At 63.0% G+C, this 102,943-nt stretch carries 87 protein-coding genes, 1 pseudogene and 1 riboswitch (1 of these 89 running past the window's edge); of the genes and pseudogenes, 58 read left to right on the top strand and 30 right to left on the bottom strand.

Going from position 1 to position 102,943, the window contains the following annotated elements; all coding sequences use genetic code 11:
* Positions 1-178 precede the first annotated feature (178 nt).
* Together ACREP4_RS12290 and ACREP4_RS12285 are read right to left on the bottom strand one after the other, a co-directional pair.
* Positions 179-970, bottom strand: coding sequence for a siderophore-interacting protein (locus ACREP4_RS12290; RefSeq protein WP_431596463.1), 792 nt, complete (start codon positions 968-970; stop codon positions 179-181).
* A gap of 89 nt (positions 971-1,059) precedes the next feature.
* A complete protein-coding gene (locus ACREP4_RS12285) occupies positions 1,060-1,554 on the bottom strand; it encodes a PadR family transcriptional regulator (RefSeq protein ID WP_431596462.1) in 495 nt (164 codons plus the stop codon).
* A 396-nt stretch (positions 1,555-1,950) separates the two neighbouring features.
* On the opposite strand from ACREP4_RS12285, the gene aceE reads away from it, so the two are divergent.
* Positions 1,951-4,638, top strand: a complete 2,688-nt coding sequence (aceE, locus tag ACREP4_RS12280; RefSeq protein ID WP_431596461.1) for a pyruvate dehydrogenase (acetyl-transferring), homodimeric type — start codon at positions 1,951-1,953, stop codon at positions 4,636-4,638.
* A gap of 65 nt (positions 4,639-4,703) precedes the next feature.
* Here the strand turns inward: aceE and ACREP4_RS12275 are convergent, their stop codons facing one another.
* The 9 genes from ACREP4_RS12275 to ACREP4_RS12235 all read right to left on the bottom strand — a co-directional run bounded on the left by ACREP4_RS12275 (position 4,704) and on the right by ACREP4_RS12235 (position 16,273).
* The gene (locus tag ACREP4_RS12275; RefSeq protein WP_431596460.1) at positions 4,704-5,432 is read right to left on the bottom strand and encodes a DUF6339 family protein; all 729 of its coding nucleotides are present in this window, start codon (positions 5,430-5,432) and stop codon (positions 4,704-4,706) included.
* Positions 5,429-6,259, bottom strand: coding sequence for a hypothetical protein (locus tag ACREP4_RS12270; protein WP_431596459.1), 831 nt, complete (start codon positions 6,257-6,259; stop codon positions 5,429-5,431). Before ACREP4_RS12270 ends, ACREP4_RS12275 begins: the two co-directional genes overlap by 4 nt.
* Complete coding sequence (locus ACREP4_RS12265) at positions 6,249-8,135, bottom strand: hypothetical protein (RefSeq protein ID WP_431596458.1); 1,887 nt, start codon at positions 8,133-8,135, stop codon at positions 6,249-6,251. The genes ACREP4_RS12270 and ACREP4_RS12265 overlap by 11 nt, the downstream gene beginning before the upstream one ends.
* 207 nt (positions 8,136-8,342) lie before the next feature.
* Complete coding sequence (locus ACREP4_RS12260) at positions 8,343-9,677, bottom strand: type II restriction endonuclease (protein WP_431596457.1); 1,335 nt, start codon at positions 9,675-9,677, stop codon at positions 8,343-8,345.
* Between the two features lie 135 nt (positions 9,678-9,812).
* Complete coding sequence (locus ACREP4_RS12255; RefSeq protein WP_431596456.1) at positions 9,813-10,235, bottom strand: very short patch repair endonuclease; 423 nt, start codon at positions 10,233-10,235, stop codon at positions 9,813-9,815.
* Positions 10,236-10,237: 2 nt separating this feature from the next.
* The gene (gene dcm / locus ACREP4_RS12250; protein ID WP_431596455.1) at positions 10,238-11,488 is read right to left on the bottom strand and encodes a DNA (cytosine-5-)-methyltransferase; all 1,251 of its coding nucleotides are present in this window, start codon (positions 11,486-11,488) and stop codon (positions 10,238-10,240) included.
* Positions 11,489-12,169: 681 nt separating this feature from the next.
* Positions 12,170-12,760: a nicotinamide riboside transporter PnuC gene (gene pnuC, locus ACREP4_RS12245; RefSeq protein ID WP_431596454.1), complete on the bottom strand. Its 591-nt coding sequence runs from the start codon at positions 12,758-12,760 to the stop codon at positions 12,170-12,172.
* Complete coding sequence (locus tag ACREP4_RS12240) at positions 12,757-14,928, bottom strand: TonB-dependent siderophore receptor (RefSeq protein ID WP_431596453.1); 2,172 nt, start codon at positions 14,926-14,928, stop codon at positions 12,757-12,759. Before ACREP4_RS12240 ends, pnuC begins: the two co-directional genes overlap by 4 nt.
* Before the next feature lie 70 nt (positions 14,929-14,998).
* A riboswitch (TPP riboswitch) is annotated at positions 14,999-15,094 on the bottom strand.
* 42 nt (positions 15,095-15,136) lie between these two features.
* Positions 15,137-16,273 carry a phosphotransferase enzyme family protein gene (locus ACREP4_RS12235; RefSeq protein WP_431596452.1) on the bottom strand — a complete coding sequence of 379 codons (1,137 nt, stop codon included), beginning with the start codon at positions 16,271-16,273 and terminating at the stop codon, positions 15,137-15,139.
* A gap of 132 nt (positions 16,274-16,405) precedes the next feature.
* On the opposite strand from ACREP4_RS12235, the gene ACREP4_RS12230 reads away from it, so the two are divergent.
* The 5 genes and pseudogenes from ACREP4_RS12230 to ACREP4_RS12210 all read left to right on the top strand — a co-directional run.
* Positions 16,406-17,437 carry a hypothetical protein gene (locus ACREP4_RS12230; protein ID WP_431596451.1) on the top strand — a complete coding sequence of 344 codons (1,032 nt, stop codon included), beginning with the start codon at positions 16,406-16,408 and terminating at the stop codon, positions 17,435-17,437.
* 50 nt (positions 17,438-17,487) lie between these two features.
* On the top strand, positions 17,488-18,582 hold the full coding sequence (locus tag ACREP4_RS12225) for a DNA glycosylase AlkZ-like family protein (protein WP_431596450.1): 1,095 nt from the start codon (positions 17,488-17,490) through the stop codon (positions 18,580-18,582).
* A 389-nt stretch (positions 18,583-18,971) separates the two neighbouring features.
* Positions 18,972-20,933, top strand: coding sequence for a hypothetical protein (locus ACREP4_RS12220; protein WP_431596449.1), 1,962 nt, complete (start codon positions 18,972-18,974; stop codon positions 20,931-20,933).
* Between the two features lie 62 nt (positions 20,934-20,995).
* A complete protein-coding gene (locus ACREP4_RS12215) occupies positions 20,996-21,385 on the top strand; it encodes a hypothetical protein (protein ID WP_431596448.1) in 390 nt (129 codons plus the stop codon).
* A 27-nt stretch (positions 21,386-21,412) separates the two neighbouring features.
* Positions 21,413-21,559, top strand: a pseudogene (locus ACREP4_RS12210) (YncE family protein); the annotation flags it as partial.
* 122 nt (positions 21,560-21,681) lie between these two features.
* On the opposite strand, the gene ACREP4_RS12205 reads toward ACREP4_RS12210, so the two are convergent.
* Positions 21,682-22,122 carry a helix-turn-helix domain-containing protein gene (locus ACREP4_RS12205; RefSeq protein WP_431596447.1) on the bottom strand — a complete coding sequence of 147 codons (441 nt, stop codon included), beginning with the start codon at positions 22,120-22,122 and terminating at the stop codon, positions 21,682-21,684.
* A 90-nt stretch (positions 22,123-22,212) separates the two neighbouring features.
* Between ACREP4_RS12205 and ACREP4_RS12200 the strand changes: the two genes are divergently transcribed.
* Both ACREP4_RS12200 and ACREP4_RS12195 read left to right on the top strand, forming a co-directional pair.
* Positions 22,213-22,674 carry a DUF2938 domain-containing protein gene (locus ACREP4_RS12200; RefSeq protein WP_431596446.1) on the top strand — a complete coding sequence of 154 codons (462 nt, stop codon included), beginning with the start codon at positions 22,213-22,215 and terminating at the stop codon, positions 22,672-22,674.
* Between the two features lie 137 nt (positions 22,675-22,811).
* On the top strand, positions 22,812-22,997 hold the full coding sequence (locus tag ACREP4_RS12195) for a hypothetical protein (protein ID WP_431596445.1): 186 nt from the start codon (positions 22,812-22,814) through the stop codon (positions 22,995-22,997).
* Between the two features lie 142 nt (positions 22,998-23,139).
* On the opposite strand, the gene ACREP4_RS12190 is transcribed toward ACREP4_RS12195, so the two are convergent.
* The 3 genes from ACREP4_RS12190 to ACREP4_RS12180 form a co-directional block, all read right to left on the bottom strand.
* A complete protein-coding gene (locus ACREP4_RS12190; protein ID WP_431596444.1) occupies positions 23,140-23,361 on the bottom strand; it encodes a hypothetical protein in 222 nt (73 codons plus the stop codon).
* Positions 23,362-23,444: 83 nt separating this feature from the next.
* Complete coding sequence (locus tag ACREP4_RS12185) at positions 23,445-23,819, bottom strand: BON domain-containing protein (protein ID WP_431596443.1); 375 nt, start codon at positions 23,817-23,819, stop codon at positions 23,445-23,447.
* A 386-nt stretch (positions 23,820-24,205) separates the two neighbouring features.
* Positions 24,206-24,520: a hypothetical protein gene (locus tag ACREP4_RS12180; RefSeq protein ID WP_431596442.1), complete on the bottom strand. Its 315-nt coding sequence runs from the start codon at positions 24,518-24,520 to the stop codon at positions 24,206-24,208.
* 141 nt (positions 24,521-24,661) lie between these two features.
* Between ACREP4_RS12180 and ACREP4_RS12175 the strand changes: the two genes are divergently transcribed.
* From ACREP4_RS12175 to hemC, 7 genes are all read left to right on the top strand, one after another.
* Positions 24,662-24,991: a hypothetical protein gene (locus ACREP4_RS12175; RefSeq protein ID WP_431596441.1), complete on the top strand. Its 330-nt coding sequence runs from the start codon at positions 24,662-24,664 to the stop codon at positions 24,989-24,991.
* Positions 24,992-25,061: 70 nt separating this feature from the next.
* Positions 25,062-25,991 (top strand): CorA family divalent cation transporter, encoded by a 930-nt coding sequence (locus tag ACREP4_RS12170; protein ID WP_431596440.1) that lies wholly within the window; start codon positions 25,062-25,064, stop codon positions 25,989-25,991.
* Positions 25,992-26,119: 128 nt separating this feature from the next.
* Entirely contained in the window at positions 26,120-26,428 is a 309-nt protein-coding gene (locus tag ACREP4_RS12165) for a DUF3817 domain-containing protein (RefSeq protein ID WP_431596479.1), read from the top strand.
* Positions 26,429-26,978: 550 nt separating this feature from the next.
* A complete protein-coding gene (gene mdoH / locus ACREP4_RS12160) occupies positions 26,979-28,916 on the top strand; it encodes a glucans biosynthesis glucosyltransferase MdoH (RefSeq protein WP_431596439.1) in 1,938 nt (645 codons plus the stop codon).
* A gap of 209 nt (positions 28,917-29,125) precedes the next feature.
* Positions 29,126-29,788 carry an alpha/beta hydrolase gene (locus ACREP4_RS12155; RefSeq protein WP_431596438.1) on the top strand — a complete coding sequence of 221 codons (663 nt, stop codon included), beginning with the start codon at positions 29,126-29,128 and terminating at the stop codon, positions 29,786-29,788.
* A gap of 69 nt (positions 29,789-29,857) precedes the next feature.
* On the top strand, positions 29,858-30,628 hold the full coding sequence (locus tag ACREP4_RS12150) for a LytR/AlgR family response regulator transcription factor (protein WP_431596437.1): 771 nt from the start codon (positions 29,858-29,860) through the stop codon (positions 30,626-30,628).
* 31 nt (positions 30,629-30,659) lie between these two features.
* Positions 30,660-31,577 carry a hydroxymethylbilane synthase gene (hemC, locus tag ACREP4_RS12145; RefSeq protein WP_431596436.1) on the top strand — a complete coding sequence of 306 codons (918 nt, stop codon included), beginning with the start codon at positions 30,660-30,662 and terminating at the stop codon, positions 31,575-31,577.
* Between the two features lie 191 nt (positions 31,578-31,768).
* Here the strand turns inward: hemC and ACREP4_RS12140 are convergent, their stop codons facing one another.
* Positions 31,769-32,548 carry a DUF481 domain-containing protein gene (locus ACREP4_RS12140; RefSeq protein WP_431596435.1) on the bottom strand — a complete coding sequence of 260 codons (780 nt, stop codon included), beginning with the start codon at positions 32,546-32,548 and terminating at the stop codon, positions 31,769-31,771.
* 164 nt (positions 32,549-32,712) lie between these two features.
* On the opposite strand from ACREP4_RS12140, the gene ACREP4_RS12135 reads away from it, so the two are divergent.
* Positions 32,713-33,678, top strand: a complete 966-nt coding sequence (locus ACREP4_RS12135) for a helix-turn-helix transcriptional regulator (RefSeq protein ID WP_431596434.1) — start codon at positions 32,713-32,715, stop codon at positions 33,676-33,678.
* Between the two features lie 69 nt (positions 33,679-33,747).
* Here the strand turns inward: ACREP4_RS12135 and ACREP4_RS12130 are convergent, their stop codons facing one another.
* Positions 33,748-34,347, bottom strand: coding sequence for a lipocalin family protein (locus ACREP4_RS12130; RefSeq protein ID WP_431596433.1), 600 nt, complete (start codon positions 34,345-34,347; stop codon positions 33,748-33,750).
* 138 nt (positions 34,348-34,485) lie between these two features.
* On the opposite strand from ACREP4_RS12130, the gene ACREP4_RS12125 reads away from it, so the two are divergent.
* Both ACREP4_RS12125 and ACREP4_RS12120 read left to right on the top strand, forming a co-directional pair.
* Positions 34,486-34,803 (top strand): hypothetical protein, encoded by a 318-nt coding sequence (locus ACREP4_RS12125; protein WP_431596432.1) that lies wholly within the window; start codon positions 34,486-34,488, stop codon positions 34,801-34,803.
* Between the two features lie 68 nt (positions 34,804-34,871).
* Positions 34,872-36,971, top strand: coding sequence for a prolyl oligopeptidase family serine peptidase (locus tag ACREP4_RS12120; protein WP_431596431.1), 2,100 nt, complete (start codon positions 34,872-34,874; stop codon positions 36,969-36,971).
* A gap of 367 nt (positions 36,972-37,338) precedes the next feature.
* On the opposite strand, the gene ACREP4_RS12115 is transcribed toward ACREP4_RS12120, so the two are convergent.
* On the bottom strand, positions 37,339-38,535 hold the full coding sequence (locus ACREP4_RS12115; RefSeq protein ID WP_431596430.1) for a pyridoxal phosphate-dependent aminotransferase: 1,197 nt from the start codon (positions 38,533-38,535) through the stop codon (positions 37,339-37,341).
* Positions 38,536-38,693: 158 nt separating this feature from the next.
* On the opposite strand from ACREP4_RS12115, the gene ACREP4_RS12110 reads away from it, so the two are divergent.
* The 9 genes from ACREP4_RS12110 to hslU all read left to right on the top strand — a co-directional run bounded on the left by ACREP4_RS12110 (position 38,694) and on the right by hslU (position 46,547).
* Complete coding sequence (locus ACREP4_RS12110; protein ID WP_431596429.1) at positions 38,694-40,802, top strand: S9 family peptidase; 2,109 nt, start codon at positions 38,694-38,696, stop codon at positions 40,800-40,802.
* 15 nt (positions 40,803-40,817) lie between these two features.
* Positions 40,818-41,225, top strand: coding sequence for a YbaN family protein (locus ACREP4_RS12105; protein WP_431596428.1), 408 nt, complete (start codon positions 40,818-40,820; stop codon positions 41,223-41,225).
* 50 nt (positions 41,226-41,275) lie between these two features.
* On the top strand, positions 41,276-41,512 hold the full coding sequence (gene lptM / locus ACREP4_RS12100) for an LPS translocon maturation chaperone LptM (protein WP_431596427.1): 237 nt from the start codon (positions 41,276-41,278) through the stop codon (positions 41,510-41,512).
* 82 nt (positions 41,513-41,594) lie between these two features.
* On the top strand, positions 41,595-42,407 hold the full coding sequence (gene dapF / locus ACREP4_RS12095; protein ID WP_431596478.1) for a diaminopimelate epimerase: 813 nt from the start codon (positions 41,595-41,597) through the stop codon (positions 42,405-42,407).
* The gene (locus ACREP4_RS12090) at positions 42,404-43,081 is read left to right on the top strand and encodes a DUF484 family protein (protein WP_431596426.1); all 678 of its coding nucleotides are present in this window, start codon (positions 42,404-42,406) and stop codon (positions 43,079-43,081) included. Before dapF ends, ACREP4_RS12090 begins: the two co-directional genes overlap by 4 nt.
* A 15-nt stretch (positions 43,082-43,096) precedes the next feature.
* On the top strand, positions 43,097-43,975 hold the full coding sequence (gene xerC / locus ACREP4_RS12085) for a tyrosine recombinase XerC (protein WP_431596425.1): 879 nt from the start codon (positions 43,097-43,099) through the stop codon (positions 43,973-43,975).
* A gap of 145 nt (positions 43,976-44,120) precedes the next feature.
* The gene (locus ACREP4_RS12080) at positions 44,121-44,327 is read left to right on the top strand and encodes a DUF3079 domain-containing protein (RefSeq protein WP_431596424.1); all 207 of its coding nucleotides are present in this window, start codon (positions 44,121-44,123) and stop codon (positions 44,325-44,327) included.
* A gap of 151 nt (positions 44,328-44,478) precedes the next feature.
* Entirely contained in the window at positions 44,479-45,030 is a 552-nt protein-coding gene (gene hslV / locus ACREP4_RS12075; protein WP_431596423.1) for an ATP-dependent protease subunit HslV, read from the top strand.
* 143 nt (positions 45,031-45,173) lie between these two features.
* Positions 45,174-46,547 carry an ATP-dependent protease ATPase subunit HslU gene (gene hslU, locus ACREP4_RS12070; protein WP_431596422.1) on the top strand — a complete coding sequence of 458 codons (1,374 nt, stop codon included), beginning with the start codon at positions 45,174-45,176 and terminating at the stop codon, positions 46,545-46,547.
* A 181-nt stretch (positions 46,548-46,728) separates the two neighbouring features.
* Here hslU and ACREP4_RS12065 read toward each other — a convergent pair whose 3' ends face one another.
* The gene (locus tag ACREP4_RS12065; protein ID WP_431596421.1) at positions 46,729-47,406 is read right to left on the bottom strand and encodes a TetR family transcriptional regulator; all 678 of its coding nucleotides are present in this window, start codon (positions 47,404-47,406) and stop codon (positions 46,729-46,731) included.
* A 219-nt stretch (positions 47,407-47,625) separates the two neighbouring features.
* Here ACREP4_RS12065 and ACREP4_RS12060 point away from each other — a divergent pair, with 219 nt between their 5' ends.
* The 3 genes from ACREP4_RS12060 (at position 47,626) to ACREP4_RS12050 (ending at position 52,409) form a co-directional block, all read left to right on the top strand.
* Positions 47,626-48,813 (top strand): efflux RND transporter periplasmic adaptor subunit, encoded by a 1,188-nt coding sequence (locus ACREP4_RS12060; protein WP_431596420.1) that lies wholly within the window; start codon positions 47,626-47,628, stop codon positions 48,811-48,813.
* Between the two features lie 12 nt (positions 48,814-48,825).
* Positions 48,826-51,969: a multidrug efflux RND transporter permease subunit SmeE gene (gene smeE, locus ACREP4_RS12055; RefSeq protein ID WP_431596419.1), complete on the top strand. Its 3,144-nt coding sequence runs from the start codon at positions 48,826-48,828 to the stop codon at positions 51,967-51,969.
* Between the two features lie 209 nt (positions 51,970-52,178).
* A complete protein-coding gene (locus tag ACREP4_RS12050; protein ID WP_431596418.1) occupies positions 52,179-52,409 on the top strand; it encodes a hypothetical protein in 231 nt (76 codons plus the stop codon).
* A 154-nt stretch (positions 52,410-52,563) separates the two neighbouring features.
* On the opposite strand, the gene ACREP4_RS12045 is transcribed toward ACREP4_RS12050, so the two are convergent.
* Complete coding sequence (locus tag ACREP4_RS12045; protein WP_431596417.1) at positions 52,564-53,016, bottom strand: nucleoside deaminase; 453 nt, start codon at positions 53,014-53,016, stop codon at positions 52,564-52,566.
* A gap of 102 nt (positions 53,017-53,118) precedes the next feature.
* Here ACREP4_RS12045 and ubiE point away from each other — a divergent pair, with 102 nt between their 5' ends.
* The 4 genes from ubiE (at position 53,119) to ACREP4_RS12025 (ending at position 57,733) form a co-directional block, all read left to right on the top strand.
* Complete coding sequence (gene ubiE, locus ACREP4_RS12040; protein ID WP_431596416.1) at positions 53,119-53,883, top strand: bifunctional demethylmenaquinone methyltransferase/2-methoxy-6-polyprenyl-1,4-benzoquinol methylase UbiE; 765 nt, start codon at positions 53,119-53,121, stop codon at positions 53,881-53,883.
* Positions 53,884-54,165: 282 nt separating this feature from the next.
* The gene (locus ACREP4_RS12035; RefSeq protein WP_431596415.1) at positions 54,166-56,118 is read left to right on the top strand and encodes a M1 family metallopeptidase; all 1,953 of its coding nucleotides are present in this window, start codon (positions 54,166-54,168) and stop codon (positions 56,116-56,118) included.
* Positions 56,119-56,354: 236 nt separating this feature from the next.
* A complete protein-coding gene (locus ACREP4_RS12030; protein ID WP_431596414.1) occupies positions 56,355-57,089 on the top strand; it encodes a hypothetical protein in 735 nt (244 codons plus the stop codon).
* Between the two features lie 35 nt (positions 57,090-57,124).
* Positions 57,125-57,733, top strand: a complete 609-nt coding sequence (locus ACREP4_RS12025) for an HAD family hydrolase (protein ID WP_431596477.1) — start codon at positions 57,125-57,127, stop codon at positions 57,731-57,733.
* Positions 57,734-57,832: 99 nt separating this feature from the next.
* Here ACREP4_RS12025 and ACREP4_RS12020 read toward each other — a convergent pair whose 3' ends face one another.
* Positions 57,833-58,765 (bottom strand): carbohydrate kinase family protein, encoded by a 933-nt coding sequence (locus ACREP4_RS12020; RefSeq protein WP_431596413.1) that lies wholly within the window; start codon positions 58,763-58,765, stop codon positions 57,833-57,835.
* 275 nt (positions 58,766-59,040) lie between these two features.
* On the opposite strand from ACREP4_RS12020, the gene ACREP4_RS12015 reads away from it, so the two are divergent.
* The 8 genes from ACREP4_RS12015 (at position 59,041) to ACREP4_RS11980 (ending at position 69,256) form a co-directional block, all read left to right on the top strand.
* Positions 59,041-60,087, top strand: coding sequence for a rod shape-determining protein (locus ACREP4_RS12015; protein ID WP_353099466.1), 1,047 nt, complete (start codon positions 59,041-59,043; stop codon positions 60,085-60,087).
* A 276-nt stretch (positions 60,088-60,363) separates the two neighbouring features.
* A complete protein-coding gene (gene mreC / locus ACREP4_RS12010; RefSeq protein WP_431596412.1) occupies positions 60,364-61,479 on the top strand; it encodes a rod shape-determining protein MreC in 1,116 nt (371 codons plus the stop codon).
* Positions 61,476-61,961, top strand: coding sequence for a rod shape-determining protein MreD (gene mreD / locus ACREP4_RS12005; RefSeq protein ID WP_431596411.1), 486 nt, complete (start codon positions 61,476-61,478; stop codon positions 61,959-61,961). The genes mreC and mreD overlap by 4 nt, the downstream gene beginning before the upstream one ends.
* A 2-nt stretch (positions 61,962-61,963) precedes the next feature.
* Positions 61,964-64,060, top strand: a complete 2,097-nt coding sequence (mrdA, locus tag ACREP4_RS12000; protein ID WP_431596476.1) for a penicillin-binding protein 2 — start codon at positions 61,964-61,966, stop codon at positions 64,058-64,060.
* Entirely contained in the window at positions 64,057-65,163 is a 1,107-nt protein-coding gene (gene rodA / locus ACREP4_RS11995; RefSeq protein WP_431596410.1) for a rod shape-determining protein RodA, read from the top strand. Before mrdA ends, rodA begins: the two co-directional genes overlap by 4 nt.
* Before the next feature lie 450 nt (positions 65,164-65,613).
* On the top strand, positions 65,614-66,750 hold the full coding sequence (gene mltB, locus ACREP4_RS11990) for a lytic murein transglycosylase B (RefSeq protein WP_431596409.1): 1,137 nt from the start codon (positions 65,614-65,616) through the stop codon (positions 66,748-66,750).
* Entirely contained in the window at positions 66,747-67,952 is a 1,206-nt protein-coding gene (locus ACREP4_RS11985; protein WP_431596408.1) for a septal ring lytic transglycosylase RlpA family protein, read from the top strand. The genes mltB and ACREP4_RS11985 overlap by 4 nt, the downstream gene beginning before the upstream one ends.
* A gap of 92 nt (positions 67,953-68,044) precedes the next feature.
* Entirely contained in the window at positions 68,045-69,256 is a 1,212-nt protein-coding gene (locus ACREP4_RS11980) for a D-alanyl-D-alanine carboxypeptidase family protein (protein ID WP_431596407.1), read from the top strand.
* Between the two features lie 332 nt (positions 69,257-69,588).
* On the opposite strand, the gene ACREP4_RS11975 is transcribed toward ACREP4_RS11980, so the two are convergent.
* Both ACREP4_RS11975 and ACREP4_RS11970 read right to left on the bottom strand, forming a co-directional pair.
* Positions 69,589-69,822, bottom strand: a complete 234-nt coding sequence (locus tag ACREP4_RS11975; RefSeq protein ID WP_431596406.1) for a hypothetical protein — start codon at positions 69,820-69,822, stop codon at positions 69,589-69,591.
* Positions 69,791-70,846 carry a lipid A deacylase LpxR family protein gene (locus tag ACREP4_RS11970; RefSeq protein ID WP_431596405.1) on the bottom strand — a complete coding sequence of 352 codons (1,056 nt, stop codon included), beginning with the start codon at positions 70,844-70,846 and terminating at the stop codon, positions 69,791-69,793. Before ACREP4_RS11970 ends, ACREP4_RS11975 begins: the two co-directional genes overlap by 32 nt.
* A 419-nt stretch (positions 70,847-71,265) precedes the next feature.
* Between ACREP4_RS11970 and ACREP4_RS11965 the strand changes: the two genes are divergently transcribed.
* The 12 genes from ACREP4_RS11965 (at position 71,266) to folK (ending at position 84,318) form a co-directional block, all read left to right on the top strand.
* A complete protein-coding gene (locus tag ACREP4_RS11965; RefSeq protein WP_431596404.1) occupies positions 71,266-72,243 on the top strand; it encodes a CsgG/HfaB family protein in 978 nt (325 codons plus the stop codon).
* A gap of 240 nt (positions 72,244-72,483) precedes the next feature.
* Positions 72,484-72,762 (top strand): DUF493 family protein, encoded by a 279-nt coding sequence (locus ACREP4_RS11960; protein WP_431596403.1) that lies wholly within the window; start codon positions 72,484-72,486, stop codon positions 72,760-72,762.
* Positions 72,750-73,454, top strand: a complete 705-nt coding sequence (lipB, locus tag ACREP4_RS11955) for a lipoyl(octanoyl) transferase LipB (protein ID WP_431596402.1) — start codon at positions 72,750-72,752, stop codon at positions 73,452-73,454. Before ACREP4_RS11960 ends, lipB begins: the two co-directional genes overlap by 13 nt.
* A gap of 16 nt (positions 73,455-73,470) precedes the next feature.
* On the top strand, positions 73,471-74,481 hold the full coding sequence (lipA, locus tag ACREP4_RS11950; RefSeq protein ID WP_431596401.1) for a lipoyl synthase: 1,011 nt from the start codon (positions 73,471-73,473) through the stop codon (positions 74,479-74,481).
* Positions 74,482-74,688: 207 nt separating this feature from the next.
* Positions 74,689-76,863: a carboxy terminal-processing peptidase gene (locus ACREP4_RS11945; protein ID WP_431596400.1), complete on the top strand. Its 2,175-nt coding sequence runs from the start codon at positions 74,689-74,691 to the stop codon at positions 76,861-76,863.
* 111 nt (positions 76,864-76,974) lie between these two features.
* The gene (locus tag ACREP4_RS11940) at positions 76,975-77,529 is read left to right on the top strand and encodes a DUF2242 domain-containing protein (protein WP_431596399.1); all 555 of its coding nucleotides are present in this window, start codon (positions 76,975-76,977) and stop codon (positions 77,527-77,529) included.
* Positions 77,526-78,818, top strand: coding sequence for a hypothetical protein (locus ACREP4_RS11935; protein ID WP_431596398.1), 1,293 nt, complete (start codon positions 77,526-77,528; stop codon positions 78,816-78,818). The genes ACREP4_RS11940 and ACREP4_RS11935 overlap by 4 nt, the downstream gene beginning before the upstream one ends.
* On the top strand, positions 78,803-79,720 hold the full coding sequence (gnd, locus tag ACREP4_RS11930; RefSeq protein WP_431596397.1) for a phosphogluconate dehydrogenase (NAD(+)-dependent, decarboxylating): 918 nt from the start codon (positions 78,803-78,805) through the stop codon (positions 79,718-79,720). The genes ACREP4_RS11935 and gnd overlap by 16 nt, the downstream gene beginning before the upstream one ends.
* A gap of 193 nt (positions 79,721-79,913) precedes the next feature.
* On the top strand, positions 79,914-81,731 hold the full coding sequence (locus tag ACREP4_RS11925; RefSeq protein ID WP_431596396.1) for a sensor histidine kinase: 1,818 nt from the start codon (positions 79,914-79,916) through the stop codon (positions 81,729-81,731).
* Entirely contained in the window at positions 81,728-82,168 is a 441-nt protein-coding gene (locus ACREP4_RS11920) for a response regulator (RefSeq protein ID WP_431596395.1), read from the top strand. Before ACREP4_RS11925 ends, ACREP4_RS11920 begins: the two co-directional genes overlap by 4 nt.
* Before the next feature lie 6 nt (positions 82,169-82,174).
* Complete coding sequence (locus tag ACREP4_RS11915) at positions 82,175-83,701, top strand: response regulator (RefSeq protein WP_431596394.1); 1,527 nt, start codon at positions 82,175-82,177, stop codon at positions 83,699-83,701.
* A gap of 122 nt (positions 83,702-83,823) precedes the next feature.
* Positions 83,824-84,318, top strand: coding sequence for a 2-amino-4-hydroxy-6-hydroxymethyldihydropteridine diphosphokinase (gene folK / locus ACREP4_RS11910; RefSeq protein WP_431596393.1), 495 nt, complete (start codon positions 83,824-83,826; stop codon positions 84,316-84,318).
* A gap of 133 nt (positions 84,319-84,451) precedes the next feature.
* On the opposite strand, the gene ACREP4_RS11905 is transcribed toward folK, so the two are convergent.
* Positions 84,452-85,189: a pteridine reductase gene (locus ACREP4_RS11905; RefSeq protein ID WP_431596392.1), complete on the bottom strand. Its 738-nt coding sequence runs from the start codon at positions 85,187-85,189 to the stop codon at positions 84,452-84,454.
* A 54-nt stretch (positions 85,190-85,243) separates the two neighbouring features.
* Here ACREP4_RS11905 and ACREP4_RS11900 point away from each other — a divergent pair, with 54 nt between their 5' ends.
* On the top strand, positions 85,244-86,428 hold the full coding sequence (locus tag ACREP4_RS11900; RefSeq protein ID WP_431596391.1) for a class I SAM-dependent methyltransferase: 1,185 nt from the start codon (positions 85,244-85,246) through the stop codon (positions 86,426-86,428).
* Positions 86,416-86,802: a VanZ family protein gene (locus ACREP4_RS11895; protein WP_431596475.1), complete on the top strand. Its 387-nt coding sequence runs from the start codon at positions 86,416-86,418 to the stop codon at positions 86,800-86,802. Before ACREP4_RS11900 ends, ACREP4_RS11895 begins: the two co-directional genes overlap by 13 nt.
* Before the next feature lie 152 nt (positions 86,803-86,954).
* Here ACREP4_RS11895 and ACREP4_RS11890 read toward each other — a convergent pair whose 3' ends face one another.
* The 6 genes from ACREP4_RS11890 to glk all read right to left on the bottom strand — a co-directional run bounded on the left by ACREP4_RS11890 (position 86,955) and on the right by glk (position 100,174).
* Positions 86,955-89,291: a beta-N-acetylhexosaminidase gene (locus ACREP4_RS11890; protein WP_431596390.1), complete on the bottom strand. Its 2,337-nt coding sequence runs from the start codon at positions 89,289-89,291 to the stop codon at positions 86,955-86,957.
* A 111-nt stretch (positions 89,292-89,402) separates the two neighbouring features.
* The gene (locus ACREP4_RS11885) at positions 89,403-92,144 is read right to left on the bottom strand and encodes a TonB-dependent receptor (protein WP_431596389.1); all 2,742 of its coding nucleotides are present in this window, start codon (positions 92,142-92,144) and stop codon (positions 89,403-89,405) included.
* Positions 92,145-92,203: 59 nt separating this feature from the next.
* Positions 92,204-93,304, bottom strand: coding sequence for a glucokinase family protein (locus ACREP4_RS11880; protein ID WP_431596388.1), 1,101 nt, complete (start codon positions 93,302-93,304; stop codon positions 92,204-92,206).
* A gap of 542 nt (positions 93,305-93,846) precedes the next feature.
* Positions 93,847-96,153 carry a beta-N-acetylhexosaminidase gene (locus ACREP4_RS11875; protein ID WP_431596387.1) on the bottom strand — a complete coding sequence of 769 codons (2,307 nt, stop codon included), beginning with the start codon at positions 96,151-96,153 and terminating at the stop codon, positions 93,847-93,849.
* Positions 96,154-96,363: 210 nt separating this feature from the next.
* Positions 96,364-99,063 carry a TonB-dependent receptor gene (locus ACREP4_RS11870; RefSeq protein WP_431596386.1) on the bottom strand — a complete coding sequence of 900 codons (2,700 nt, stop codon included), beginning with the start codon at positions 99,061-99,063 and terminating at the stop codon, positions 96,364-96,366.
* Between the two features lie 76 nt (positions 99,064-99,139).
* Positions 99,140-100,174: a glucokinase gene (glk, locus tag ACREP4_RS11865; RefSeq protein WP_431596385.1), complete on the bottom strand. Its 1,035-nt coding sequence runs from the start codon at positions 100,172-100,174 to the stop codon at positions 99,140-99,142.
* Between the two features lie 370 nt (positions 100,175-100,544).
* Between glk and ACREP4_RS11860 the strand changes: the two genes are divergently transcribed.
* Together ACREP4_RS11860 and ACREP4_RS11855 are read left to right on the top strand one after the other, a co-directional pair.
* On the top strand, positions 100,545-101,834 hold the full coding sequence (locus ACREP4_RS11860; RefSeq protein WP_431596384.1) for a sugar MFS transporter: 1,290 nt from the start codon (positions 100,545-100,547) through the stop codon (positions 101,832-101,834).
* A 43-nt stretch (positions 101,835-101,877) separates the two neighbouring features.
* A protein-coding gene (locus ACREP4_RS11855; protein WP_431596383.1) for a LacI family DNA-binding transcriptional regulator crosses the window boundary here: on the top strand, positions 101,878-102,943 show its 5' portion. The gene runs 11 nt beyond the window's last position; the window shows 1,066 of its 1,077 coding nt (coding positions 1-1,066); it begins with the start codon at positions 101,878-101,880; the stop codon falls past the right edge of the window.

Raw genomic sequence — 102,943 nt, 5'->3', positions numbered from 1 at the left:
CGCCGGGATGCAGCTTCCAATAGCCGTGGCGCGGACTCCTAGCGCTTGAAGCCCCTCTCCCACCGGGAGAGGGGTTGGGGAGAGGGTCGGGCGTGATACTTGCAATCAATCATGCAAGCGCTTCGCCTGCACCCTCATCCGCGCTTCGGACACCTTCTCCCAAGGAAAGAAGGGAGCCTCACTCCATCTCGTCCGGATGCGCCTTCCAATAACCGGTCGAACGGATCCATTCCTTCGGCACCTGCAGGTGGCCTTCGATGAACTTGCGCATCATCCGTGCGCGGCGTGATTCGGTGGCAATCCAGTAATGCGTATCGCCATCGGGCTGCTCGAAGTCCACCAGCGCATCTTCCAGCAAGGTGCTGCTGGCGGCATCGAAACCATTGCGCTCGAACCAGGACACCGTTACCTGTGCCGCGCTGTCCAGTGGTTGGCGGTCGCCTTCTTCGGGGATCTCGATGAACACTTCGGCCATCGCGCTTTCCGGCAGCTCGGCCAAACGGCGTGCGATCGCCGGCAGCGCGGTTTCATCGCCAATCAGCACATAGGTGTCGAAATCATCGGCCACCACATGCGAGCCGCGCGGTCCGGCCACCACCAGTTCATCGCCGACGTCCGCATTGGCCGCCCAGGTCGTTGCCGGGCCATCGCCGTGCAGCACGAAATCCAGCACCAGCGTGTTGGCAGCGGCGTCGTAGTGGCGCGGGGTGTAATCGCGGGCCGGCGAGGGCGGCTGGCCTTCCGGATAACGCGGGCCTTGTTCGGTCAGCTCCGGCAACACGAAGGTGCCTTCGCTATTCGGGAAAAACAGCTTGACGTGGTCGTCCGGCGAGCGGCTGTCGAAGCCTTCCAGCGCGTCGCCGCCCACCACGATGCGCTGCATGTTCGGGGTCAGGCGCTCGCTGTGCAGCACCTGCAACTGACGGAAGCGGGGCGTCAGGCGGATCAATTGGGTTTCGTGCAGTGACATGGGGCAGTACCTGTGTGGTCAAAGACGGCGTGGGCCGGGGTGACCTGGCTGGATCGCTCTGGCGGGGTCGTGGGGATCAAGATGGGGATTCATTCCTGCGGAACGTGCTGCACCAGCGCGGTGGCTTGTTCCAGCAGCGTAGTGATGCGCTCGATGTCGGCGTTCTGCCAACGGCCTTGGCGGGCGATCACCGAATGGGTGAAGTCATGCATCGCTTCGCGCAGCGCGGGCGGCATGTTGGCGCGGGTGATCACGCGCGCGCTGTGACGGGCGCGCAACAGCGCGTCCTCCACCTCGCTGGCGCGCTGCTTCAACTGCGCCTGGCCCAAGCTGGTGATGTGGTAACGCTTGCGGCCGCCGTCTTCCTCGGCGCGCACCCAGCGCTGGTTCTCGAAATCAGCCAGCAGCGGATACACCGAGCCGGCGCTGGGCGTGTACACACGCACGAACATTTCGCTGATCTGCTGGATCAGCTCATAGCCGTGGTGCGGCCCTTGGCCGATCCGCGACAGCAGCAACAGCCGCAGGTCGCCGCGGCCCAGCGGGCGGGGAGAGGTGCGACGGCGGGGTTCGGTAGCGGTCATGGTGGCGATTTCGATATATCGAATTGACGAAAACGATATATCGAAAACTCGACGACAGCAATCGCCGCACGCCACTGACCAGCAAACAGAGCGTTCTGCCAGCCGTCTGCGGCCTGTTGCCTGATGAATGTTGCGCTGCAACATGACTCCACTGTCACCGCCTTGACCCGGGCCGCTGGCAGCTTCAGTGCCTGTATCAAGCAACAAGCGCGATGCGGCGCTGTCCCAGCGTGTCCGATCACCCGCCGCCGGGCTGTCGTCAGCTGTCTTGCGGACACTGGCTTTTGGACAGCCATACGCATCCGTAGCCAGCTTGGCAAGGGGCCGGGTGCGCTACACTTTGCAGCTCAAAATAACGAACAAGCGCGCGCGTGCGCGCAGTAACTGGGAGCTCTGATGAACTGGTTGAACGAGATGCTTAACAACGACACGAACCCCCTGGAAACCCAGGAGTGGATCGAGTCGTTGAAGGCCGTTATCGATGTCGAGGGCCCCGAGCGCGCGCATCAGTTGTTGGAAGGCATGGTTGAACTGACCCGTCGTTCGGGCGCGTTCCTGCCGTTCTCTCCCACCACCGAATACGTCAACACCATCGAGCCGCAGCTCGAGGCCAAGAGCCCGGGCAACGCTGAGCTGGAGTGGCGCATCCGCTCCATCATCCGCTGGAACGCGATGGCCACCGTGGTGCGCGCCAACCGCAAGCCGGGCGACCTGGGTGGCCACATTGCCTCCTTCGCCTCGGGCGCAACGCTGTATGACGTGGGCTTCAACCACTTCTGGCGCGCGCCGAGCGACAACCATCCGGGCGATCTGCTCTTCATCCAGGGCCACAGCGCCCCGGGTATCTATGCGCGTTCCTTCCTGGAAGGCCGCATCGACGAGCAGCAGCTGGACAAGTTCCGCATGGAAGTGGATGGCGGCGGTCTGTCGTCGTACCCGCATCCGTGGCTGATGCCCGATTACTGGCAGACCCCGACCGTGTCGATGGGCCTGGGCCCGCTGGCCGCCATCTACCAGGCGCAGTTCCTGAAGTACCTGGAGCACCGTGGCCTGATCGAGAAGTCCGACCGCAAGGTGTGGTGCTTCATCGGCGACGGTGAATCCGACGAGCCGGAAACCCTCGGCGCGATTGCCCTGGCCGGCCGCGAAGGCCTGGACAACCTGATCTTCGTGGTCAACTGCAACCTGCAGCGCCTCGACGGCCCGGTGCGTGGCAACGGCAAGATCATCCAGGAACTGGAAGGCGTGTTCCGTGGCGGCGGCTGGAATGTCATCAAGCTGCTGTGGGGCGGTTACTGGGATGCCCTGCTGGCCAAGGACACCAACGGCGTCCTGAAGAAGCTGATGATGGAAACCGTCGACGGCGAATACCAGAACTGCAAGGCCTTCGGCGGCGCGTATACGCGCGAGCATTTCTTCGGCAAGTACCCGGAAACCGCCGCCATGGTCGCCGGCCTGTCCGACGACGACATCTGGCGCTTGAACCGTGGTGGTCACGATCCGCACAAGGTGTACGCCGCCTATCACCAGGCCGTGAACACCAAGGGCATGCCGACCGTGATCCTGGCCAAGACGGTCAAGGGTTACGGCATGGGCAGCGCCGGTGAGTCGCTCAACCCGACCCACCAGACCAAGAAGCTGGACGACGAATCGGTCAAGCATTTCCGCGACCGTTTCAACATTCCGGTGACCGACGAGCAGCTCAAGGACGGCCAGGTGCCGTTCTACCACCCGGGCCCGGATTCGCCGGAAGTGAAGTACCTGCAGGAGCGTCGCGCCGCGCTGGGCGGCTACCTGCCGCAGCGTCGCCAGAAGGCCGACAAGTCCTTCATCGCACCGAAGCTGGAAACCTACGAGCGCCTGCTCAAGGAATCGGGCGAGCGCACGTACTCCACCACCATGGCCTTCGTGCAGACGCTGAACATCAGCCTGCGTGACAAGGAACTGGGCCCGCGCCTGGTGCCGATCGTCGCTGACGAAGCGCGCACCTTCGGCATGGAAGGCCTGTTCCGCCAGATCGGCATCTACGCGCCGTACGGCCAGAAGTACAAGCCGGTCGATGCCGACCAGCTCATGTACTACCGCGAAGACCAGAGCGGCCAGGTGCTGCAGCAGGGCATCAGCGAGCCAGGTGCGATTGCATCGTGGATGGCCGCCGGCACCAGCTACTCGGTCAGCAACGTGCCGATGCTGCCGTTCTACATCTACTACTCGATGTTCGGCTTCCAGCGCGTGGGCGACCTTGCCTGGCAGGCGGCGGACATGCGTACCCGTGGCTTCCTGCTCGGCGGCACCGCCGGCCGCACCACGCTCAACGGCGAAGGCCTGCAGCACGAAGACGGCTTCAGCCACATCGTTGCTGGCGGCATCCCGAACGTGCGCAGCTACGACCCGACCTTCGGTTACGAAGTGACGGTGATCCTCCAGCACGGCACCAAGGCCATGATGGAAGACCAGATCGACGAGTACTACTACATCACCCTGATGAACGAAAACTACGCTCATCCGGCCATGCCGGCGGGCGCAGCGGAAAGCATCATCAAGGGCATGTACCTGCTCACCGACGCCGGCAAGCCGAAGAAGGGCGAACTGCGCGTGCAGCTGATGGGCAGCGGCACCATCCTGCGCGAGGCCATTGCAGCGGCCGAACTGCTGAACAAGGATTTCGGCGTCACCGCCGACATCTGGAGCTGCCCGAGCTTCAACGAACTGCGTCGCGATGGTTTCGATGCCGAGCGCTGGAACCGCCTGCACCCGGAAGCCGAACAGCGCAAGCCGTACGTCACCCAGTTGCTGGAAGGCCAGCAGGGCCCGGTCATCGCCGCCACGGATTACGTGCGTGCCTATGCCGACCAGGTGCGTGCATTCGTACCGGCGACGTACTCCGTGCTCGGCACCGATGGCTTCGGCCGCTCGGATACGCGTGCGAACCTGCGTCGCTTCTTCGAGGTTGACCGTTATTACATCGCGCATGCGGCAATTGCTGCGCTGGCGAAGGACGGGAAGATGACGGCGAAGGATGTTGCCCGGGCGATCAAGCAGTATGGGATTGATCCGGAGAAGGCTAATCCTGTTGGGGTTTGATCCTATTCTCGGTTGCGCAAAAGAGGCGGCCAACTGGCCGCCTCTTTTACTATCTGTCTACTTAGTTAACGTTCAGCTCGGTCGAGGCATCGAGCCATGAATTGGTCAACCTGATCTTCGTCCCATACTTCAAAGACAGTGCCAGCCCCAGATAGATTAACTATCTTCATGAATCGGCCGAATAGCTTTCCTTCGGCGAGTCTGTCTTCCTTTTCTAGGAGTCGGATAATCCCTCTTCCAAGTGTTGGGCGGGATCCAATACCGGAACGCTCAATAAGGGCTTGCCTGATGTCTGCCAGCGCAAGTATCTTTTTAAGGGCTCGCGCAGGGTTATCCGGCATGATTTGCTCGGCGATGTGATAATTCCACCAGAGGCGTGAGATGGAATGATCGTCGCGGCAGCCTGCAAGGGTTGGAGCGAAGAAGTGTTTTGAGGCTTCTTTTATGAGCGTTTCGTCATCCTTGTCAGTATGAAGCCAGCGCTTTCTGGAGTATTTCAAACACTCAATGTGGCTAAGTCGGATCCATATGCGATTCTCCCTTGCAAGGGTGGGAGTCAAAGCCTTCAGAGCATGTCCGACCAAGATGGAGTTCTGAATCTCGCTATTAGGTCCCCCCTCGGGCTTAAGCTCTTCTAGTCCCTTTAATTCGGCGTCAAAAGACAGAGGTATGCGCCAATCACCGGCAGCTTCCAAGTCAAGAAAATCGCCATCTCTATAGCGACAAAGGTTTTGGGTGATGTTGTTCTTCAAATCATCCGCAACTTGCTGGCCGACATAAAGAAGTTTGCTCATGTAGACACCTTCTCGAAAATTCTTTTCAGCGAACCGAGGGGGGAGTCGAGAAGTTTCTGGCTCGCATCGACAATGTCATCGTGCCTTAAATCGATGCCTTCAGCGCCGCAACGGGCAGTCATGACGCTGTGCCAACGCTTGTCAGTATGTGCATCGTCCTCGCGCATTGCATCAAGAACCGCCATGACTGCAGGAAGAAATAATGCCGAAAGAAGTGTTTCTTTCATTTCTTGTTCGCGCAGAAGGCTCAAAAACGAATGCAGTTTTGGAGCGACTAGGATGTCTATGGATTCGCTCTCTAGGTCGACTTTGAAAACACCCTCGGGTACGTCTTCATGCAGTTTGAGATGGAAAATCGATTCCAACGGTGCAAGTTTATCTAGGCCGGCCTCAAATCTCAGCTCATCGGTGAGTGCAAGTAGGTCGCCCGAATGTACGACTCTTGCTTGTCGTGGAAATTCTGAATCAATCCATTTTGAATTCAAAGGCGAGTCGTTCTTTGAAGCGACCACGGTACCTCTGATGTAAATTGGACCCCGCACAATTCCGCCCGATAGATCTATATGTACATTGCCGAGCGCACAGGGCTGAAATCTGTCCAGATACGTGTCCAGACAAGTTATCATCAGGCCAGAAAGCGCATGCCCAGATTCGAGAAGTTCTTGGATTGACTGGTCGTCAAGCATCATGCTGCCTTCCAGTACTGCGTGGCCTGATTCTGGATCTTCTTGCATTTCCAGATTTATCTGGAAAACTTTGCTTCCGTAATCGCCTGTGTCTTGGCACAGAATTGGGTGTGGGAAACTTGTGGAAGATTTAATTCGCATTCTCATCCTCCTTGACCGCGGCTAAAGTAATGCCTATCGGCCCGAGATATGGGGTGTCGAATTGGACCTCAAGATTTATTCGTTGGCCTTGCGTCACTTTTATCACAGGGCGCTTCGAGCAAAGGTTGCCGTTGAGAGAGCGGATCGCAAGATTTTCATCGCTAGAAACCCCAATTGCAGAGATCTCCAAGGCAACCGTCGCCGTTGCTTCCGGAGTAAACGCAATATTTCGTCTGGTATCTTCCTCCGATAGTGAGTTGCGGAGCCCGACATAAGAAATGCTCTTTCCGCCGCGCCCACCAACTGCCCCTCGTCCCGATCCCAGCCGTCCGCCAGAAGTCTTTCCACCGCTCGTTTTGGACTTCTTTATTCCCCCAGACGATCCGGATTCGCCATGGTCTCCGGTTCCAACCAAGGGTTTCGTGGGGTGCGAGACTGCAGTGATCTTCGGTCGCTCCGGATCATCGTTCTTATTAGTGGGATCCGCTATGGAATTTCCGGAATTCGGCCTAGAGAAAAATCGATTCATCTCGTCCAACAGGATGTCTGCGTCCGCGGGCTTGGTAGTTGCAGCTCGTATTGTGCTCCTAATCCAAGATCCGACTTTCTTCATAGCTGTCTTAAGCTTCTCGCGCAGCACCGGATCGTCGAGGCGTTCAGCCGATATCTCATCATGCTTGGGGTTCTCCATGTCCCGCATGAGGACGCTCGTATCTCTATCATTTGGTTCCAAGATGGCAACAAAGTCCCTGGACATGGGGAAGCGAGCCATTGGATGATTAAAGTGATGGAGATTGTCGGCAATGTACATTCCGTTGCGCAGAATGCCGACCCGTCGAGGAAGACCTTCTTTCTGGAGCGTTGTTAGCCGAAAAGTACCGAGGTTGTGGAAAGACTCGAGCACTATTTCTGAATCAGGTGATCTCAGAGCTGCAAGCATCGCCGCACTAAAATTAAGATTTTCCGTTGTGCCCGTGCTCTCAGCGGCATCAATGACCTCTTGCCGAGCAAAGAGGTCTTCGATTGTGCCTGCATCAATCTCGATTGCTTCTTTCTCAGACCAATAGACTGTGAATCGAATGGATTTACTGTTAATGGCAGAGAAAAAATTTCGGATTAGTGATTCGACTATCAACCAATGCCAGTTCTTCTCATCTGCGAAGCCGACGCTGGCAACCGTTGTACCTGTTTCAGTTCGGCGAAGCCACTGCGGGAGAATGGTTGCGTCCTCGATCGGCATGTAATCATTTTTCCCCCAGTATCCGGTCGAGCGAACGGGACTATCCTTATGCTCGTGAGAAACAAGAATGCTCTTGCCTTGAGCTAAGTGCGTAGGTCTGCTTTCTTCAGTGTAGATGGTTGAGTAGAACACGGTGCGAAGGCGCGATATAGCAAATGCGGCATTCTTTCCAATGCCAAACGAGCCGCTTGCGTCCGCATCTGGTTTTTGGCTTACTCCAGAAGACTTGACCAGTGCGTGAAATGCTTTGCCTTTGACTGGAGGGCCGACCAAGCCGGTTGTTCCGTAGTCTTCGACGGACAAGACAGGAATTTTTGGTTTACTAGCGACTTCTATAGCTCGCTGAAAGAACTCCCTTTCCTTCTTCTGGTCCTTCCACTGACTCAGGCAGGTACTGAGCGTATCTTTTAGCTCTGGCAGGCCCGGAATTTCCGACGCGGGGACCGATAGGAGTCTAAAAATGAGATGTACGGGCTTAGAGGACCCATCCGGCAAACGCGCCGCTGCATCTAGGCTGTTCTGAGAACACTCGCGTGCGATACCTGGATAAGGCGATCCCTTAAACGTTTCTATTCCTGCGTGGCTAAGACCTTCGTCTTCTCTGCCTGGATTGGGCAAAAATTTCCACTTCTCCATGCGTTCCCCCTTCTCGAAATTTTTTCAATTAGAACAGTCGCAGCGGCGAATCTCAAACAGAGATATCTTGTTAGATAGTGAGAGTGATGAGGTAATACCCTCGAATTAGCTGACCTAAGGAATGGGATTTTCTTGTAATCTTGTCGCCTGCACGTAAACGTATTCCAGGCATTCTTAGACGTCACTGGGCAAGTAACGGTAGGATCGTCATTTCTCCAATGATAGAAGAAGTGACGGACGCCTCTCCTTTACCTCGGAATCAAAGAATTGACGGAATGTGATGACGTTCTCATAGCCGTCATAGGCAGATTCCTTTGCCTTCTTGAGGGACTCAGGTACGACAAGTGCAATCGAATTTCGCCCCATCTCGTCGATGGCCTCTCCAGAGACACGGTCGTCGACCGTTGCGAGAAAAATCTGTCCAAACGATTTTTCCAAGGCAAGTTGCTTCCAGCGTTCGCGGAGCGTGGTTTTCAGTGAGACGATGACTGTTTCAGTTTTTGAGTTGAGTGTTGCAACGCTGGGAAGTACGAAGTCGGGTCGCCGGCCACCCAGAATAGCCTGTGCCTCATGGCGGATCCGTCCGTCCTTGAACAGCCGTTCCACGTGGTACTCGAACGAGAGTCCCGCCCTGCTTTTTCGAGTCTGGGCGGCACTTAGAAAGATAGAGTCCAGTTCTGGGAAGCCCCGGACCAGATTACTCAAGGGATCACTGCCACCATGAAGCAGAATGCGAGCGACTTGGGCGGCTCGGAAACGGATTTCGGCTCGTTTGAAAATCGCATACTCGATATCACGGCTGATGCGCATGACCGCATCGCCAGGTCGCTTGATGTCGAATGGATTCAACTCATCGGAAGTGTTCTCATCAAGCCATACGGCTTGTGCTTGCGTTGCCAGCGTACGCGGTGAGGGGATCGCTTGCCTCTTTATATAGGTTTCCAGAGAACCATCTCTAATTGCTTGTGCCAGCTCATCAACAAGCTGATCTGCAAAGGGATCTCGAGCATCCACCATCGAAGGGTCGAAGAGATCAAAATGGAAGTCAGCATCTAGATTAAAATATGTTTCAATTATCGAGGCTTCTTCAGATTCGGAGTCGATGACAATGAACCAATGACTTGCACCCGAAAGTGGCTGTTTTAGCTTTCCAACGAGAAGCAGCGATGCAGGCGATAATTTCTGGAAGTGTTCCTTCGGCACTCCTGTGTGTTGCCACTCGTACCTAGGCTTTGCCTTGTCCTTGTTCTCAGGGTTGCGTAAGGAAAAATATTTGATTGTAGAAATCTTTATCTCGCTGGAAGCTGGCCAGAAAGTAGAATATTCAACGTCGTAGATGTGAGGCTTTTCGGGATTCGAATTCTTCAGTGCAGGGAAGAAATTCGATTCCGCGATGAGTCGTGGAATAAGGAAGCCATTTTGGTGGCCATTCTTTGCGCTATCTGCCCAACCGCAGTCATTGCGCGAAAGCTTCTTTATGAAAATTTGTTCGCTGCGCTTTAGCCAAGTTGAAATTTCGTTCCATTCGAGATGCATTTCCATGGCGATATTTCCGGTCCTTTGAAGATTTCGTTGGTACGAGTTCGTTGTAGGTAGTGGGCATGCGGGGGGCCCGATTGACGGGAGCGGGGCATGCTTTGTGGTGCTGATCATGCGAGGAGGCAGGGTTTAGATAATTCAGGTTTTGATGCTCACGGCGAGTGCATCGAAGAAGTAATTCTGCTCACGTTGGTGTGTGTCGCGAAGGGAACACTCCCATGTCTCGATGACTTTCCAGCCCATGATCTGCAGCTCAGCTTTCACCCGTGCATCGCGAGCTCGGTTACTCAGAATCTTCGCCTGCCAGAACTCCGGTCTTGTCTTGGGCAAACGGTACAACGGGCAATCGTGACCATGCCAGAAGCATCCATGGACAAAGACGACGGTCCGGTATTTCGGCAGCACGATATCCGGTCGCCCAGGCAATCCAGCTCCGCCCAAGCGGTAGCGGAATCCCCTCGCATGGAGGCCCTTGCGTACAAGGACCTCCAGTTTGGTGTTCGAGCCACGGATCCGCGACATCTGTGCGGATCGTTGCGCCGGGGTAAGACTGTCAACCAAGTTCAGGCCTTGGCCTTCTTCTTCGCCGGCTTTGCCGGCTCGGAAGCAGACGCCTGCAGGAGGTGGGGAACCATGATCCGCGCAACCTCGCTGATCACCGGAACCACCACCGAATTGCCGAACTGCTTGTAAGCACGGGTATCGGACACTGGGATGCGGAAGTTGTCATCGAAGCCCATGAGACGCGCGCATTCACGCGGCGTCAGGCGGCGGGGATTCTTCTTCGATCCCTGCGAGATCAAGATTTCCGAGCCGTCCTTGTAGTAACGGGCAGACAGCGTGCGGCAGGTGGTTTCGCGGGTCACCAGACCGAAGCCGAAGCCGTTGCCCTTGTCTCTGTGCTTCGCCGCATAGTTCTGCAGGTATTCCCAGAGTTTGTCAGACAGCGTGTACTTCTCCAGGATCTTGCCCTTGGGGCCACTGACGTAAGGGGCGTCGGCGGGCTCAGAGCCGTCCTCGCGGTGCATCACCGAGCCCATCTTGGGAGCGATGCCATAGTCCGGAAGTTCAAGATCCTCCCATGTGAACGCTACCTTCTCGCGGAACCCGACGATGATGATGCGCTCGCGGTGCTGCGGGCCGAAGTGCTTGCCGTTGATCACTTTGTGATGCACGTGATAACCAAGCTCGTTCTGCAACACATCGATGATGGTGGAGAACGTGCGGCCCTTGTCGTGGCTCATCAGGTTCTTGACGTTCTCCAGCAGGAACGCGCGCGGTTTCTTCTCGGCAATGATGCGGGCGACGTCGAAGAAGAGCGTTCCTTGGGTCTTGTCTGAAAACCCGTGGGGGCGCCCCAGTGCGTTTTTCTTCGAAACACCCGCAATGGAGAACGGCTGGCAGGGGAATCCTGCGAGCAGCACGTCGTGGTCCGGAACGTCGCTTTCGTGGACTTTCGTGATGTCGGAGGCGAACACATGGCCCTCTCCATCATGGAAATTTGCTCGATAGGTCTTTACCGCGTAAGGGTCCCACTCGCTGGTGAACACGCAACGGCCGCCCTGCTTATCGAAAGCCGTACGGATGCCGCCGATGCCGGCGAACAGGTCGATGAAGCGGAACTTCCCTTCGCCTGCTGGCGGCTCGCCGAAAGGCAGGAGGCGCTGACGGATTGCTTCGGCGACATAGGGTTTGGGTTCGGTTTCGCGGGTCTGCCAGCGACGCACAGTCTTCGGATCGACTCCCAGTGCCTGGGCGACCTCCTTCGGGCTGAAGCGTTGGAGGGAAAGGTCGATCAATTGGTACGTATTCATGAAATCTCCGGGAACAACGGGGACAGTATGTCCAATTTCTTCCCGTGGGAAAAGAAATAAATCAGATGAACTCTTCGAGGTCTGTAAGGCTTCGTGGTCAGGGCGTTTGAGGGCCCGACTTTGGGCGTGGTTTGTCGCAGATCCTGCGACCGACCAGCGGCCTGTTCTGCCTTCTGACGAATTGAGAAGTGCACTGCAGCGCTGATGATGGATGGCTAGTTTCAGATCGTCGGCTATGCCCACACGTGCTCGCTTGCGACCATTCTTTCGCTGCTGGTCGTCTGGCAGGTTCTGGGTCGCCCGTGGGAAGCCCTCCAAGCATGGCCGCACGTGCAACTACTCAACCGCTGCGGCGTGATGGAGGCGCTGGGATGCCGGCTTCCAACGCGCCGATGTGAGGGCGCGTTTGCTGCTGATCGATGTCGATCATTTCAAGCGGATCCAATGACAACTGTGGTCACCAACAGGGTGATGACGCGCCGTGTGGTGTTCTCGGGTCATGGGTGAGCGATGGTATTGGCGGACGGCCAATCCGGCGAGTGGCCGACCGTAGGCAGATGTGGAAGCTGCGCTTTTCAGAGGCGTGATCACATCGCGCCTGGGGTTGCGTGAAGCCTTGTCAGTCACGATGCCGCTGTATGGAGACCGACAAGACCCACACGAAAGTCGATTTCGGTGAAATCAGGTAGCTGGCGAAACTCGACTCTGACCCCGGTTTTCTTCCTTCTTCCACGCGCGCAGGCCCATCGCTGCCAGCCCCAGGAAGACGACGTACAACCATGCCGTTGCGTGCAGCGACTTCACCGCGTACATGCCCACATACACCACATCGACCGCGATCCACAGCCACCATGCGGCGGTGTGGCGTCGGGCCTGCCACCACTGTGCGACCAGGCTGAGTGCAGCGAGCATGGCGTCCAGCCAAGGCAGGGCGGCGTTGGTCCAGCTGTGCATGGCAGCGCCGAGGGCGATGCCGAAGGCGATGCCGATGCCCAGATCACGCGTCCATTGGTGGGCGGGCAAGGGCGTGATGATGATGCGGCCTTCGGCCTGCGACTGCTTGCGCCAGTTGAGCCAGCCATAGAGCAGAAACGCAGCGAAGGCGCATTGCAGCAGCGTGTCCGAATACAGCCGGGCTTCGGCGAACACCAGCGCGTACAGGCCGACCGAGATCAACCCGACCGGCCACGCCAGCATCCGTCGCTGCGCCATCAGCCAGACGCCGAGGGCGCTGGCGATAACGGCCGACCATTCCAGAAGTGCCGGGTTCATAGCGCGACGGTAACCGACAGGCGCGCCTGACGCGGTGCGCCGGGGAACAGGTAGTAATCACCGGAGCTGCTGCCGGTGTCGCGCCAGTAGAAGCGGTTGAACACGTTGTCCACCGACAGGTTCCAGTTCACCGCGTGCTCGCGCACTTGGTGCTGGAAGCGCACGCCGGCATCCACAACGCTATAGCCCGGTGCGCGCACGCGGCCGTCGGCGGTGGCGACGTTCGATGATGCATAGCGCCAGCCGCCAGTGATGCCCAGGCCTTGTACGAACGGCAGCTGGTAGTCGGCGTGCAGCGTGGCGCGCGTGGTCGGCACGTTGATCAGCGGGTGGCCTTCATAGGCCGGCGTGCCGGTGTTGCGTGCACGCGCGCGCAGGGTGCTGGCGCTGGCGGTCACCTTCAGGTGCTCGGTGACGCGGCCTTGTGCGCTCAGTTCCAGGCCGATGTGATTCTGCTGACCTTGCTGCACGAACGTGTAGCCGTAGTCGCTGTTGTCGGGCTTGGCGTACTGGAACGGTTGGTTGATGCGGAACAGCGCCGCGCTCAGCGTCAGTGCGTCCGACGGCGTGTACTTGCTGCCCACTTCAAGCTGGCGCGAACGTACCGCCGGCAGGAACGTGCCTTCGTTGGTGGTCCAGAACGGCGCTTCCTGGCCGAGTGAAATGCCCTGCGCGTAGCTGGCGTAGAGATTGATTTCGTCGGTCGCGCTCCAGATCAACGCCGTCTGCGGCAGGAAGCGCGACAGCCGGCTTGCGCGTTCGGGATTGCCGCGCTTATCGAAGGCGCGTTCGTCCAGACGGACGAAGCGGCCACCGGCCAGCCACTGCCAATCATCAGCGAAGCGGATGCGGTCGAGCACGAACACCGACTTCTGCGCGCTGTCCAAACGGCGCACCGACGGGCCCGGCTGCAGCGGCGACGGCACGAACTGCGGCACTTCCTTGTCGTGGATATTGGCGGTGCCGACGTACTCGTTGACGTTGCGGCGCTTGTCCACAGTGCGATCGAAATAGTCCGCGCCAATCGTCAGTTGGTGCTCGACGCTGCCGGTGTTGAAACGGCCGCGCAGTTCGGCGCGCAGTTGCTGATTGCGGCGCGTATCGTCCGGGCTGCGGTAATCGTAGATGTCGTAATCGCCGTTGGGCGCGAAATAATTGCCCGGCACGCTGCCATCGGCGCATTCGGCGGCGTAATAGCAGCCATAGGCGAAGGCGACGTTGTCGTCGATGACCGAGCGGCTGTAGCTGCCCGACACGCGCGATTGCCACGCGCTGTTGAAATCGTAGGTGTGCAGTGCGCTGATGTTGGTGCTGTCGATACCGACCGGCTGCTGCCAGGCTTGATAGCCGAGCATGTGCTTGCGATCCACGTTGCGCGGCAGCGCGGTGGCGCCCAGCAGCTGATAACCCGATGCCGAGCGCTGCGCGCTGGTCTGGTAGTTGGCGTCCACTTCCAGCTTGCCGCGCTCGCCGATCAACCAATCGGTGGCCAGCGAATAGAAATTGCGGCGGCCATCGGCGTGGTCGATATACGAGCCACTGTCATCCCACGCAGCGTTGAAGCGCACACCGATGCGCGGCGTGATCCAGTGGCCGACATCCACGGCCGCATAGCGCGTGCCTTCCGAATCGGTGGCGAAGCTGACGCTGCGCACTTCCGCCGGGCGCTTGCCCACGTAATTGATGATGCCGCCCGGGGCAATCACGCCGGCGGCCAAGCCGGCTTCACCCTTGAGGATTTCAACCTGCTGCACGTTCTCCAGCGCAAGGCGCTGCTCGCCGGCGATGGTCAAACCGTTGAAGCGGTAACCGGTGGCGGTATCCAGTGCGAAACCGCGAATCGCGATGTTCTGGTAATAGCCTTCCGGCGCGTAGCTGTCGCCCAGCGACGCATCGTTGCGGGCAAGCTCGGACAGCGTGCGGACGTGGCGGCTGTCGAGCAGCGTGCGGTCGAGCACGGTGATTGAAGCGGGTGTGTTTTTCCAATCGCCGGCACCGAAGCTGTTGGATTGCGTGTCCTTGGCGCCGGGCTGTTTGGCCTGCACGCGCACGGCGGCCAGCTCGGTGGTGGAGCGTTCCGGGGCTTCGGCTTCAAGGGTGCTGGCGTGCAGCGGCAGCGCCGCGCTCAGCGCAGCAGTCAACAGCGAAATTCGGTAGCAGCGGTTCATTCGGTTCGTCATCAGCCGGAGGGGGAGACGAAGCGAAGGCGCGCACGCAAAACCGCCCATGAAGGCGGTGTGCCTGCTGCTCAAAGCTCCCTACGCCGGTGCTAACCGGGTCAGGTTCCAAGGGACTCTCTCAGCCTGCAACAACCAGGCACCCCCGCTTCAGGGCCGCATTGGATCACAAACGGTACGGATTTGCTCGCGTTCGTGTTCAGGCAGCCGCGTGCAGGGCCGCGAGCAGCGTTTGCCCGTCGGCGGTGCGGAACCAGTGCGCGTGGCCGAGCAGGAACGTGTGATACGCCACGTCAGCATCGGCAGTCGAGCCGGTGGCACCCTGAAAATATTCGACTTCGGACAAGGCAAAGTCGACGTGTACCACCGGCAACAGGTCTGCCAGCAGATGCACCTGCGCAGCAGACAATGGCCGCACCTGGCGGTAGCCCTCGAGCAGTGCGAGCGCGGTATCCACATGCACCGCCTGCGGCCCACGCTCCAATTCCAGCCACGCTACTGCGTTGCGTTCGATGGCGGTGGCGAGATCGAACAGCGCACTGGTCGGCGAGGCGAGGCCGAAGTCGAGCACGCTTGCGACGACCATCGCATCGCCCTCACGACGCCAGAGCAGGTTGGAAACATGCCAATCGTTGTGCGCCCACAGTCGTGGCTCGGCCTGCAGTCGTTCGGCCAAACCTGCGTGCAACGGCAGTACGTCCTGTTGGAAATCGTGCTGCCAGGATTTGTGCGACAGATACGCAGCCAGCGCCGGGCGCTCGGTGAAGTCGCGTTCCAACATCGCAATGGGATCGGTAGTGCGAATCAAATCATCACGCGTCACCAGCACCTGCGTGCTGCGTTGAGGCGCGACGTAGCTTGCAGAGGCCAGATGCAGCGTGGCGAGCATCCGGCCAGCTTCCCGCGCCTGATCCTGCTCGGTCAGCGGCGTCCATGACGGCGCATCGCGGTACACGTCCTCGCCATCGGCCACCGCATGCAGCTCGTAGGTCCAACCCTCGTGTTCGACAACGGTTGCGCCCTCGCGATCCTGCAGCACACGAACCACCGGCACACCCGCTTCTGCAAGGTGCGCGATGAAGCGATGCTCTTCGGCCAAACTCGCAGCGTTCCGAACACTGTGGTGATGACGCTTGATGAAGACCTTGCCATTCGTCCCCTCGACGATGGCCGCCGCCGACATCGGACGCGGGCTGTGCCAGAGCGCAGCGCTGGCGCCTTCAAGCGCGCTGAAGTGCTCACGCAGCCAAGCGATCTCGCGCTCGTTGATGGGAGGCCAATCGGCAGGCACCTCATCGTTGTTGAGGCCTTGGACGCGGTGAGGGGAGGTGGTCATGGGACATGCGGTAGGTGAAATGGTGCGGGCGACAGGGTAACGCGTCGGCGGGGCAAGGAAAGTGGCTGTGGTGTGAAGCCTCGCCCAGCTGAGGTATGGGGCTGCTGACGCAACTTTTCCCGCGCTTCGCCGATGCAGTTTGCTGCGATACGCTACCGTGCACGGCTTTTCAGCGATCCTCTTCTCGAAATGGAGTTCGAAATCATGTATTCCCCCCTCCTATTGCTGGCCTTGGTCGGCATCGCCGGCATCAACGTCTCGGCCGCGCAAGATCCAACGCCCCAGCCAACGGCGGCGCCTGCTGCTGTCGAGCGTCCCGCACGCATCCGTCTGTTGGGGCAGAACGGCATTGGCCTGACGATGTATACCAACTCGCCTTGCGAGGATGAGTACGAGGAGGAGATCGAGGGCTCCGGTGCGCTGTCGCTCAGCTTCAAGGCGCTGGTCGGCAAGCGCCGGGCGAATGAATCGATTGGCATTGCGGAGACCGAGACCACCCGCACCATGGAAGATCGCAACCAGCTGATGGCCAATCCGTACTACACCGAGTTCCCGCTGGTGCCGGGGCAGCCGGTTGCGCTGCAGGCGCAGATCGCCGCGGGCGCGGGCTTGAGCTGCGGGCGTGGGCGCGGCGTGCACGGCATGTTTGTGCCCGAGCCCGGCGTGGACTACGAAGGCGAGATGGTCCGTGATTTCAAGATGATGGTGTGCGGCATTTCCGTCCGCCGTGTCTCGTCTGACGGCAGCCTGGCGCCGGTTCAGATCGAAGCATGGCCGAGGAAGTGCACAGCCAAAGCCCGCGAAACAACACCGATGATGGTGATGCTGTTCGATTCGGATCGGATGCAGTACCGGCTAGCGGAAAGCGGTGCTGGCATCGATGAGCTCGACAACGACGAAGATGGCGTGGAGGACTTCGAGGAAATGATGGCCGAAGCGCCACTGGAGGACGGCGCGGCGCTGTGCATTGTAGGCGACGACGCCTTGGACAGTAGCGAGTTGGGCAGGAAATTGCCGGCATTGCTGGAAGCGCGCGGTATCAAGGATCGAGCGCTGCGTTTCAGCAGCAAGGCGCTGGAGGTCGAGTGGGGACTGACTGAACAGCATCCATTGAACTTCGCGTTGGCCGAGTACTACTGCCGCTCGGCTGCTGGGATCCGTTGAGCGAGTGAAAGGGCGCGGGCGGTCTGCGCGGATTGGTGCATCATTCGTCCATGCCAATCACCCTCGACCACCTGCGCCGCTACGCGGTCACCCGCTCGCTGTTCAAGCCGACCACGTTGATGCGGGCGATTGGCAAGCTGGGCTTTGTGCAGGCTGATCCCATTCGCGCGCCGGCGCGGGCGCAGGATTTGACCTTGCGTCATCGTGTTGTCGACTACCGCGCCGGTGAATTGGAGCAGCGTTACCCGCGTTTGGCGTTGGAGGAGGACTTCTTCGTCAACTACGGCTTTCTGCCGCGTGCACACCATGCGTTGATGCATCCGCGTGAGGCGCGCGTGGTGTGGCCGCCGGCACGTTGGAAGCAGGCGCATGCGGTGCGGGAATTCATCGCCGAGCGCGGTGCGGTGCATCCGCGCGACGTGGACGCGCACTTCGCGCATGGCAAAACCACGAACTGGTTTGGTGGCTCGTCCAACGCCAGCACGCAGTTGCTCGATGGCATGCACTACCGGGGCATGCTGCGGGTGGCGCGCCGCGACGGTGGAACGCGCGTTTACGCCGTGCGCGATGGTGACACAACGGTGATTGATGAAGCCGATGCGCACGAACGGCTGGATGCGCTGCTCGATATCGTGATTCGCAAGTACGCCCCATTGCCGGCGGCGAGTCTCGGTCAGTTGTTGGGCTATCTGCGTAGTGGCGTTCCACAATGGAGCGGACTGCGCGCGGCGGCACTCAAGCGCGCACGCGAGCGCTTGGGCACCGCGCGGATTGAAGGCGTGGATTGGTATTGGCCTGCCGATGAAAATCCACGCGCGGCACGCTGGCAGCCCGATGATGCGGTTCGGCTGCTGACGCCGTTTGACCCGGTGGTGTGGGACCGGCGCCGTTTTGAATTGTTCTGGGGTTGGGCGTATCGCTTTGAGGCGTACACGCCAGCGCCGAAACGCAAACTCGGCTACTACGCATTGCCGCTGTTGTGGCATGACCGGGTGATCGGCTGGGCCAACCTCAGTGTTGTTGGTGGCGAACTGCACTCACAGTTCGGCTATGTGGAAGGCAACGCGCCACGCGATGCGGCGTTCCGTAAAGCGAGCGCCGCTGAGCTTGAGCGGATGCGTATTTTCCTTGGGTTGGCGGAGTGAACTAGTCCCGTGCGAGATCAGCGAGCCATAGCGTCAGCGTGAGTTGATTTGTGGTTCGACGGCATCTTGTCGGTTGGCCTCTGCCAGCAGCAGTTTGTAGGCCAGCGTCGGCAATGTCGCTGGCGCAGTGACGAGGGGAGCCGGTGAGGAAGGTGCGTCCATGCAGATCCAAGTGCGGAATGTGCCTGCAAGATGCATGAATGGTCGGGGCGCGTCGAGTCCGGTGCCCCGTCGCTCTTACGCTCGGGGCGCTGGCAGGTCGGGCGGATCAGGGGACGATCAAGGCTGGATCGCTGCCTCGCGGGAACCGGCGCCCGGGCAAGCGGAAGCCGTATTAAGATCGCGACGCTGGCGACATCGGGCCAGGGGATGTCCAAACGGGGAACGACATGGAACGTGTCTCAAAGGGTTTGGCGGTACTGTTGGTTGCGATGGGTTTGAGCGGGTGCGGCAATATCGGAAAGTCCAACGAGGAACGAATTTCCGATGCCATGCCACCCGGTAGTGCGGTGCTGGCAAGCAAGCAGAAACTCGATGCGGAAATGCAGGCCTTGGGAAGCGATGGCAGCGATCTGCAGCGGGCGTACAAGGCGAAACTGGATGCGCGTGCCGTCGAATGTGCAGGGGGCTATTCCGCTTCCTTGTTTGCGAGCGCGGCGTCGGTGCGCGATGCCTTGACCGATAAGGCGTGCTTCGCGCGCAGTGACGACGCACTTCGTGAGTGGCTGGGCATGCGGCGGATTGGGCTATTGCTGGCAGCGCCAGCGTTGCGGCCGATTCCTGCCACGCCTCCCGAAATGATCGTGGCGACCGATCCCATCCAGGGCGCGCTGTTCGCAAGCCGCGCCGGGGTAGCGTTGTTGCAGGTGAGGGGAAAGCGACAGCTGATTGATATCGGCAACGGCGTGGTGCTGCATGAAACGACCGATCCGCAGGGAGGCAATGCATCGCTCTCTTCCAACGGGAGGTTGCTGGCAGCGGCAGACGCTGAAGGAGACACGCAGATTCTTGACGCGCCGTCGGGCGACATACTGGCCAGCTTCAAGGGACGGCCTGCGCAGTTCTATTGGCTGGACGACGTCGGCGCCCTCTTCGTTGAAGAGGTGACGAGCGAGTCGGGTAAGCGTCGCGCGCCGGTGTTCCTTGATTTCAGTACCGGTGAGCGGCAGTTGATCCCGGTGGAGGGCAGAGAGCTGCGCGATGTGTTGCGTGTTGCCGGCGCGCCGCACCGCTATGTGCTGCTTTCGCGGCAGCGGATCACCGAGATCGAATTGAACCAGGACGCAGGTGCGTGGAAGGTTCGTCTTGTGTCCGAACAGTCGCTGGACGCCGGTGGCTATCGACCGGGGAGTGTGGTGGCGGTGGATGGCAGCTACGCGGTCATGCTGGGCAGCGATGCCCGCCAGCTGCTGATCGCATCGCGTCAGTTACGCACGCTCCCGCTGCAGCCGTTGACGGTGCACACCGCAATGGTGATGCCGGACCCGGATCTGCTGCTGCTCAGCCTGAGCTTGCCGGGCACCTATTCCACCGGAAATTACGTCTACTCACTCGGAAAAGGCACGCTCGCACGGGTTGAGCAAAGCGGCTTGCTCTCCCGCCGTTTCGTGTTCATTCCATCGTTGCAACGCAACGGCATCATTGATGGCGTCAAGATCACTGTGCCGGGTGAGATTCCCACGCAGCCGCCGATGGATGTCACCGCGGTGGTGCAGCAGTTGCAGGAGGAGGAGACAATCAGGAGCGCGGAGCGTGCCCGGCAACAGGGGCAGATGCAGGAGGAGCTCAGCCGGCTGCGGGCGACGTCGGAGCAGGAGCGTAGAGACGTGGATGCGGCAATCGCCGAGCTCGAACTGCGCGCATTGCTGGCCAAGCAGGGGCAGTCGCAGCAGGCGAGGCAGCGCCTTGTTGCAGCGGCGCCGCCGCCTTCAGTCAGCGGCCGGCTGGCCGATCTGGCGCGCACCGCAATGATCGAAGCAATCGGTGTGTATGAGGCAGGCAATGCAGTGCAGGTTGCGGGTACGCAGGGCCGCACGGGATCGGTGCAGGTGAGCGTGCGGCGCGGCAGCAAGCCCATTGTCCTGGTGCTGAGCGCGTATGAGCCGGTGAACTGGATGCTCACGGTTGAGCCGGGTGCGAATCTGGCGGCGGTGCTGGTCGGTGGCTATCACCAGGGGCAGGTGTTCGGCGCGGGCAGAGCGCCAGTGCGTCAGCTAGGGCGTACGTACGCCTACAAGCGGGGCGGGTCGGAATACTCCGCCTTGAACACCGAAGTACAGCGCATGACCGGCAAGCCGATTGACGCCTTCCAGGGGCGATACGATGGCGGCACTTTCGTAACGGGGATGTAGACCATGATTCCGAATGCACCACCGCTTGCGGGTGCCGACGTTCGTTGTTTGCCGAGAATGAAATGAAGCAAGCACAACCTGCCACCCGCAGCGGCGCGCTGCATATGGGCGTCGCCTTCGTCGCAATGGGGGGCTGGGCGACGTTCGCCAACCGTGCGCATCCGATGCCGGATCCGCTGATTGCCGGCGTGGTGCAGGGCACGTTGTCGGCGCTGATCACATTGTTTCTCAAGCGGATGATCGAGACGTTGTCTGCACGGCTGCCGGGGAGCGCCGGGTGGTGGTTGCCACCGTTGGTCGCGGTGGTGTCGTCGTTGACCTTGTTGACCGGCATTCACTGGTTGGCCGGCACGCCGGAGATCGTGCGCACGATTGTGGTGCCGCTGTCGGTCACGGCGATCTATGCGACGGCTTACACCATCGCTTTGCGGCAGGGGAAAGCGGCTCGGTGAGCAAGCGGAAACTCGACTCTGACCCCGGTTTTTAAACTGGCTTACAGCCCATCGCAGCATACGGTGTTCGTCGCCTCGTCCGGTGGCTTCGGTGATGACGCCGGCCCTGCGCAGGTGCTGCGCCTTGATCCCACCACACTCGCCGTGCAGGCGCGCATTCCGCTGGAGCGCAAGGGCTGAGGTGGTCACCGTGGGCACCGACAGCGTCAAGGTGGAGCAGCGCTTCAAGGTCAGTGCCGAGCAGCCGATGAACGTTGTGGCCTGATCGGCTGCATGGGGTTGGGGGGCAATGGTTGCTACCTCGGCCGTTTTTTTTGGGCCGGCGCCAAGGTGCGCGTTTGATCGTGCCGGCGCAGCGCGGCGTTCATCAGGCGCTGGAAGGTGGGGCATTGCAGATGGTCGGCCTGCGTGCAGCGGGCGGCATGGCGCAGGCCGTCACGCAGTGCCTGCAGGCGAAGAATCTGCTGGTCCAGATCGCCGGCCTTGCGCAGCAACTGCGGGCGATCCACCGCGAAATTGCCTTTGGCATCGAACATGCGGGCAATCTCCTCCAGCGAAAAACCAGCAGCGCGGCCGAGTGCGATCAGCGCCAGCCGTTGCATCACCGCTGCCTCGTAGACGCGGCGCAGGCCGTTACGTCCGATGGGACGGATAAGCCCACGCTCCTCGTAATACCGCAAGGTTGACGCTGGCAGACCGGATTGGCGGCTGACCTGGCCGATATCGAGCTCGGACACGCTTGACCTCAAGTTGGCTTGAACTAGCAGACTGGATGAAAACAGGAATCCAGCGAGGTTGAAAGCGCCGTGACGACATTTGAGTGGGTGATGCGAATCGTTGCAATCGGCGTGTTGGCCACGGGGGTGATGGACATCTGGAGCGTGCTGCAGCGGCGCGCGGGTCTGCCGACGCTGGACTATGCACTGGTCGGCCGTTGGCTTGCGCATATGCCGCAGCAGCGCTGGCGGCATTCACCCATCCAGCGCAGCGCGGTGATGCCGCATGAGCGATTGCTGGGCTGGGCGGCGCACTACGCGCTTGGAATTTTCTTTGCGATGTCGTTCTTGGCATTGGTTGGTGACGGTTGGTTGCAGCATCCCAGCGTCGGGCCGCCGTTGGTATTTGGAATCGCCACCGTCGTCGTGCCGTGGTGCGTGATTCAACCGGCCTTTGGCGCCGGCATCGCGGCTTCGCGCACGCCAACGCCGTGGCGCGCACGCGCGCAGAGCGTGGTGACGCACGCGGTGTTCGGGCTTGGCTTGTTCATCGGCGCATGGCTGATGGCGTAGGTGCTGCGCAGGGTGAGTGCTTCGCGACTGCGTGGTTAGCTTTGTTGGGGGGGCATGCACATCGGGCCACGCGGCGCTAACGGGTGTTGCGCGCAGGCTGGCGGTGCGGCGAACACGCCGTGAACTGGAGGCGGCAGATGGGCAGCAAACAGCATCCAAACCCGCATCAGAAGATGGACCAGAATCGACCGGGTCGTCCGGGTGTGGATGATGCGCAGAAGGCAAATCCTTCGCGCCAGGCATCGCGCACCGAGCCCAGTCATCAGAAGGATATGCAGGATGGAAAGTCGGGGCAGAAGGACCGGATGCACCCCAAGCATTAGCTGGCTTGTCTTGTAAGCAAGGCCCCGGGATGGGGCCTTGCTGTGCCGAAATGTCGCCATGGTGAATGCGAGCAGATGGTGCTGGCGTTGCGATTGGATCGGCGAACGGTGTGCTGCTTCCAACGCCGCCGTAGTGTTGAAGCTAGTCCGACACGATCAGTGACCAGACGCCGAACCGCTCCCGGAACTGATAGCGGTAGCCGCTCTTGTCGGTTTGATCGGCGAGATTGCCGTCGTCGTCCATCATCCTGCGTGGTGCGTCATCCGCGCGGGCTTGCTCCAGGCCAAACGCCTGCGCATCGACCGGCGTGACGGCGATGGTTTCACGGCCGGGACCTTCGAGAAAAAAATGCAGTGTGTCCATGTATATCCGCCTGTTGATTGGCTGGGTATGCATGCCCCTGGCGACGCCGTGCGTGCCAGGGGCATGGGGAAAGACAGCAGGGATCAATGGCCGTTGGCACCAGGGCCAACGGTGATGCCCGAGCTGTCCACACGGGCCACGCCTTCAATCTTGCGTGCCACGGCAACTGCCCGGTCAGCTTCGACCTGCGTGCGTACATGGCCACTCAGCGATACCACGCCATTGACAGTCTCGACCTTCAACTCCATGCCGGGCACATCTTTGGTGGCAAGCAGGTCGGCTTTCACCTTGGTGGTGATCCAGGTATCGCTGCCGGGTTGCTCGGAATGCGTGGTTGCTGATTTTTCGTAGCCGCTTTCCTGTGCCGGCGAATGGGCAGTGCTGGCAAGCGCGACAGGCGCACAAGCCGGCAACAGCGCAGCAGCGAAAAGCAGATTACGAACGTATAGGTGCTTCATGGTTGGTTCTCCATCTGTTGATGGGGCGAGTTCACTTCAACGAACTCATCCTCACCCTAAGAGGCCAAGTGTTAACGCAGCGCGCCCGTGGTGTTAGCCAACGGAACAAAGCCCCGGTTAAGTTCAAAAACACAACATGAAGCGACGTGCTGAATGCACAGTTCGCAGCCAATACGCATGGAATCAAGGGGTTTTCGACGTGTACTTACGTCGCAGCGGCTACGGTTGGTATGCGTTCATAAGCGGAGAGTCGTGATGACACGCGTGCATACACCGACAAGCAGAAACGACAGGCCGACTGTGTTCCAGCCCTCTGGGTATCGAACACCGCGACTGAACACCCGGCAGCCGGCATTGCACCGGCTGCCAGACGAGGAACGAAGGGCTTAGGCCTCTTCTTCTTCCTCTTCTTCTTCGTATTCTTCTTCCTCGCCCTCTTCGTCGTCCTCGCCTTCTTCCTCTTCGTCCTCGTCCTCGTCTTCGCCTTCAAACGCTTCCAGCGTTTCAACGCGGACGAAGTTGGGCAGGGTGTCGGCGAGGCTGATCAGCTTGCCGTCGGCGAGCATCGGACGCACCGCGCGCTTGCCGGCTTCTTCCACGACCGCAAAGCACACCAGGGTCTGCGCGCTTTCTTCACCGTGCTCTTCGAATACTGCAACCCAGCCGTCGGCGGGGATGATCTGAATGATGTTGTCTTGCATGGCTGGACTATTGGCGGAAGGAGCGCAGAGCTTGCGTGAAGCCGGTGGCGCTGTGCAAGCCTCATCACGGGGGATTGAAGAGCGTCGGGCATGGCTGTCGCCAATGGCGTGTGATGCCGGTCAAAGCGGGAGTGCCGGGCCATGACCGAAGCCCCGTTGCGAACGCCGGATGGCCGCTACCTGATCGTGCGCGGCCGGCTTTGGCGCAGCAGCAACCCAAATCTACCCGAGTCGCTGCGGCTGGGATTTGTAGCGGAGTTGATGGCCGCACGCAGGGAAGTCGGAGCGGCGCGTCGGGCAGAGGATCGCGAGCGTCTTGCCCGGGCCGGCGCTGCAGTGGATGCCGCCAAGCGCGCGCTTGGCGAGCGCGGCCCGGTCTGGTGGGACGACGGCGCACCGGATTTCAATCGCCACCTGGTCAAGAACACGCCTTATGCCGCGTGGTATGCCGCGCGGTTCGGCAGCGAATAGGCCACTGGCTTTACGCCACACGCGGATGCAGGGAGGATGCGTGCAGCGCTGTTGATGAAGGTACGTCCCAATGCTGCATTGCCGACCCATTATCGAAGCAGGATCCGGCGGGCGGTCCGCCTTGTGGGTGGACCTGTGCCAACCCACGCCGGAGGAGCTGGCGCAGGCTTCGCAGCAGGTGGGGTTCGCGATCCCCGACCGGGCCGGCATCAGTGAGATCGAGTTCAGCAGCCGGGTGCGCATGGAAGGCGAGGCCTTGGTGCTGAACCTGCCGCGCTTCCAATACGAAACCGCGCAATTGGTGGCGCCACTGGGGTTTGTGGTCGCGCCCAACGCCTTGGTGGTGCAGCGCGAGCATCCGGTGGATGCGTTCGCCACGCTGGAAAGCGATCTGGGCAAGCATCCCTGCGTTGGTCCGGCGGACCTTTTCCTGCGCATGATCGAGCGCATCGTTGATTACCTGGCCGACCTGCTGGAAACGCTGGAAAGCAGCATGAGTGAATTCTCCCGGCAGGCCTTCAACAAACCCAAGGGCCGCCGCGCGCCACGCCGGCTGGAACGCATGCTGCACGAAGTGGGCGTGATGGGCCGGCATATCGGCGCGCTGCACAACACCGTGCACGGCTTGTCGCGGATGTTGAACTACCTGGACGAATCCGCGCCGGAGTGGTTCGGCACCGATGCGCACAAGCGGATCAAACTGGTGCTCAAGGACATCACCTCGTTGAGTGAGTTCGAGCAGCAACTGGGAGACCGCAACGAATTCCTGCTCGACAGCGTGCTGGGCCTGATCAACATGGACCAGAACGAAGTGATGAAGGTGATGGCGGTGGCCTCGGTGGTCGGCATCCCGCCGACGGTGCTGGTCGGCATCTGGGGCATGAACTTCGCTGCGATGCCGGAGCTGCATTGGCACTTCGGGTATGGAATCGCGCTGACGGTGATCGTGCTGAGCATCGTGGTGCCGCTGGTGTGGTTCAAGCGGCGCGGATGGTTGTGAGTTGGGCATGGGCGCTCCGGCGCCGGCGGTTGCCTTCTCGCCGCAAACCCCATCCCCACGCGCTTACAGCCTTCGCCTAGAATCCCCGATCCCTTGAACCCACCGGAGCCGCAATGCCTGCCAAACCCATGTCCCCCACCGGGAAGTTGTTCGCCGCTGCCGCACTGATTGAAGGCGTGACCTGGGCCGGGCTGTTGATTGGCATGTTGCTCAAGCGTGGGTTGGAGATCACCGATCTGGGCGTGCGCATCTTCGGGCCGCTGCACGGCATGGCGTTCCTGTTCTACGTGGTGGTGTGCCTGTACGCGTGGATCAAGCTGCGCTGGCCGTTGTGGGCCATGCTGGTTGCGCTGGTCGCCGCGGTGCCGCCGCTGGTGACGGTGCCGCTGGAAGTGTGGTTCCGCCGTATCGGCCTGCTGTCTGATCGCACGCCCTGAGTCGCTGGATCGCACCGTCACACACCACCGATGCCGCGCCGGACAAGCGCGGCATCGCGGTTCTTTCCGATGAAACCACCATTCCACTACGCAATGTGGGATATGCGGTTTAGCCAGCGTTGTGCATGGTGTGCCGTCGTTTGAATGCCCCACGCAGCAGCATGTGCCGCAAAAATGCCGCGTTGAAGTGGGGCGCGGCCCGCTGATATTGCGTTGAAGCGGTCGGCCGGGAAATGCAAGCCCCGCTGGCGGTGGGCCTTGCCCATTGTGGATAATCTGCCCGCTCGCGGCGGCCGCTTGGTCGGGGCGGGACACCCACGGAGTGGGTGGCGCGGTTGAGGGGGCTCCCGCGGTGCCTGGCGTACGGCACATCACCCAGCGGGTATCAGCGCATTTGCCGCACGTTTAAGTTTGATCTTCTAGTTTTCCCGCACGTCACGTTCTCCCTTCAAGGAATTCCGGTGCAACACGCAAGCAGTGAATGGCACGGTGCAACGCGCCTTTCCGCACAAGGCAATGGTCTGTCGGTGGTGCAACACCGGAGTGATCGATGAGCGGCTCCACAATTACGTCCGCCCCGAGCCACGCGCCTGTCGCGATGGGCCTGGATGCGGGCATGGCCGTGCTGCCCGCCGAGCATCCGCTGGAGATGCCCGAGCAGTCGCTGCGTGAAGGCAAGCTCAACGTAAGCCGACAAGAAACCGCGCCGCCCAACATTGGCCTGCGCCGGCTTTACGTGTTCGGCACCACCGCGGTGATGACCGCCGCTGCTACGGCGATGATGGCGCGCGTGCTGGCCAATGGCGGCATCAACGTGCTCGAAGGCTGCCTGCTGGTGCTGTTCGTCGCATTGTTCGCCTGGATTGCGCTGTCGTTCGTCGGCAGCCTGGCCGGTTTGCAGGCGCTGCTGCGCGGCCGCCGCAAGCTGGGTATCTATCCGGATACGCCGCTGCCGGTGCTGGAAACGCGCACCGCGCTGTTGATGCCCACCTACAACGAAGACCCGCGCCGGATGATGGCCGGCTTGCAGGCCATCTACGAATCGGTCGCGGCCACCGGCCAGCTGGATCGCTTCGATTTCTTCGTACTCAGCGACACCACCCGCGACGATATCGGTCGTGCCGAGGAGCAGGTATTCCTGCGTCTGGTCGAAGAAACCGGCGGCGCCGAGCGGCTGTTCTACCGTCGCCGCGCCAGCAACGTCGGTCGCAAGGCCGGCAACATCGCCGATTGGGTGCGTCGCTTTGGTGGCGCGTACCCGCAGATGCTGATTCTGGACGCCGACAGCCTGATGACCGGCGACGTGATCGTGCGCCTGACCTCGGCGATGGAAAAACACCCGAGCGTCGGCCTGATCCAGTCGCTGCCGGCCGTGGTCAACGGTCGCACCGCGTTTGCCCGCATGCAGCAGTTCGGCGGTCGCGTGTATGGGCCGGTGATGGCCTACGGTGTTGCGTGGTGGCACGGTGCCGAGAGCAATTACTGGGGCCACAACGCGGTGATCCGCACCCATGCGTTTGCCGAGCAGGCCGGCTTGCCGGAACTGCCGGGCCGCAAGCCGTTTGGCGGTCACGTGCTGAGCCATGACTTTGTCGAAGCGGCGTTGATGCGCCGTGGCGGCTGGGCAGCGCACATGGTGCCGTATCTGCAGGGCAGCTATGAAGAAGGCCCGCCGACGCTGACCGACATGCTCATCCGCGACCGCCGTTGGTGCCAGGGCAACCTGCAGCATTCCAAAGTGGTGGCGACGCCGGGCCTGCATTGGATCAGCCGCGTGCACATGATGATCGGCATCGGTCACTACTTCACCGCGCCGATGTGGGCGATGTTGATGCTGATCGGCATCGCCATTCCGCTGATCCACGGCGGCATCGATCTGGTCGAAGAACTGCACCTGAAAATGTCGCCCGCGCATTACTGGCGCGGCCTTGATCAGCAGGGTGTGGTCTGGGTATTCGCCGTGACCATGGCGGTGCTGCTGGCCCCCAAGGTGATGGGTTACGTGGCCATGCTCACTGCACGCAGCGAGCGCATCGGCTGTGGCGGCGCATTGCGCGCACTGGTGTCGGTGCTGCTGGAAACCGTATTGGCCGCGCTGATGGCGCCGGTGGTGATGTACGTGCAGTCGCGCGGTGTGTCTGAAGTGCTGGCCGGCAAGGATTCGGGCTGGGATGCACAGCAGCGCGACGATGGCAGCGTGCCGCTGGGTGCATTGCTGCGCAGCTACGGTGGCTTGAGTGTGTTCGGCCTGGTGATGGGCGCGATGGCCTACGCCGTCTCGCCGCCGCTGGCTGCGTGGATGGCACCGGTGGTGATCGGCATGGCACTGGCCGTGCCGGTGGTGGCGTGGACCTCGTCGCGTCGCGCCGGTGACTGGCTGCGCCGCCATCAGTTGCTGGCAATCCCGGAAGAAAGCCACCCGCCGCGTGTGCTGGTACGCGCTGCCGAGCTGCGCGCCGCCGCAATGCGTGAGCCGCCGCAGGACTGATCTCCGATAGGAGCGGCTTCAGCCGCGAAGCCAAAGAACCCGGATGTCGCAACGCATCCGGGTTCTTCGCAACAAGGTTCCGCAATTGCCCATATCGCGTTGATGCAGCGGTCGTCGTCGGCCTCGCGGCTGAAGCCGCTCCTACCGTGTTTTTCCCGTTCTTCGCTTCCCACCGTCATAATCCCCGCCTGTCTTCGGGAGTGATTGAAATGCTGGAAACGGTGGAACAGGAAACCGGCGCGTCGCCGCAGTGGTCGATCATCTGGCTGCATGGGCTTGGTGCCGACGGCCATGATTTCGCGCCCATCGTGCCGGAACTGGTGCGCCCGCACTGGCCTGCGATTCGTTTCGTGTTTCCGCATGCGCCCAAGCGCCCGGTGAGCATCAACAACGGCATGCCGATGCGTGCGTGGTACGACATCGTCAGCATGGATTTCCGTAGCCGCGCGGATGCCACCGGCGTTGCCGAATCGGTCGCGCAGGTGGAAGCGCTGATTGCACGCGAGCAGGAGCGCGGCATTCCGTTGAACCGCATCGTGCTGATCGGTTTCTCGCAGGGCGGCGCCATCACCTTGGCCACCGGCCTCCAGCGTCGCGAAAAACTGGCCGGGCTGGTCGCCCTGTCCACCTATCTGCCTGAAGTCGACGCCGCCGCCGCACAGCTGGTGGACGGCGCCAACACCCAGCCGGTGTTCATGGCCCACGGCACGGGCGACCCGGTGATCCCGGTACAGGTCGCCGAACACAGCCTGCAGGTGCTCAAGCAACTGGGCTTTGGCGTGGAATGGCACCGCTACCCGATGGCGCACCAGGTCTGCGGTGAAGAAATCCACGCGCTGGGCGACTGGCTCCAGGCCCGGTTCGAGGCGTGAAGGCCGGGGTGTGAGGGACTGCGCAATTTCGCAACCGCCCCACGCAGGCTTCGCACCGGTGCGGCTACCATGGCCGCACCAACACTGCGTGACGGGGAGGACCGCGTGAAGGTAGTCATTGCCGACGACGAGCCTTTGGCACGCGAGCGCCTGCGTTCCCTGCTGGCCGAGCATGCCGACATCACCGTGGTCGCCGAGGCGGCCAATGGCAGCGATGCGCTGCACGCCTGCGCGCAGAGCCAGCCAGATCTGGTGCTGCTGGACATCGCCATGCCCGGCGTCGACGGGTTGGAAGTAGCCCGCCACCTGGCCCACTTCGAGCCCCGTCCGGCGGTGGTGTTCTGCACCGCATACGACGCCCACGCGTTGTCCGCGTTTGAAGCGGCAGCGGTGGATTACCTGATGAAACCGATCCGCGCCGAACGTCTGGCAGCGGCATTGGCGCGCGCGCGCACCGTCATCGCCGGGCGCGCCACCGCTGCCGCACCGGCTACGCCAGCGACGCAAGCGCGTCGGGTGCTGTGCGCACGCCTGCGCGGCAGCCTGCGGTTGGTGCCGGTGGAAGACATCGTCTATCTGCAGGCCGAGGAAAAATATGTGGTGGTCCACCACAAGCGCGGCCAGGATCTGATCGAAGAATCGCTGCGTTCGTTGGAAGACGAGTTTGGCGAGCGTTTCATCCGCATCCACCGCAACTGCCTGGTCGCCCGCGACCAGCTGCAGGAAGTGCGGCGCACGCCAGCCGGGCAGGTGCAAGCGGTGCTGCGCGACATGCCAGTTCTGCTGGAAGTCAGCCGCCGCTGCGTCGCCAACCTGAAGACCGAACTGATCCGGCTGTGACCGCCGCGCCGGCAACGGCGATAATGCGCGCATGACCATCCTGCGTATCGCTACCCGAAAGAGCCCGCTTGCCTTGTGGCAGAGCGAACACGTCGCTGACCGCCTGCGTCAGGCCCATCCCGGGCTGACTGTGGAGCTGGTGCCGATGAGCACGCGCGGCGACGAAATACTGGACCGCTCGCTGGCCGCCATCGGCGGCAAGGGCTTGTTCCTGAAGGAACTGGAGCTGGCGATGATGCGCGGCGAAGCCGATTGCGCGGTGCATTCGCTCAAGGACGTGCCGATGGAGCTGGAGGCGCCGTTCGCGCTGCCGGCCATTCTGGCCCGTGCCGATTCCGCCGATGCCTTTGTGTCCAACCATTACGCCTCGCTCGACGCCTTGCCGCAGGGCGCAGTGGTCGGCACGTCCTCGCTGCGCCGGCAGGCGCAACTGCGCGCCCTGCGCCCGGATATTCAGTCCCGCGACCTGCGCGGCAACGTCAACACGCGCCTGGCCAAGCTCGACGCCGGTGATTACGACGCCATCATCCTGGCCTGCGCCGGGTTGGAGCGGCTGGAACTGGGCGCGCGCATCCGCGACCGTCTGCGTGCGCCGCACTGGCTGCCGGCACCGGCACAGGCGGCCGTCGCCATCGAATGCCGTCAGGACGATGCGAACGTGATCGCGCTGGTGTCTGCCTTGGACGACGCGCCCACCCGCACCTGCGTTGAAGCCGAGCGGGCAATGAACCGCGCGCTGGACGGCAGCTGCCACGTACCGGTGGCGGGCTTGGCGCAATGGCAGGGCCAGGACTTGTGGTTGCAGGGTTTGGTTGGCGGCGTGGCCGATGGCCGCATCGTGCGCGCTGAAGCGCACGGCCCGGCGACTGACCCGGAAGCATTGGGTCGCAACGTTGCCCGGCAACTGCTGGATGCCGGCGCTGGTGAGTTGCTGGGCAATCCAGTCTGAAACGTAGTGGCGTAGTGCCAAGCCATGCTCGGCAGAAGCGTTCCCGATAACCCGTCAGCAGCGCATGGCTTCGCTCTATTCGCGACAAAGGTCGCTGGGGTTTTTCCCGCCTACGCAATGAAAAGGGGAATGGCCCGCGCCGCAGCACACCGCCATTCCCCGTTCCCGAACCCCAATTCCCCGCTTCTAACTCACTTGAAACTGTAAACCACGTTCATCGTGGTCAGGGTGTCGGTCTTGCGCTTGTCTTCGGCCACGTCGCTGTTGTGGCGGGCCTGCCAGCCGGCCTTCAGGGCGAAGTGCTGGTTCATGCTCACCGACACGCCAAAATCGTTCTGCGCGAAGGTGTTGTACGAGCCGGATTCGACCAGCAGGCTGTTGACCAGCTCGGTGTTCTCGGTGATCGCAAACTTCAGGTCGAACAAGCCACGGCCGATCAGGCCGGTGCGGTCTTCGTCGGTGTCGGCGTTGTGAGAACGGCGCACACCGGGGCCGATCTGGGTGTCCAGGATCAGCCGCTCGCCGTCGATCAGGCGCGTGCCGTAACCCAGACCGAAGCTGCTCTGGCGGTCGTAGGTGGCGAAATCATCGCGTTCGTGACGCACCGTGGCGGTCAGCTGGCGGTGCTCGCCCAACTGCAATGCGCTGCCGGCACCGGCGGTATAGCGGTTGGCGGTGGTCTGGCGGGTGCGGTTGGTGGTGCCGTCGTCGTTGGTCTGGGTGTACTGGGCGCTGGAGCGCAGGCCGAACAGATCCATGCTGTGCACCCAATCGTCGTCGGTGTAGCGCAGCTTGAGGCGGCCGTTGAAGCTTTCGGTGGTGCTGTTGCCGTGCGCGGAGGCAAAACCAAGCTCGCCGCCACTGCCGCTCCAGGGCGAAGTCATGGCAGCCAGGTCGGAGGCATCGTCTGCCCAGGCGGCCATCGGGGCGCACAACAGCAGCGGCAGGAACAGCGAAACACGCAGTGACATCAGTCAATCTCCGGAAGCGAAACGGGGTAAGAAAGCGTTTTCATGATACCGGAAGGCTTGCGGTGGCTTGATTCAGGGGGCGCTGTGGCTTCAGACAACGTTTGGCAGCCGGGCCTGTTGCCGGCCCGCAGCATTGCGGCCCGGAGTCGGACATAATCGGCCCCATGGATCGTTACGAACGCATAAACGCGCTGCATCGCCTGCTTAAATCCGCCCGTTATCCGGTGACGGTGGCTCGCCTGCAGGAAGAACTGGGATGTTCCCGGGCAACGGTCTACCGCGACCTGGCCTTTCTGCGCGATGCGCTGATGGCGCCGGTGGAAGGCGATGGCGAGGCCGGTTTCCGCTATCTGAGTGGCGAAAGCGACCGTTTCGAGCTGCCGGGGCTGTGGCTGAGTTCGGAAGAACTGCACGCCCTGCTGGCGTCCCAGCACCTGCTGGCACGAACCGGTGGCGGGGTGCTGTCCTCGGTGCTCGCGCCGTTGCAGCAACGCATTGAAAGCCTGCTGGCCGCCCAGGCCGGTGCGACCTCCTGGCCGGTAGAGCGGGTACGGGTGATTCCGCACCGTGGCCGCAAGCTCGACGAGGCCAGCTTCCGCACCGTTGCCTCCGGCGTGCTGGAGCGCAAGCAGCTGTCCTTTGAATACCGCGCGCGTTCCACCGACGAGGCCACCCGCCGCACGGTGTCCCCGCAGCGCATCACCCATTACCGCGACAACTGGTACCTGGACGCCTGGGATCACACCCGCGATGCGGTGCGCAGTTTCGCCGTGGACCGCATTCATCAGGCGCGCCTGCTCGATCAGCCGGCCCGCGACGTGCCCGACGAAGAGTTGAATGAACAGCTGGCCGCCAGCTACGGCATCTTCTCCGGCGCGCCGAAAGGCTGGGCCACCATCGTGTTCAGCGCCAAGGCCGCGCGCTGGGTAGCCGACGAGCATTGGCATTCCAAGCAGCAGGGCCGGTTCCTGCCGGATGGTCGCTACGAACTGAAACTGCCGTACAGCGTTTCGCGCGAACTGCTGATGGACGTGCTGCATTACGGCTCGGATGCGGAAATCGTTGAACCGCAATCCCTGCGCGAGCAAGCCAAGGCGCTGTTGTCGCTGGCCTTGAGCAATTACGACTAAGCGGCAGGGCAGGGCCTGCGGAAGTGAGTGAAGCGCCTGGGAACCCGCGCTGCACTCACGCCCGCTGCATCACTTCTTGTTGGGTACTTCAAAACCCAGGCGGCCGACCTGCTCCGGGTGCTGCGGCACGCGCTTGAGCTTGTCGGTGTTGACGTCGTACTTGTCACGCAGGCGCAGGGCCAAGTGGCGGTACAGCGTGTTGTCCATGTCCGGCTCGCGGGCAAAGATCCAGGCCATCTCGCGGCCCGGGTAGCCGATCAGCGCCCAGGAGTAATCCGGCGCCACTTCCAGGATGCGCGAATGCGTGGGCACCACGCGGTAGAACCAAGTGCGCCAGCGGCGGTTGCCACTGTCTTCGTCCACCTTGGCGCGGATGCTGAGTTCCTCGGCGGGCTCACTGAAGCCTTCGCGGAATTCGTAGTTGATGGCGACCTTGTCGTCTTCGCGCAACGTATAGGTGTTGACGCTGGCCACATGCCCGCGCTCGACGAAGTTGGGCACCCGGCCGATCACATACCAGCGGCCCATGAAGCGCTGCAGGTCCACCGGGCCTTCGGAGTCACCTTCCACGATGGGTGTCGCGGCGGGGGCGTCCTGCGCGTGTGCAGGTGCCAGCGGCAGGGTCAGGCTCAACAGCAGGGCAGACAGAAACGCTGGAATTGGTCGCATTACGAATTGGAGCGCCATTGGTGGGTGACGGCAGCATGTTCGACGGGCAGCGATAGGCGCGTCAATGGCAGGTCGCAGTCTGTGAGATGAGGGACGTTGAGGATGCACTCCACCACAGCCATGTTGCCGGAGAACGTCATGCCCAAGCCGTCCGCACCGTCATACCGCCGTAAGCAGGACCCGAGCCCCGATCCACGGGTGTTGCGTTGCGTCAGGCAAGTTGCGCTGGCAGGCATGGCCTTGGTGCTGGTGTGGCCGGCTGCGCGCGGGCACAGCGTGTGGATCGGCTGGCTGCCGCTGTGGCTGGTGGGCATGCCGTTGGCGTCCTGGTGGGCGCTGTACCGGTTCCGCCTGCCGGCGGCTTGGCGCAACCGCAAAGCGGTGCAGCGCCGCCGTGGTCCGCAGGCCCGTCGTACCCGTCGGGCAGTGCGCTGGCGCGGTTCGCAGGCAGCCTGACCTTCGACACGGGAGGGCTGCGGGTTGCCTGTGCTAGCGTTCGGCGCTTATGACCGCGTGGAGCCAATATGTCCCGAATCACCTCCGCCTGCCTCGTTGCAGGGTTGCTTTCCTCTGGCCTGGCCGGTGCTGCCATGGCCGCTGACGCCCCCCAGGATCACTACGCCTGGCTGGAGGATGTCACCGGTGACAAGCCGCTGAACTGGGTGAAGGAGCAGAACGCAAAATCTGAAGGGCGGCTGGCGCAGAGCCCGCAGTTCAAGCAGATGGAGGCCGGCATCCGCGAGGTGCTGGATTCGGACGCCAAGATTCCGGGCGTCGAGAAGATTGGCGACTACTACTACAACTTCTGGAAGGACAAGCAGCACGAGCGCGGCATCTGGCGCCGCACCACGCTGGTGGAATACCGCAAGGCCGAGCCACTGTGGGAAACCGTGCTGGACCTGGACGCGCTGAACAAGGCCGAGGGTGAGAACTGGGTGTGGCACGGCGCCAACTGCCTGCGCCCGGAATACACCCGCTGCCTGATCGCGCTGTCGCGCGGCGGCGCCGATGCCGACGTCACCCGCGAGTTCGACCTGTCCAACAAGCAGTGGATCAAGGACGGTTTCTTCCGCGCCGAGGCCAAGGGCGGGCTGGGTTGGATCGACCAGAACAACGTGTTCGTCTACACCGATTTCGGCGATGGCTCGATGACCACCTCCGGCTACCCGCGCGTGGTCAAGCAGTGGCGTCGCGGTACGCCGATGTCTGCGGCCACGACCGTATACGAAGGCAAGCCGGAAGACATGTACATCGCGGCGATGCACGACGACACGCCCGGTTTTGAACGCAATTTCGTCAGCCGCACCATCGCCTTCTACAACAACGAGCTGTTCGTGCTCGGTGCCGACGGCAAGCTGACCAAGGTGGATGCGCCGAACTCGGCGGAGAAGGGCGTGCGCCGCGAATGGTTCACCCTGGAACTGCGCGAGCCGTGGACCGTGGGCGGCAAGACCTACGCGGCCGGTTCGCTGCTGGTGACCAAGTTCGATGACTTCATGGCCGGCAAGCGCGACTTCGACGTGCTGTTCGCGCCGACCGACACCACCTCGCTGGCCGGCATGTCCTGGACCAAGTCGCACGTGGTGTTGAACGTGCTGGACGACGTCAAGAATCGCCTGCAGGTGATGACCCACGGCAAGGACGGCTGGGTTGCCAGCGAGTTCACCGGCGCCCCGACCTTCGGCACCATCGGTGTTGGTGCGGTGGACGCGGACGAAAGCGATGCGGTGTGGATGACCGTCACCGACTACCTGACCCCGACCACACTGGCACTGGCGGAAATCGGCCAGCAGCCGGAAGTGCTCAAGACCATGCCGGCGTTCTTCGACGCCAGCGGCAAGGTGATCGAGCAGCACTTCGCCAACAGCAAGGACGGCACCCGCGTGCCGTACTTCGTGGTGCACGACAAGGCGATGAAGCGGGACGGTTCCAACCCGACCCTGCTGTACGGCTACGGTGGTTTTGAAATCTCGCTGACCCCGAACTACTCCGGCGGCATGGGCCGTGCGTGGTTGGACAAGGGTGGCGTGTACGTGGTCGCCAACATCCGCGGCGGCGGCGAGTACGGCCCGCGCTGGCACCAGGCGGCGTTGAAGCAGAACCGCCACAAGGCGTATGAGGACATGGCTGCGGTGGCGCAGGATCTGGTCAGCCGCAACATCACCTCGGCCAAGCACCTGGGCGTGCAGGGCGGCAGCAACGGTGGCCTGCTCACCGGCAACATGCTGACCCAGTACCCGGAGCTGTTTGGTGCGGTGGTGGTGCAGGTTCCGCTGCTGGACATGAAGCGTTACAGCCACCTGCTGGCTGGCGCGTCGTGGATGGCCGAATACGGTGACCCGGACACGGCGGATTGGGACTTCATCAAGACCTTCTCGCCGTATCACCTGTTCGATCCGGCCAAGAGCTACCCGCCGGTGCTGTTCACCACCTCGACCCGCGATGACCGCGTCCACCCGGGCCACGCCCGCAAGATGGCGGCCAAGATGATCGACGCCGGCAAGGACGTGACCTACTACGAGAACATCGAAGGTGGTCACGGCGGCGCAGCCAACAACGCGCAGGCCGCGCATATGTCGGCACTGGCGTACAGCTTCCTGTGGGAACAGCTGAGCAAGAAGTGATGCTTGGTTTGAAGTGATGTCTGCTTTGAAGCGGCGATTGCTTTGAAGTGATGCAAAACAAACGCCACCGAAAGGTGGCGTTTGTTTTTGTTTTTGCTGAAGCCCCTCTCCCGCGCGCGGGAGAGGGGTTGGGGTGAGGGCAGAACGAAGTATTGATGGTGAACTGAGGCAGATGTTCTCGAAGTCAGAAGCTCAAAGCCAAAAGCCAAAAGCCAAAAGCCAAAAGCCAAAAGCTCCCCCCATCCGCCCTTCGGGCACCTGCATTCGGCACGTCCCTGTGCCTCACCCTTCGGGCGGCTTCGCCGTGCAACTCGGCAATCCTGCCGCGTTGTCGCCCCGCAGGCGGGAGAAGGGAACAGCCCAGCGGCTACCTCTTCTGCTGCCAGCTTCCCAACCCCCGCCCGATCCGCATCACCGCTTCCTGCAGCCTCGCGACATTCTGCGTATAGGCAATCCGCACATGCTGGTTGGCGCGGTAATTGCCGAAATCCAGGCCCGGCGTAAACGCCACATGCTCGGTTTCCAAAAAGTGCGCGCAGAACGCCTGTGCGTCCTCGGTGAACGCACTCACATCGCAGTACAGATAGAACGCGCCCTGCGGCTCCACATCAATGCGGAAGCCGAGTTCGCGCAGGGCAGGCAGCAAGTAGTCGCGGCGCTGGCGGAACTGCTCGCGGCGTTGCTCGAAGATGGCGATGGTCTCCGGCTCGAAGCACGCCAGCGCGGCATGCTGTGCCATCGACGGCGCGCTGATGTACAGGTTCTGCGCCAGCTTCTCCAGCTCCGGCACGGCGCGCGGTGGGGCCACCAGCCAGCCAAGGCGCCAGCCGGTCATGCCGAAATATTTGGAAAAACTGTTCAGAACGAAGGCTTCATCGTCCACTTCCAGCACGCTGGGGGCGTCAAAACCGTAGGTCAGGCCGTGATAGATCTCGTCCACCACCAGGTGCGCGCCACGCGCCTTCAGCGACGCCGACAACGCGGCCAGCTGGCCGGCATCGAGTGTGGTGCCGGTCGGGTTGGCTGGCGAGGCAACCAGCGCGCCGACACTGTCGTTGTTCCAGTGTTGTTCGATCAACGCCGGCGTGAGCTGGTAACTATTGTCCGGGCCGACCGGCACCAACTGTGCCCCGCCTTCAACCAAACGCAGGAAATGCCGATTGCACGGATAACCGGGATCGGCCAGCAACCAATGTTTGCCCGGGTCCACCAACAGGCTGGAGGCCAGCAGCAACGCGCCGGAGCCGCCGGGGGTGACGAGGATGCGCTCGGGGTCGATCTCCAACCGGTAGCGGTCGCGATAGAAGCCGGCAATGGCCTCGCGCAACGCCGGCAGGCCGCGTGCGGCGGTGTAGCGGGTGTGGCCGGCGCCGAGCGCGGCCTGGCCGGCACGCACGATGGGTGCGGCGGTGGTGAAATCCGGTTCGCCGATTTCCAGATGAATCACATCGTGACCGGCCTGCTCCAACGCATTGGCGCGGGCGAGCAGGGACATGACGTGGAAAGGGGCGATCTCGTGGCTGCGGCGGCTGTAGCCGGACGGCGTGGGGGCGGGCGTGTTCATCGCCGCATCATAGGACGAGGCGGTTGCCGTGGCATTGCGACCAACGGCGCATGATGACCGGCGTGTTGAAGCCGTCCCTGCCTCGAAAGGCGCCGGCTGCGCATGGCACACTGTGGCCTTGCGCGGGGGCGTCGCTCCTGCCGATGGGAGCCCTCTCCGTGAAACCTGCCCTTTGCCTGTTGGTAGCCAGCCTGATGATGAACACCGCCGTCGCCGCAACGCCCACCCCGCCTGATGTCGCCAAACGCACGCATACGGTCAAGGCGCCGTTTGGTGCCGAGCGTCAGGACGAGTACTACTGGCTGCGCGACGACAAGCGCGAGAACCCGGACATGCTGGCCTATCTCAAGGCCGAGAACGCCTATACCGACGCGCTGATGGCGCCGCTCAAGCCGCTGCAGGAAAAGCTCTACAGTGAGATCGTCGGCCGCATCAAGCAGGACGATGCCAGCGTGCCGTACCGCGAGCGCGACTACTGGTATTACACCCGCTACGAAACCGGCAAGGACTACCCGATCCACGCGCGCCGCAAGGGCGACATGCAGGCAGCCGAAGAAGTGCTGCTGGATCTGAACGTCATGGCTGAAGGCAAGGGCTACTTTGCGGTCAGCGACATGGAAGTGAGCCAGGACAACCGCCTGTTGGCCTGGGCCGAGGACGATGTCGGCCGCCGCCAATACACCATCCGCTTCAAGGACCTGGAAACCGGCAAGCCGCTGCCGGACGTGATCACCGGCGTCTCGGCCAACGTGGTCTGGGCCGACGACAACCGCACCGTGTTCTACGTCGAGAACGACCCGGAAACCCTGCTCACCGTGCGCGTGAAAAAGCATGTGCTGGGCACGCCGGTCAGCGCCGACACGCTGGTCTACGAGGAAGAGGACGACAGCTTCTACATGGGCATCGGCCGCACCCGCGATGACCGCTTCATCACCATCGGCGTGGACAGCACCGTTTCCTCCGAGCTGCGTTACACCTCGGCCGCCAACCCCGGCACCTTCACCGTGCTGGCGCCGCGCGAGCGCGACGTGGAATATGACGCCGACCATTTCGACGGCCGCTGGGTGATCCGCACCAATGCCGGCGGCGCGAAGAATTTCAAACTGGTCGCCGCACCGGAAAATGCCACCAGCCGCACCCAGTGGAAGGACTGGGTCGCGCACGACCCGCAGGTGCTGATCGAAGGCTTCGAGCTGTTCAACGGCTACACCGCCATCGCCGAGCGTGCCGACGCGCTGGAGCGCGTGCGCCTGTTGTTCGCCGACGGCCACAGCGAGTTCGTCAAGGCCGATGAGCCGGCTTACTCGATGGGCCTGTCGGTCAACGCCGAGCCGGATACCGAATGGCTGCGTTACAGCTACACCTCGCTGACCACGCCGGCCACCACCTACGAACTCAACGTCAAGACCGGCGAGCGCCGCCAGCTCAAGCAGCAGCCGGTGATCGGCTATGACCCGTCGCTGTACCAGACCGAACGCGTCTGGGTGACCGCGCGCGATGGCGCCAAGGTTCCGGTGTCGCTGGTCTACAAGAAGGGCTTCAAGAAGGACGGCAGCGCCGCGCTGTACCAGTACGCCTACGGCAGCTACGGCATGTCGATGGACCCGGGCTTCAACCAGAGCGTGGTGAGCCTGCTGGACCGCGGCATGGTCTACGCCATCGCCCACATTCGTGGCGGTGAGGAGATGGGCCGCAACTGGTACGAAGACGGCAAGCTGCTGAACAAGCAGAACACCTTCAACGATTTCGTCGATGTCACCCGCGCGCTGGTCGCACAGGGCTATGCCGCCAAGGATCGTGTCGCCGCGTCCGGTGGCAGTGCCGGTGGCCTGCTGATGGGCGCGGTCGCCAACCAGGCGCCGCAGGACTACCGCGTGATGGTGGCGCAGGTGCCGTTCGTGGACGTGGTCACCACCATGCTCGACGCCAGCATCCCGCTGACCACCAACGAGTACGACGAGTGGGGCAACCCCGAGCAGAAGCCGTACTACGACTACATGCTCAGCTACTCGCCGTACGACAACGTAAAGGCGCAGGCCTATCCGTCGCTGTTCGTCGGCACCGGCCTGTGGGATTCGCAGGTGCAGTACTGGGAGCCGGCCAAGTGGGTGGCGCGCCTGCGTGACGTCAACACCGGCAACCTGCCGATCGTGTTCCGCACCAACATGGAAGCCGGCCACGGCGGCAAGTCGGGCCGGTTCCAGCGCTACAAGGAACAGGCCGAGTCGTTCGCTTTCGTGCTGTCGCAGCTGGGCGTGGCGAACTGACCGCACGGCGAACGCATGTCAGGGCCCCCGCAATCGCCAGAACCCCGCCCGGTGCGCATGCGCTGGGCGTGGTGGCTGCTGGCCTATGTCAGCCTGGGCGTCGGCATTGTCGGCATCTTCGTGCCGGGCCTGCCGACCACGGTGTTCGTGCTGATTTCTGCCTGGGCTGCCTCGCGGGGCTCCAAGCGGCTGCATGACTGGCTGGTGACGCACCCGCGCTTCGGCCCGTCGATCCTCGACTGGCAGGCGCATGGCGCGGTGAGCCGCAAGGGCAAGTGGATGGCCAGCATCACCATGCTGGTCTGCGCCCTGATCACCCTGTGGTGCGTGCCGTTGGCATGGGTGAAGTGGACCTCGATCAGCATCATGGCGTGCGTCTGCCTGTGGCTGTGGATGCGGCCGTTGCCACCGAAAAGCAGCTGAACGGCGCGTGCCGCCACCGGATTTCATGGTCCAGTGGCTATACTTCGGCCATGAACACGACGTCCCGTTTGCTGATGCTCATCCCGGTGGCCTGCGCGCTGCTGGCCCTCTCCGCCTGCGGCAACAAGGGGCCGCTGGTCATGCCGCAGAAGCCGGTGCCGATCGAGGAGCAGGAAGTCGTCCCGGACGATGCAACCCCCAACGAGGGCACCCCGGCAACGCCGGTCGAGACCAAGGACGATGCCGAAACCAAGCCGGCCGATAGCGACGCCAAGCACAATGACTGAAGTGGCAGCAGCGCGTCCGCAAGCGCCCTCAACCTCCAGCTCCCGCTCCCGCTCGCAGGCGACCGGCTTCAGATTCACCAAGATGCACGGCGCCGGCAATGATTTCGTGGTGTTGGATCTGCGCGACGGCACGCTTCCTCCGGACGCGGCATTGGCGGCCAAGCTCGCCGACCGCCATCGCGGCGTGGGTTGCGACCAGATCCTGACCATCGAAGCACCGCGCGAAGCGGGCTCCGTAGCCTCGTACCGCATCTGGAATTCCGACGGCTCCAGCTCGCAGCAATGCGGCAACGGCGCGCGCTGCGTGGCCGCTTGGCTGGTGCGCGACGGTGCAGTGCAGGGCGATGCGTTCGTGATCGACAGCCCGTTGCGCACGCATGCCGTGCAGCGTCTGGCAGACGATCACTATGCGGTGACGATGGGCAAGCCGGATTTCGAGCCGGCACAGATTCCGCTGGTCGGTTTCCCGCGTGCACGCGAGGAATATGCGTTGTCGCTGCAAGGCGAGAACGTGCGCTTCGGCGCCGTGTCGATGGGCAACCCACACGCGGTGCTGGAAGTAGGTTTGATCGATGCCGCGCCGGTGGAGCGGGTGGGGTCGCTGTTGCAGCAGCACGCCTCGTTCCCCGAGTCGGCCAATGTCGGCTTCGCACAGCTGATCGATAACCGCCACATCAAACTGCGTGTGTTCGAGCGCGGTGTTGGCGAAACCCTGGCCTGCGGCAGCGGTGCCTGCGCTGCGGCCGTGGTGCTGATGCAGCGTGGACGCCTGCAACGCGACGCGCGTATCTCATTGCCGGGTGGCGACCTGCGCATCCAGTGGCCGGACGATCAGTCGGCCATCGTGATGTCCGGCCCCGCAGCATTCGTTTTCGACGGAGAGTGGATGGGATGAACGATACCGTAGAGAAAATCGGCGCCCACGAAGTAGCCGCCTGGCTGCGACGTCATCCGGGCTTCCTCAAGCAGTTCCCCGATCTGGCGCTCACCTTGGTGGTGCCGCGCGACGACGGCCCGACCGCGTCGCTGGCCAGCTACCAGCTGGAAGTGCTGCGCGACAAGAACCGTGAACTGTCGCGGCGCTTGGCCGACCTGGGCAGCAACGCGCAGATCAATGAGCGCCTGGCCGTGCGCACGCATCAGCTGACGCTGGCGCTGATGCGGCAGACCAGCGCCGCCGACACGCTGCGGGCAATGGCGGCGTCGCTGGAAGAGGATTTCGCCGGCGATCTGGTGCGCATCGTGTCCTTCGACCCGGTGCCGGAGCTGGAACAGGCGCCGTGGTTGCAGATCATTGCGCCGGACGATTCGCGCCTGGCCGCCTTCCACGATTGCCTGCAGGACGGCGAGCCGATCTGCGGCCGCCTGCAGCCGGAAAAGAACGAGCTGCTGTACGGCGAGCGTGTCGGCGAAGTGTCGTCCACCGCGCTGTTGCCGTTGCCGGGCGTCGGCTTGATTGCGGTGGGTAGCCACGATTCAAACCGTTTCTATCCGGGCATGGGCACGTTGTTCCTGCGCATGATGGGCGAGTCGCTGGTGGTTGGCCTGCAGCGTTTTCGCAGCGTTTGATCGGGTGATGCGGCGATGAACGCCGTCCAGAAATTCCTGTCCTACCTGCAGGTCGAGCGACGCATGTCGGCGCATACGCTCGATGCGTATCAGCGCGACCTTGCGGCGTTGTCGCTGTGGTGCGAAGGCAACGAGATTGCCGATCCGCAGACCGTCGCAGGCGACCAGTTGCGTGACTTCATTGCGGCCGAGCATCGGCGCGGATTGGCGGCCAAGAGTCTGCAACGCCGGCTGTCTGCCTGCCGCAGCTTCTATGCGTGGTTGCTGAAGAACAACGTCATCGACATCAGCCCCGCCGCCGGGCTGCGTGCGCCCAAGGCACCGCGCAAACTGCCGCAGGTGCTGGACGCCGATGAAGCGGTGCAGCTGGTCGAGCTGCCCACCGATGCGCCACTGGGCCTGCGCGACCGCGCGCTGCTGGAACTGTTCTATTCCTCGGGCCTGCGTTTGAGCGAGTTGTGCGCCCTGCATTGGCGCGATCTGGATATGGCCAGCGGCTTGGTGTTGGTGCATGGCAAAGGCAATCGCGAGCGCAGCGTTCCGGTCGGTACGCATGCGTTGAACGCGCTGCAGGAGTGGCGCAAGGACAGCGGTGGCGGCAACGACAAGCCGGTGTTTCCAGGCCGCGCCGGTGGGCCGATCACACAGCGTGCGGTGCAGATCCGCATCAAGCAGCTGGCGCAGCGGCAAGGGCTGTTCAAGCACGTCCATCCGCACATGCTGCGGCACAGTTTTGCCAGCCACATTCTGGAATCCTCGGGTGATCTGCGCGGCGTGCAGGAGTTGCTTGGCCACGCCGACATCGCCACCACGCAGATCTATACGCATCTGGATTTCCAGCACCTGGCCAAGGTGTACGACGCCACGCATCCGCGCGCGAAGCGGAAGTCCTGATTCAGGCGCGGCGGTTGTGTGTCGAGCGAGCCGGTCGGTTGCGGTCAGCTGAATTGCCGGCAGGTGAATGCGCGGAATTTGATTTCCATCAGGGCGGCCGCATGGTTGCGGGCGCATCGTGGGAATTCACCGCGGAGGCATTCAAATGGCCAAACCATTCCCGCTCAAGCCCAAGCACCCCGAGCGCATCTGCTGGGGCTGTGATCGCTATTGCGCGACGGACGCGTTGGCCTGCGGCAATGGCTCCGGGCGCACGTTGCACCCGATCGAAACACAGGGCGAGGACTGGTATGTGGCGTGGGGCATCGAGCCTGAAGCTGATCGGCCCAGTCACGCCAAGCTCAAGCCGTAGGCTGGGTGTTGCCGGGAACGCTTCTGCCGAGCACGGCTCGGCACGACGTTGCTGTTTGGCTGAACGCGGGCTGTCGGTGACGGGGTAGGGGGGAGGCTTGATGCCGACGTTTGTCGGCCCCATTACCGTTGAACAGTATCCCGGAGGCCGTATGGACCCCAGTCAGAACCCGAATGTTTTCCACGCCACCACCATCTGCTGCGTTCGTCGCGGCGAGCATGTGGCGATTGCCGGTGACGGCCAGGTCACGCTGGGCCACACGGTGATGAAGGGCAATGCACGCAAAGTGCGCCGGCTCGGTCGTGATGGCCAGGTGCTGGCCGGTTTTGCCGGTGCCGCTGCCGACGCCTTCACCCTGTTTGAGTTGTTTGAAGCCAAGCTCGAAAAGCACGGCCAGCTGACCCGCGCCGCAGTGGAGCTGGCCAAGGATTGGCGCACCGAGCGCCGCCTCGGCAAGCTCGAAGCCTTGCTTGCCGTCGCCGACAAGGAAACCTCGCTGATCATCAGCGGCACCGGTGATGTGATCGAGCCGGAGGACGGCATCATCGCCATCGGTTCCGGCGGTTCCTACGCACTGAGTGCGGCGCGTGCGCTGCTGGCGCATACCGAGCTGGATGCAAAAACCGTGGCGACCGAAGCGATCAACATCGCCGGTGGCATCTGCATCTACACCAACAAGAATGTGGTGGTCGAAGAGCTGTAAGGCGCGGCGCGGGGAATAGCGAGCGCGGAGTGAATCTTTCCCGGCGCTGGCTTCCTTCCGTAGACGGGAGCATTCATTCCCGGTTCCCCGAATCCTGATCCCTGCTTTCCACCCCCATTCCCACTTTCCGGTTGTTGAATCCCATGACGCTCAAGATCGAAACCTCTTCCGCCAGCATGACGCCGCGCGAAATCGTGCAGGAGCTGGACCGCCACATCGTTGGCCAGCACGACGCCAAGCGCGCGGTCGCCATCGCGCTGCGCAACCGCTGGCGCCGCATGCAGCTGCCCGCTGAGCTGCGCAACGAAGTGATGCCGAAAAACATTCTGATGATCGGCCCGACCGGTGTCGGCAAGACCGAGATCGCGCGTCGCCTGGCCACGCTGGCCAATGCGCCGTTCGTGAAGGTCGAAGCCACGCGCTTCACCGAGGTCGGCTATGTCGGCAAGGACGTGGAGCAGATCATCCGTGATCTGGCCGACACCGCGGTCAAGCTGTACCGCGAGCAGGCCAAGGTGCGGGTGCGCACGCAGGCCGAAGAAAAGGCCGAAGACCGCATCCTGGATGCGCTGCTGCCGCGTCGCAGTGTGGGCATCGGCTTTGACGCCGAGGCGGCACGCAACGAGCCATCGGCCGCTGATAACGAAACCCGCATCAAGTTCCGCCGCATGCTGCGCGCAGGCGAGTTGGACGAGCGCGAGATCGAACTGGACGTCGCTGCCAACGTCAGCATGGACATCATGACCCCGCCGGGCATGGAAGAAATGGGCCAGCAGCTGAAGTCCATGTTCGCCAACCTCGGTTCCGCAAAGTCGAACAAGCGCACGCTGACCATCAAGGCCGCGCGTCCGCTGTTGATCGAGGAAGAGGCCGCAAAGCTGGTCAACGAGGACGACGTCCGCAGCGCGGCAATCGAAGCCTGCGAACAGCACGGCATCGTCTTCATCGACGAGATCGACAAGGTCGCCAAGCGCGGTGACAACGTCGGCGGCGGTGATGTGTCGCGCGAAGGCGTGCAGCGCGATCTGCTGCCGCTGGTGGAAGGCTCCAACGTGTCCACCAAGTACGGCACGGTGAAAACCGACCACATTCTGTTCATCGCCTCCGGTGCGTTCCACCTGGCCAAGCCGAGCGACTTGATTCCCGAGTTGCAGGGCCGCTTCCCGATCCGTGTGGAACTGGGCGCGTTGAGCAAGGAAGATTTCGTGCGCATCCTCACCGAGCCGAAGGCGGCGTTGACCAAACAGTACGAAGCGCTGCTGGCGACCGAAGGCGTCAAGGTGAGCTTTACTGCGGATGCAGTGGATCGCCTGGCCGAGATCGCGTTCCAGGTGAACGAGCGGCAGGAGAACATTGGTGCGCGTCGTCTGCACACGGTGCTGGAGCGTTTGCTGGATTCGCTCAGCTACGAAGCGCCGGATCGTGATGGCGAAACCATCAGCATCGACCGCGCCTATGTGGACAAGCATTTGGGTGAGCTGGTGAAGGACCCGGATCTGAGCCGCTACATCCTGTAATTTCTGCGTGCCTGATTGGCGCGAGCGGCAGCACTCCGGTGCTGCCGCTTTTTTTTTGTTTGAACGTCGGAAGGTTGGTAGTGCCGAGCCATGCTCGGCAGGAAGCGCTACCGGTGAAGTCCCTTGCCGAGCATGGCTCGGCACTACCGCGCTGTGTGCTTCTACGTACTCACGCCCGCACTCAATCCGCTTCGTCGGGATCGGGTTCGGGCAGCGGCGACGGCGGGTCGCCCGGGGTGAACACGCCCGGCTTCACGTAATAGGAGAGCAGCGCGTCCATCGTTTCCAGATTGTCGCGCTCCAGCTCGAAATGCTTGGGCTCCATCATTGCGCTGTAGAGCACGCCGGTAAGGCCGGCATACAGGATGCGCGCGGCCGTGCCGGCGTCCACGTTGTCGCGCAGTTGTCCCAGTGCCTGTGCGCGCTCCAGCACGCGGCGGAAGATCGACAGCTCCTCGTCCAGGCTGTCGTGCTGCAGCTTCTGCATGGCCTGGCTTTCAGCGGACAGATCGTTGCGCAGCATGATTTCCATCATGTTGCGCAGCCGTGGCTCGTTGGCCAGCTCACTTACCGACACCAACATCGCCGAACGCAGGTCCAGCACCGGTGTGTCGCGATGGGGCGAGTAGGTGCGGTGCAGACGCTTGATGAACGGGATGCGCTCGCGATTGATGATGCCTTCGAGCACTTCGGTCTTGTTCTTGAAGTGCCAGTACACCGCGCCCCGCGAATACCCGGCGCGCTCGCCAATGGCCGCCAGCGAGGTGCTGGCCACGCCTGTTTCGTGGAAGCACGCCAAGGCCGCATCGAGGATGCCTTCGCGGGTGGCTTGCGCCTCTTCTTTGGTTTTTCTGGCCATTGCGTTGTGCAAATGCTGGATGAACCGGCCCGAAGTGTAGTCGTTTACAAACATCCGTGCATGTATGTATATTTCCGCCGCTTGCTTTGCAGGAGGGGTTCACTGTGTTTTTCGGTGGCAGCCCTACGGCTGTACCCGTACCGTATGGACACAGTTCCTGGCAGCTGGATGGTTGCCTGCCGCCTTCTGCGAGCGTCATTTTTCCTTTCGAGCCTTCTCATGTCCCGAATCAGCAATTGCCGTGTTCTCGCGCTTTCTCTCGCCTTAACCGTTGCGCTCGTCGCGTGTAAGGGCGGCGGTGAAGCACCTCCACAGGGCGGTCCGGGGCAGGTCACCGTGGTCACCTTGAAGCCGGAGTCGGTCACGCTGACGCGCGAACTGGCCGGCCGTGCCAACAGTTATCAGGTGGCTGAAGTGCGCCCGCAGGTGAGCGGCATTGTTGCCAAGCGCTTGTTCACCGAAGGCACCTTGGTGAAGGAAGGCCAGCCGCTGTATCAGTTGGATGATGCGGCGTACCGCGCGCAGGCCAACAGCGCCCGCGCACAGCTGGCGCGGGCCGAAGCCACGGCCAATGCCGCGCGTCTGGCAGCGCGTCGCAGTGCCGAGTTGGTCAAGAGCAAGGTGATCAGCGTGCAGGACGACGAAAACGCACAGGCCACCTGGAAGCAGGCCGAAGCCGATGTGCTGGCCGCGCGCGCCTCGCTGGATGCGGCCAACGTGACGCTGGGCTATGCCCGCATCACCGCGCCCATCAGCGGCCAGATCGGCAAGTCCTCGGTTACCCAGGGCGCACTGGTCAGTGCCGGTCAGGCAGCGGCGCTGGCGACGATCAACCAGCTTGATCCGATCTATATCGATGTCACCCAGTCCTCGGCCGAGCTGCTGCAGCTGCGCCGTGAGCTGGCTGAAGGCCGCCTGGAAGGCGCATCCGAACTGCCGGTGGACATTCTGCTGGAAGACGGCAGCACCTTCGCGCACAAGGGCAAGCTGGAGTTCTCCGAAGTCAGCGTGGATCCGTCCACCGGCAGCTATGGCCTGCGTGTCCGCGTGGAGAACCCCGAGCAGGTGTTGATGCCCGGCATGTTCGTGCGCGCCGTGCTGGGCAGTGGCGTGCGCCCGAATGCACTGCTGGTGCCGATGCAGGGCATCGCGCGTGACCCGAAGGGTGACACCAGCGCGATGGTGATCGATGCCGAAGGCAAGGTCGCGGTGCGTCCGGTCACGGTCAGTCGTTCCATCGGCGACAAGTGGCTGGTCGAAAGTGGCTTGAAGGCCGGCGACAAGGTCATCGTCGAAGGCCTGCAGAAGATCGGCCCGGGCATGCCGGTACAAGCCACCGAGAAGGGTGCCGAATCCGCCAAGCCTGCTGCTGCCGCGCCTGCGGCGGCGCCGGCTGACACGCAGTAAGCGGAGAACTACATGGCACGTTTCTTTATCGACCGACCCATCTTTGCGTGGGTCATCGCCATCATCATCATGCTGGCCGGCGCATTGGCCATGCTCAAGCTGCCGATCTCCATGTATCCGGAAGTGGCACCGCCTGCGGTGTCGATCTCGGCAAACTATCCGGGTGCTTCGGCCAAGGTGGTCGAAGACTCGGTGACGCAGATCATCGAGCAGAACATGAAAGGCCTGGATGGCCTGATGTACTTCTCGTCCAACAGTTCCTCCAACGGCCAGGCCAGCATCACCCTGACCTTTGAAAGCGGAACCGATTCGGACATCGCCCAGGTGCAGGTGCAGAACAAGCTGCAGCTGGCGATGCCGTTGCTGCCGCAGGAAGTACAGCGCCAGGGCATCAACGTTGCCAAGTCCAGTTCCGGCTTCCTCAACGTCATCGGCTTTGTGTCCGAAGACGGCAGCATGGACGAGAACGACATTTCCGATTACGTCGGCTCCAATGTCGTTGATCCGCTCAGCCGCGTGCCGGGCGTGGGCAGCATCCAGGTGTTCGGTGGCAAGTACGCCATGCGCATCTGGCTGGATCCGAACAAGCTGCAGACCTACAAGGTGTCCGTTGACGAGGTCACCGCCTCGGTCAGGGCGCAGAACGCGCAGGTTGCAGTCGGCCAGTTGGGCGGTGCACCGGCCATCAAGGGCCAGCAGCTCAACGCCACCATCAATGCGCAGGACCGCCTGCAGACGCCGGAGCAGTTCCGCAACATCGTGCTGCGTACCGAAAGCGACGGCTCCACGCTGACGTTGGGCGATGTGGCGCGCGTTGAACTGGGCGCGGAAACCTACGACTTCGTGACCCGCTACAACGGCAAGCCGGCTTCGGGTCTGGCCGTCACCCTGGCCACCGGCGCCAACGCGCTGGAAACGGCCGAGGGCGTGAGCAAGACGCTGGAAGACCTGAAGGCCAACTTCCCGGCCGGCTTGGACGCGGTGATCCCGTACGACACCACGCCGTTCGTGAAGGTCTCGATCAAGGGCGTGGTCAAGACGCTGCTTGAGGCCATCGTGCTGGTGTTCGTGGTGATGTACCTGTTCCTGCAGAACTTCCGCGCCACGTTGATTCCGACCATCGCCGTACCGGTGGTGTTGCTGGGTACCTTCGGCATCCTGTCGGTGCTGGGTTTCTCCATCAACATGCTCACCATGTTCGCGATGGTGCTGGCGATCGGTCTATTGGTCGATGACGCCATCGTGGTGGTGGAGAACGTCGAGCGCATCATGTCCGAGGAAGGGCTGTCGCCGCTGGAAGCCACGCGCAAGTCGATGAGCCAGATCACCGGCGCCTTGGTCGGCATCGGCCTGGTGCTGTCGGCGGTATTCGTGCCGATGGCCTTCATGAGCGGCTCCACCGGCGTTATCTATCGACAGTTCTCAGCGACGATTGTGTCGGCGATGGCGCTGTCGGTGCTGGTCGCCATCGTGCTGACCCCGGCGCTGTGCGCCACCATGCTCAAGCCGCTGAAGAAGGGCGAGCATCACGTTGCACACACGGGTATCTCGGGCCGCTTCTTCAATTGGTTCAACAACGGCTTTGATCGCACCAGCGGCACCTATCAGCGCGGCGTGCGCGGCATTCTCGCCCGCCCGGGCCGCTTCATGACGGTGTTCCTGGCGTTGGCGGTGGTGATGGGCGTGTTGTTCGCGCGCCTGCCCAGCTCGTTCCTGCCCAACGAAGATCAGGGCATCCTGATGGCGCTGGTGCAGGCACCGGTCGGTGCCACGCAGGAGCGCACGCTGGAGTCGATCTACAAGCTGGAAGACCACTTCCTCAACAATGAAAAGGACGCGGTTGAGTCGGTGTTCTCGGTGCAGGGCTTCAGCTTCTCGGGCATGGGCCAGAACTCGGGCATGGCCTTCGTCAAGCTCAAGGATTGGAGCGAGCGCACGCCGGACCAGGGCGTTGGCCCGATCACCGGCCGCGCGATGGCGGCGCTGAGCCAGATCAAGGACGCCTTCATCTTCGCCTTCCCGCCGCCGGCCATGCCGGAGCTGGGTATTGCGTCGGGTTACTCGTTCTTCCTGAAGGACAACGCCGGGCAGGGCCACGAAGCGTTGGTCAATGCGCGTAACCAGCTGCTGGGCATGGCCGGTGAAAGCAAGCTGCTGGCCAACGTGCGTCCCAATGGTCTGGACGACACCCCGCAGCTGCGTCTGGATATCGACGTGGCCAAGGCCGGTGCGCATGGTCTGTCGCTGGACACGATCAACAGCACGCTGGCGACGGCGTGGGGTTCGAGCTACATCGATGACTTCATCGACCGTGGCCGCGTGAAGCGCGTGTATGTGCAGGCCGATGACGGCTTCCGCATGAATCCGGAAGACTTCAACCTGTGGACGGTGAAGAACAACGTCGGCGAGATGGTGCCGTTCTCGGCCTTCGCCAGCCAGCGTTGGGATTACGGCTCGCCGCGTCTGGAGCGTTACAACGGCGTGTCGGCACTGGAAATCCAGGGCGAAGCCGCACCGGGCGTGGCCTCGGGTGACGCGATGCTGGAAGTGGAAAAGCTGGCCAAGAATCTGCCGGCAGGCTTCAGCGTCGAGTGGACCGCCGTGTCGTATCAGGAACGCGAAGCCGGTTCGCAGACGCCGCTGTTGTACACGCTGTCGCTGCTGATCGTGTTCCTGTGTCTGGCGGCCCTGTACGAAAGCTGGTCGGTGCCGACCTCGGTGCTGATGGTTGCACCGTTGGGCATCCTCGGTGCGGTGCTTGCCAACACCATGCGCGGCATGGAGCGCGACGTGTACTTCCAGGTGGCGATGTTGACCACGGTGGGCTTGACCTCGAAGAACGCGATTCTGATCGTGGAGTTCGCCAAGGAACATCTGGAGAAGGGCGCGGGCGTGATCGAGGCGACGATGCATGCGGTACGCGACCGTCTGCGTCCGATCATCATGACCTCGCTGGCGTTCGGCTTGGGCGTGTTGCCGCTGGCGATCGCGTCCGGCGCAGGTTCGGGTGCGCAGCGCGCCATCGGTACCGGCGTGTTGGGCGGCATGGTGGTCGGCACCTTGCTGGGCCTGTTCTTCATCCCGCTGTTCTTCGTGGTGGTGCAGCGCCTGTTCAACCGCAAGCAGCTGGCCAACAATGGCGACCTGCCGCAGTAACGTGCAGCGTCGGCAATACTGAAAACGCCGGGCATTGCCCGGCGTTTTCTTTTGCGGCGTTTGTCGCGGCGGAGATGTAGAGACAGGGCAGCGGTTCGTCGAGCGGCTAGCAGTACGGCGCTTGCCGACCGTGGCCCGGCGCTACGGATTGCGATGGCGGCCCAGCTTCAAAAACGAAAACGCCGAGGCGGGCCCCGGCGTTTTCGTTCGTGCTGCTGACCGCGCGGTCATCGTTCCAGATCCGCGGTTTCCAGCAACTGGGCTTTCTCCACGGCGCCGAGACGCTGCGCGAAAACGGCGAGGCGATTGCACAACTCGGCCTGGTGTTCGGGAAAAGCAGCTACCAGCTCGCGTTGCACCTGCTGGTAGGCGTCCCAGAATGGCGCGGAACTCCGGTAACGGTCGTAGTGCCTCCGCAAACGGTGACTGGCTTCCTGTAGTGACCGACGACTGCGGTGCTGATTGGGCGTGACTTGCATCACTTCACCTCCATGGCAGAGCCCCCTGTGCCTTGGAGCATAACGCGGCGGTCTTACTATTTCGTTGCAGATGTCTCATTTTGGAATGAAACAGGTCAGGCCCCGGTCATTTTTGTCACTCGCCGATGTCTTCATTCCAGATGTCGGGGTTCTCCGCGATGTAGCGTCCCATCATCTCGATGCAGCGGGCGTCGTTCAGGTCGATGATGTTGACCCCGGCCTCGCGCAACCAGTCGATGCCGCCACCGAAGCTGACCGATTCGCCCACCACCACGGTGCCGATGTTGAACTGGCGCACCAGCCCGCTGCAGTACCAGCACGGGGCCAGCGTGGTGACCATGATGGTGTTGCGGTAACCGCGCTGGCGGCCGGCCTTGCGGAAGGCGTCGGTTTCGCCGTGGATGGACGGGTCATCCTCCTGGATGCGGCGGTTGTGGCCGCAGCCGAGCAGGCGGCCATCGTTGTGATACAGCGCCGCACCGATCGGAATGCCGCCTTCGGCCAGGCCCTGGCGGGCTTCGGTGATGGCGGTTTCGAGCAGGGCGCGGTAGTCAGGCGTGGTGATCATGCGGGGTCCTCATGGCGCAGGGCGCGCCGGCAGCGGCCATGATAGCTGCGGCGTTTGGTCGCACCGGCGACGTTGCGCGCCTGCGGTGCGATAATTGCCGGCATGAGCGAATCCCCCTACAAGAGCGGCACCACCCACTTCGGCTTCCGCGATGTACCGGCCAAGGACAAGCAGAAGCTTGTCGGCCAGGTGTTCACCTCCGTGGCCGACAACTACGACCTGATGAACGACTTGATGAGCCTCGGCATTCATCGGTTGTGGAAGCGCTACTTCGTGGCGACCGCACAGGTGAAGCCGGGCGACCGCGCGCTGGATCTGGCTGGTGGCACCGGCGACATCGCAGTGCTGCTGAAAGAGCGCCTGGGCGATGAAGGCAGTGTGGTGCTGGGTGACATCAACGCCGGCATGCTGTCGGTGGGCCGTGACCGGCTGATCAACCGCGGCCATGTGTCCGGCTTTGACTGGGTGCAGTGCAACGCCGAAGCGCTGCCGTTCCCGGACCAGAGTTTTGATCTGGTCACCATCTCCTTCGGCCTGCGCAACGTGACCGACAAGGACGCCGCACTGCGTGAGATGTACCGCGTGCTGAAGGTCGGTGGCCAGGCGCGCGTGCTGGAGTTCTCGGAAGTCACGCTGGACTGGTTCAAGCCGATCTACGACTTCCATTCGTTCAAGGTGCTGCCGAAGCTGGGCAAGCTGTTCGCGCGTGGCGACGGCGACAGCTACCAGTACCTGGCCGAGAGCATCCGCAAGCATCCGCCGCAGGAAGCGCTGAAGGCGATGATGACCGAGGCCGGTTTCGGCCGCTGCCATTACAAGAACCTGAGCGCTGGCATCGTTTCGATCCACTCCGGCTACAAGCTCTGAGGTTGGGTGGGTGTGTAGAGGAAAGGGCGGCCATTGGCCGCTCTTTTCGTATGTGGGAGTGATGATTTGGGCTTTTGGCCCCGGGCCTCGGGCCTCGAGCTTCGGGTTTTGGTTTTTGTTCTTTGCTCTTGGCGCCGTCATTCCCGCGAAGGCGGGGATGATGACTTCAGCTATTCCGACAGGTTTCAAAGCCTCCCGACGCGGCGGATGTCGCACCGCCGCATTCGCCGCGGCCTTTCGGGTTTAAAATCGGCGGCTGTTCCCTGAACTGGTTCCATTCTGATGCGTTCTTCGTTCCTGATGCTGCCCCTGGCCGTGGCGCTTGTCGCCGGTTGCGCCAAAGAACCCGCTGCGCCTACCGTCGACCCCGTCGCCCAGAAGCCTGCCGCCGCCGTGAATTCCGTTAGCCGCAGCCACGATGAAAGCTCCTACGCCGAGCCGGACAAGGTGGTCATCAAGGACCTGGCGCTGGATCTGAAGGTCGATTTCGACGCCAAGCAGATCGGCGGCACCGCCACCTACACGCTGGAGTGGAAGGACAAGGCGGCCACGCAGCTGCTGCTGGACACGCGCGAGCTGACCGTTGAAAAGATCGAAGCCGTTGCCGCCGATGGCGCCGTCTCGCCGCTGCAGTTTGTTCTGGCCCCGGCCGACAAGGTGTTCGGCAGCAAGCTGAGCATTGAAACGCCGCAGCAGCCGGCCACCGTGCGCATCACGTACCACACCGCGCCGACCGCCTCCGGCCTGCAGTGGCTGGAGCCGTCGATGACCGAGGGCAAGAAGCTGCCCTTCATGTTCAGCCAGTCGCAGGCCATCCACGCACGTTCGTGGGTGCCGTTGCAGGACACACCGAGCGTTCGCTTCACCTATAGCGCGCATGTGACCAGCCGCCCGGACGTGATGGTGCTGATGAGCGCCGACAACGATCCCAAGGCCGCGCGTGATGGCGATTACGCCTTCAAGATGCCGCAGCCGATTCCGTCCTATCTGCTGGCCATCGCTGCCGGTGATCTGGTGTTCGAGCCGATCTCCGAGCGTTCCGGCGTGTGGGCCGAGCCGACCATGGTTGGCAAGGCCACCAAGGAGTTCGAGGACACCGAGAAGATGATCGGCGCGGCCGAGAATCTCTACGGCGAATACCGCTGGGGCCGTTACGACATGCTGGTGCTGCCGCCGTCGTTCCCGTTCGGTGGCATGGAAAACCCGCGCCTGACCTTCGCCACCCCGACCGTGATCGTTGGCGACAAGTCGCTGGTGTCGCTGGTCGCGCACGAACTGGCGCATAGCTGGTCCGGCAACCTGGTGACCAATGCGAGCTGGAAGGACATCTGGCTCAACGAAGGCTTCACCACTTATGTGCAGGGCCGCATCACCGAGGCGCTGTACGGCACGGAAATGGCCGAGATGGAGCGTGAGATCGACCAGACCGATCTGCTCAATGAAGTGAAGGACATGAGCCCGGCCGACCAGGCGCTGGCACTGCCGCCGCTCAACGAGCGTGACCCGGACGAAGCGCTGAGCAACGTGGCCTACGTCAAGGGCGCATGGTTCCTGCAGTTCCTGGAGCAGCGTTTTGGTCGTGCGGTGTTTGATCCGTTCCTGCGTGGCTGGTTCAACGACCATGCCTTCCAGAGCGCCAACACCGACCAGTTCGTCGCTTACATGCAGAAGAATCTGCTGCCGAAGAACCCGACCGCAGTGACCGAGGCTGAGCTGAAGGCATGGTTGGAAGAGTCGGGCATCCCGGCGTTCGCCACGAAGGCGCGCTCGCGTAACTTCGCCGTGGTTGACACCGCGCGCATCGCCTTCCTGGGCAGCCCGGAGGTGCCGAACAAGCAGGTGACCAGCGAGTGGGGCACGCAGGAATGGGTGCGCTTCATCGATGGCCTGGGCCAGACCCTGCCGCTGGAAAAGATGGCGCAGCTGGACAAGGCCTATCACTTCACCGGTACGCCGAATGGCGAAATCGCCATGCGCTGGTATCCGCTGGCGATCCGCAGCGGTTACACCGATGCACAGGCCGCTGCGGGTGAGTTCATCCAGACCGTTGGCCGTCGCAAGCTGGTGCTGCCGATCTACGCCGAACTGCTGAAGACGCCGGAAGGTCTGGCCTTCGCCAAGGACGTGTTCGCCAAGGCCAAGCCGGGTTACCACCCGATCACTACCGCCTCGGTGGAAGACATGATCGCCAAGGCTGAAGCCGCACCGAAGCAGGACGCTGCGCCGAAGCAGTAATCGGCCAGAGCGCGAAACAGAACAACGGCGGGCGCAAGCCCGCCGTTGTTGTTTGTGTCGTCGTGTTTTGCCTCGCCCCGCCTGCGCGGGAATGACGGCTTAAGAGCAAAGCCATAGCCAAAAACAAAGCCCAGAGCAAAGCAGACCATGACGCATCGATTCCCCAATCCCCATGTTGTTAAAGTGGACGCCGTCGCGCGGCCACGGCGTCGCGCCCGTTTCCATGGAGCTGCCTGATGAAACCTTTGATCCTTGGCGCGTTGTGCGTCGTCGCGCTCGCCGCCTGCGGCAATCCCGAAGCCGAGCGTCAACAGCAGGAAGCCATTGCTGCACAGGAGCGCGCCCAGCGTGAAGCCGACGCCGAAGGCATTGGCAAGCTGTACGACGCGGCCATCAACGGGGGCGATTGGGAGAAGGCACGCATCCACGGCGCCGCGTTGTTGGATCAATACCCGGATTCGGAAACGTTCAAGCGCATCGAGCCAGGCTTTGCCGAAGTGAAAGCAAAGGCTGAAACCGCGCGCGAACTGCGCCGCATGCAGGCCTTGTGGAACTACAACCAGGTGCCGGTGAAAGGTGGCACGCAGCGTTCGGCGGCGATCTACAGCAAGGATCGCGTCGATGTGGATGGCAGCCCGGCCAAGCAGGTGAACCTGGTGTTCCGCGACCATCCCGAATGGAAGCGTCACGCGTATCTGGTGCTGCAGAGCAGTGATTTCGCCAAGGAGTGCTACCGCAGCTGCCAGGTCAAAGTGAGTCTGGATGGCGGCGCCGCTCGCAACATGGCGGCCAATCGCCCGGACACCGACGAAGCCATCGCCATGTTCATCGTCGACAACCGTGGCTTGTGGCGTCAGGCGCGCCGGGCGAAGGTCATCGAGATCGAGTTCCCGGTGAAGGCCGGCGGCACCCGCAAGGCGGTGTTCGAGGTCGGTGGCCTGGACGGCAGCCAGATGCCGAACTGGGATTGAGCCGGGTGTTCAACGACGCGGCCAACGTCGCCGCCATGAACGCCGTGGGCAACAGCCGCCACTGGGTCTTCGACATGGACGGCACGTTGACCGAGCCGGTGCATGACTTCGCATTGATCCGTCGCGAACTGGGCGTGCCGGCCGAGGCCGACATCCTGGAGCATCTGGCCGCATTGCCCGCGCAGGTGGCGGCACAGCGCCACGCGTGGTTGATGGAGCACGAACATGCACTGGCACTGGCGGCAACGCCGGCGCCGGGCGCGGTGGCGCTGATACGCGCGCTGCATGCCGATGGTTGCCGGTTGGGTATCCTCACCCGCAATGCGCGCGAGCTGGCGCAGGTGACGCTCGCGGCGATTGGTCTGGGCGAGTGCTTTGCCACGGAGGAGATCGTCGGCCGCTGGGAAGTTGAGCCCAAGCCGTCGCCGGCCGGGCTGCAGTTCTTCGTTGAACGCTGGCAGGTGGCGCCAGAAGCGATGCGCATGGTCGGCGATCACTACTACGACCTGGCCACTGCGAAGGCTGCTGGCGTGCCGGGGATTTTGATCAATGTGCCGGATGATCCGTGGCCAGGCATGGCGCAATGGCAGCTACGCGATTGCGCACAGTTGCTGCAGCAGTGGCAGGCGGCAGCGTTGGGGTAGAGCCGAGCCATGCTCGGCTGGGGCGTTACCGGTGAAGCTTCTGCCGAGCGTGGCTCGGCCCTACGGTTAAACAAAAACGGCGCCGAGGCGCCGTTTTTCTTAGAGGCTGTAGCCGAACTGCTGCTTGAACTGGTCGTTGAACTCGGCGAAATCAAACCGCTGGTTCTGGGTGCCGGGATGTTCGACCTTCAGCGCGCCCATCAGGTTGCCCATGCGACCGATGGTCAGCCAGTCATAGCCCTTCTCGATGCCGAAGATCAGGCCGGCGCGGAAGGCGTCGCCGCAACCGGTCGGGTCAACCACGCGGCGCTCGTGCGCCGGCGGAATGTCATAGCTCTTTTCCGGAGTGTGGATGATCGCGCCGCGCGGGCCCTGGGTGGTGATGTAGGCCTTGGTCCGGGCGACGATGTCGGTTTCGCTCCAGCCGGTGCGTTCCTGCAGCAGGTTGGACTCGTAGTCGTTGACCACGACGTAGTCGGCCTGCTCGATGAACGCACGCAGTTCCGGGCCGTTGAACAGCGGCAGCGCCTGGCCCGGATCGAAGATGAAGGGAATGCCGCATTCCACGAACTCGGCGGCGTTCTGGATCATGCCGTCGCGGCCATCCGGCGCGACGATGCCGAAGGTGACGCCCGGCACGTCCTTCACGTGGTTGTCGTGCGAACGCATCATCGCGCCCGGGTGGAAGGCGGTGATCTGGTTGTTGTCGTGGTCGGTGGTGATGAAGCACTGCGGGGTGAACATGTCCTCCAGCACCCGCACCTGGCTCAGGTCGATGCCCATCCGCTCGAAGTGCTCACGGTACGGACCGAAATCCTGGCCCACGGTGCCCATCGGGATCGGGCTGCCGCCCAGCAGCTTCAGGTTGTAAGCGATGTTGCCTGCGCAACCGCCCAGTTCGCGACGCATGCGCGGCACCAGGAACGACACGTTCAGGATGTGAACTTTGTCCGGCAGAATGTGGTTCTTGAACTGGTCCGGGAACACCATGATGGTGTCAAAGGCAAGGGAACCACAGATCAAAGCGGACATCGCGAACAGGCCTATGCGAAAAAGGGGAAGTCGCCGCCATGCACGCGCAGGCAGCTCGGCGCGATTGGCGCCAAAGCGCGTAAGGTTACCGGCTGCAACGGCGCACGGCCAGAACTGAATCTGTACGTTGGCTGCGGGAATGGCCGCGGAGGCCCGAAATTACAAGGATTTCCCTTGCTCGGGCCATGGTGGGTTGATAGGCTAACCGCCCTCAATTTCTGCCCATTTTTTCGCCAACCGGCGTGGGCACGACACCCGTCAGGATCACTTCCCAGATGTTCAAGAAGCTGCGTGGCATGTTCTCCAATGACCTGTCCATTGACCTGGGCACGGCCAACACCCTTATTTACGTGCGCGGCCAGGGAATCGTACTGAACGAACCGTCGGTCGTGGCGGTGCGCCAGGACCGTGCCATCGGTGGCACCCGCTCGGTGGCTGCCGTCGGCGCCGAGGCCAAGCAGATGCTCGGCCGTACCCCGGGCCATATCACCACCATCCGCCCGATGAAGGACGGCGTCATCGCCGACTTCACCTACACCGAGGCGATGCTCAAGCACTTCATCAAGAAAGTGCACAAGTCGCGCTTCCTGCGTCCGAGCCCGCGCGTGCTGGTCTGCGTGCCGGCCGGCTCCACCCAGGTCGAGCGCCGCGCCATCAAGGAATCGGCCGAAGAGGCCGGTGCACGTGATGTGTTCCTGATCGAAGAGCCGATGGCCGCTGCGATTGGTGCCGGCATGCCGGTCACCGAGGCGCGCGGTTCGATGGTCATCGACATCGGCGGCGGCACCACCGAAGTGGCGGTGATCTCGCTCAACGGCATCGTCTATTCGGCCTCCGTGCGCATTGGCGGCGACCGCTTCGACGAGTCGATCACCAATTACGTGCGCCGCAACCACGGCATGCTGATCGGTGAAGCCACCGCCGAGCGCATCAAGGTGGAGCTGGGCTGCGCCTACCCGCAGGCGGAAGTGATCGAGATGGAAATCTCCGGCCGCAACCTCGCCGAGGGTGTGCCGAAGATGATCAAGATCAGCTCCAACGAAGTGCTGGAAGCCCTGCACGAGCCGCTGTCGGGCATCGTCTCGGCGGTCAAGCTGGCGCTGGAACAGACCCCGCCGGAACTGTGCGCCGACGTCGCCGAGCGCGGCATCGTGCTGACCGGTGGTGGCGCACTGCTGCGTGACATGGACCGCTTGATCTCCGAGGAAACCGGCCTGCATGTGCAGGTGGCCGATGACCCGTTGACCTGCGTGGCCCGCGGTGGCGGTCGTGCGCTGGAGCTGGTGGACATGCACGGCAACGAGTTCTTCGCACCGGAGTGAGGCGGGGATCAGGGAAATGGGGAACCGGGAATGTGAGAACGCTGGTTTCGGCCTTCCTGCCGGCGTGCAGTCCCTTTTGCGGCTTGCCGCAGAAATGGGGCGTGGACGCCGGGAAGCGGGAATGACGCAGTATCGGTTTTCGACGTTTCCGGCGGTTTTTTGCCCTTTCCCCGCTCCATCGATTCCATCGATTCAGCCCGTTGCATGCGTTGAAGTCCGGCGGACTCGCCGGCCCGCATTGCCCATTTCCCGTTTCCTGTTCCCAGTGTCCACTTCGTGCCCCCTTACGCCGGTCCTCCCGTAGCTTCCCGACAGGGCGACGCCAGCAGCACGCTGCGCTTGCTGGCGTACCTGGCGTTGGCCATCACCTTGATCGTGCTCGACAACCAGGGCGGCTGGCTGTCGCGCCTGCGGATGCAGGCCACGCTGGTGGTGCAGCCGATCTGGGCGCTGGCCGGGCTGCCGGGCCGCTTGGGTGCCACGGTCAAGGACAACGCGGCCAGCCACGGCCAGCTGGTCACCGAAAACCGCGAGCTGCGCAATCAGTTGCTGGTCGCCAACGCGCGCCTGACCCGCCTGCAGACCGCCGCGCTGGACAACGCCCAGCTGCGCGAACTGTTGAACGTGTCCGAACGTGCCGGCCTGGACGTACAGCTGGCGCCGATTCTGGATATCGACCTGGACCCGGTGAAGCAGCGGCTGGTGCTGGATTCAGGCAGCCGCGACGGCGTTCGCGTTGGCCAGGCCGTGATCGATGCCGGCGGGTTGATGGGGCAGGTGATCGTGGTGACGCCCGGTCATTCCACCGTGTTGCTGCTGACCGACCCCGACCACGCGGTGCCGGTGACGGTGGCGCGCAACGGCGTGCGGCTGATTGCCTACGGCCGTGGTGACCGTGTGGAGCTGCGTGACATCCCGCTCAGTGCGGGCGTGGAAGTGGGCGATGACATCGTCACTTCCGGCCTCGGTGGGCGATTCCCGGCCGGCTTCCCGGTCGGCAAGATTCTCAAGCTGCGCCCCGACGACACCCACGCCTTCCTGGTGGGCGAACTGGAGCCGGCGGCCAAGCTCGACCGTGGTCGCAACGTGTTGCTGCTGCGTTCGGTGGCCAGCGTGCCGCAGTTGCCGGTCACCACCGGGCTGGAACCGTCACCGCAGTCCGCTGCGACGAACGATGTGGCCGTGCCGGCTACCGGCGCCGGCCTGACGCCGTCTCACCGACCGACCTCTGACGTGACGCAGCCTGCGCCAGCGCAGACCACCACGCCCAATCAAGTGCCAGTCACAACGTCGCCCGACACCACCAGCCAACCCGCGCCGACCACGGTTGTGCCGCCAGCAAACACGCCGGCACAGGCAACGCCTGCCGCGTCGCCGGAGCTGCGCCGATGAGCCGCCCCCGCACCAAAGGCTGGGTGTTGCCGGCCAGCATTGCGTTGGCATTGTTGTTGGGGCTGGTGCCGCTGCCGGAACTGCTGCTGCCGGCGCGCCCGTATTGGTTGGCGCTGGTGTTGGCCTTTTGGGTGATCGAGACGCCCGACCGGGTCGGCCTGGGCTTTGCCTTCTGCATCGGCGTGCTGGCCGACGTGATGTTTGGCGGCATTCTCGGCGAGCAGGCGCTGCGGCTGGTGGTGATGGCCTTCATCCTGCAGCGCTTCCGCGCGCGGCTACGCTTCTTCCCGTTGTCGCAACAGGCGCTGGCCATCGGCGGGCTGTTGTTCAATGACCGCGTGATTGATGCGGCCATCCATCTGCTGGCCGATGAGCCGCCGCTGCCCTGGAGTTACTGGTGGGCGCCGCTGCTCGGCATGGCGCTGTGGCTCCCGCTGTATGCGCTGCTGGATGCGCTGCGGCTGGGCAAGCGCGGTCGCTGATGATGTACAACCGGCGGCAGACCAAGAACGCGCACGCGGAGTCCGAGCAGTTCCGTCGCCGTGCGGCGCTGGGTTTCCTGGGCGTGGTGCTGACGCTGGGATTGCTGGGCGGTTGGTACTTCAAGCTGCAGGTGCTGGACCACGACATCTACGCCACGCGTTCGGAAGCCAACCGCATCAAGGCGCGGCCGGTGGTGCCGGGGCGTGGCCTGATCTACGACCGCAACGGCCGGCTGCTGGCCGAGAACGTGCCGGCGTTCCGTCTGGATGTCACGCCGGACAAGGTCGAGGACATGGCTGCCACGCTGGCCGGCCTGCAGCAGATCTTCTCGCTGAGCGAAGAGGACATCGAGCGTTTCAAGCAATCGCGCAAGGCACGCCGCAGCTTCATGCCGGTGACCTTGAAGTTGCGTGTCAGCGACGACGAGATGGCGCGTTTCGCGGTGGACCGTTGGCGCTACCCGGGTGTGGAGCTGGAGCCTTACCTCACCCGCCGCTATCCCTATGGCGATCTGCTGGCGCATGTCATCGGTTACGTCGGCCGGGTCGATGACAAGGATCTGGAAGAACTGGGCGAGGGCAATGCCGCGCTCACGCATATCGGCAAATCCGGCTTGGAGCGTTTTTACGAGCAACAGCTGCGCGGCAAGATCGGCTACGAACAGGTCGAGACCAATGTGCAGGGGCGGGCGATCCGCACCATCGGCCGGGTGCCGGCGCAATCGGGCACCGACCTGCGGCTGTCCATCGACGCCGACCTGCAGCGCGTGATGGTGGCGGCCTTCGGCGAGCAGGAAGGCTCGGCGGTGGCGATCGACCCGCGTACCGGTGAAATCCTGGCGATGGTCAGCCTGCCGTCGTATGACCCGAATCTGTTCGTCAACGGCATCTCGCATGCCGATTTCAGAGCCCTCAACGACAACCCGTCGCGGCCGCAGTTCAACCGGCTCGTGCTCGGTGGCGTGGCGCCGGGCTCGACGGTGAAGCCGTTCCTGGGCCTGGCCGGGCTGGACAGCGGCCTGCGTCGCCCGGAAGACAAGATCCTCTCGCGCGGCATGTTCTATCTGCCCGGCGTCAGCCGTGGCTGGGGCGATGCCAACCGTGGCGGTCACGGCTGGACCGACCTGCGCAAATCCATTTCGCAATCGGTGAACACCTACTACTACCAGCTCGGTATCGACATGGGCATCGAGCGGTACGACGAATACATGGGCGGACGCTATGGGTTCGGCCATGCGACCGGCATCGATCTGGCCGGCGAAATCGAAGGCATCCTGCCGTCACCCGCAGCCAAGATGAAGGCGCGCAAAGAGCGCTGGTATCCCGGCGACACGGTCAACGCCAGCATCGGCCAGGGCTTGTGGAAAGTAACGCCGCTGCAGTTGGTGCGCGGCGTTGGCGGGCTGGCCTCCGGGCAGCTGCGTCGCCCGCATCTGGTCACCGAACAGCGCGCGGGTTTCGATCACGACTGGATCCCGACGGTGCAGCCGGCCGGCCGGCCGATCAGCCCCAATCCGGCCAATCTGCAGGCCGTACGCGAAGGCATGATGGGCACCATGCAGCCCGGCGGCAGTGGCTGGCGCGTGGCGTCCGGCGCGCAATACCGCATGGCCGGCAAGACCGGCACTGCGCAGGTCATCAGCCGCAAAGGCACGGCCGCGTTGAACCCCAAAAGCCTGCCGATGCACCTGCGCCACCGCGCGCTGTTTGTCGGCTTCGCACCGGCCGAAGAGCCAGCCATCGCCATCGCCATTGCAGTGGAAGGCGGCGGCTACGGTGGCTCGGCGGCAGCGCCCATCGCCCGCAAAGTGTTTGATGCCTGGCTGCTGGGCGTGATGCCCGAAGGCCTGCAGCCGCTGGATGCCGAACGCGGCACCGTGGTGGTGGGCGTGGCGACATTTGATACCGAAGATCCCAATGCGCGTGCGCGCGCCGAACAGGCAGCGCTGGCGCTGGGCGATTTGCCGGTGATGGTCGGCGCACCGCCGCCCGCGCCGGAGCCGGGTGTGCCGTCGCAGCCCGTGGTTGCGCCAGCGGTGTCGCAAACCGCACCGCGCCCGGCCGCACCGGTAAGCACGCCGCTGGAGGCGCAGCGATGAGGGACTTTCTGCGCTGGGCGCTGGAGATGGCGCAGCGGCTCACCCGCGGCCTGGACTGGCCATTGTTGATCGCACTGTGTGCGTTGATGGTCATTGGCCTTTCGGTGCTGGACAGCGCCGGCGGCAGTGGCTTGGTGATGGCCCAGGGCGTGCGTTTTGCGGTTGGTCTGGTGGCGATGTGGGCGATCTCGCGCATGTCGATCCTGCGCATCCGCGCATGGACGCCGATGATCTACGCCGTCTCGATGCTGCCGCTGCTGGCGGTGTTCGTGCTGGGCACCGGCAAGTACGGCCGGCAATGGTTGAATCTGGGCTTTTTCTATCTGCAGCCGGCCGAGCTGCTCAAGGTCAGCCTGCCGATGATGGTGGCCTGGTACCTCAATCGCATGCCGTTGCCGCCGCGCATTCCGGTGGTGCTGGTGGCAGGCGTGATCATCGGCATCCCGACGGCCTTGGTGATGTTGCAGCCGGACTTCGGCACCGGCGTGCTGATCGCGGCCAGCGGCGCGTTCGTGCTGCTGCTGGCCGGCCTGCCGTGGTGGTGGGTCGGCGTGGGCGTGGCCGGCGTTGCCGCTGCTGCGCCGGTGGCCTGGTTCTGGCTGCTGATGCCGTATCAGAAAGACCGCATCATGATGTTCCTCGACCCGGAGAGCGATGCGCTCGGCGCGGGCTGGAACATCATCCAGTCCAAGATCGCCATTGGCTCGGGCGGGCTCACCGGCAAGGGCTGGGGGCTGGGCTCACAGTCGCACTTGAACTTCATTCCCGAGCAGACCACCGACTTCGCGTTCTCCGTGCTCAGCGAGGAGTACGGCTGGATCGGCGTGGCAATCGTGCTGGCCTTGTATCTGTTCGTGATCGGCCGCTGCCTGTGGATCGCGGTGGAGTCGCGCGATGGGTATTCGCGGCTGTTGGCCGGCGCCACCGGGTTGGCGTTCTTCGTCTACATCCTGGTCAACGGCGGCATGATCTCCGGCCTGTTGCCGGTGGTGGGCGTGCCGATGCCGCTGATCAGCTACGGCGGCACCTCGGCAGTGTCGTTGCTGGCCGGTTTCGGCCTGGTCATGGCCGTGCGTGCGCACCGGCCCGTCCACGGCGGCTGACCGCGTGCGCAAGGGTTGATCCAGATCAAACACTTGCGTTGACAAATTCTTCACAATTGCGCCCGTCACCTGCTGCGATTGCGCTGTGACAGCTAGATTGGCCTTTGGCGGGTTGGCGTGGGGAGATGCCACCCGGTTCCCCCAAGGGTCAATCAGGACGCCGGTCATCTCTGTGGGATGGGGAGATGGCCGGCGTTCTTTTTTTGGACGGCCGCCGTACCGATAGTGTCGAGCCACGCTCGGTAGCGGCGTCACCGTTAACGCCCAGCAGGGCAGAACTTCACCTCTGCATTCCCACGGTGCGTAACAAACGCTTGCGCGTATTCATCCGCGCGGCTCCCGCGAATGACGCTATGTCATCCATACGCCACTCCGCATTTGCGCTTCAATCTTGTTGTGATTCATGGCCTTATTGATGGAAATTCATCTTTGACCTGCTAATCTCGGCCGATGATTCGACGCGCACTTATTTGCTGTATCACCTTCGGCCTGGTTGCCTGTGCGACCCAGCCGCATGCCCCCGTCACCCCGTCTTCGACCGCGAGTACGCCGGTAAAACCGGCGACGGGCCCGGCCGAAGCGGTTCCGGAAAAAAAGCAGGATCTGCCCCCGGTTGACCTGACCCCGGTGCCGTTTGAAACCGCACGCGCCAATTTTGTGCGCGACACTGCGGCGCGCTACGGCATCGATCCCGCTTACATCGAAGCCACCCTGGCGCAGGCGCAGATCCGCGAGCCGATCATCGCGGCGATGTCGCGCCCGGCCGAGCGGGTCAAACCGTGGAATGAATATCGGCCGATGTTCATCACCCAGGCCCGCATCGACGGCGGCAAGAAGTTCTTCGCCGAGCACCGCGACGAGTTGCTGCGCGTGCAGGAGCGCACCGGCGTTCCGGCCGAAGTGATCGTGTCGATCATCGGCGTGGAAACCAGCTACGGCAAAAATGCCGGCAACCACCGCGTGATCGACGCGCTGTACACGCTGGCCTTCAAATACCCGCGTACCGGCGACCCGGCCAAGCTGGAACGCGAAGTGCGCCGCGAGCTGTTCTTCCGCGACGAGCTGGCCAAGTTGTTCGAGCTGGCCAAGCTGGAACAGCTGGACATCAACACGCTCAAGGGCAGCTATGCCGGCGCGATGGGCATGGGCCAGTTCATGCCGTCCAGCTATCTGGATTTCGCCGTGGACGGCAATGGCGATGGCCGCCGTGATCTGTTCAACAGCTACGACGACGTGTTCTCGTCCATCGCCAATTACTTCGTCAAGAAGGGCGGCTGGGTGCGCGGTGGCACCGTCGCCGTACCGGCCACGCTGGCGGCCGGCCGTGAAGAATTCAACCCGGTGGATTGGACCCCCAACCACACGATGGCCGACCTGGCCGCACGCGGCTACCAGCCGCTGGTGCCGGTGCGCGCTGCAGGCGCCACGGCCACGCCGATCACATTGGAAGGCAGTGACGGCAAGCAGTATTGGCTGGGCTTCCAGAACTACTACGCGATCACCCGTTACAACATCTCCAAGATGTACGCGATGGCCGTCTTCCAGTTGTCCCAGGCCATCGCCGGCAAGGAACTTCCCCCGGCATGAACATCAAGTGGCTGGTCCCTGCGTTGATCGTGCTCGGGCTGGCCGCCTGCAGCAGTGCTCCGAAGAAGCCGGGTAAAACCGCTGCCGGAACCCATGGCACCCAGCCGGGTGCACTGGTGCACGGCCGCGGCAATGCCCGCAGTGGTTGCCCGGAAGGTTCGCCTTACGCGCGGGCGCAGGAAGACTTGAGTACACGCGGCAATTACACCGCTGGCGGGTTGTATCGGCCCGGCGTAAAGGACACCACACCGGACTACGTACCCAACGTCGGCTGCATCCCCGAGCCAGTGGTGACCAACGAAGCGCGTTCGCCGGTCGGCAATAAATCGCCGTATGTGGTGTTGGGCAAGCAATACCGGGTGATGGACCGCGTGGACGGTTACGTCGAGCAGGGCACCGCGTCGTACTACGGCCAGAAATTCCACGGCCGGCTCACCTCCAACCGGGAGGTGTACGACATGTACACCTTCAGCGCCGCGCACAAGACATTGCCGCTGCCGAGTTTTGCGCGGGTGACCAACCTGGACAACGGTGAATCGGTAGTGGTGCGCGTCAACGACCGCGGCCCGTTTCACGACGGCCGGGTGATCGACCTCAGCTACGCCGCCGCCGTGCGTTTGGGCATCACCCAGCGCGGCACTGGCCGGGTGGAAGTGCGTGCACTGACACCGGGCAGTGACAACCAACTGGCTTCCGGTGACAGCCGCCGCGAGCGTCGCGAACGCGCCGCCGCAGTGGCTGCCGTGCCGGCAACGCCGCGTCCTGTTGCTGCCGCCAGGCCCAGTCATATGGATCAATTGGTGGAGAAGCTGCCGGCCGCACCGGTGGCCGCTCACGCCAGCAACGGCGCACGTCCCGCCACCACGCTGGCAGCAGGCAATGCGCCTGACGCGGTGACGGTGCAGGCCTTGGCGCCAGCCGCACCCAGCGTCGCTGCCAGTCCTGCACAGGACCCAGCAACGCGCGCGCTGGGCGCCATTTTGTTGCAGGTCGCCAGCTTCTCCAGTCGCGACAATGCCGCTCGCGCGCTGGGGCAGTTGTCCTCGGCCGGCATTGCCGGCGCCACCCTCAGTGACATCGTCAGCGGCGGCCGCACCTTGTGGCGGCTGCGCGTACCGGCAAGCGATCAAACCACGGCAGCGGAACTTGCCGGGCGCATCGCGGGTCTGGGCTTTGGCAGCCCACAGATCGTCCGCGACTGAACGCAGTCACTCCGGGCTCCCGCTGGATAGGCGCTGGAGTCCTACAATGACCGCCCCTTTTTTCTTCCTCGTCCATCAGGAACCGCTTTCCGATGAAATTCTGTTTTGCCGCCGCCTTGGCCACGACGTTCGCCATTGGCCTGGCATCTGCCCAGACGCCGACCCCCACGCCCGTTCCTGCTCCGGCTGCCGCCGCTGCACCGGCCCAGGTGGCAACACCGCCGGCACCGGCGCCGACCACATCCACCGCATGGGTGTTGATGGATTACGCCACCGGCCAGGTGCTGGCAGGCGAGAACATCCACACACCGCTGCCGCCGGCCAGCATCACCAAGGTGATGACGTCCTACGTGCTTGCGGCTGAAATGAAGACCGGCAAGATCAAGCCGGACGACCAGGTGATGATGAGCGAGCGCGCCTGGCGCGAAGGCGGCGCAGGCACCGACGGCAGCTACAGCGGCTTCCCGGTCAACCAGACGGCACGTCTGGAAGACATGGAAAAAGGCATGGCGATCCAGTCCGGCAACGACGCGGCAATCGCGCTGGCCGAACACGCTGCCGGCAGCCAGGAAGCCTTTGCGGCGCTGATGAACAGCTACGCCGCGAAGATCGGCATGAAGGACTCGCACTTCGTCAACGCGCACGGTCTCAACGCCGAAGGCCACCAGTCCAGCGCCTATGACCTGGCGCTGCTGGGCCGCGCGTTCGTACGCGATTACCCGGAAACCTACGCGTACAACAAGATCAAGGAATTCACGGTCGGCAAGATCACCCAGCCCAACCGCAACCTGCTGTTGTGGCGCGACGCGAGCGTGGACGGCATCAAGACCGGTCACACCTCGGCCGCCGGTTATTGCCTGCTGAGCTCGGCCCAGCGCGGTGATCAGCGTTTGATTGCCGTGCTGATGGGCGGCGCTTCGGAGAAGCAGCGCGCCAACGACAGCCTGGCGCTGTTGAACTGGGGCTTCCGTTTCTTCGAGACCCACCGTTTGTATGAGCCGGGCAAGGCCGTGACCACGCAGAAAGTGTGGAAGGGCGCCGCGGATGTGGTGCAGTTGGGCGTTGCCGAGCCGATGCTGGTCAGCGTGCCGCGCGGCCGCTACAGCGAACTGAAGCCGAGCATGGATGTGCCCAAGCAGTTGGTGGCGCCGATTGCCGCCGGTCAGCAGATTGGTACGGTCAAGGTATCGCTGGACGGCAAGGTCGTTGCCGAGGCGCCGCTGGTCGCGGTGCAGGCGGTTGAAGAAGGTGGTTTCTTCAAGCGTCTGTGGGATGCCTTCATGATGTGGTGGAAGTCCGAATAAGGGCTTTCACCGGCTGAAAAGCCGAGCGGCGTTGCCGCGTTTCGTTGACCGGAGTTCGGGTTGATGGGATGCAGCGACGCCGCTTTTGTTTTTGGGGTTGTTGTCTGTTGCAGTTGGAGTGGCTGTTGTTGCTGTTGTTGTTGCTGTTGCTGTTGCTGTTGTAGTTGTCTTTTGAGGTGGCTCTTGAAGCTGTCCCCTCTCCCGCCTGCGGGAGAGGGGTAGGGGTGAGGGCGCTTCTGAAGTCGCTGTTGTCTTGGCTCGTGTTCATGCACTGGCTTCGTCGTTGTGGAAGAGGCAAAAGCAAAGCAGCAACAGCCAGGCAAAAGCTGCCCTCACCCTAGCCCTCTCCCGCAGGCGGGAGAGGGGACAAAGTCAAAGTCAAAGTCAAAGTCAAAGTCAAAGTCAAAAGCAAAGTCAAAAGCAAAGTCAAAAGCAAAAGCAAAAGCAAAAGAGCAAAAGCCGAAGCCGAAGCAAACGCAAAAGCCAAAACCAAAACCAAAACCAAAACCCAAAACCCAAAACCAAAACCCGCGATCAAAGCGTCCGGCTGATGGTGAAACTCCCAAACACCGGCGTTTCCTTCTGCCCATCAAACTCACGCGTGCGGTGATACCGGGCAAGCGCAAACTTCCACTTGCCACGCATCACTGCCACGCCGTAACCGATGTCGCCTACGAACGGACGCTTGTCCACGCGGTGGCTGTTGCGGAACGTATTGCCGTCCAGGGTGATGTCGCGCACGACCCAGCGTGCATCGCTGGTGAGGAAGAAATGGCTGGACCAACCCTGTGCGCGACCGTAACGCGTAGGTGCGGTGTTCTCACCGGCCGGGCGCATGGGAGAGCTGCCGAAATCGTCCGGCAGTTTCCAGCCGAAACGTACTTCGCCACCTGCATTCGCATAGGTGGCCAGGTTGCCGATGGCGCCGCCCCAGTGGCTGATTGCATCCCAACCCCAGCCTTCGGTATTGCCATCTGCGGGCCAGCGCTGCATGCGCTCGTGCAGCAGCTTGAACACCGGCTCGTCATGCAGCTGGTTCTTCCAGCCCATGAATTTCTCATCGCCCAACACGCTGTGCACCGCTTCCTGCACCTGCTTGCCCTGTGCCGACGGGCCAATCATGCCCATCGCCAACTGGGTGGTGCGCAGTTCATTGCCGCTGCGGGCGTTGTAGCCAAAGTTGACCATCAGCGCGGCTGCGTACGGGCGGTCGTCTTCGATCAGGTCGGCGCGGGTGTTGTCGGTGGGCGTGTACAGCGCCTGGCCGAAGCTGAAAATCATGTTCTGCTGCTCGAACTCGCCCGGATGCAGGCGTTCGAGATGACGGTTCATCCAGCGTGCCAATCGGGGCAGGCAGGGGTCGTTGGTGAAGTCCTGCAGGTTGGGCGAGACCAAGGTGAAAATCGCGCCGTTGGTATAGCCCTGGTCTTGCTGGGAGCCGCCAAGCAGATCGTTGTCGACGCGGAAGTTGATGGCCGGGGGATGATCGCGCAATGCGCTCTGCGCGCACTGGTCGGCTGCCATCGCCGAGGCGCTCATCAAGCCGCCGGCGAGCAGCGCTGCCAGTGGCAGCACGGTGCTGCGTTTCATGCTTCCACTCCCTGCCCATATTTCAGATGTGCAGCTTAACGGGCGGGGTTTGGGCGGCGCAGCGTCACGGGGCAGACACATCGTTGTGACGGTGTCGGTGACATGCCTGCGCAAGCGTGCGCTGCGTGTCGTGGCAGGTACTGGCCGGGCCAAGCCAAGGGGACGTCGTGAGTTCGCCTGTTAAGGTTTGTGGAATGGCAACCAGCCCACAGATCGTGCGTGGCATGCGATAGGCACAGGGCACTTTGGGAGAAATCCGTACCTCTTATGATGGAAACGCCCTATTACGTGCGGTAGCATCCGGGCGGACCGGCCCGCGCTAGCCTGATCGGTAATACCAAGGACCAGGATCTTGCCGCAAGGTCTCTAAACCAATGGAACGCACCTCAGCTGGTGCAGGTAACGGGGATTTCTTAGTTATGCGTAATGTATTTTCGCCGCTCGTCGCAGCGGCTTTGACCGTGGGTATCGGTGCAGTGCTGCTCAGCCAGCCGGCCGAAGCCGCGTTCAAGAATCGCGGCACTCAGGCGCAGGAACAGCGCAAGGAAGCGGCGGCTCAGATTCCGACGTGCCAGCGTCCGATCGGCACGTTGTCGGTGATCGAGCCGGAAGACTCCACGCATTGGTGGACCGGCCAGCAGTTGCCGGCGCCGTCGCGCCTGATCAAGGCCTTCGTCAACCGTTCGCGTTGCTTCACCCTCGTTGACCGTGGCGCCGGCATGGCGGCGGGCCAGTTCGAGCGTGAGCTGGCCGCCAGCGGCGACCTGCGTGGTCGTTCCAACGTCGGCAAGGGCCAGATCAAGGCGGCCGATTACGTGATGATTCCCGACCTGATCTCGCAGAACAGCAACGCTGGCGGCAATGCGCTGGGCGGCCTGCTGGGCGGGCTGATCGGTGGTCGCGCCGGTGCGGTGGTGGGTGGTTTGAACTTCACCAGCAAGACCGCCGACGTGGTGCTGACCGTGACCGACGTGCGTTCGTCCGAGCAGGTGGCCATCTCCGAAGGCTCGGCGCGCAAGAGCGACATGGGCTTCGGCGCCAGCGGCGGCCTGTTTGGCGGCAGCGGCTTGGGCGCAGCGGGCGTTGGCGGCTATGCCAACACCGAAATCGGCCAGGTGATCACCATGGCGTACCTGCAGGCTTACACCGACATCATTGCCCAGTTGGGCGGTTTGCCGGACAACGCTTCCGCCGCCAACGCGCAGCAGGCCGTGACCGTGACCCGCGCTGGCCGTCTGCTGGCCAATGCGCGCGGTACCGGCGCTGCGGTGCGCACCCTGGACCCGGGCATGATGCTGTACCCGACCGGCACTAAGGAAGGCGTGATGTGGGAAGTCGAGGATGAGCTGGGCAACCGTGGCTGGGTGTCGTCCACCCTGCTGCAGCTGTCCAAGTAAACCCCGGTTTACGCCACGGAAGGGCCGCGCAAGCGGCCCTTCTTGTTTAGAGCAGTGTCAGGTTCCGGCAGGGAATGCCGCTGATGCCGTCTCAGGCTCGGTGTTGGCTGCCAGATGCGGGAAGTTCCTGGGCAAGTCCTCCCGGAGCCGGGCTCGGTGGGGGGCGAATCCCCGTTCATGGAAGGCTGTGGGCCGGTCATGGCCTTGGGTTTGCCTGCTTTCGGCCCGATAATGTCGGGCATGGAAATCAAGTCCGACAACCCCGAACACGGCTTTCAGTTCCCCGGCACCTTTGAGTTGAGCGCCATGGGCGCGGCCAACATCGGGCTGGAGCGGGAGCTGCCGCAACTGCTGCAGAACGCCGGCATTGAAGTGCTGGAAGAGCGCATCAGCTGGAAGCATTCCTCCAACGAGAAGTACGTGTCCGTGCGTATCGCCATCAAGGCTGAGAACCGCGAGCAGTACGACGCCGCGCACGAAGCCCTGCGCAATCATCCGGAAGTGAAGTGGACGCTGTAAGCAGCTGCGCAGTGACCCCCGTGTCGTCAGCTGCGCCGCGTTCGGCGGTGCTGCGCGATCTGGGGCGGCAGGCGTATGAGCCGGTCTGGCATGCGATGCAGCGCTTTACCGATGGCCGCGATGACAGCCACGCCGATGAGTTGTGGATGGTCGAGCACGATCCGGTGTTCACCCTGGGCCAGGCGGGCAAGCCCGAACACGTACTGGCAGCCGGTGATATCCCGGTGCTGCACGTGGATCGCGGCGGTCAGGTGACCTATCACGGCCCCGGCCAGATCGTGGTGTATCCGTTGCTGGATCTGCGCCGGCTCGGCATTGGCGTGCGTGATTACGTGTGCCGCATCGAGCAGGCCATCATCGACACGCTGGACGAATGGAACATCGGCGCCGAGCGCCTGGATGGCGCGCCCGGTGTGTATGTGGGGGGCGCCAAGATCGCCGCCCTCGGCATCCGCGTGCGCCGTGGCTGCAGCTTCCACGGCTTGGCCCTGAACGCCGCGCTGGATCTGGAACCATTCCACCGCATCAACCCCTGCGGCTACGCCGGGATGCAGGTGACCTCGGTGCTAGACTTGGGCGGCCCCTCGGGCGTCGAGGCGATCAAGCCGGTGCTGTTGTCCCACCTGGCGCAGCAGTTCGGCCTTGAACTGCATGCAACCCCCGAATTGCCCGACCTGACTATGCGGCTCTGAGGCCGCCGATAACGCCATGACTGAAACCACCTCGCGCTCCATTCCCCTGCAGATCGTGCAGGCCGACGCTCCGTCCGCGCCGCTGCAGACCGGTGTCAAACAGATTGGCGGTGACAAGATCGGCCGCTCGCCGGTGCAGTTCGCCGAGGCACCGGTGTTGCGCAAGCCATCGTGGATCCGCGTGCGCATTCCTTCGGGCAATGCCGTGGCCAACCTCAAGGCCAAGCTGCGCGAGAACCGGCTGGTGACGGTGTGTGAGGAAGCCAGCTGCCCGAACATCCACGAATGCTTCGGTCACGGCACCGCAACCTTCATGATCCTGGGCGAGGTCTGCACCCGTCGCTGCTCGTTCTGCGATGTGGCCCACGGCCGTCCCAAGCCGCCGGATGCCAACGAGCCGGCCAGCCTCGGTCAGACCGTCGCCGACATGGGCCTGAAGTACGTGGTGGTGACCAGCGTCGATCGCGATGACCTGCGCGACGGCGGTGCCCAGCACTTCGTCGATTGCATCAGCGCCATCCGCGAGAAGTCGCCGGGCACCCGCATCGAAGTGCTGACCCCGGACTTCCGTGGCAAGGGCCGCATGGAGCGCGCGCTGGAAATCCTGGCGCAGAACCCGCCGGACGTGTTCAACCACAACATCGAAACCGTGCCGGACCTGTACCGCAATGTGCGTCCGGGCGCCGATTACCAGTGGTCGCTGACCCTGCTGAAGAACTTCAAGGCACAGCACCCGAACGTGCCGACCAAGTCCGGCATCATGCTCGGCCTGGGCGAGACGCTGGAGCAGGTGCAGGCCACGATGCGCGACCTGCGTGCGCATGACGTGGAAATGATCACCATCGGCCAGTACCTGCAGCCCACCGCACACCATCACCCGGTGCTGCGTTACTGGACGCCGGAGGAATACAAGGCGTTCGAGGACTACGGCTACGAACTGGGCTTCACCCACGTCGCCTCCGGCCCGATGGTGCGCTCGTCCTACCACGCCGACCAGCAGGCCGCGGGTGCCGGCGTCGCCGTCTGAGCACGCCCAAGCGCTGCCGCATCCACCGGCTGCCGCCTGCACGCATGTGCGGGCGGTCAGGGGCCGGTCATGTCGATTCACATTCTGCTACATCGCAGCGGCTAGTCTGCTGATGGACCGCGTGACAAGGGCTGAAACTTTCGGCACTGTCAGGCGGTCTGAGCAGTCTGCAATCTCCCCCTATCGTCCGGTGCCACGAGTACTTTGATGAACTACCGAGTTCCCGCTTTTCTGCTGGCATTGGCGCTGACCGTACCCGCTGCATTGTCGGCTCGTGCCGACACCAGCGTGCCGGCGTCGGCCCCCACGCTCGACCAGACCACCACTTCGCGCTTGGTATACGGGCTGCTTTCGGACAGCCGTTACGCCTATCGCCCACGTCCATTGGATGCGGCGACCTCACAGGACGTGTTCAAGCGTTACCTGGAGTCGTTGGACAGCGGCAAGCAGTTCTTCACCAAGGAAGACGTGGATCGTTTCGCGCCCTTGGCTGCACAGACCGGTGACGCCATCCGCACCGGCCAGCTCGACCCGGCGTTCCAGGTGTTTGCGGTGTACCGCGAGCGCGTGGGCGAGCGCGTGGCGTACGCCCGCCGCCTGCTCAAGCAGGAGCCGGACTTCACCCTGGATGAGCGCTTCAACTACGACCGCAAAGACGTGCCGTGGGCGACCAGCACCGAGCTCGATGACCTGTGGCGCAAGTCGGTCAAGAACGACTGGCTGCGGTTGAAGCTGGCTGGCAAGCCGGCATCGGACATCCGCAAGACGCTGGACAAGCGCTACGAGACGATGGGTAAAACCATCAGCGAACTGAAGAACGAGGATGTGTTCTCGTTCTACATGAACGCCTATACCAGCGCGGTTGATCCGCACACGGATTACTTCACCCCGCGCACGGCCGAGAACTTCAACCAGGCCATGTCGCTGTCGCTGGAAGGCATTGGTGCCCAGCTGCAGCGCCAGGACGACGTCGTGGTGATCCGCGAAGTGGTGCCGGGTGGCCCGGTGGCGATGGACGGCACGCTGAAGGCTGGCGACCGCATTGTCGGTGTCGGTCAGGGCCGTTCTGGCCCGGTCGAAGATGTCATCGGCTGGCGCATCGACGATGTGGTGTCCAAGATCCGTGGCGCCAAGGACACGCAGGTGCGGTTGGAGTACATCCCGGCCGCTGATGGCGTGGATGGCAAGCACCGCATGCTGACCCTGACCCGGCAGAAGATTCGACTGTCCGAACAGGCTGCCAAGGGCGAGACCATGACCATCCCGGGCGCGCCCGGCGAGGCTGAGCGTCGCGTCGGCATCGTCAAGCTGCCGACCTTCTATCAGGATTTCGAGGGCCGTCGCCGCAATGCGGCGGACTACGCGTCGGCCACCCGCGACGTGGCCAAGCTGTTGGCCGGCTTCAAGGCCGACAAGGTCGATGGCGTGGTGCTGGATCTGCGCAACAACGGCGGTGGTTCGCTGGATGAAGCCATCGAACTGACCGGTCTGTTCATTGAACAGGGCCCGGTGGTGCAGGTGCGTGAGTCCGGTGGCCGCGTCACCGTCAACAGCGACCGCAACCCGGCCGTGGCCTGGGACGGCCCGCTGGCCGTGCTGATCAACCGTGGCTCGGCCTCGGCATCGGAAATTTTTGCCGGCGCCATCCAGGATTACGGCCGTGGCCTGATCATTGGTGAAACCACCTTCGGCAAGGGCACCGTGCAGAACGTGGTGCCGCTGGACCGTTGGCCGGCCAGTGAGAAGGAGCGCTTTGGCCAGGTGAAGCTGACCATCGCCCAGTTCTTCCGCGTCAGTGGCTCCAGCACCCAGCACAAGGGCGTGGTGCCGGACCTGGCCTTCCCGGCCAGCGTGGACGCAAGCGAGTTCGGCGAGAGCACCTACGACAACGCATTGCCGTGGACCCGCATCGCTGAAGTGCCGCACACCCGTTACGGCAACTTCGCGCCGATCCTGCCGCGCCTGGAATCGCGTCATGCCGAACGCATCCAGAGCGACCGCGAATTCAAGTGGTGGGAAGAAGACGTGCAGCAGTTCCGCACCGAAGCCGCCAAGAAGTACGTTTCGCTCAATGAGGCCGAGCGCCGCACCGAGCGTGACAAGCAGGAAGCGCAGCGCAAGCAGCGTCAGCAGATCCGCAAGGACCTGGGCCTGCCGTTGGACCCGCTGGCCGACGACAGCAGTGACGACGGCCTGACCGGCAACGAGCGTGACATCGTCAAGGATGCCGCCCGCGAAAAGGCTGCGGAGAAGCGTCCGGACCCGCTGTTGAAGGAGTCCGCTTCGATCCTGGCCGATGCCTTGAACCTGTTGGAAAAGGACCTGCCGCTGTCGGCGCAGGTGCTGCCGCAGTCCACCGGCCCGGGCCGCTGGGCCGACTGAATCAGGCTTGCTGAGTCTGGCCCCAACGCCAGGCCGATGTGAATGACGCCGTCAACGTCCGTGTACGTTGGCGGCGTTATGCTTTGGGTCTTCGGAAAACGTGGAGGGCCTATGCGCACGCATCCACTGCATGTCGCAATCCTGTTGGTGCCGTTGGTGTTGGCCGGCTGTGCCAGCAAGCCGATCAACAGCACCGTGCTGCGTGAATCCTTCAACTCCGGCGATACCTACGCGCGCAACCTTGAGGTCGCGCCCGCGCAGGCCTGCGAGGCCGCGCGCCGGGTATTGCTGGGGCAGGGCTACGCCATCGCCCGCGCCGATGCGGCCAGCGTCGAAGGCAATAAAAATTTTCAACCGAAGGACGAGGTACACGAGCAGCTGGTGCTGCGGGTGTCGTGCGCGGCGCGTGGCGATGGCAAGGCGCAGGTGTTCGTCAGTGCGGTGCAGGACCGCTATGCCCTGAAGAAGTCGCCGACTTCGGCCAGCGTCGGCGTCGGTGCCTTGGGTTCGGTATCGCTGCCGTTTGGCAGCAACGATGATTCGTTGGTGCGGGTGGCCAGCAGCACCGTGCAGGACGCGGTGTTCTATCGCAATTTCTTCGAGCGCCTGCAGCAGTACGTGGATGAAATATCGCCTGCACCGGCAAGCGGGGCGCCGATCCAGTGAGTCGTCACGCGCGTGCTGCACGTCGAATCGCAGGCCGCGCGCTGTTGGCAATTGCTGTGTGTGGAATAGGCGCGCCAGCCGCATCGGCAGGCAATGCGTGTGGCATGCGTCTGCTGCTGCAGCTTGGTTGGCAAGTGAGCGAAACGCCGGAGGCGCAGGCGAGGATCGAAGGTGGTACGCCGTGCCGGCGCGCTTCTCTGGCCGATGCACATGCACAGGGCGATCTGCAGTTGCAGGTGCCGCGTGGTTTCGATGCGACACAACGCGAGCAGCTGGCGGTCGAGGTGTTGCAGCAGCCATCGAGCCTGTGTGCGTATCTGTTCAAACTGGGCGATGCGACGCGCACGGCAACCGCGCGGCTGCAGGAGAACAACGGCTACCGCTTCAGTGCCGTGCAGATGGGCTGGATTGGTTTCGGTCTGGGCGGCGCCAAGGCACAGGGCTGGCAGCGCTTCCGTAGTTTTGGTCGCGGCTACGCGCCGGTGGGCAGCAACGCGCAGGCGGTGGAGACGTTCTATAGCGGGCGGGTGCGCTCGGAGTGCGGCGTGGGGCGGCAGATCGCGCAGTTGGCCACGCAGCGTGAGCTGTATGGCGATGCGTTGTTCGACCGCGAGTTCAGTGCCGGTGAGTTGTCGATTGGCACCTTCCTTACGTTGCACAACACGCAGAGCATTCTGCTCGGTAGCAGCGCAGGCGAATTTTTCGCCGATGGCAAGGCGGTGCGAACCTCAGCGATGGGACGGCAGGCGTTCATGGGCGCGCCGGGTTTCATCGCGCATGTGTTCGACAAGAAGTACCTGGATGACATCCACAACCAGGCCGAGAATTTTGTCATCACCGATCTTAGTGATGCCGCCGCACAGGCGCTGGCCGAGCACGGCGGCTTTGCCCACTACGATGCGGTGAACCGGCAGATATGGGAGCTGTCGCAACAGATGCCGGGCAGCGCTTGGCGCCGCTTTGAACGCCTGCTGCATGAGCGCGATCCGATGTTGCGCGCAGCCGTTCCGCCGGAACAGCAACCGCTGCTGGCACGCATCGACGCGCTGCTGGCCGACCCGGTGTATCGCGAGTTGATGCTCTATGTGCACCCCAAAGGCGTACAGCCGCTGGGGTATCACATCGCGCGACTGCTTGACCGCAATCCGCGCACACCTTTCAGCATCGACCTGGCGTTGCATAACCTGCACACCACGCTGTATCGGCGTTGGCTGGACGCGCAACTGCGCGCCTGCAGCCACGCACTCACCTACACCACCAACGGAGATGGAACATGGAACTGGGCATGATCGGGCTGGGGCGCATGGGCGCCAACATGGCGCAGCGGTTGCAGCGCGGCGGTATCACCGTCACTGGCTTTGATCCGGGCGAGCAGGCGCGTGCGCTGGTGCAGGGCAAGGGCGTGGCAACGGTGGCGTCGTTGCAGGCATTGGTGCAGACGTTGCCGGCACCGCGCGTGGTGTGGCTGATGGTGCCGTCCAAGGTGGTAGATGCCACGTTGGATAGCTTGTTGCCGTTGCTGTCGCCGCAGGATGTGGTGATCGATGGCGGCAATTCCTGGTACCGCGATTCGCTGCAGCGGGCCGCACGTTGCGCCGAGCATCAGGTGGGCTTTGTCGACTGCGGCACCAGCGGCGGTGTGTGGGGATTGCAGGAAGGCTATTGCCTGATGATCGGCGGTGAGCAGGACGTGGTGGCGCGGCTGTCACCGCTGTTCAAGGCCTTGGCACCGGCGCCCGATCGCGGCTGGGCACACGTCGGGCCGGTGGGCGCGGGCCACTTCTCCAAGATGGTCCACAACGGTATCGAGTACGGAATGATGCAGGCCTATGCCGAAGGCTTCGCGCTGATGGACAAGAAGGCCGACTTCAACCTGGATCTGGCACAGGTGGCCGAAGTCTGGCGGCACGGCAGCGTGGTGCGCTCGTGGTTGCTGGACCTCAGTGCCGACGCGCTCAAGGGCAACCCGGGTTTGGCCGGTATCGCGCCGTATGTGGAGGATTCGGGTGAAGGGCGCTGGACGGTCAGCGAGGCGATTGAGCTGGATGTGCCGGCGCCGGTGATCACGCTGTCGTTGCTGGAACGGCTGCGCTCGCGCGAGGACAACTCGTTCACCGATCGCATGCTTGCCGCCATGCGTAACGAGTTTGGTGGCCATGCGATCAAACCGGCGGGCGGTAAACCGGGCTGAAGCCGACGCCCGGCCGGGATACGGTCACAGATGGCATCACGGGGCGTTCACACCTTCCGGATTTCATGCAATCCTGTGGCGACAGGCCAGCAGAAGTGTCGTTCCGGCGGCAACCTTGCTGACCGTCTGTTACTACCGTCGATGACATGCCGGCCCGTAATTGCTGCGGGCTTGCCCGTGCAAAGGGGAAGGGATGGCGCCGCGATTGACCGACGAAGACTGGGGCCGCTGGCGTCTGATCGGCCTGGCGCTGGCTGCCCTGCTCATCATCATCGTGCCGGCGCTGACCCTGCAGCGGCTGTCCCATGAAAGCGTCAACGCGGCCAACTGGCTGGCGCATACCCAGGCCGTCAGTGCGCGCCTGTACAACCTGCATGCCGGCATCCGCGATACCGAATCGGCGGCGCTGACCCTGTCGCTGGGCGTGCAGTCGCCGGCGTTGCAGCAGCGGTTGATGCGCGGCGATGGGGTTACCCATGATCTGAACGAACTGGTGCGGCTGCTCAGCGACAGCCCCGATCAGCTGGTGCGGCTGGGCAAGATTGAATCGTTGCTCGATCACCGCATGGAATTGGCACGGAAGATCGCACGCAGCACCGATTCGCCGGAGCGCAAGGCGTTGATCGAGGAAATGACGTTCCAGTACCCGATCCGGCCGTTGGTGGGAGAACTGCAGCAACATGAAAACCAGCTGCTGGCCGAGCGCACGCTCAAGGCCAGGCGCCAGCAGCAGCTGTCCTCGGTGGTGACCTGGAGCGCGCTGGTGGTTCAGCTGTTGCTGCTGGCGCTGGTGCTGTGGTTGCTCAAACGCCAGATTGGCAGCCGTGCCGTGGCCGAGCAGCGCTTGAGTCGCGCCAGTGCCCGCGCCAACGCGGTGCTGCAGACCGTGCGTGAGCCGATCGTGTTGCTGGATGAACACTTGCACGTGGTGCTGCACAACACCGCGTTCGCAGAAATGTACGGCGCCGACGATGTGGATATCAGTCAACGCAAATTGCAGGACATCGGCGATGGCGCGTGGAAGGACGCCATCATCCGCCAGCGTCTGGCCGACGTGCTGCTGCGCGGGCGCGAGTTGTGGGATTTCGAGCACGAGCAGCAGGGTGTGGATGGCATGGCGCGGACCATGTTGATCAACGCGCGGCGCATGCATCTGCCGGACGTGGATGACGAAGTGGTGTTGATGACAGTCAGTGACATCACCTTGCAGCGTGCCGTGCAGGTGCGGGTGGAGGAACTGAACCGGCAGCTGGAAGGCAAGGTCGAGCAGATGGCCGACGTCAACCGCGAGTTGGAAGCCTTCAGCTATTCGGTGTCGCACGATCTGCGCGCGCCGCTGCGGCATGTGGCCGGTTTCTCCGACAAACTCGGCAAACATCTGGGCGAGTCTGCCGATGAAAGAACCCATCACTATCTGCAGGTAATCCGCGAATCGGCGCAGCGCATGGCCGAGTTGATCGATGACCTGTTGGTGTATTCGCGACTGGGCCGCGGCGCGATGCGGATGCAGCCGGTGGACATGCAGTCACTGGTGGCCGACACGCGCGCACTGCTGGATTCCAATCTCAAAGCCGAAGCGGGCGCCGACGCTGTCAGCCGGCATGTGGAATGGAATATCGGCCCGTTGCCGGTGCTGGTCGCCGACGAAAACATGATGCGGCAGGTGTGGTTGAACCTGCTGGGCAACGCGGTGAAGTACACCGCAGGGCGCGACAGGGCGGTGATTGAAGTGGCTGCAAAACAGCTGCCCGATGGCAGTCACCAGTTCTCGGTGCGTGACAACGGCGCCGGTTTTGACATGCAGTACGCATCCAAGTTGTTTGGTGTTTTCCAGCGCCTGCACAAGGCGTCGGAGTACGCAGGCACCGGCATCGGCCTGGCCAGCGTACGCCGTGTGGTAACCCGGCATGGCGGCCGGGTCTGGGCTGAAGCCGAAGTGGGCAAGGGGGCCACTTTCAGCTTCATCGTTCCTCCTGTTTCCGAACTCACTTACAAGGATGCAACCCTATGAGTCCCCTGCGTACGATCCTGATTGCCGAAGACAGCCCTGCCGACGCCGAGATGGCGATGGATGCGTTGCGCGAAGCCAACCTGGCCAATCCCATCGTCCATGTTGAAGACGGCGTGGAAGCATTGGATTTCCTGTTGCGGCGGGGCAGTTTTGCCAATCGTGAAGAAGGCTTGCCGGCGGTGCTGCTGCTGGATATCAAAATGCCGCGAATGGATGGATTGGAAGTGCTGCAGCGCATCCGGGCCGACGAAGAACTCAAGCGGCTGCCGGTGGTGATTCTGTCGTCCTCGCGCGAAGAGAGCGACCTGGCCTGCAGCTGGGATCTGGGCGTGAATGCCTACGTGGTCAAGCCGGTGGATATCGAGCAGTTCTTCAAGGCGGTCAAGGCGATCGGCGTGTTCTGGGCAGTCATCAATCAATCACCGGATACCGAGTAAGCCGCAATGTCAAACCGGGATACAGCGCTGGGTGCCCTGCGGATATTGTTGGTCGAGGACTCGCCCGAAGATGCCGAGCTGATCGCCGATCAGTTGTTGGAGTCTGGATTGCAGGCCAGTTTTTCGTGCGTGGACAACGAAGCGCAGATGTACGAGGCGCTGTCCGAACAGATGCCGGACATTGTGTTGTCGGACCTGAGCATGCCGGGGTTTTCCGGCTATCAGGCGCTGCGCATTCTGCGTGAGATGTACCCGCGTGTTCCCTTCATTTTCGTTTCCGGCACCATGGGTGAAGAGACGGCGGTGAAGGCACTGCAGGAAGGTGCCAACGATTACATCATCAAGCACCTGACGGCGCGGCTGCCTTCGGCGGTGGTACGTGCCATCCGCGAAGCACGCAGCGAGATCGAACGGCTGCGCGTGGAAGACGAATTGATGCGCGCGCAACGCCTGGAGAGTCTGGCGTTGTTGGCCGCCGGATTGGGCCACGACCTGCGCAATATCCTGCAGCCGTTGTTGATCGTGCCGGACCTGATCCGCGACCGCAGTGACGACCCGAAAATCATGCGGTTGGCTGATGTGATCGCCGAGTGCGGTCGACGTGGTCACGAGATGGTGGATTCGATGTTGTCGTTCGTGCGCGGCTCCAGTCAGCGCAGCGAACGCATCGTGCTGCAGCGCTTGTTTCAGGCGGTGGGCATGCTGCTCAAGAGCAGCCTGCCACGCGACGTGGAACTGCACCTGGAAGTGTCCGATGACCGGATGACGGTGGACGCCAACTACACCGAGTTGCAGCAGGTGCTGTTGAACCTGGCCCTCAATGCGATTCAGGCCATGCCCGACGGCGGCAAGCTGAGTCTGGTGGCCGAACGTTGTCGCGATGCGCAGGGCAATGAGCAGGTGCGGATACGGGTGAGCGACGAAGGCATCGGTATGAGCGAGGCCACGTTGCAGCGCTTGTTCAGCCCGTTCTTCACCACCAAGTCCGACGGCACCGGTTTGGGCCTGGTGTCGTGCCATCGCATCGTGGACAGCATCGGCGGCCGGATCGCGGTGAGCAGTGTGTTGGATAGCGGCACCACCTTCGATTTGTTGCTGCCATTGCAGGAACTGATTGCCGGCGAAGATGTACCGCCGGTGCCGAGCAGCATCCGACCCGGACGTGGCGAGCGCCTGCTGGTGGTGGACGACGAAGCCACGCGGCTGTCGCTGCTGGGCAACGCGCTCTCCAGCCAGGGCTATCGCATGCGCCTGGCCAGCGATGGCGCGGTGGCGATGCGGTTGATGCAGGACGCCGGCTTGCCGGACGTGGTGCTGGTGGACAGCGGCATCCCGCTGCTGTCTGCCGAACAGTTGCTGTTGGAGATGCAGGCCATGGGTTACCGCGGCCCGGCCATCGTGCTGGAAGACGCGCAGATGCCGGCATTTTCCGATGGCCAGGCACCCGCTGGCATCAGCGTGCATGTGCTGCCCAAGCCGCTGGAGATGCAGCGGGTGTTCCGCGCGGTGGCCGACGCCCTGGGGGCAGAGTGACGTCAAGCGCACAGGCGACTGTTTGCCTGCGCGTTTGCTGCCCTATCATGTGCGTCCCCACCACGACGCGGGGCCAATGCTGGCGCCGCAGGGCGTAGGCCGGCCCGCAGGCAACCCATTTCATGACCACCGTGCTCCTCAGCCTGGGCAGCAATCTCGAACCGCAGCGGTATCTGCAATTGGCCGTGGCCGTGTTGCGGGAGCGCTTCGGCGATATCCGGATTTCACCGGCGTACCGCACCCCCGCGGTTGGCTTCGATGGCCCGGACTTTCTCAACAACGCGGTGATGCTGGACACCGAGTTGCCACTGATCGAACTGGACACGTGGCTGCACGCGGTGGAAGACGCGCACGGCCGCGACCGTTCCGGCCCGCGTTTCAGCGACCGCACCTTGGATATTGACGTGGTCTATTACGGCGACCTGGTGGTCGAAGGCCCGAAGAACCTGCGCATTCCCCGACCGGAGTTGAAGCACGCGTTTGTGCTCAAGCCGCTGGCGGACATCGCTCCGGAATTCATGGACCCGGTGCGGAAACAGACCTTGGCGCAGATGTGGCAAGCGCATCCGCAGTACGGGCAGACGTTCGACACGGTAGCGCTTGAAGGGCAGCAGTAAGCCGTGAAGGCGGCCGCTTGGCCCCGCCCTTTCGCAAAGCGATGGGGAGGGCTGGGGAGGGCGGCTTTTCAGCGATGCCAGAACGCTGGGATGTCATCCCAGCCTACGCGGTGCCCGAATCCCGAATTCCCGCTCAGGTCAACGTCCGGCCGCCATCCAGCCGCAAGGTCTGACCGGTGATGTAACCGGCGTCATCCAGCAGCCAGCGCACCGCTGAGGCAATCTCGTGCGGGGTGCCGATACGCGCCATTGGCGTGCGTTCCATCAGCTTCTCTTTGGCCTGCTCACTCTTGCCCTGCTCGGGCCACAGGATGGCGCCGGGGGCGACCGCGTTGACCCGGACATGCGGGGCCAGCTCCAGCGCCAGTGAGCGCGTCACCATCTCCAGCGCGGCCTTGGCGGTGCTGTAGGCCGGGTGCTCGCGCAGTGGCTGGGTGGCGTGCAGGTCGGTCAGGTTGACGATGGCGCCACGCTGCTTGATCAAGTGCGGCGCCGCCGCCTGGGCCAGGAAGAACGGCGCGCGCGCGTTGACGGCCAGCAGCGCGTCCCACTGCGCCACGTCCACCTGCCCAAATGGGGTGGGGAAGAAGTTGGAGGCATTGTTGACCAGCGCATCCAACCGGCCGAAATGGCTGACCACCTGGTCCACCATGTCCGGCAGTGTGGCCGGATCACGCAGGTCCGCTTCCACGGTCAATACGCTGCCCGGCCGTTCACTTTCCAGGTCGAAAGCCAGCGACTGCATCTCATCGCAGGACAGGTGCGCGTGCAGGGCCACCCGATAACCGTGGGCATGCAGGTGCCGGGCGATGGTGGCGCCAATGCGGCGTGCACTGCCGGTGACCAGGGCCACCCGTTGGGATTCTGTCATCTGCGCTTTCCTCACTCGGCTATCCTGTGCATTGTCCTCGCAAACCGCATTCCCATGCATTCCGACCTGCCCACACCCGCCCCCGACGCGCTTGCGCACAGTGACCAACTGGCTGCGTACCTGCGCGAGGACATCCTCGCCCAAGGCGGCGCCGTGCCGTTCTCGCGCTTCATGGAACTGGCCTTGTATGCCCCGGGCTGGGGCTATTACAGCGCCGGTGCGAGCAAGTTCGGTGCTGCCGGCGACTTTGTCACCTCGCCGGAGCTGGGACCGTTGTTCGCTGCCACCACTGCCAATGTCGTGGCACCGGTGTTGCAGCAACTGGGGCCGCAGGCACGCATGCTGGAGCTGGGCGGCGGCAGCGGTGCCTTCGCCGAAGTCATGCTCAAGCGCTTGCTGGAATTGGATGCGCTGCCCGAGCGTTACGCCATCCTTGAGCCCAGCGCCGACCTGCGCGAGCGCCAACGCGAACGTCTGGAAAAGGCCTTGATCCCGCCGGTGTTTGCGTTGGTGGAATGGTTGGACCGTCCGTTCGATGGCGAGTGGGACGGACTGGTGTTCGCCAACGAAGTGATCGACGCCCTGCCGACGCCGCGCTTCCTGATCAACGAAGGCGAGGTCTACGAAGAAACCGTGGAACTGGATGGCGAAGGCCGTTTCGTGCGCGGTGCACAACCGGCAGACGCGTTGACCTCAGCGGCGGTGCGGCACATTGAACGCTATCTGGAACGGCCGTTCGCGCAGGACTACCGTTCCGAAGTGTTGCCGCAATTGCCGTACTGGATACAGGCGGTGGCCGGCGGCTTGAAGCGCGGCGCGATGTTGTTCGTGGATTACGGTTACTCGCGCGCCGAGTTCTACCAGGACGATCGCACCGACGGCACGCTGCGTGCGTTCTACCGCCACCGCGTGCACAACGATGTCTACCTGTGGCCGGGTTTGCAGGACATCACCGCCTCGGTGGATTTCACCGCGCTGGCCGAGGCGGGCACCAGTGCCGGCTTTGACTTGGCCGGTTACTGCAGCCAGACCAACTTCCTGCTCGGCAACGGCATCACCCAGTTGCTGGAACAAGCCGAGGAGCGCAGTGACGAAGTGGGGCGCATGCGGCTGCGTGGGCAACTCAAGCAACTGACCTTGCCGACCGAAATGGGCGAGCGTTTTCAGGTGATGGCCTTCAGTCGCGACGTGGATATGTCCATGTCGTTCCTGCTCGGTGATATGACCTGGCGGCTGTGAACACGCTCAAGCCGCTGCGGCGGCAGAAATTCTGGCTGCTGTTGTGGTGCGCGGCGGTGATCGCGGTGTGCCTGATTCCGCCGCCGCAACTGAACTTGCCGCAGAACAGCGACAAGGTCGAGCACTTCCTCGCCTATTTCCTGCTGGCCGGTAGCGCAGTGCAGTTGTTCGCCACACGTCGCGCGCTGTGTGTGGTCGCGTTGGGATTGCTGTTGATGGGTGTTGGCATCGAATGGATGCAGGGCGCACTCACCAGCAATCGCATGGCCGATCCGATGGACGTGTTGGCCAACAGCATCGGCGTGTTGGCGGGCATGCTGACAGCGGTCACGCCATTGAAGGATGTGCTGTTGCGGCTGCAGCCGCGAGCTTGATGTTGCAGTCGTCGGCGGGGATGTAGCACGGCGTTATCCCCGCAGTGCGACGCATCACCGCCATGCCGAGCGATGCTCCACATAGGCATGGCCGGGAAGGGTAGAGCGCAGCATGGCTGCGCTCTACCGCGGGTTGCATCATGCGCGGGCCGTCACTTGCGCGGATTGAGGGTGATCTCATCCAGCACCCACATCTGCGGGCGCGTATCGCCGCTGAAGGTGATGCACAGGTCGGTCACCTGTTCCGGGCCTGCCCGCAGCGGTGCTTCCAGTTTGATGAAGCCGTCCTTGCCCGGGTTTTCCGGCAGCGGTGCGGTGGCCAGGACACGGCCGTGGCAACCGGCGCGTACCTCGAACTCCCCAAGCTTGGCCACCGGCTTGCGGAAGCCGCGCTTGGCTTCCTCAGGCTTCAGCAGGCCGAAGTTGTAGGGAATGCGACCGGCCCGAACGGTGACCGAGGCGATGTCCTGCAACTGCGCGTTCTGCCACAACCAGCACGGATTGAAGATGGTCACGTCGAACGAATCGCGCGGGCCTTCCAGTGGATTGTCGTCTTCCAACCGCAACTGCAGACGGCCGCCCTCGGGGCAGGTAGCCAGCGTTTTGTCGGTGCGGCTCAGCAGTGATGCAGCATCGAACACCCAGCGGCTGGGCGCATCGGTCAGCGGCGTGCCGTTGAAGAAGGTCTGCGCGGTCAGCGTGGTCGGCACCGGCAAGGTCAGTGTGTCGCCGTAGCTGGCCGATTGCGCGGTGGGCGTGCTGCCATCGGTGGTGTAACGGATGTCGCGGTAGCTCAACGGATTGGACAGTTGCACCGCTACCTTGCCGCCGGCACGGTCGTCCTGACGCGTCATCGCCACCGACAATGCCGTCTGCCCGTAGCCGATACCCAGCGCCTTGTAGCGCTGCAGCTGCGCCGGCAGGCGCGCGAGGAAGTCGTCGTAGCGCTTGCGTTCCAGCGGCGTCCAGGCGATCTCAGCCAGTGCGGCCATGCGCGGAAACACGTTGTGCTGCAGACGCGCGAAGGTGCGGGTGTGCTCGGTCCACATGTTGGCCTGCACGCCGATCACATGTTTGCGTTGGGCTTCGGTCAACTGTGCGGGCACCGGATCGAACGCGTAGATGCGCTGCATCGAGGTGAACTTCGGGCGGCCCGGCGGTTCGTCAGGCAGGTTGGTCTGCAGGAAATCCAGATACAGCGTGTTGCCGGGAGCCATCACCACGTCGTGGCCGTGGGTGGCCGCTTCGATGCCACCTTCGATGCCACGCCAGGACATCACCGTCGCCTGCGGCGGCAGCCCGCCTTCAATGATCTCGTCCCAACCGATCAACTTTCGGTCGTGCTCTTCCAGGTATTTTTCAAGGCGCTTGAGCATGTGCGACTGCAGCGCCTCTTCATCCTTCAAGCCCAGCTCGCGGATGTAGGCCTGCACCTGCGGCGAATCCTGCCACTGGTACTTCACCGCTTCGTCGCCGCCGATATGGATGTACTTGCCGGGGAACATCTGCATGACTTCGGCGAGGATGTTCTCCAGGAACTGCAGCGTTTCCTCGCGCGGATTGAACAGGTACGGATTCACGCCCCAGTTGGCCGATGGTTTGGTCGGGTAATCAACGACGCCGTGCTCCGGATATGCAGCAACGGCCGCCTGTGCATGTCCGGGCACATCGATTTCCGGCACCACGGTGATGTGACGCGCGGCGGCGTAGGCAACCACATCGCGGATCTGATCCTGCGTGTAGAAGCCGCAATACAAATGCGGCGTGCCGTCGGCATTGATGCCTGCTTCACCGGCAGCCGAGCGGCAACTGCCGACTTCGGTCAGCTTCGGGTAGCGCTTGATCTCCATGCGCCAGCCCTGGTCATCGGTGAGATGCCAATGGAAGGTGTTGAGCTTGTGCAGCGCCATGGCATCGAGCAGCAGCTTGATGTCATCGATGCTTTGGAAGTGACGCGCCGAGTCGAGCATGAAACCGCGCCAGGAAAAACGCGGTGCGTCGGTGATGCTGACTGCAGGCACGGCAACGTCGCTGCCGGTGGCCGGGGTGAGCATCTGCAGCAGGGTCATCGCGCCGTGGAACAAGCCGGCGTCGTCGCGTGCACGGATACTGATGCCGTTGGCGGCAACGTCCAACTGATAGCTGCCTTCCGTGGTATTGGCCAGGGCCGGGTCGCGCTGGAAGTGGATGCCGGTGCGCGGTTTCGTGCTGGCGTCGGCCAGCGTCAGCTGCAAGGGTGATGTCTTGCCGAGCAATTGGTTGAATTGTGCAGCGACGGTGCGCGCGGCGTCATCGCTGCCGCTGAGCACCGTGTGATTGTTGACGGTATAGCCCGCGGCGCTGGGCAGCACCTGCTGTGGCGCCGGAATGACCGGCAGGGCGAGCGAGGGCGGCGCCTGTGTGGCAGCCGAAGCGGTGATGCTGGCGCCCAGGATCAAGCAGCTGGCCAGCAGGCTGCGGACGGGATTGCGTGCGTGCAGTCGGGTCATGGTTGCTCCAAGTAAGCGTGCTGTTATCTCAAAAAAAAGCGGGCCTGAAAAACCCAGGCCCGCTGGAGGAGAAAGACAGCGGATGAAACAGTTGGATCGGTGGTGGCTGGCTTAGAAGGCGAAGCGCAGCGAAGCGTTGTAGCGACGGCCGCTCAGGTAAGCGCCGCGCAACAGCTGCTCGGTACCGGAGTAGCTGTGGTACTTCTCATCAAGCAGGTTCATGCCTTCCAGTGCCACGGTCAGGTTGTCGGTGACCTTGTACGACAGCGATGCATCCACCGAGGTGTAGTCCATGGTCCACAGATCGCGACCGCCGCTGACGTTGGTGAAGTACTTGTCGCGCCAGTTGTAGGTCACGCGTGCCGCGAACTTGTCGTTCTCGAAGAACGGGGCGATGTTGAACTGGTTCTTCGAGTTGAACGGCAGCGGACGCCCGTTGGTCGCTTCACCATCGGAGTAGGTGTAGTTGGCGACGATGCCGAAGCCCATGCCGAAGTTCTGCTGCCATGCCAGTGAAACGCCCTTGATCTTGGCATCGCCAGCGTTCTGCGGACGGTCCACCAGGTAGGAGTCTTCACGGCTCTGGTTGATGTTCCAATGCGTCTCCTTACGCGAGGCCATCAGGATGTAGTCGGAAATGTCACGGTAGAAGATCGAGCCGGCGAGGATGGCGTCCTTCGAGAAGTACCACTCGGCCGAGAAATCCAGGTTGGTCGACAGATACGGCTTCAGATCCGGATTGCCGCCGCCGCCGGTCAGCTGCTGGTCGGACAACCACATGTAGCTGGAGAGGTCCGCATAGCTCGGGCGTGCCATGGTCTTGGCGGCAGAGAAACGCAGCACCAGGTCTTCGCTGGCGTCGAAGGCCAGGTTCAAGTTCGGCAGGGCGTTGTTGTACTTGCTCGGCTTGACCTTCCACTCGTACTTGTCTTCCGGGCACGCCGGGACATTGACGGTGCACGCATAGGCGCCGCTGCCGACATCGGTCTGCACATAACGCAGGCCGATGTTGCCGCGCAGACGGTCGAAGCTGAAATCAGCCTGCACATAGGCAGCCTTGATGTCTTCCTCGATGGTCCAGGTGTTGCGGGCGAACTCGCCGTTACCCAGCGTGGTCGGAACCGGCGCGTCCTGCCACGGTGCCAGCCACTTGTTGCTCTTGACGTAGTCGGCCAACGCCCAGCCGTCGATCGTGAAACGGTTGGCCAGATCACCATAGCCACCAAAGCCACTCAGATAGTTGCCCGGCAGCGGACGCGGGTTGAACATGTCCGCCGTGGCATCGCCATAGCCCTGGATCGAAGCCAGCACGACGCCGCGCTGGATCTGCCCGGTTTCATGCGAGCGCTGCTTGTAGCCGGCGCGGATCATGTACACCGGTGAATCCAGCTTCAGGCCGAAATCGACCTGGCCATAGGTTTCCTTGTCCAGCGTCGGCTTCTCAACCAGGTTGCCGCCCCAGCCCGAGGCCCAGTTGCCTTCTGCCGGCGGGTTGGTGTGCCACGGGTTGGCGTAGCCGCCGTCCATCCTGAACTGTTCCGGGTTGGTGAACGGATTGTCGCCGTGGAAGGTCAGGCTGCCCGGATTCTTCGGGCCGCCAGCGATGGACCAGGTGTAGTCCGCGCTGCCCAGGAAACTGCCGTAGACCTGTTCCGGGCCGCCTTCGGCCTTGGTGCGGCCGATATGGGTGGAGAGGAACCAGCGCTCGTCGTTCCACGTTGCCTTGATGTCGTAGGTTTCAGATTCGACCTTGGCGCGACGGTTCTGCAGATCGAACGCCATGCGGCCACCCTTGTTGGTGCCGCTGGTCATCAAGCCGTTTTCGATGGTGACGTCGGTCAAGGTCATCAGGCCGCCATAGGCATTGCCCGGCCAGGCGAACATCGACTGCGCCATGTGATCGAAGTTGGCATCAATCTTCAACGCATTCAGTTCGATATCCAGTTGTTCGACCGGCTTGAACTGAAGCGACGCGGAGAAGGTGTCGCGCTCGCGCTTCTGTTCAAAGAAGTGTGCGCTCATCGAGCCGGGACCCACGGCCTCCGGATTTGCTTTCAGTGCTTCAGCACAGGCGCCCTGGCAGGTGCCCGGCAGGTTCGGCTGGCTGCCGTCCGGGTTGGCCGGGACCGACCAGTCGGTGTTGGTGTTGTTGACCGAACCCCAGGAGCCGTTGCCATTGAGGTAATCCTTGGCCTTTACGGTGCCGTAGGATTCGATGCCGTCACGGCGGATGCTCTCGCGCGCGGACTGCGCCGAAATGATGAAGCCAAAGTTTTCAGCATCGTTCTTCCAGCCGAAAGCGGCCGATGCGCTGGGGTCGGTTTTGTCGACGCGGTCGTTGCGGCTGAAGCTGACGCGGCCGTTGACGCTGATCTTTTCCGGCATGTCCAGCGGCTTGCGCGTGGAGATGTTGACGGTGCCGCCAACCGAGCCTTCATCCAGGCGCGCTTCCGGCGACTTGAACACTTCCACCTTGCCGACCAGTTCCGGTGCCAGCAGCGAGTAGTTGAAGGTACGGGTCGGGAAGTCGGACATGTTCCAGTCGCCCGAGGCGATGGACTGGCCGTTGAGCAGTGTGCGGTTCAGTGCCGGGTCGGTGCCGAGGATGGACACCTTTTCACCCTGGCCGTAGGCACGGTCGATGGTGACACCGGGGATGATGGTCATCGCTTCGGCCACGTTGGTGGCCGGGAACTTGCCCACATCTTCAGCGGTGATCACATCGACAATCGCGTCGGAATTGCGCTTGGTTTCCAGCGACTGCTGAAGGCTGGCGCGGATGCCGGTGACAACAACGCGGTCCAGATCGGTAGCGTCGGGTTGTGCTTCCTGCGCGGTGGCGGAAAAGCTCAAACACGTGACGATTGCGGCGGATAGTACGGACTTGCGGTACCTCATGATGTCTCTCCTCATCATTGATGGAGTCCGGCGTGTTGGCCGGCAGCTGCTGGGTTGGAATCCATGCATGGGCGGGCCGCCGCATGCACCTGCGTTACTGCGGAAGGCGGTGCGCCGGGGTCGGTTTCCCTGCGTCCCAGATACCAACTGGCTGCGCCGATGACGCCCAGTTGCCCGTGCTCTACCAGCTTCACGGGAATGCTTTGCAACGCCTTGGTCATGGGCCCCTTGTTGAGGAAGCGTTCGACGAAGGAGCTGTTCAAAAGGAATTGGCTGATCTTTGGCAGGATGCCGCCGGCCAGATAGATGCCGCCCTGCACGCCGTAGAGCAGGGCCATGTCGCCGATGGTGGAGCCGAGGATTCCGCAGAACAGCTGCAGGGTTTCCACGGCGAGCGGGTCGCTGCCATCACAGGCGGCGGCGCTGACCGCATCGGGCGTTGCATGCGTGGGCGCGGTGCCGCGCACCGCGCACAGTGCGTTGTAAAGGTTGAGCAGGCCGGGGCCTGAAAGTGCCTGTTCGATGGAAACGTGGCTGCGGTCGCGCAACATCTGCTGCAACACGGCCATTTCCAGTTCGGTGGTGGCTGCCAGCGAGGCCTGGCCGGCTTCGGTGGCCAGCACGACGGAGCGGTTGCCGACCGGAATCCACACCGCAGCGCCCAGACCGGTGCCTGGGCCGATCACCAAGGTGGGGCCGCGCGGCGCGTCGGCCGGGCCGGTGAGCTGCAGCACCTGGCTGGCGCTGATGTGTGCGGCAGCATGGGCGACGGCTTCAAAATCGTTGACCAGATGCACGGCCTCAAACCCGAGGTCCTGACGGATGCGGTTGGACGACAGCGGCCAGGGCAGGTTGGCGGTGATCACCGTGCCATCGGGCAACGCATAACCGGCGGTGGCGATGACGCAGGCGGACAGGGTGGAGCGATTGACCGGGAACTCGGCCAGGATCGCGCTGAGGCTGGGGTAATCGGCGCAGCGGTACTGGCGATACGCCAGCATCGACAACGGCGCGTTGTCGTCCTGGCCCTGCTGCAACAGGCCCACGCGCACATGCGTGCCGCCCACGTCGGCCGCCAAAAAGGCGGGCGAGGTGGAAGTGGTCAGCGTGGACATGGTGTTCAACCTGGCAACCACGGACATCCCCTAGGAGTTCGCGCGGCACCTGTGATGGTGGCGCGGTATCGGGAGTGTCATTGCTATGTGACAACGATGTCAAGCTGCTATGCAAAAAATTTTCAAGTTGGCTTTTGGGTGTGGCCGTTGTGTATCTAAATGATTTGTCAGGTAAATTTTATTTCATATGAAATGTAATTGGCGCCAATCGAATGTTTGAGATGATTCCTATTGATCGCGTGAAAATTTTGGCAGGTCAATCGGGGTGAACAGGAGACAAGGCCTGGGCAGCGCCGGACCGCCAGAGGGTCCGGCGAGTCGTATCGCGCCACGTTAGCCAGGACGCTTGCCGGGCACGCCTCCGCGTCGTATGGCTGCGCATCTACAGATGCTGCATGCAGTGCCGAGCCATGCTCGGCAGGGGTACTAACGGGATGGCGTAAACACCGCACGCCACCGCGAATAGTGCAAAACGCGAATCGCACAAAAGCAGAAGGCCACCGCATGCGGTGGCCTTCCTTGCATCCATCACACCGCAGCGATTACTTGCTGGGTTCGAGCTTGATCCAATCCAGCGTCCACATGTTTGGACGCGTGTCGCCGGTGAAGCGCACGCACAGGTCGCCGCGCGTTGCCGGTGCGGTGATCGCGGCTTCCAGCTCCAGGAAACCATCGGCGCCCGGGTTGGCCGGCAGCGGCACCGAGGCCAGCGGCTTGCCTTCGCAGTTGGCCAGGATTTCCAATTCGCCATGCGGGGTGCGTGCCGGTGCGAACTTGCGCGACGGTTCGTCGTGGGCCAGCTGGAAGTTGTAAGGAATGCGACCCGCACGCACCTTCACCTTGCTGATGCCGGCCAGGTTCACGTCCGACCACAACCAACACGGGTTGAAGATGTTGACGTTGAAGATGGCGCGCTCGCCTTCCACCGGACCATCGTCTTCCAGACGCAGCAGCAGCTTGCCGCCGTTCGGGCACAGGCCCAATTGCGTGTCATCACGCGTCAACAGCGATTCGGCAGTGAACGTATATGCACGCGTGGCGGCCAGCGGCTTGCCGTCGAAGAACGCCGCAGCGCGTACTTCGCTGGGAACCTTCAGCTGCAGCGGCTGGCTGTACAGCGGCGCGTTGGCGGTGACATCGCTGCCATCGAGCGTGTAATGCACCGGATAGCCGAGCGGATTGACGAGCGTGACATCAGCGGTGCCGGTGACATGGTCGCCCTTGTCCACCGCGTCCACCTGGAACGGCGTCTGCGCATAGCGGATGCCCATCGCCTGGTAACGCTGCAGCTGGCGCGGCAGGCGCTGCAGGAAGTTGCTGAAACTGCGCTTGTCCTGCGGGCTCCAACCGGTTTCGGCAACCGCTGCCAGACGCGGGAACAGGTTGTGTTCCAGGCGAACCTCATTGCGCGTGTGTTCGTTGAACATGTTGGCCTGCAGGCCAAGGATGTGCGAACGCTTGTCGGCGGCCAGTTCGGCCGGCACCGGCTCGAACTCATACGCCTTCTGCAACGGGATGGTCGTCGGGCGGCCGGGCACTTCGTAGGGCGAATCGGTCTGCAGGTAATCCATGTACATGTGCGTGACCGGCGACATCACCACATCGTGGCCTTCGCTGGCGGCTTTCAGGCCACCTTCGGTGCCGCGCCACGACATCACCGTGGCTTCCGGCGGCAGGCCGCCTTCGAGGATTTCATCCCAGCCGATCAGGCGACGATCGTGTTGCTCCAGGAATTTCTCCAGGCGCTTGATCATGTGGCTCTGCATTTCCATCTCGTCCTTCAGGCCGAGTTGACGCATGTGTTCCTGCACGCGCTTGGATGCAATCCACTGGTCCTTCACCGCTTCATCGCCACCCACATGCACGTACTTGGCCGGGAACATGGCGATCACTTCTTCCAGCACGTTCTCGATGAACTGCAGCGTGCTTTCTTCGGTGTTGAACAGGTTCGGCAGCACGCCCCATTCGCTGGAGGTGATCAGCTGCTTGCCGGTGACGCCCAGTTCCGGATAGGCGGCGATGGCCGCGGTGGCGTGACCGGGGACGTCGATTTCCGGAATCACCTGGATATGCAGCTGCGCGGCATACGCGATGATTTCGCGGATCTGGTCCTGCGTGTAATAGCCGCAGTACGTGCGCGGCTGACCGGTGGCAGCGTCAACGCCGGCATCACCCAGCGGAATGCGGCAGCTGCCCACTTCGGTGAGCTTGGGGTAGCGCTTGATTTCCATGCGCCAGCCCTGGTCGTCGGTCAGGTGCCAATGGAAGGTGTTGAGCTTGTGCTGCGCCATCACATCGAGCAGCTTCTTGATCTCGTCCATGCTCTGGAAGTGGCGCGCCGAGTCGAGCATGAAACCGCGCCACGGAAAGCGCGGTGTGTCCTTGATGGTGGCCGCGGCAGCATGTCCGGCGTTGTCGCCGGTGAGCAGCTGCATGGCGGTCACTGCGCCGTAGAACAGGCCGACATCATCACCGGCGCTGACATCGATGCCGGTGTTGGAGACCTTCAGTTCATAGCCTTCGGCGGTGTTGGTGGCCGACGGATCCAGGCGGAAACGAATCTTCGCCTTGCTGGCGTTGTCGGCCACAGCGAGTGTGGGGCCGCCGTTGCGCGCGAGCATCTGCACGAACTGGCCAGCGGCGCGTTGCCCGGCTTCGTCATTGCTGCCGACAAGGTCCGCCGCCTTCAGTACGAAGTCCTTTCCGGTCGATGCCTGGTAGTTGGCAGGCAGGGGCACCAGTGACGGCGCGGCAGCGGTATCGGCCGCATGCGCCTGCAGGGCGGAAAAGCCGAGCAGCACGCAGCTGCTGAGCCAAGGCGCGCGGCTGCGCGTGAGGGACTTCGTCATGGGCGGAGCTCCTATCTGTGTTTAAGCGGCAACGTGTCGTGCCGCATCGATCTTGTGTCGTGCCGAGCCATGCCCGGCAGCACATGCATTGTTGAACGGAACCAATGCCGAGCATGGCTCGGCACTACAGAAAGTCAAAAAAAAGCCGGGCCCGGAATGATCCAGGCCCGGCGGGTCACACTAACCGGCGATGCTGCGTGCCGGGGTGGCTCAGTACTTGAAGCGGAAGTTCAAATAGTACTGGCGACCGTTCTCGTAGAACGCGCTCGGAATAGCCGTGCTCTGGTAGTACTTCAGGGTCGGGTTGTTGAGGTTCAGCGCATCGAAGCTGACGCTCAGCCAATCGGTTGCCTTGTAGCTCAGCGACAGCGCCAGGGTGCCGAAATCATCCTGGTAGTACGGGCTTGCACCCTTCAGACCGATCAGGAACGAGGAACGGTAGGTGTAGCTGACGCGTGCGCCGAAGGTGTCGTTCTCGAAGTAGCCGCCCACGTTGTAGGTGTTCTTCGAGGTGCCCAGCAGGTTGTTGCTGCCATCCTCCCAGGTGTGTGAGGTGCTGCCGTCGGCGTAGGTGTAGTTGGCATTGACGCCGAAGTTGTCGCCAATCGGCTGCTCATAGGCCACTTCCAGGCCGGTGACCTTGCCGTTGGAATTGACCGGCACGGCGACCTCATAGGCCTCCAGCTGGTTGGTCAATTCGCTGAACAGCATCTGCGTTTCGGTGCCGAAGGCCACATAGTCCTTCAGGTTCATCGAGTACGCACCGACCGACAACAGGCCGCGCGGCATGAAGTACCACTCGATGTTGGCATCGAAGTTGGTCGACAGCACCGGATCCAACTTCGGATTACCACCACCACCGGTACGGCTCAGGTCCGAACCCCACGAGGATGCGCCCAGTGCCGAGAAGTCCGGCAGGGTCTGGGTCTGCGACGCGGCGAAGCGGAACACCAGGTTGTCGCTCATGTCGAACTTGATGTTCGCGCTCGGCAGGATGCGGTCGTGCTTGTTGTTGAACGACAGCGCCTTCCACATGCCGAACAGGCTGCTCACGTCAGCATTGGCAGCATCGGAAACGGCTTGGTAGGTGTTGATGTCCTGGTCGATGTTGACGTAACGCAGGCCGACGTTGCCGCTCCAGCGGTCGCCGGCGAAGTTTGCCTGCACATAGCCGGCAAAGTTCTTCTCGGCCACCTTCCACTCACCACCGTAGTTGTGGCGACCGGTCGGGCCATCGTTGTTGGCCAGCCATTCGGAGTTGTTGAGGATGGCGTCCTTCAGTGCACCTGGGGTGAAGTACCACAGGTTGCGCGGGAACTTGCCGCCAATGCCGCCGGCAAAGCCGCCCGGGAAGTTGGCGGTGGCACCGTTCTGCAGCGACGACCAGATATCGCCCGGGCTTGCGCCTTCCGGCGACAGCGCCTCGCGCTTGTGGTCGGCATAACGCAGGCCGAAGTCGATCGAGCTCAGGGTGCCGGTGTCGAAGTACTGGTTGAAGTCGGCGGTGAACCACTTCTCCTTGTCTTCGGCGGTGACTTCCTGGTTGCCCCAGGTGCCGAAGCTGGTAACACCGGCCGGGCTGATATCGCCGCCCACGTTCCAGTCGATCGGCGCGCTGTTGCCGTGCGTGGTCCAGCTGGCGCCGCCGCCATTGGCGACGGTGACTTCTGCAATGAACTGGCGCGGCGTCGAGCCGGTGCCCTTGGTGTTACCGGCCTGGAACTTGGCGTTCAGGCTGTCGTTGATCTGCCAGTCGGCATCGAGCGTGACGTAGCTGCTCTTGGCGGTGGCTTCGCGGTAGATCATGTCGTACACCGCGTAATCGCGGCCGGCTTGACCTGCGAAGTTGGCGTTGGTCAGTACGCCATCCTTGACCACGTAACCGGCGTCCGGCACCTGGCCCGGACGCGTGACGTTTCCGTCCTTATCCTTGACGTCGTTCAGGATGCTGCCGCCCCACAACATGAAGTTGCGGTTGTAGTTGTTGGCATCCATCTTCGAGCTGAAGCCTTCCAGGCCCAGCGTCAGGTTGTCCATCGGCTTGAACTGCAGGCCGATCAGGCCGCCCTTGCGCTCGCGGGTCTGCTCGAACAGGGTCGAGCCCAGCAGGCTGGGGGCATACACGCCGGCCAGATCCGGGTTGCTCTGGGCAACGGTGCCTTCCGGGTCGATCTGGAGGAAGCCGGCCGGGATTTCCTGCGCTTCGCGGCGCAGCTCACGCTTCTGGCTGAATGCCTGCACCATCACGCCGAAGGTGCCTTCGTCGTTCTTGTAGTTGAACAGGCCCGACAGTTGCGGATCGTTGGACTTGGCCTGATCCGAACGCACTGCGCCGATCGAGGCTTCAGCGGTGATCTGGTTGGCGAACTCCAGCGGCTTGCGGGTGACGATGTTGACGGTGCCGGTGGTGCCGCCGTCCTGCAGCTTGGCCTGCGAGGACTTGTGCACTTCCACCGAGCTGACCAGCTCGGACGGCAGCAGGGTGTAGCTGACGCTACGGCCCACGTTGCTGCCCTGGCTCAGCACGAACCAATCGGCCGAGCCGACGCTGTGGCCGTTGATCAGGGTCTGGGTGAGGCTGGGGCTGGTGCCGCGCAGGCTGACGCGGTCGGCTTCGTCGAAGCCGCCTTCGTCGGCCGAGGACGAGCTGATGTTCACGCCCGGCAGGCGCTGCAGGGTGTCGGCCACGTTGTGCGCAGGCAGCTTGCCCACGTCTTCAGCGGTAACCACTTCCACGCGGGAATTGGCTTCGCGCTTGGTGTCCAGCGACTTTTCCATCGAGCCACGGATACCGGTGACGGTAACGGTGTCCAGATCGGTCGCACTGGCGGCGGGGGCGGCTTCCTGCGCGTGTGCACTGAAAGCAAGGCAGCTGATGATCGCTGCAGAAAGCAGGGTCTTGCGATGCATGTTGTCTCTCCTCAACATCGGATTGAATGGCACGGACGTGCCGCGTTACTGCAGGTCTTGCTGGTGGATCTGTTGCTTATGCTGCGAGGGCTTCGGTTGCCGTCTTTTCCAGATACCAACTGGCTGCGCCGATGACGCCCAGTTGCCCGTGCTCTACCAGCTTCACGGGAATGCTTTGCAACGCCTTGGTCATGGGCCCCTTGTTGAGGAAGCGTTCGACGAAGGAGCTGTTCAAAAGGAATTGGCTGATCTTTGGCAGGATGCCGCCGGCCAGATAGATGCCGCCCTGCACGCCGTAGAGCAGGGCCATGTCGCCGATGGTGGAGCCGAGGATTCCGCAGAACAGCTGCAGGGTTTCCACGGCGAGCGGGTCGCTGCCATCACAGGCGGCGGCGCTGACCGCATCGGGCGTTGCATGCGTGGGCGCGGTGCCGCGCACCGCGCACAGTGCGTTGTAAAGGTTGAGCAGGCCGGGGCCTGAAAGTGCCTGTTCGATGGAAACGTGGCTGCGGTCGCGCAACATCTGCTGCAACACGGCCATTTCCAGTTCGGTGGTGGCTGCCAGCGAGGCCTGACCGGCTTCGGTGGCCAGCACGACCGAACGATTGCCGACCGGAATCCACACCGCAGCGCCCAGGCCGGTGCCCGGGCCGATGACGAGGGTGGGGCCGCGCGGCGCGTCGGCCGGGCCAGTGAGCTGCAGCACCTGGCTGGCGCTGATGTGCGCGGCAGCATGGGCGACGGCTTCAAAATCGTTGACCAGATGCACCGCCTCAAACCCGAGGTCCTGGCGGATGCGGTTGGACGACAGCGGCCAGGGCAGGTTGGCGGTGATCACCGTGCCATCGGGCAACGCATAACCGGCGGTGGCGATGACGCAATCGGCCACGGCGCTGGTATGGCTGGCGAAGTCGGCCAGGATCGCGCTGAGGCTGGGGTAATCGGCGCAGCGGTATTTGCGGTAGGACAGCACGTCGATGGCGTGTGCTTCACCCATGCCCGGCTGGATCAAGCCGACGCGGACGTGGGTGCCGCCAACATCAGCGGCGAAGAAAGGCCGGGTGGCGCAGTCGTAACGGGTGGTCTGCAGTGGGGGGACGACAGCGGTCACTCGAGTTCCCTATGGCGGTGGCCAGCGCCCAGACAGGGCACCATTCGGGGGCCGAGTCTGTAATCGTTCTGACAACGATGTCAACGAATAATTACAAGTTTCGATGCTGCACTGCAGCGCTTCCGCGCAAACGCTGCAGCCACTGTATTTGTTGCATTCGGTAACGTCCTTAACGTGGCGTCAGGGGTTTTCGGGGCAAAACCCTGAGCCGCCCGGCCTTGCGCCGGTTTACGGGTGCGGTGCTGCGTTCTGCTGGCTGACACGCGTTGTTGACAAACCCGGCGGCGCCAAACCATAAATGTGACAACGTTGTTCCCACACGATCACTCAACGGCCTGATCCGTTTCCCGCATTTGCAGGAGCCTTGCCCATGTCTGCTGTTCCCGCCACATCGCCGCGCACCAGCATGGCCTCGTCCATCGCCATCGTCGGCGTGCTGTTTTTCATCATCGGTTTCTGTACCTGGATCAATGGCCCGCTGATCACATTCGTGCGGCTGGCCTTCGACGTGAACGAGGTGTCCGCGTTCCTGGTGCTGATGGTTTTCTATCTGTCGTACTTCTTCCTGGCGCTGCCGGCGTCGTGGATTCTCAGCCGCACCGGCATGAAGAAGGGCCTGGCATTGAGCCTGGCGGTGATGGCGGTGGGCGCGATGGCCTTCGGTGAATTCGCCACCCGTCGCTGGTTTGGCGGCGCATTGGGCGGCCTGTTTGTCATCGGCGGCGGCATGGCGCTGCTGCAGACGGCGGTCAATCCCTACATCAGCATCCTTGGCCCGATCGAAGGCGCCGCACAGCGCATCGCGCTGATGGGCATCTGCAACAAGATCGCCGGCATCCTTGCGCCGGTGGTGATCGGCTCGCTGGTGCTGCATGGCATTGGTGACCTGGAAGCCCAGGTGCAGGCGGCCGACGCGGCCACCAAGCTTGAACTGCTCAATACCTTCGCCGCCAAGATCCACACGCCATACATGGTCATTGCCGGCGTCCTGCTGCTGGTTGCGGTGGGCGTGCTGTTCTCGCCGCTGCCGGAAGTGCAGGCCGACCAGGCCAACGCGGTGGCCAACGATGGCAAGGCTGAAAAGCAGAGCATCTTCCAGTTCCCGCACCTGTGGCTGGGCGTGTTCTGCCTGTTCGTCTACGTGGGCGTGGAAGTGATGGCCGGTGACGCCATCGGTACCTACGGCAACGCCTTCGGCCTGCCGCTGGATCAGACCAAACTGTTCACCTCCTACACGCTGTTCGCGATGCTCATCGGCTATGTGGCCGGCCTGTTGCTGATCCCGCGCTACATCTCGCAGGAAAAGTATCTGGCGGTGTCGGCGGTACTGGGCGTGGTATTCACGCTGGGCGCCTTCTTTACCCACGGCTATGTGTCGGTTGGCTTTGTGGCCGCGCTGGGCTTTGCCAACGCCATGATGTGGCCGGCGATTTTCCCGCTGGCGATCCGTGGCCTGGGCCGCTTCACCCAGACCGGTTCGGCCCTGCTGGTGATGGGTATTGCCGGCGGCGCGATCATTCCGCAGGCCTTTGCCCTGCTCAAGCATGCGTACCCGGAACACTTCCAGCTGGTGTTCGCTGCACTGATGATCCCGTGCTACCTGTACATCCTGTATTTCGGCACGGTCGGACATAGCGCGGGCAAGGCACGTGGCGCCTGAATCGAGCATCATGGCGGCCATCAAGCCAACGCAGGAACCGGTTATGCGTAGACCCACCATCAAGGATGTTGCCGAGCGCGCCAAGGTATCGCTGAAGACCGTCTCGCGGGTCATCAACAACGAACCTTCGGTGATGCAGGCCACCCGCGCACGTGTGCTGCGCGCCGTGGCCGAGCTGGATTACGAGCCGGATCCGTCGGCTCGAAACCTGCGCAGCAACACCACCTTCGTGATCGGGCTGGTGTACGACAACCCCAACCCGTACCACATCATCGGTGTGCAGAACGGCGTGCTCTCGGCCTGTCGCGAAACTGGCTTCGGCCTGCAGATTCACCCGTGCGATTCCACCTCGCCGATGCTGGCCGAGGAACTGGCCGATTGGGTGCAGCGTTCGCGCCTGGCTGGACTGGTGCTGACCGCGCCGATGTCCGAGCGCCCGGAACTGGTGGCCGCGCTCAATGCGCGTGGCATCAAAACCGTGCGCATCATCGCCGCCACCGAAGACCCGGGCGATGGCCCGTGCGTGTTCGTCGATGACCGCGATGCCGCTTATGAAATCACCGAGCACCTGATCCAACTGGGCCATCAGCGCATCGGCTTCCTGTGGGGCGGCACCTCGCACCATTCCAGCGGCGAGCGTTATGCCGGCTACGAAGCGGCGCTGAAGGATTACGGCATTTCGCTGGACAAGCATCTGGTGATTCCGGGTGACTACACCTTTGACGATGGCTTCCGTGGTGCACGTCGCCTGCTGGCCCTGCGCGAACCGCCCACCGCCATCTTTGGTTCCAACGACGAAATCGCGGCCGGTGTGCTGGCAGCGGCCAACTCGGCCGGCTTGAACGTGCCGTATGACTTGTCCATTGCCGGTTTCGAGGACAGCCCATTCTCGCGCCAGTCGTGGCCGGCGCTGACCACCGCCAAGCAGGCGACCGGCGACATCGCCCGGCACGCCGCGCGCTTGCTGATCAGCCAGCTGCGCAGCGACGCCTACGACGACACTCCGCTGCAACTGCAGAACCAAGGCTTCGTGCCGCAGTTGGTGGTGCGTGGCTCCACCGCGCCGCTGCGTCAGCAGCCTTCGCGTCCTCCTTCTTCTCCCCCCGACC

The organism is Stenotrophomonas sp., from assembly GCF_050737575.1.
Lineage (GTDB): Bacteria > Pseudomonadota > Gammaproteobacteria > Xanthomonadales > Xanthomonadaceae > Stenotrophomonas.
The sequence above is the reverse complement of the archived record's forward strand: the minus strand, read 5'-3'. Positions and strand labels throughout refer to the sequence as shown.

Bases quoted from the DNA above. Each gene is read 5' to 3' on its own strand.
- ACREP4_RS11940 (WP_431596399.1), top strand. From the start codon at position 76,975: ATGCGCACGCATCCACTGCATGTCGCAATCCTGTTGGTGCCGTTGGTG.
- xerC (WP_431596425.1), top strand. From the start codon at position 43,097: ATGAACGCCGTCCAGAAATTCCTGTCCTACCTGCAGGTCGAGCGACGC.
- rodA (WP_431596410.1), top strand. From the start codon at position 64,057: ATGAGGGACTTTCTGCGCTGGGCGCTGGAGATGGCGCAGCGGCTCACC.
- ACREP4_RS12270 (WP_431596459.1), bottom strand. From the start codon at position 6,259: ATGCGAATTAAATCTTCCACAAGTTTCCCACACCCAATTCTGTGCCAA.
- ACREP4_RS12275 (WP_431596460.1), bottom strand. From the start codon at position 5,432: ATGAGCAAACTTCTTTATGTCGGCCAGCAAGTTGCGGATGATTTGAAG.
- ACREP4_RS12125 (WP_431596432.1), top strand. From the start codon at position 34,486: ATGCCCAAGCCGTCCGCACCGTCATACCGCCGTAAGCAGGACCCGAGC.
- hemC (WP_431596436.1), top strand. From the start codon at position 30,660: ATGACCATCCTGCGTATCGCTACCCGAAAGAGCCCGCTTGCCTTGTGG.
- ubiE (WP_431596416.1), top strand. From the start codon at position 53,119: ATGAGCGAATCCCCCTACAAGAGCGGCACCACCCACTTCGGCTTCCGC.
- ACREP4_RS12120 (WP_431596431.1), top strand. From the start codon at position 34,872: ATGTCCCGAATCACCTCCGCCTGCCTCGTTGCAGGGTTGCTTTCCTCT.
- ACREP4_RS12190 (WP_431596444.1), bottom strand. From the start codon at position 23,361: ATGGACACACTGCATTTTTTTCTCGAAGGTCCCGGCCGTGAAACCATC.
- ACREP4_RS12015 (WP_353099466.1), top strand. From the start codon at position 59,041: ATGTTCAAGAAGCTGCGTGGCATGTTCTCCAATGACCTGTCCATTGAC.
- ACREP4_RS12090 (WP_431596426.1), top strand. From the start codon at position 42,404: ATGAACGATACCGTAGAGAAAATCGGCGCCCACGAAGTAGCCGCCTGG.
- ACREP4_RS11880 (WP_431596388.1), bottom strand. From the start codon at position 93,304: ATGTCCACGCTGACCACTTCCACCTCGCCCGCCTTTTTGGCGGCCGAC.
- ACREP4_RS12045 (WP_431596417.1), bottom strand. From the start codon at position 53,016: ATGATCACCACGCCTGACTACCGCGCCCTGCTCGAAACCGCCATCACC.
- ACREP4_RS12165 (WP_431596479.1), top strand. From the start codon at position 26,120: ATGTCCCCCACCGGGAAGTTGTTCGCCGCTGCCGCACTGATTGAAGGC.
- ACREP4_RS12140 (WP_431596435.1), bottom strand. From the start codon at position 32,548: ATGTCACTGCGTGTTTCGCTGTTCCTGCCGCTGCTGTTGTGCGCCCCG.
- ACREP4_RS12220 (WP_431596449.1), top strand. From the start codon at position 18,972: ATGGAACGTGTCTCAAAGGGTTTGGCGGTACTGTTGGTTGCGATGGGT.
- ACREP4_RS12195 (WP_431596445.1), top strand. From the start codon at position 22,812: ATGGGCAGCAAACAGCATCCAAACCCGCATCAGAAGATGGACCAGAAT.
- folK (WP_431596393.1), top strand. From the start codon at position 83,824: ATGACCACCGTGCTCCTCAGCCTGGGCAGCAATCTCGAACCGCAGCGG.
- hslU (WP_431596422.1), top strand. From the start codon at position 45,174: ATGACGCTCAAGATCGAAACCTCTTCCGCCAGCATGACGCCGCGCGAA.
- mrdA (WP_431596476.1), top strand. From the start codon at position 61,964: ATGTACAACCGGCGGCAGACCAAGAACGCGCACGCGGAGTCCGAGCAG.
- ACREP4_RS12235 (WP_431596452.1), bottom strand. From the start codon at position 16,273: ATGACCACCTCCCCTCACCGCGTCCAAGGCCTCAACAACGATGAGGTG.
- ACREP4_RS12215 (WP_431596448.1), top strand. From the start codon at position 20,996: ATGAAGCAAGCACAACCTGCCACCCGCAGCGGCGCGCTGCATATGGGC.
- ACREP4_RS12105 (WP_431596428.1), top strand. From the start codon at position 40,818: ATGTCAGGGCCCCCGCAATCGCCAGAACCCCGCCCGGTGCGCATGCGC.
- ACREP4_RS11860 (WP_431596384.1), top strand. From the start codon at position 100,545: ATGTCTGCTGTTCCCGCCACATCGCCGCGCACCAGCATGGCCTCGTCC.
- ACREP4_RS12180 (WP_431596442.1), bottom strand. From the start codon at position 24,520: ATGCAAGACAACATCATTCAGATCATCCCCGCCGACGGCTGGGTTGCA.
- ACREP4_RS12170 (WP_431596440.1), top strand. From the start codon at position 25,062: ATGCTGCATTGCCGACCCATTATCGAAGCAGGATCCGGCGGGCGGTCC.
- ACREP4_RS12150 (WP_431596437.1), top strand. From the start codon at position 29,858: ATGGCCGCACCAACACTGCGTGACGGGGAGGACCGCGTGAAGGTAGTC.
- ACREP4_RS11900 (WP_431596391.1), top strand. From the start codon at position 85,244: ATGCATTCCGACCTGCCCACACCCGCCCCCGACGCGCTTGCGCACAGT.
- mltB (WP_431596409.1), top strand. From the start codon at position 65,614: ATGATTCGACGCGCACTTATTTGCTGTATCACCTTCGGCCTGGTTGCC.
- mdoH (WP_431596439.1), top strand. From the start codon at position 26,979: ATGAGCGGCTCCACAATTACGTCCGCCCCGAGCCACGCGCCTGTCGCG.
- aceE (WP_431596461.1), top strand. From the start codon at position 1,951: ATGAACTGGTTGAACGAGATGCTTAACAACGACACGAACCCCCTGGAA.
- ACREP4_RS12065 (WP_431596421.1), bottom strand. From the start codon at position 47,406: ATGGCCAGAAAAACCAAAGAAGAGGCGCAAGCCACCCGCGAAGGCATC.
- ACREP4_RS11985 (WP_431596408.1), top strand. From the start codon at position 66,747: ATGAACATCAAGTGGCTGGTCCCTGCGTTGATCGTGCTCGGGCTGGCC.
- ACREP4_RS12230 (WP_431596451.1), top strand. From the start codon at position 16,406: ATGCAGTTTGCTGCGATACGCTACCGTGCACGGCTTTTCAGCGATCCT.
- ACREP4_RS12030 (WP_431596414.1), top strand. From the start codon at position 56,355: ATGAAACCTTTGATCCTTGGCGCGTTGTGCGTCGTCGCGCTCGCCGCC.
- ACREP4_RS12200 (WP_431596446.1), top strand. From the start codon at position 22,213: ATGCGAATCGTTGCAATCGGCGTGTTGGCCACGGGGGTGATGGACATC.
- ACREP4_RS12155 (WP_431596438.1), top strand. From the start codon at position 29,126: ATGCTGGAAACGGTGGAACAGGAAACCGGCGCGTCGCCGCAGTGGTCG.
- ACREP4_RS11905 (WP_431596392.1), bottom strand. From the start codon at position 85,189: ATGACAGAATCCCAACGGGTGGCCCTGGTCACCGGCAGTGCACGCCGC.
- ACREP4_RS12285 (WP_431596462.1), bottom strand. From the start codon at position 1,554: ATGACCGCTACCGAACCCCGCCGTCGCACCTCTCCCCGCCCGCTGGGC.
- lptM (WP_431596427.1), top strand. From the start codon at position 41,276: ATGAACACGACGTCCCGTTTGCTGATGCTCATCCCGGTGGCCTGCGCG.
- ACREP4_RS12060 (WP_431596420.1), top strand. From the start codon at position 47,626: ATGTCCCGAATCAGCAATTGCCGTGTTCTCGCGCTTTCTCTCGCCTTA.
- dapF (WP_431596478.1), top strand. From the start codon at position 41,595: ATGCACGGCGCCGGCAATGATTTCGTGGTGTTGGATCTGCGCGACGGC.
- mreD (WP_431596411.1), top strand. From the start codon at position 61,476: ATGAGCCGCCCCCGCACCAAAGGCTGGGTGTTGCCGGCCAGCATTGCG.
- ACREP4_RS12240 (WP_431596453.1), bottom strand. From the start codon at position 14,928: ATGAACCGCTGCTACCGAATTTCGCTGTTGACTGCTGCGCTGAGCGCG.
- ACREP4_RS12080 (WP_431596424.1), top strand. From the start codon at position 44,121: ATGGCCAAACCATTCCCGCTCAAGCCCAAGCACCCCGAGCGCATCTGC.
- hslV (WP_431596423.1), top strand. From the start codon at position 44,479: ATGGACCCCAGTCAGAACCCGAATGTTTTCCACGCCACCACCATCTGC.
- gnd (WP_431596397.1), top strand. From the start codon at position 78,803: ATGGAACTGGGCATGATCGGGCTGGGGCGCATGGGCGCCAACATGGCG.
- ACREP4_RS11980 (WP_431596407.1), top strand. From the start codon at position 68,045: ATGAAATTCTGTTTTGCCGCCGCCTTGGCCACGACGTTCGCCATTGGC.
- ACREP4_RS12265 (WP_431596458.1), bottom strand. From the start codon at position 8,135: ATGGAGAAGTGGAAATTTTTGCCCAATCCAGGCAGAGAAGACGAAGGT.
- ACREP4_RS11925 (WP_431596396.1), top strand. From the start codon at position 79,914: ATGGCGCCGCGATTGACCGACGAAGACTGGGGCCGCTGGCGTCTGATC.
- ACREP4_RS11945 (WP_431596400.1), top strand. From the start codon at position 74,689: ATGAACTACCGAGTTCCCGCTTTTCTGCTGGCATTGGCGCTGACCGTA.
- ACREP4_RS11915 (WP_431596394.1), top strand. From the start codon at position 82,175: ATGTCAAACCGGGATACAGCGCTGGGTGCCCTGCGGATATTGTTGGTC.
- lipA (WP_431596401.1), top strand. From the start codon at position 73,471: ATGACTGAAACCACCTCGCGCTCCATTCCCCTGCAGATCGTGCAGGCC.
- ACREP4_RS12130 (WP_431596433.1), bottom strand. From the start codon at position 34,347: ATGCGACCAATTCCAGCGTTTCTGTCTGCCCTGCTGTTGAGCCTGACC.
- ACREP4_RS11970 (WP_431596405.1), bottom strand. From the start codon at position 70,846: ATGAAACGCAGCACCGTGCTGCCACTGGCAGCGCTGCTCGCCGGCGGC.
- ACREP4_RS12185 (WP_431596443.1), bottom strand. From the start codon at position 23,819: ATGAAGCACCTATACGTTCGTAATCTGCTTTTCGCTGCTGCGCTGTTG.
- ACREP4_RS12025 (WP_431596477.1), top strand. From the start codon at position 57,125: ATGAACGCCGTGGGCAACAGCCGCCACTGGGTCTTCGACATGGACGGC.
- ACREP4_RS12020 (WP_431596413.1), bottom strand. From the start codon at position 58,765: ATGTCCGCTTTGATCTGTGGTTCCCTTGCCTTTGACACCATCATGGTG.
- ACREP4_RS11875 (WP_431596387.1), bottom strand. From the start codon at position 96,153: ATGACGAAGTCCCTCACGCGCAGCCGCGCGCCTTGGCTCAGCAGCTGC.
- ACREP4_RS12290 (WP_431596463.1), bottom strand. From the start codon at position 970: ATGTCACTGCACGAAACCCAATTGATCCGCCTGACGCCCCGCTTCCGT.
- ACREP4_RS11965 (WP_431596404.1), top strand. From the start codon at position 71,266: ATGCGTAATGTATTTTCGCCGCTCGTCGCAGCGGCTTTGACCGTGGGT.
- ACREP4_RS11870 (WP_431596386.1), bottom strand. From the start codon at position 99,063: ATGCATCGCAAGACCCTGCTTTCTGCAGCGATCATCAGCTGCCTTGCT.
- ACREP4_RS12115 (WP_431596430.1), bottom strand. From the start codon at position 38,535: ATGAACACGCCCGCCCCCACGCCGTCCGGCTACAGCCGCCGCAGCCAC.
- ACREP4_RS12260 (WP_431596457.1), bottom strand. From the start codon at position 9,677: ATGGAAATGCATCTCGAATGGAACGAAATTTCAACTTGGCTAAAGCGC.
- pnuC (WP_431596454.1), bottom strand. From the start codon at position 12,760: ATGAACCCGGCACTTCTGGAATGGTCGGCCGTTATCGCCAGCGCCCTC.
- ACREP4_RS11920 (WP_431596395.1), top strand. From the start codon at position 81,728: ATGAGTCCCCTGCGTACGATCCTGATTGCCGAAGACAGCCCTGCCGAC.
- ACREP4_RS12035 (WP_431596415.1), top strand. From the start codon at position 54,166: ATGCGTTCTTCGTTCCTGATGCTGCCCCTGGCCGTGGCGCTTGTCGCC.
- ACREP4_RS12225 (WP_431596450.1), top strand. From the start codon at position 17,488: ATGCCAATCACCCTCGACCACCTGCGCCGCTACGCGGTCACCCGCTCG.
- smeE (WP_431596419.1), top strand. From the start codon at position 48,826: ATGGCACGTTTCTTTATCGACCGACCCATCTTTGCGTGGGTCATCGCC.
- ACREP4_RS11890 (WP_431596390.1), bottom strand. From the start codon at position 89,291: ATGACCCGACTGCACGCACGCAATCCCGTCCGCAGCCTGCTGGCCAGC.
- ACREP4_RS11960 (WP_431596403.1), top strand. From the start codon at position 72,484: ATGGAAATCAAGTCCGACAACCCCGAACACGGCTTTCAGTTCCCCGGC.
- ACREP4_RS12175 (WP_431596441.1), top strand. From the start codon at position 24,662: ATGACCGAAGCCCCGTTGCGAACGCCGGATGGCCGCTACCTGATCGTG.
- dcm (WP_431596455.1), bottom strand. From the start codon at position 11,488: ATGAATACGTACCAATTGATCGACCTTTCCCTCCAACGCTTCAGCCCG.
- ACREP4_RS12135 (WP_431596434.1), top strand. From the start codon at position 32,713: ATGGATCGTTACGAACGCATAAACGCGCTGCATCGCCTGCTTAAATCC.